Raw genomic sequence first — 114843 nt, 5'->3', positions numbered from 1 at the left:
GCGGTCGAGATCGGACGAGGTCGCGATCAGCTTCGCGGCGACGCCCGCCTGCTGCGATTTCGCCTTCAGCAGCACGCGCAGCAGATCGCCAAGCGCGGTGTCGACTTGCAGTTGTTGGGCCTGATTGTCGGGGCGGGGCAGCTTCTCGTTGGGCATCTCGAGCCCTTCGCGCACCGCCGTAAGGATGCCCTCGGCGATCTCGCCCTTGCGGGCCTCGCGCAGCAACAACCGCGACTTGCCCAACTCGTCGATCGAGGTCGGCTTGGTCGAGGCCAGCTCCAGCAGCGCGTCATCCTTGAAGATACGGCTCCGCGGGATGTTGCGGTTCTGGGCGTAACCTTCACGGAACTGCGCCAGCTCGCGCACGATGGCGAGGAAACGGCCCGAATTGGTCCGCGTCTTCACGCGCTTCCACGCCTCTGCGGGGCGGTTGATATAGGTCTCGGGGTTCAGCAGAACCGCCTCTTCCTCTTCGACCCAGGCATCGCGTCCCGTCTTCTTCAGCTGTTCGTCGAGGAATTCATAGATCACGCGCAGATGGGTCACATCGGCGATCGCATATTTCTTCTGTGCCTCGGTCAGCGGACGGCGCGACCAGTCGGTGAAGCGCGAGGATTTGTCGAGCGACTGCTTGGCGATCTTGCGCACCAGCGTCTCGTAACCCACCTGCTCGCCAAAGCCGCAGACCATCGCGGCGATTTGCGTGTCGAACAGCGGATCGGGAAAGACCTGCGCGTCGGTGTAGAAAATCTCCAGATCCTGCCGGGCTGCGTGGAAGACCTTCACGGTCTCCTTGTGGCGGAAAAGATCGTAGAGCGGCTCGAGCGAGAGGTCGTCGGACAGCGGATCGACCAGAACGGCCTCGCCTTCGGTCTCGCCATGATCGGGGAGCGCCATCTGCACGAGGCAAAGCTTGGACCAGTAGGTCCGCTCGCGCAAAAATTCGGTGTCGACGGTGACGTAGGGCTCTTGCTTGGCCTTTTCGCAGAAGGCCGCGAGGGCCTCGGTCGTGGTGATGGTCTGCATATCGCGCTTTCAATTCGGTGCGGGCTCATCCCGCGCAGGTGCAAATTCCCTAGACCTTCATAGGACAAAAGGGAAGGGTCGGGCGCGTCGCGGCCCTGATAGCGTGGCAGAAGCGCAAGTTTCAGTGCTGCAGAAGGAACGCGGCCCAGGTCAGCCCGTAGAGGATGGGCTGGTGGATCAGATAGATCGGCAGGGTGTGGCGGCCCGCGAACAACGCGACTTTCAACACCCCGCGCGTCTGATCGGGCTGGTAGCGCGCGGCCCGTTTCCAGTACCCCAGACGGTCGAGCAGTTTCGCAGCCCCCATCCCGACAAGGAACGGCCCGATCCACGGGAAGACCGGCTCGAAATCCATCGACGGGCGCCAGTGGGTCGAGAGACCCAGCCACCAGAGCCACGGCTGGTTGAACAACTCGAAGGCGTAGTTCAGATGCACCCAGACCGCGATCACGCCAAGCGCCGCGAGCAGGATCCACGGTAGGAACAGCAGCGCCGCGCCGATGAGCGAGCTGACCGCGATGGAATGAAGGATGCCGTAATAGATGAAATATTCCGGCATCATCACGTAGGTCGCCACGCTCACCAGCGCCGCCGCAACCACCACCTTTCCCAGCCGCCGCCAGAACGGGGCCGCACGGAAACCGTGGCGATGGGCGAGGACGAGGCTGACGCCGGCCATGAAGATGAACGTACTGGCAACGACACGCGCGAAATCGAGAAAGGCCGGATGGAAGACCGTGCCGCGCGGCACGAAGCCGAAATTCTCGAGATCGTATGTCAGGTGGAAGATCGCCATCCCGATCAGTGCTATGGCCCGGATCAGGTCTGGGGCGATCATGCGCCCGCGCGGGGCCGTATCCGGGTTCGTTTCCATGTGCTTGTCATGCGCGAAGCGGCGGCTGCTCGCAAGCGGGTGCGGCGCATTTCGGCGTGAGCGTGCTTACCGGGAAACGCTTGGGGGCGCGTTCAGAGATAGACTGGGGTGCGGTCGCCCTCGGCGAAGCGACGCAGCACGGCCGGGTAGAGGCGATGTTCCTGCACCAGCACGCGGGCCGCGAGGTCGTCGGGGGTGTCGCCTGCCTCGATCGGAACGCGCGCCTGGCCGAGGATCGGCCCCTCGTCGAGCACCGGCGTCACCTCGTGCACCGTACAGCCCGCCACCGCATCGCCTGCCTCGATCGCGCGCTTATGGGTGTGCAGGCCGGGATATTTCGGCAAAAGCGAGGGGTGGATGTTCAGCATCCGACCCTCGAACCGCGCCACGAATTCCGGCGTCAGCACCCGCATGAAGCCCGCAAGGCAAAGCACATCGGGTTTCGCGGCGAGGATCGGCTTCAGCAGCTCGGCCTCGAAACCGGCGCGGTCCTTGCCATAGGGGCGGTGGTCGATGGCGGCGGTCGGCACGCCCATCCGCGCGGCCTTCTCCAGCCCCCCGGCTTTCGCGTCGTTCGACGCGACCAGCACCGGGCGGGCAGGGTGGTCCTCTGCCATGCTCTCGACCAGACGGACCATGTTGGAGCCGCCGCCCGAGATCAGGATCGCGACACGGATCACAGCAGTGCGCCCTCGTAGGCGATGCCCTGTTCGGAGGTGACGGTGCCGATGCGGGTGACGGTTTCGCCTTCACTTGCCAGCAGGGTGGCGATCTCGTCGGCCTTGTCAGCTGCGACGACGACGATCATGCCGATGCCGCAATTGAAGGTCTTGAGCAGCTCACGCTCTTCCATCGAAGCGGTCTCGGCCAGCCAGCGGAACACGCCGGGCAGTTCCCAGGCATTGAGGTCGATCGTGGCGCCCATGCCCTCGGGCAGAACGCGGGGCAGGTTCTCGGTCAGACCGCCGCCGGTGATATGGGCGAGCGCATGAACGCCGCCTGCGCGCACCGCGGCCAGGCATTGTTTGACGTAGAGGCGGGTTGGCGCCAGCAGTGCCTCGCCAAGCGAGCCCTCACCGAAGGGGCAGGCAGCGTCCCAGCCAAGGCCGGACATCTCGACCACCTTGCGTACGAAGGAATAGCCGTTGGAATGCACGCCGTTCGAGCCGAGGCCCAGAAGCACGTCACCCTCGGCCACGCCTGCGGGCAGGTCCGAGCCGCGTTCCATCGCGCCGACCGCGAAGCCCGCGAGGTCGAAATCGCCCTTGGAATACATGCCCGGCATCTCCGCCGTCTCACCGCCGATCAGCGCGCAACCCGATTGTGCGCAGCCTTCCGCGATGCCTTCGATGATGCGCGCAGCCTGATCGATCTCGAGCTTGCCGGTCGCGAAATAATCCAGGAAGAACAAAGGCTCGGCGCCTTGGCAGACCAGATCGTTGACGCACATCGCCACGAGGTCGATGCCGATCGTGTCGACATTTCCGGTGTCGATCGCGATGCGCAGCTTGGTGCCCACGCCATCGGTCGCGCCGACGAGGATCGGATCGTTGTAGCCCGCCGCCTTCAGGTCGAAGAGCGCCCCGAAGCCGCCCAGACCCGACATCGTGCCCGAGCGCTGCGTGCGCTTGGCCGCGGGTTTGATCCGGTCCACCAACGCATTGCCCGCGTCGATATCGACGCCCGCATCGGCATAGGTCAGGCCCTGTGTTTTCTCGGTCATCGCGGCGCACTCCGGCAAGTAAACTCTTGGCCGAAGCCCTAGCGTAACCGCACGCCCCCCGCAACGTCGAAGGGGCGGGGTGTTCGCGCTTTCTTGACGCCCGCGCGTCGTCTCTCTAGAGGAAGATGCAATGGTGGGCCTGTAGCTCAATTGGTTAGAGCAGGGCGCTCATAACGCCTTGGTTGCGGGTTCAAGTCCTGCCGGGCCTACCAGTTTTCTCCCGAAGTTTCCGCGCCTTCACGGCCAGTGGCCGTGACTCTCCCTATACGTGTCGGCCTGCCCGGAAAGCCCTTGTTTCGCCCAATTTGCGCCCCGAGGCGTTCACGAACCCGCGTCAAATGAGGGCCGTGTCAGCGTACCAGTAACTATAAAAATCGAGCAGCCACGTCATAGGCCCCGATAGTTTTTGCACAGTCTTCGAGGGTTGGAGACCGGTCCCGCTTGGGCCCGGTTGACGGAAAACAAGGTAAAGCAGCGGCGACATGGCCACGACGTTCAACTGGATATATCTCGGGCAGGTTGTTGATCAAAATGGGACGCCCTTTGACCTCGATCCCGACGAGTCGAACTGGAAGGTCGAAAACTCGCGTGTCCTTGAAGGGATGACGATTGGGGATTCGACCGATCCTCTTTTCAGCAATATCACCGAAGCGACGCTAATAGATAACGGCGGGGCGTCCGGCGCTCTCGATACCCGAAACGCAACCTCGAACGATACGATCCGCACGGATATCGGTAACGGCGTTTCGAATTTCACCTTCGACAGTCTCGTCATCTACGAAACGACCCTCACCTATACGGACGGCACGACCGCGAGAGTCCAGTCGGTCCTCGTTCAGACCAACTCGGGCCACCTGTTCCTCGCACCCGAGATGTCCAACGATGCGACCACGGCGGCCTACGAGGCCAAGCCGATCCAGTCCATGGCCATAGGGCGCGTGATCAGCGACGACGGCGCGAACCTCGCGCAGGACCGCTACGTCACCGGCTTCGACGACGGCTATGTCGACGGCACCTCTGGGGCGGATCGGATCGACGTGAACTATGTCGAGCCGATCGCGAATGGCTCGGACCGCGTGGACAATAACGATGCGGGCCTCGCGGGCAGCAGCGGCAATGACGACTACATTCGCGCCTATGGCGGCAACGATACCGTGCTGGCCGGCCTCGGCAACGACACGGTCGATGGCGGCACGGGCGACGATCTGATCGACGGCGGGTCGGGCAACGACTCGCTGATCGGGGGCGCCGGCAATGACACGCTCCTCGGCGGTAGCGGAAACGACACGCTCACCGGGAACGACGGCAACGATTCCCTCGATGGCGGCGCGAATAACGACTGGCTCGACGGTGGTATCGGGAACGATACGCTGATTGGCGGGACGGGTAACGACCGACTGATCGGCGGCGCTGGCAGCGACTCGCTCGAGGGCGGGGCGGGGGCCGATACGCTCGAGGGCGGTACCGGGAATGACACGCTGCATGGCGGCGCGGGCGGCGACGTCCTGTCTGGCGGAACCGGCATGGACTATGTCGACTATTCCGACTCCGCGAGCGCTGTGAACATCAACCTCGGCGCCGGGACCGCTACGGGGGGCGATGCGACGGGCGACACGCTCAGCGGCGTCGACGGGATCTACGGCTCGGCGGGGAACGATACGCTGATCGGCTTCGACGGCGCCTCCTCGGACCCGACGGATGGCTACACCAACGTCTTCTATGGCAACGGCGGGGACGACTATATCGACGGCGCGGGCGCGGATGACATCCTCTACGGTGGCACCGGTAACGACACCATGCTGGGCGGGTCAGGCAATGACTCGCTCTATGGCGACGCAGGCAATGACAGCCTTGCCGGCGGCACCGGCAATGACACGCTGTCCGGTGGCGACGGGAACGACGTCTTGCAAGGCGGCGTCGGCAGCGACCAACTCCACGGCGGAGCGGGCAACGATACGCTCTCGGGCGGTGGCGGCGACACCCTCGTCGGCGGCGCGGATGCCGACAGGTTCATCGATCTCATTCCCGGCGACACGATCGACGGCTCGGAGACGGGCGATGATTTCGACATCATCGACCTCAGCGACTGGGGTTGGAACAATGTCGCCGTGCATCGCGACGCGTCGAACCCGGAGAACGGCACGATCGATTTCTTCGACGGCAATGGCGCGGTCGTCGGCACGGTCAGTTTCTCGAATATCGAAAAGGTCATCCCCTGCTTCACCCCGGGCACGCTGATCGCGACACATAGCGGCCCCCGTTCAGTCGAAAGCCTGCAGGTCGGTGATCGCATCCTGACTCGCGACAGCGGCTTCCAGCCCATCCGCTGGATCGGCATCCGCGCACTCAGCACTGCGGAACTGCTGGCCAAGCCGGAATTCCGCTCCATCAAGATCGCACCGGGCGCGCTGGGCGCGAACCAGCCCGAGCGCGAGATGCGCGTCTCGCCGCAGCACCGCATTCTGCTGACCGGGCCGCGCGCGCAGCTGATCGCAGGCGAGCCGGAGGTGCTGGCCGCGGCGCGCCATCTCGTCGGGCTGCCGGGAATCGAGATCGACGAAGAGGCCGAGGCGGTTACCTATATCCACGTGATGTTCGACAATCACGAGATCGTCTTCTCCGACGGACTCTGGACCGAAAGTTTTCAACCGGGGCAGGCGACGATGCAGGATATGGACCGCGCACAGCGGGACGAACTGCTCGCGCTGTTCCCGGAATTGAGCTGTGGAACCGAAAGCTACCTCGCCGCGCGCCCCAGCTTGAAGCGCCACGAAGCCCGGATCATCGCGGCCGCCTGACTTGGCGCGCCCTTGCGTTTGCCCGCTCTGGATCGCTACAGGTTTGTTGACCCGTGGATCAATAAAAGGAGCGCGCCGCAATGTCTGACCTCGAAACCTCCCCCAAGGACGACAGCAGGCCGCGCCCGAACATCCTGATCCTGATGGTCGATCAGCTCAACGGGACGCTATTTCCCGATGGTCCGGCGGAATGGCTGCACACGCCCAACCTGCGCAAGCTGGCGGAACGTTCGGTGCGGTTCGAGAACGCCTATACCGGCTCGCCGCTCTGCGCGCCGGGACGCGCGGCCTTCATGTCGGGCCAGCTTCCCTCGCGCAACGGCGTCTATGACAACGCGGCCGAGTTCCGCTCGGACATTCCCACCTATGCCCACCACCTGCGCCGCGCGGGCTACCAGACCTGCCTCTCGGGCAAGATGCATTTCGTGGGCCCCGATCAGCTGCACGGCTTCGAGGAGCGACTGACCACGGATATCTACCCTGCCGATTTCGGCTGGACGCCGGATTACCGCAAGCCCGGCGAGCGGATCGACTGGTGGTATCACAACATGGGCTCGGTCACCGGGGCAGGGGTGGCCGAGATTTCCAACCAGATGGAATATGACGACAACGTCGCCCATGAGGCGAAGATGAAGCTCTACGATCTGGCGCGGGGTAACGACGCGCGGCCGTGGATGCTGACCGTCAGCTTCACCCATCCGCACGACCCTTACGTCGCGCGGAGGAAATACTGGGACCTCTACGAGGATTGCGCGCATCTCGAACCCGAGGTCGGCACGATCCCCTACGAGGATCAGGACAACCATTCGAAGCGGATCTTCGACGCGAATGACTGGCGCGAGTTCGACATCACGACCGAGGATATCCGCCGGTCGCGCCGCGCCTATTTCGCGAACCTGTCCTATCTCGACGACAAGATCGGCGAGCTGCTGCAGGTGCTCGAAGACACGCGCCAGGAGGCCACGATCCTCTTCGTCTCCGATCACGGCGATATGCTGGGCGCGCGGGGGCTGTGGTTCAAGATGAGCTTCTACGAGGGCTCGGCCCGCGTGCCGCTGATGATCTCCGCGCCGGGCCTGGAGCCCGGGCTTATCTCCGATCCGGTCTCGACGATCGACGTCACGCCGACGCTCTGCGATCTGGCTGGCATCTCGATGGACGAGATCGCGCCCTGGATCGACGGGCAGACCCTGCTGCCGCAAGCCCGCCGCGAACCCCGGAAAGAGGCGGTGGCGATGGAATACGCGGCCGAAGCGTCCTACGCGCCGCTCGTGAGCCTGCGCAAGGGACGCTACAAGCTGAATCTGTGCAATCTCGATCCCGATCAGCTTTTCGATGTCGAGGCCGATCCGCATGAGTTGACCAACCTCGCGGGCGACCCTGCCCATGCCGAGGCCTATGCCGCGCTGAAAGCCGAGGCGGCTCAGCGCTGGGATCTGGATCGATTCGACGCAGAGGTCCGGGCAAGCCAGGCCCGCCGCTGGGTCGTCTACGAGGCGCTCAGTCAGGGCGGCCAGTACCCGTGGGACTATCAACCGCTGAAAAAAGCCTCCGAGGCCTATATGCGCAATCACATGAACCTCAACGTTCTGGAAGAAAACAAGCGCTTCCCGCGCGGCGAATAAGGTATCGAGTGACCCCCGGGGCGGCTCGGCCCCGGGGCGCGGCGCTGCACCTCACCGCGCCGTGACTGCCTTTCCGGAACGCGGCGCCGCCCTAACCTGTTGCCCAATCGAATAGGCAATCAGGAGATCGACCATGAGCGTTCCGACCCTTACCCTCAACGACGGCATCAAGATCCCGCAACTTGGCCTCGGCGTCTGGAAGATGGAGGATGCCGAGACACCGCGCATCATCCGTAATGCGCTGGATGCGGGCTATCGCCACATCGACACCGCCGCGGCCTATGGCAACGAGGCGGGCGTGGGCCGTGGTGTCGCGGACAGCGACGTCGCACGAGAAGACATCTTCGTGACCTCAAAGCTCTGGAATGACCGGCAGGGTTATGACGAAACCAAGCGCGCCTTCGACGAGACGTTGGACAAGCTGGGTTTCGACTATCTCGATCTCTACCTGATCCACTGGCCGATGCCCGCCAAGGACAAATATGTCGAGACGTGGCGGGCCATGATCGAGTTGCGCGACGCCGGCCGCATCCGCGCGATCGGCGTGTCGAACTTCTTGCCCGACCATCTCGAGCGGCTGATCGAGGAGACCGGCGAGGCACCCGCGATCAACCAGATCGAGCTGCATCCACGCTTCCAGCAGGCCGACCAGCGCGCGGCGCATGAAAAGCTCGGCATTACCACCGAATGCTGGTCGCCGCTGGGTCAGGGCGAGGCGCTCGCGAACCCGATCCTCACCGAGATCGCCGCCCGCCACGGCGTCTCCGCCGCACAAGTCACCTTGCGTTGGCAGATCCAGTTGGGCCTCGTGACGATCCCCAAATCCGCCAATCACGAGCGGATGCGCGAGAATATCGACGTGTTCGATTTCGAGCTGAGCGAGCGTGAGATGGCGCAGATCAAGCAGATCGACACTGCTGCGGGCCGGATCGGGCCGAACCCGGCGACGGCGGATTTCTGAGGGTGACTTAAATGTCACCCTTGCGCTGACCGCGCCGCTCGCGACGGGCCACGAGAGTTGATCTTCACACGGCACTCACGGTTTAGTGAGTTTGTTTTGTGGAGGAAATCTAAATGCGTAAAGCTTTATTGTTGCTGCCATTTCTTGCTGGATGCGTGCCTGCGACGCCGATCGTGAGCGACTACAACGGGGATAGCGTCACCATCCAGACATCAATGCTTGCCGATCAGGCTGAAGTGAAGGTGAACGCCCAGGCCGAGGCGGACCGTATCTGTGCCAAGAAAGGCAAGAGAGCAGAATACGCCTCGTCGCGCCAAGTCGCGGAATACACCAACGCGCACCTGTTTCTCTGTCTCTGAGGCGGCACGACACGAGGGGAGGCATTACGCCTCCCCTCAATGCCCCCCCACACCCTTGCGGATACGCCGGATCATCAGCCAGACCGCGAGGATCACGATCGGCGTCAGCCCTGCCATCATGATCTCTTTCGTCAGTCCGATCTTCTTCGAGAGCGGATAAGCCAGGTAGCCCGCGACCGAGATCGCGTAGTAGCTGATCGCGACCACCGACAGCCCTTCGACCGTGTGCTGCAGGCGCAGCTGCAGGTCCGAGCGGCGATCCATGCTTTCCAGCACTTTCTGGTTCTGCGCCGAGCGCTCCACATCGACCCGCGTGCGCAGCAACTCGCCCGCCCGCGCCGCCCGCGTCACCATCTGCTGCAGCCGCGTCTCCGCCGATTTCACCGTGCGCACCGCCGGGTCGTAGCGCCGGGCGATGAACTCGCTGAGTTTCTGGCGCCCCTCGAAGCGGCTTTCGCGCAAGGACTCCACCCGCTCTCGGACGATCGCCTCATAGGCCCCGGTCGCCGAGAACCGGAAGGAATGCGCGACCGCGAGGCTCTCCAACTCGGCCGAGATTTCCAGCAGGTCGTGCAGCGTTTCTTCTGCGGAGTGCGCGTCGTCGCCCATCCCGTCCACGATCTCGGTCAGCCTCGGGTCGAGCGCATTGAGCCGCTGCGACAGGTCGCGCGCCCGCGCCAATCCGAGCATCGACATCGCCCGGTAGGTCTCCAGCTCGCAGAGCCGTTGCACCGTGCGCCCGATCCGTCCCGGCCCGGTCCCGGGCCGCGCGAAGATAGCGAAGCGCATCTGCCCGTTCGGATCGATCCGGAAATCGCCCGCGACCACCGCAGCCCCGTCGAGCACCCAGGTGCAGACGAGGCTCTCGGTGACGAACCATTGCTCCAGAAGCGGCGCGATGTCGTCGGGGTTCTCGGGCAGCTCCTCGATGCGGATCTGCACCGCGGCGATCCGCCCGCCGGGGCCCGCATCGATCCAGCTATCGGGGTAGATTTCGGTCTCCGCCGGGTCGAAGGCGCGCGACGACACGCCTTTGCCGAAAGCGAGATAAGTGGTGAATTCGGTATGGCTCTCCCACTTCACCTCGTGCCGCCCGATCTTGCCGGCGTAATGGGTGATCCCCGCCTGAGGCTGCGCCGCGCCGTTGCGCGTCAGAAGATCGACGAGGTGGTCGTGATCCTTGCTGCGGTCGCGATTGGCGGCGTCGCGCGGCTCCTTGAAGGCGACATAGACCGCGTGGCCCGGGACGCCGAGCTTCGGGTACGGTCGGGCGTGCAATTCGTTCACAAGCGCATAGCGCTGCGGATGGTCGGGCAGATGGGGTTTGGGATCGGCGGTCATCTCATAGGTCTCGCTCACGCGGGTGTGACCTTCTAGCTGCGGCGAAATTTCCCGCCGATCAAGCGTTTGACGGCATGCATCGGAATACCGGGTAAATCTGCCACAGCGCCACGCGAGCCACGAGGGGGAGGGGGCGCTGCCCCCTCTTGGCTGCGCCATTCACCCCCGGGATATTTCCGCCAAGAGGAAGGGCGCGTGGGATTGAACTTCGCCTTGGTCCAAATATCCCGGGGGAGCGCGTCAGCGCGGGGGGCGGAGCCCCCATCGCCGCGATTGCAAGGCGCGCGCGGGCAGGCTAAACGAGCGCGCATGATGAACCGTCCCGCGCTCCCGCCCGAAATCGCCCGTCGCCGCACCTTCGCGATCATCTCGCACCCGGATGCGGGCAAGACCACCTTGACCGAGAAGTTCCTGCTTTTCGGCGGCGCCATCCAGATGGCGGGGCAGGTGCGTGCCAAGGGCGAGGCGCGGCGGACTCGCTCGGACTTCATGAAGCTCGAACAGGATCGCGGGATTTCGGTCTCGGCCTCTGCCATGTCCTTCGAGTATCGCGAGTTCCGCTACAACCTCGTCGACACGCCCGGCCACTCGGATTTCTCGGAAGATACTTACCGAACGCTGACGGCGGTGGATGCGGCGATCATGGTGATCGACGGCGCGAAGGGCGTGGAGAGCCAGACACGCAAGCTCTTCGAGGTCTGCCGCCTGCGCGATCTGCCGATCCTGACCTTCTGTAACAAGATGGACCGCGAGAGCCGCGACACGTTCGAGATCATCGACGAGATTCAGGAAAATCTCGCGATCGACGTGGCCCCGGCTTCTTGGCCGATCGGGATGGGCCGCGATTTCCTCGGTTGCTACGACATGCTGCACGACCGGCTGGAACTGATGGATCGCGCCGACCGCAACAAGGTGGCCGAGTCGATCAAGATCAGTGGTTTGGATGATCCCAAGCTGGCCGAACATGTTCCGGCCGATCTGCTCGAGAAACTGAAGGAAGAGGTCGAGATGGCGCGCGAACTGTTGCCCACCTTCGACCGCCAGAGTTTCCTCGAAGGTCACCTGACACCGATCTGGTTCGGCTCTGCGATCAACAGCTTCGGCGTGAAGGAGTTGATGGACGGGATCGGGGAATTCGGACCCGAGCCGGAGGTCTTCAAATCCGCCGAGCGTGACGTGGCGCCCGAGGAGAAGAAGGTCGCGGGTTTCGTCTTCAAGGTGCAGGCGAACATGGACCCCAAGCACCGCGACCGCGTGGCCTTCGTGCGCCTCGTCTCGGGGCATTTCACCCGCGGGCAGAAGCTGCTGCATGTGCGCTCGAAGAAACAGATGGCGGTGTCGAACCCGGTTCTGTTCCTCGCAGCCGACCGCGAGCTGGCGGAAGAGGCCTGGGGCGGCGATATCATCGGTATTCCGAACCACGGGCAATTGCGCATCGGCGACGCGCTGACCGAGGGCGAGGCGCTTCGCTTCACCGGCATCCCGAGCTTCGCGCCGGAACTGCTGCAATCCGTGCGTGCGACCGACCCGATGAAGGGCAAGCACCTCGAGAAGGCGTTGATGCAATTCGCCGAAGAGGGCGCGGCCAAGGTGTTCAAGCCCGCGATCGGCTCGGGCTTCATCGTGGGCGTCGTCGGCGCGCTGCAATTCGACGTGCTGGCGAGCCGGATCGAGTTGGAATACGGCATCCCCGTGCGCTTCGAGGCCTCGCAGTTCACCTCCGCCCGCTGGGTGTTGGGCGACAAGGCGGCGGTCGAGAAGCTGGTCAACGCCAACAAGCAGCACATCTCCTATGATCATGACGGCGACGTGGTGTTCCTCACGCGCCTGCAATGGGACATCGACCGGGTCGAGCGCGACTACGAGGGCGTGACGCTCTCGGCGACCAAGGAAATGATGCAATGACAACCCCACTGCCCCCCGAACTCGTCTCGATCCTGTGCAACGAAGCGAGTGCCCCGGAAGACGTGCGCACGGTCGAGGCGCTGGTCGATCTGTGGCTGGCCGACAATGCCGAGGAGCCCGAGGGCGAGGACTTCCCTTGGTCGGTGCTGTGTGTCTTCGAGCTGCGCGAATATCCCGAGGTGCTCTGGACCTTCATCCGCAAGGCGCTGACCGGGGCGACGACGATCTGGCAGGTGGTGATGCTCGCCGCCGGGCCGCTGGAAGATCTGGTCGCGGAGCATGGCGACGAGTTCATCGACCGGATCGAGCGCGAGGCGCGCCATTCCGCGCGGTTCCGCTTTGCGCTGACGGGCGTCTGGCCGCAGCAGGGAGAGGGCAATACCGCGCTCTGGTCGCGTATCGAGAAGGCACGCGCCCCGGCGATGGATACCGGGCTCGACATGGGTGGACCGCTACCGCCGAAATGAGCGCAGGCGCATCGCGCATCAGGTAACGAAAATCACATCTTTGCGCCTGGGCTGTGCATCTGTGCGCGCCAAACCTACCTCTGAACAAGGAGGAGATCATGGCGCATGTCTCTCGTCTGCCCGGCAAGGCAATCGCGCGGTTTTTGCAAAAGCAGACCCGCTTCTACCAGCCTTTCGGGGTCATCCCGACCCCTGCCTTGCGCGCGACGCTTCGGCCGGGCGATGTGCTGTTGGTGGAGGGCGACCGGCGGATTTCGGCGGCGATCAAGTATCTTACCCATTCCACTTGGTCCCATGCAGCCTTCTATTCCGGCGGCCCGCCCGGGGGCGAGCTGATCGAGGCGGACCTGGAGGAAGGCGTCAGGATCACCGGGCTTTCGGCCTATGCGCATCTCAACACACGCATCTGTCGGCCCGTCGGGCTTGGCCACGATCAGCTTGAGGTCGTGATTAACTGCATGCAAGGCGCGGTCGGGCGGCAGTATGACCTGAGAAACGTGGTCGATCTCGCGCGGTACCTGCTGCCGCGCCCGCCCGTGCCGCATCGGTTTCGGCGGCGGATGCTGGCGCTCGGATCGGGCGACCCGACGCGGGCGATCTGTTCGACCGTGATCGCCGAGGCGTTTCACGCGGTCCACTACCCGATCCTGCCGGATGTCGTGATGGGCAGCGCCGACAGCCAGGGGGAAATTCTGCATATCCGGCACTCGTCGCTGTTCACGCCGCGCGATTTCGATCTCTCGCCCTATTTCGCCGTGATCAAGCCGACGCTAGAAGGCGGGTTCGATTTTCGCCAATTGCCACTGGAGGAGTGACGCCGGAGGAAGGGCGCCTCCGGCGGGGATATTTATATCAAGAGGAAGCGAGAATGCGCGTTTCAGATAAGGCGCATCGCCTGCGTCGTTACATCGCGAAGGAGACGCCGCAGCCGCAGGAGCTCGACGCGTTCGGGTTCTCGATCACGAAACGCGCGCCGATCAGTTCTTCGGTGAAGTCGATCGTGGCGTTCTCGAGGAAGGGCAGAGAAACCGGGTCAATCAGCACCTTCTGGCCCGCGCCTTCGAGCACGATGTCGTCGCCCGCAGGCGCCTCTTCGAGCTTGATATCATACTGGAAACCAGAACAGCCGCCGCCCTCGACGGCCACGCGCAGCGCCTGTGGCGCCTCGCGACCTTCATTGATTTCCGCCAGTCGCGCAAAGGCGCGTTCGGTCACTTTCGGAGGGAGTTGCATCGGATTGGCCTTCCTGACCCCTCGGGGCCTGTATTTCCGTCACATCCGAGATATAGGAGGGCCGAAGCGTGCCGACAAGACGAGGTTTTACCAGTGCTCAAGCCCTATGCCTGCCAGCCCGGCGAGAGCCGCGGGCGGCTTCACCCCGAAAGCATGTCCACTTTCCGCTCGCCGTTCCAGCGCGATCGGGACCGGATCATCCATTCTTCGGCCTTCCGACGGCTCAAGCACAAGACGCAGGTTTTCGTCGAACATGAGGGCGATTACTACCGCACGCGCCTGACCCACACCATCGAGGTGGCGCAGGTCGCGCGCACGATTGCAGGGACATTGGGGCTGAACACCGATCTGGCCGAGGCGGTGGCTCTGGCCCATGATCTGGGCCATCCGCCCTTCGGGCATACCGGCGAAGACGCGCTGGCCGAACTGATGAAGCCCTATGGGGGCTTCGATCACAATGCGCAGGCGCTCCGGATCGTGACCAAGCTGGAGAAGCATTACGCGGGCTTCGATGGGCTGAACCTGACATGGGAGACGCTGGAAGGCATCGCCAAGCACAACGGGCCCGCGATTTCCGACAAGGGCGGTTCGCACAGCTTCCCGAGCCGCGAGGAACTGCCCTATGCGCTGGCCGAGGTCGATGCGGCCTGGGACCTGGAGCTGGAGACCAACGCCAGCGCCGAGGCGCAGGTGGCGGCCGTGGCCGATGACGTGGCTTATAATCACCACGATCTGCACGACGGGCTGCGCGCGGGGCTCTTCGACGAGGATGATCTGTGCGAATTGCCGGTGATCGGGGCCTGTTTCGCCGAGGTCGACAAACTGCATCCCGGTCTCGACCGCACGCGGCGCCAGCACGAGGCGCTGCGCCGGGTCTTCGGCGTGATGGTGGAGGACGTGATCGCGGTGGCCGAGAACCGGTTGACCTCGCTCGGGCCGCAATCGGTCGATGATATCCGGCAGATGGACGGGCCGATCATCCGCTTCTCGAAGCCGCTCTATCAAAGCCTCAAGGTACTCAAGCAGTTCCTGTTCGAGCGCATGTATCGCGCGCCCTCCGTCGTGGTGGAGCGCAAGCGCGTGACCGAGATGATCAACGCGCTCTTCCCGCTGTTCATGGAACGCCCGGAGCTTTTGCCCGAGGAATGGCAGGAAGAAGTCTCGCGGGCCCGTATCCTCGGCGGCGACTGCACGCGGCCGGAATCGAAGCAGGCTCTCGCGCGGGTCGTGCTCGATTACGTGGCGGGTATGACGGATCGTTTCGCCATCCAGGAATATGATAGGCTGGTCGGGCGCGGGCGCTGAGGCGGAACCACTGGCCCTCCGTCTCGTTGTGCTCGCGAATGCAACGCATAGGAGGGATTCATGATCCGCAAGCACGCATCGGCCCATTGGGAAGGCACCATCAAGGGCGGCAAAGGCACGATTTCGACCGAGAGTGGCGCGCTGAAGGCGCAGCCCTACGGCTTCAATACCCGGTTCGAGGGTGAGCCCGGATCGAACCCGGAAGAGCTGATCGGCGCGGCTCATGCGTCCTGTTTCTCGATGGCGCTGTCGCTTCAGCTTGAAGAGGCGGGCGTCTCGGACGTGGTGATCGACACCAAGGCGGAAATCTCGCTCGACAAGGAAGGCGACGGTTTCGCGGTTAAGAAATCCGCGCTGACCTCGACCGTGAAGGGAACCGGCGACGAGGAGGCGATCCGCAAGGCCGCCGAGGGCGCGAAAGAAGGCTGCCCGATCTCGAAGCTGTTGAATTGCGAGATCACGCTCGACCTGACGATCAACTGATCCGGTCCTGAGCGACCAAAGCAAAAGGGCGCCCGGTGAGGCGCCCTTTTTCATGGTTCTTCGGACGTGCTCAGCGCTTGAAGAGGTGCTTCTGCGCGTCACGGCTCGAATTGTCGTTGCGCTTTTCGGCGGCCAGAGCGCGGCCCGCCTTGACGGCGGGGCGCTCGCCTAACTCATCGAGCCAGCGCTTGAGGTTCGGCTTGTCGTCTAGCGTCTGCTCCTGCCCTTCGCAGAGCGAGGCCCAACCCCAGGACGCCATATCCGCGATCGAGTAGAAATCGCCCGCGAGGTAGCGGTTCTCCGCCAGACGACGATCCATCACGCCATAGAGCCGTCCCGTCTCGGCGCGGTAACGGTCCTTGGCATAGGGTAGGTCCTGCGAGGGTTCGAGCTTGGGTGCATATTTCAGGAAGTGGTGCGCCTGACCGGCCATCGGGCCCAGCCCGCCGACCTGCCAAAACAGCCATTCGTCGACCGCGATCCGGTCGCGCTCGGTCTCGCCATAGAATTGGCCGGTCTTGCGGGCGAGATATTGCAGGATCGCGCCGCTCTCGAAGATCGAGACGGGTTCGCCATCCGGGCCGTCGCGGTCGATGATCGCGGGCATCCGGTTGTTGGGCGAGATCTTCAGGAACTCTGGCTGGAATTGCTCCCCCTTGCCGATATCGACCAAGTGGGTCTCGTAGGGCAGGCCCATCTCTTCGAGGGCGATGGAAATCTTCCAGCCGTTCGGCGTGGGCCAAAAATAGAGGTCGATCATGGGGTCTCCGTCGGGTTAGGCGGCAGGGTCCGCTCTACTTTGCCGTGCGCTGGAACGAGGGCAATGCGAAACCCGATGTGCGCGGGCGCGCAAACAGCCGCGACCAGCGGGGATCTTGCGCCTTGGGCAGCGCTTCGGCGAGGAACGGAAGCGGCAGCCGGTCGGGCTGACGCAGCACTTGACGGTAAAGGTCGAACAGCCCCTCGCGCATGTAGCAGGCGAAATGGCAGACGCGTTTTTCGGGCGGGGCGACGGGATAGCCCAGATCGTCGAGCACCTCGATCACCTCGGGCGCGTCGATCTGCAGATCGAGCCAGTTGCGCATGGGCTGCGACAGGCCATTTCCCAAAGACCGCTCGCGCCCGCAGGCTACACCCCACTCGAAGAGGAAGTCGAAAAGGTCGTTGTCGCGGCTCGTGACGTTGAGCACTTCGCAGGTCCGGCCCGCAGGGCTCGCCATCGCTTCCTCGGCGCGAATTTGAAATTCGGCGGCGGCCAGCAGAACCATCCGAGCTACTTGCCCGGCATGGGCGTGGCGGAGCGCCCGCAGGGCGACCCGCGCGCCCATCGAATGGCCGATGATCCCCACGGGACGCCCGGTCGCGGCATTCAGTGCGCCGATCAGGCGGGCAAGGCGCTGGGCGGCGATCTCGGCCATGTCGTAAATCCGGGTCAACCGTCCCGTCGATTGCCAACTGAACGCGATGCCGAGGCCCTCGCCGGGATTGGTCCCGTCGAAGCCAAGCGCACGCGGCCAGCTGATCGCGGTATGCAGATTGAAGGTCGGCTCCATCGCGAAGATGTGCTCGTAGGGATCGCGGCCCTCGACCCCTGCCGCGTAGCCGTAGCCGTGGATCATCACCACGATCGGGGCGCCCTCCGGCAGGGCGCGCGCCTGAGCGAGGACATCGGCGGGCAGCTCGGAGCTGGCATGGACCTTGAGAAGCGGCATTGGGGCCTCGGGGGAGGGGCGCAGGCGCGGGTTGATGTTTTAAATCGAACGCGGTTTTTCGCCCGAAAGTTCCCTTGCCTTCGCGTGAGCGCGCCGAGGCGGGGCATGGAACGCGACGCGCGCCGGGCCTCCTTTGGTGCGAACGGGACATCGCCGCTATGCGTTGACGCTACGCCCCCTGCGCGGTATCGCAGCCCCAAGTCGCGACAGACCGCCGCAGGAGGCACCGATGACCGAGCGCAAGACCCGCACCAAACTCGTCCATGACGGCATTCGCCGTAGCCAGTATGGCGAGATGGCCGAGGCGATGTTTCTGACGCAGGGCTTTGCCTACCCCTCGGCCGAAGCCGCAGAGGCACGGTTCCTCAACGCCTCCGACGACGAGTTCATCTATGCCCGTTACGGCAACCCCACGACGCGGATGTTCGAGGACCGGATGGCGTCGATCGAAGGCACCGAGGACGCCTTCGCCTGCGCCTCCGGCATGGCTGCGATCAACGGCGCGCTGACCTGCCTCGTGAAGGCGGGCGATCACATCGTGGCCGCGCGCCAGATGTTCGGATCCTGCCTGCATGTGCTGAAAGTGCTGCAGGGCTTCGGCGTGGATGTGACGCTGGTCGACGGGACCGATCTCGACGCCTGGCGCGCCGCGATGCGTCCCGAGACGAAGATCTGTTTCTTCGAGAGCGTCTCGAACCCCGGCCTCGAAGTGATGGATGTCGCCGGTATCGTGAAGATCGCTCATGAGGGCGGCGCGACGGTGGTGGTCGACAATGTCTTCGCCTCGCCGATCTTCTCGCGCGCGGTGGAGCTTGGCGCAGATGTGATCGTTTATTCCGCGACCAAGCATATCGATGGCGGCGGGCGCGTACTTGGCGGGGTCGTGCTGGGGTCGAAAGAGTATATCCGTGGCCCGCTGGAAACTTACGTCAAACACACCGGCGGCGCCATGAGCCCGTTCCACGCATGGGTTCTGCTGAGCGGGTTGCAGACGCTCGATCTGCGGGTGCGCGCGCAGGCCGCGAACGCCGCTGCGGTGGCGAGCGCCGTGGCCGGCCATGAGAAACTCGCCCGCACAGTCTATCCCGGTCTGATGGACCATCCACAACATGCATTGGCGATGGAGCAGATGGGCTCGGGCGGAACCATGCTCGCGCTCGACCTGAAGGGCGGCAAGGAGGCGGCGTTCCGCTTCCTCAACGCGCTGCAGATCGTGTCTATCTCGAACAACCTCGGCGACGCGAAATCCATCGCGACCCATCCGGCGACGACGACCCACAAGAATCTGTCTGAAGAGGAGCGGGCGGCGATCGCGATTACCCCCGGTCTGATCCGCGTTTCGATGGGGATCGAGGACGGGGGTGACCTGATCGCCGATATCAAGGAGGCGCTCGACGCCGCCTGATCGGGGTGAACCGATTTCCGCGAACCGGCGTATTGTCTTGGACATCAGCCCCAAAACCCCCATATCTGGCGGGACCGGGCATACCGGAGGACAGGATATGAACGTGCAAGGCAGGATCGAGACCCCCGACGATAACGACGCCCGCGCCGCGCTCGAGGTGCTGCGCGCATGGGCCGCGAAGGCCGATCCGGTCGAGGTGGCGCAGCTTGACCCGGCCATCGCGCGGCTCCTGCCGGACCGCGAGCTCTCGAACTACCCCGATCTGAGCCGCGAATATGACGAGGCTTTCGAAGCCGACGCGGCTTACAAAGCGACGCTGCCCGACCTGCAGAACGGTCCGTCCTCGCTGATCGTGGGTGCCCATACCCGGATCGAACATGTCGGTATCTCGAACTTTCGGCTGCCGGTGCGGTTTCATACCCGCGACAACGGCGATCTGACGTTGGAGGCGTCGGTCACGGGCACGGTGAGCCTCGAGGCGGAGAAGAAGGGCATCAACATGTCCCGCGTGATGCGCAGCTTCTACGCCCATGCGGAGAAGACCTTCTCCTTCGAAGTGATGGAATCCGCGCTCGACGACTACATGGACGATCTCGAAAGCTTCGACGCGCGCCTGATGATGCGCGTCTCCTTCCCGGTAAAGCGGCCGTCGCTGCGTTCGGGGCTGGAGGGCTGGCAGTATTATGACATCGCGCTGGAGCTGATCGAGACGGCTGGTGTGCGCACCAAGGTAATTCACCTCGATTACGTTTATTCCTCCACGTGCCCGTGCTCGCTGGAGCTGTCAGAGCATGCCCGTGCCAGCCGCGGCCAGCTGGCCACGCCGCATTCGCAGCGCTCTGTCGCGCGGATTTCGGCGGTGGTCGAGCCCGGCAACGTTCTCTGGTTCGAGGACATGATCGATCTCGCCCGTGCCGCTGTGCCGACCGAGACGCAGGTGATGGTCAAGCGTGAGGACGAACAGGCTTTCGCCGAATTGAACGCAGCCAATCCGATCTTCGTCGAGGATGCCGTGCGCGCCTTCGCCGAGCGCCTTCTGGCCGAACCGCGCGTCGGTGACTTCCGCATCGTGGCCAGCCATCAGGAAAGCCTGCACAGCCATGACGCCGTGGCCATGCTGACCGAGGGCGAGACCTTCGCATCGGCCAGCGTCGATCCGAAGCTCTTCGCCACACTGATCCATCAGGGCTGAAGACGGGTAGGGACGCGGCCCCAAGGGGCAGGGCGCATGGCTATTGGCGCTGGGGGCTCTGCCCCCGCCCTTCGGGTTCCCGGTGAATATTTTCGCAAGAGCAAAGCCGGGCGCAGAGGCGCACGTTAGGCGAACAGATGCTGAACATGCCCCTTTCCCTCAGGGGGCCGAACCGCTAGATTGCCTCCCATGAATTGGGCTGATGACGACGATCCGTATGAAGGGGCTGCGAGCCTGTCGCAACGTGCCATGGCGGGCGCCATGCAAGCGCGCGCGGCGCCGTATCTCGATAAACTGAACCCCCAACAGCGGCAGGCCGTCGAGACGCTCGACGGGCCGGTGCTGATGCTGGCAGGCGCGGGCACGGGCAAGACCTCGGCGCTGACCGCACGGATCGCGCATCTGATCCACACCGGCCGGGCACGCCCGAACGAGGTCTTGGCGGTGACCTTCACCAACAAGGCCGCGCGCGAGATGAAAGAGCGTGTGGGGCGCCACCTGGGCGGTGCGATCGAGGGGATGCCGTGGCTCGGCACCTTTCACTCGGTCTGCGTGAAGCTGTTGCGCCGCCATGCCGAGCTGGTGGGGCTCAAGTCGAATTTCACCATTCTTGACACGGACGACCAGATCCGGCTTCTCAAGCAGCTGATCGTCGCCGCGAATATGGACGAGAAACGCTGGCCGGCACGGCAACTGGCGGGGCTGATCGACGGCTGGAAGAACAAGGCGCTGACGCCCGAGAAGGTCTCGGGCCGCGAGACCGCGGCCTTCGACAATCGCGGATCCGAGCTTTACGCCGCCTATCAGGCACGGCTGAAAACGCTCAACGCGGTCGATTTCGGCGATCTGCTGCTGCACATGGTCACGATCTTCCAGACCCAGCCGGACATATTGGCGCAGTATCAACGCTGGTTCCGTTACATCCTCGTCGATGAGTATCAGGACACGAACGTCGCGCAATACCTGTGGCTGCGGCTTCTGGCGCAAGGGCACAAGAACATCTGCTGCGTGGGCGATGACGACCAGTCGATCTATGGCTGGCGCGGCGCCGAGGTCGGCAACATCCTGAAGTTCGAGAAGGATTTCCCGGGCGCGGCGGTGATCCGGCTGGAGCAAAATTACCGCTCGACCGAACATATCCTCTCCGCCGCGTCCGGGCTGATCACGGCCAATGAGGGCCGTCTGGGCAAGGAGCTCTGGACCGAAGCCGAGGGCGGCGAAAAGGTGCGCCTGATCGGCCATTGGGACGGCGAGGAAGAGGCGCGCTGGATCGGCGAGGAGGTCGAGGCGATTCAGCGCGGCACCCGTGGCAATCCGCCGATCAGTCTGAATTCGCAGGCGATTCTCGTGCGCGCCTCGCATCAGATGCGGGCCTTCGAGGACCGCTTCCTGACCATTGGTTTGCCCTATCGCGTCATCGGCGGCCCGCGCTTCTACGAGCGGCTCGAAATTCGCGACGCGATGGCCTATTTCCGCCTCGTGACCTCGCCCGATGATGATCTGGCTTTCGAGCGGATCATCAACACGCCCAAGCGCGGCCTTGGCGACAAGGCGCAGCAGCGCATTCAGGTGGCTGCGCGCGAGAACGGACTGAGCCTGCTGGACGGCGCGCGGATGCTGGTGGCCGAGGGTGCGCTTTCGGGCAAGGCGGCCGGGCAGCTGCGGCTCTTCGTCGAGAATGTCGCGCGCTGGCACGAGGAGGTCGTGCAGGCCTCGCCTGCGACCGCCGTGACACGGGCCGAGGATGACGAGCTGCTGATCGAGCCCGCCGAGGATGGTGTGGCGCCCGCAAATGACCTCAGCCATGTGCGTCTGGCCGAACGGATCCTCGAGGAATCCGGCTATGTCGAGATGTGGCAGAACGACAAGACGCCGGAAGCACCGGGGCGGCTCGAGAACCTCAAGGAACTCGTCAAGGCGTTGGAGCAGTTCGACAATCTGCAGGGCTTCCTCGAACACGTCGCGCTGATCATGGACAATGACAAGGCCGAGACCGAGGAGAAAGTCTCGATCATGACACTGCATGCGGCCAAAGGTCTGGAATTCCCCGTGGTCTTTCTGCCGGGCTGGGAAGACGGACTCTTCCCCTCGCAGCGCTCGATGGACGAGAGCGGGTTGAAGGGCCTCGAGGAAGAGCGCCGTCTGGCCTATGTCGGCATCACCCGCGCCGAGGAGCTGTGCACGATTTCCTTCGCTGGAAACCGGCGGGTCTACGGCCAATGGCAAAGCCAGATGCCCTCGCGCTTCATCGACGAACTGCCGCCCGCCCATATCGACGTGCTGACCCCTCCGGGTCTCTATGGCGGCGGCATGAACGGGGGCGGCTTTGGTGGCTCCAGCGCGATGGAAGACCGCGTCTCGCGCGCCGATGTCTACAACTCGCCCGGCTGGCGGCGGCTGCAAAATGCGCAATCGCGCGGGGTCAGCCAGCCGCGCGAGGCCCGCCACATGGTGATCGACGCCAAGGGCGAGAGCGATTACGAGATCGGCGACCGGGTCTTCCACAAGAAATTCGGCTATGGCGAGGTAATGGGCTCGGAAGGCGACAAGCTCGTCGTCGAATTCGACAAGGCGGGCGAGAAACGTCTGCTGTCGAGCTTTGTCGTGCCCGCCGCAGATGCCGACGACGTGCCGTTTTAACCCCTCGCCGTGGCGCAAATATCCCCGGCGAACGCCCGAAGCGCAAGCGGAGGGCAGAGAAGAGCGGGGGGCAGCGCCCCCTCGCTCCGTCTGGTTTAGCTCACCAGCCCCGGCACAGGCAGCCCGGCCGATTGCCAGAGCAGCACGAAGTTCAGCCCCAGCACCATGAGCGCACCCAGCACGGCGAGCCAGAGAAGCGGCCCGCGCAGGGCGAACTTGCCCATGAGGTCGCTCCGCCGCGCGAAGATCAGGAGTGCCACCATGGGTACGGGCAGGGCGATCGACAGGACGACCTGGCTCATCACCAGCGCATCGGTCGTGTTCACCCCGAGCCATACTACGACGAAGGCAGGCGCCATCGTGATGACCCGGCGCAGCCAGACCGGGATGCGCCGGCGGATGAAGCCCTGCATGATCATCTGCCCCGCCATCGTACCGACGACCGAAGAGGATACTCCTGAGGCGATCAACGAGGTCAGGAAGGCGGCGGCGGCGAAACCGCCCAAGAGCGGCGTCAGCGTATGATAGGCGCTCTCGATCTCGGCCACTTCGGAATGGCCGCTATGGAAGGCCGAAGCCGCCATGATCACCATCGCCATGTTGACCATCCCCGCAATCGCGAGCGCGATGATCACCTCAAGGTTGGAGAATTTCACTAGCCGTGCCTTCTGCACCGGGTCGGGGGTCAGCGCGCGGTTCTGCGTCAGACCGGAATGCAGGAAGATCGCATGCGGCATAACGGTCGCGCCGATGATGCCCACCGCGATCGTGAGCGCTTTGGCGTCGGGCATCGCGGGGGTGATCAACCCTTGCACGGCCCCGGACCAGTCGACCGGCGCTACGAACATCTCCGCGAGGTAGCACGCCCCGATCAGCGCCACGAGCGCGCCGATCACGATCTCCATCGGGCGGAAGCCGCCACGCTCGAACAGCAAGATCGCATAGGTGACGACGGCGGTGACGCCCATTCCCCAGATCAGCGGCCAGCCGAACAGGAGCGAAAGCCCCAAGGCGCCGCCCAGAAACTCCGCCAGATCGGTGGCCATCGCCGCAATCTCCGAGACGATCCACATCGCGATCGTCACGGGTTTCGAGAAATTCTCGCGCGACAGTTCCGCGAGGTTCTTGCCGGTCACGATGCCGACGCGCGCCGAGATCGCCTGAAACAGCATCGCGATCAGGTTCGCGCCGAGAACGACCCACAAAAGCGCATAGCCGTAGCCCGCGCCCGCTTGGATGTTCGTCGCGTAGTTGCCCGGGTCCATATAGGCGACCGAGGCGATCACCGCCGGCCCGAAGAACAACAGAAACCCGCCGCGCCGGTTGCCCGACAGCACCGCTTCCATGGCCGTGCGGGTGCGGCTGGTCATGTTTTCCTTGCGGATAAGTTCGGTCATGGGGCTCCTCGTGGATACGTCTTCGGCGAAATGTAGCCTTGGCTACAAGATTCGCAAGTGGCTAATTTTCGTTGACAGCTCGACGCGCCTCGCGCGAAGCTTTGCTTGGCATATCGGGCGCGACAGGTTATCCGGTCCGCTCTGGAAATGGCGCCCGACTGGCCCCGACAGGCACTGAGACCGAGACCGTCAAGGCAGGCGAATGACTGACACCGATCCCTCCCAGATCAAGGGGTTCAACCGGGCCCGAGAGCGTGCGGCGCGCGCGCTCCTGGAAGACTATGTCGAGATGATCGCCGATCTGACGGCGGAATTCGGCGAGGCCCGTATCACCGAGATCGCCGCACGACTCGGCGTGGCCCATCCGACCGCGACCAAGGCGGTCGCGCGACTCAAGCGCGAAGGGCTCGCAGTGTCGCGGCCCTATCGCGGGGTGTTCCTGACGGAGACGGGGGAGGCGCTGGCCGCTCAGGTGCGCGAACGCCATCGCACCGTTGTGGCCCTGTTGCGCGCCGTGGGTGTGCCGGAAGAGGTCGCGGAGCTCGATGCCGAAGGGATCGAGCATCATGTCTCGTCCCGTACGCTGGAGGCGTTCGAGGCTTTCCTCGCTTCAAAGGCTGGCAAATAGCGCCGAGAGCCGCTCGGCCTCGCCGACGAGCCCCCAGGGCGGGTTCACGATGAACATGCCAGAGCCGATCATGCCGTGGCCTTCGCGGGCAGGCGGGAAACGTACCTCGTGGCTCAGCGCTTCGGGGAAATCGCGGCGCAGGGTGCGGACCATCGCCTCCTGCGCGCCCGAGGCCAGCATCGGATACCAAAGCGCGATGATGCCGACGTTCCATTTCTTCGCGATATGACCGATAAGCTTCGGCATCGCCGTGTAATCGGCTTTCTCCTCGAAGCTCGGATCGATCAGCATCATCCCGCGGCGCGGGGTGGGGGGCGTCAGCGCCAGCGCCATCTCGCGCCCGTCTGCCTTGTGCAGGACCGCTCCGCTGCGTCGTGTTGCGCTTCGCAGGGCGGAAAACTCCTGCGGGTGCAGTTCACATAGCTGAATCGTGTCCATCGGGCGCAACAGCGCCTCTGCCACCAAAGGCGAGCCCGGATAGGCCTGCGCCCCGTGTTGCGCCCGCACCGCTACCAGCGCGCGCATGTAGGGATGATCGGGGGCGAACCAGCCCAAGCCTTCCACCCGGGCGATCCCGGCGGCGGCCTCGCCCGTCTTCGCCGCTTCCGCCCCGTCAAGCGCGTAAAGCCCGCGCCCGGCATGGGTTTCGAGGTAGCTCAGCGGCTTGTCCTTGCGCGTGAGGTAATCGAGCGCAGACGCAAGCAGCGCATGCTTGTGCACATCGGCCAGATTTCCGGCGTGATAGGCGTGTTGGTAAGACAGCATCGGTTCGGTCTCCTTGGGCCCTTCCTGCCGGTCAGCGCGCGCGAGGGCAATGCTCTTCTTCTCGGGAGACGTATCCCTGGGGGTACGCGAGGAGTGCGGGGCGGAGCCTCTCCGAAGGTTCATCTGGCAGGGGGATAAAAGAAAACGACGGCGCCCAGGGAGGAGGAGGGGCGCCGCCGTCTCTTTTCTGCCGTCAGGTCTCAGGGAGGAGGAGAGAGACCCTTCGGCACTGTCGACACCGCTTCAGGGAGGAGGAGGAAGCGGCGTCACACCCTCGGGTCCAGGGAGGAGGAGAGGACCCTCGGTATCTGGTTGGCGGCACCCTCAGGGAGGAGGAGGAGGGCGCCGCCGAAACGATTGGCCCAGGGAGGAGGAGAGGGCCTTTCGTATCAAATTGGACCTGCCGGTCCGGATATCAAGTGCTGCACTGCAGCATGCGACAGCCTGTCGCATATTTCCGCCGATGATAGGCGGCGACCTCAGGGAGGAGGAGAGAGGTCGCCACCTGCTCGGCGCGGATCCCTCAGGGAGGAGGAGGAGAGATCCGGGCAGCTTTGGTCCGGCATCGCGGCGTCTCGCCGCTTGGGGCCGGTATGTCTTGGTGTGGCGGCGCTCTCAGGGAGGAGGAGAGAGAGCGCCGCCCAAGTTCCGAGCCCCAGGGAGGAGGAGAGGGGCTCAGGAAGAGAATTACTTGCCGTATGCGGCCTCATAGGCCACGCGGGTGATCATCGAGCTGTGCAGCCCGAGGTCGTTCAGTTCGCGGCTGCTGAGCGAGCGCAGCTCGTTGAGCGTCTGGCGATACACCTTGCGGCGGGCCAGGGCTTCGAACAGTTTCGATTTCAGTGCGGCGAAGCCGCTGTCGTTCAGTTGGATGTCTTGTGCGAGTGCCATCGTATCAGCCTCATCTATCTACTTGCGAGGGTCGCTGCTGGTTCCAGCTTGTCGACCCATTTCGTTACTTCGTGTTCCGTCGTCGTTGGAGCAAAGATGGCGCTAATGCTGCGGTTGCACAATGCCGGGAAGCCTCAATGCCGCCATGCAGAAAATGCATGAATGATTCTGACCTATTTTCGGGAGAGTGGCGCAAGATATTTGCGCTCCCCTCGCGCGGCATGGGGGGATTCCTGACCATATGGGCAGTTCTCGACTTGAACTGCGCGGCAAAAACGCCACAGTTCCGGCCAAATCACGAGTATGCGGGCGGATAATGGACCCGGGAATGGAGGAATCTGCATGGCTCTGAGCAAGGAAACGGTTCTTGCGACGTTGCAAACGGTGGAAGTGCCGGGCGGCGGGACCGCTGTCAGCCGCGATCTCGTGCGCGCGCTCGCGGTGCAAGACGGCGTGGTGCGCTTCGTGCTCGAAGGCGCGCCGCACCCCGAACTGGAGGCGATGCGCCCCACGCTGGAAGCGGCGATCAAGGCGCTCCCAGAGGTGACGAGCGTGACAGTCGTCGTGCCTTCGGGCCCTCCGCGCGGCCTCGGCGGCACGGCGCAACAGTCGCAACAGCGTGGCCCCGCGATTGGAGGGCATCCCAAGCCCCAGCAGGGCCCACAAAAGGTGCCGGGTGTGAAGAAGATCATCGCCGTGGGGTCGGGCAAGGGGGGCGTGGGCAAATCTACCGTCGCCTCTAACCTCGCCGTGGCGTTGACGCGCGCGGGCAAGCGGGTTGGGCTGCTGGATGCCGATATCTATGGTCCCTCGCTGCCGCGCATGATGGGGGCCAGCAAGCGGCCGGCCTCGCCGGATGGCCAGACGATCCTGCCGTTGCAGGCGCATGGCGTCACGCTGATGTCGGTCGGCCTCATGCTGAAAGAGAGCGAAGCGGTGATCTGGCGCGGCCCGATGCTGATGGGTGCGATGCAGCAGATGCTCTTCCAGGTGAAATGGGACGAGTACGGCCCGCTCGACGTGCTTTTGATCGATCTGCCGCCGGGGACGGGGGATGTGCAGCTCACGCTGTGTCAGAAAACCGAGCTGGACGGGGCGATCATCGTCTCGACCCCGCAGGACGTGGCACTCCTCGATGCGAAGAAGGCGATCGACATGTTCCAGCGGCTGAAGACGCCGATCCATGGGCTGGTCGAGAATATGTCCTCTTACGTCTGTCCGAATTGTGGCCACGAGGCGCATCTCTTTGGTCATGGCGGCGTCGCAGCGGAGGCGAAATCGCTGGGGTTGCCGTTCCTCGGTGCGCTGCCCGTTGACCTGGACGTGCGGCTCGCGGGTGACGCGGGCACCCCGGTCGCCGCTAGCGAGGGGCCGGCAGCCGAAGGCTACGCCACTCTTGCGCGTGGGCTGATCGACCGCGATCTGATCTGATCTGGCGGCGAAGGTTGCTCTGGGAAAGGCGTCCTCAACGGACGCCTTTTTCATGTTCGCGGGAAGGTCATGGGAAATCATGGCACCTTCCATGGAACTTCACGAGGGCGTAGAGAGCGCGTGAGCCGGGATTCGCAGAGATTCTTGGTGGAATCACGGCGTATTCACACCTGCTCGCGCAAAATCACGCCGCGGTGAGCGCGGAAAATGGTGCCTCAGGTGGCTCCAATTGCGGCTTAAAAATCACAGGTTCCATCTCGATTGAAATTTTTTGGGATTTCGTGGGAAAGCTTGGTCTGCGTTCGCAGCTACCAGATATGGTAAATTTTTTCTTCATGATGCCTAGGGATATGCGATAAGGCGCGCAGGGCCTTGGGGCGGGGTGCTGCTGCGGACAAGATCTACCCAATCTTCGGCAAATTTTTTCTTGCGTGCCATGAATTCCCGTGGCATCCCTAATTCATCGGAAGCGAATGCAAATAGAGGCACCAAGACCTCACGGCGAAAAGCAGGTTTCATACAGGCCATCGCTTCACGAAAACAAAGAGATCCGGCGCGCGAGCGAGCAGACATCCCATCCCCCCAGGTGGCGCGTGCAGTCGGACATACCCAGTGATGGGAACGAGGGCGGCGGATTGGGCAGTGGCAGCAGCCCAATCCGCCGTTTTCATTCCGGGCCCGGCCCGGCGGGACAGGTGATAGGAGCGCGCTTTGGCGGGCATGTTCATAGGCGAATACACCTTCAAGGTGGACAGTAAGGGTCGCGTGTCGATCCCCGCGCTGTTTCGTCGTGAGCTCGAAGAGGGTGACCCCGAGCGCCCGAACAAAGATCGCCCCCGGATGGTCATCGTCTACGGTGCCGATACTCAGAAAATGCTTCAGATCTACACGCAGGCCGCTTTCGAGGCGCTGGCTGCCGATATCGCGGCGCTGCCGCGCGGCTCGAAGCAGCGCACGATCCTCCAGCGGATGGTTCTGTCCAAATCGCATCCGACCGAAGTCGATCCCGACGGCCGCCTCGTTCTCCCGGCGGCCTTGCGTACGAAGATCGGTCTCGACAAGGAGGCCTATTTCTCTGGCGTGGGCGAGACCTTCGAAATCTGGAACCCCGAGACCTTCGCCGCTGCCGATGAAGCCAATATCGATCAGTGGATCGAAGAGCAGGGCGAAGATTTCGACCCTCTCAGCCTTTTGTCGCAGGGGTGAGCCATGACGGATCGGGACGCCCTGCCAGACGCCCCCCACGTCCCGGTTTTGCTGCGGCCGCTCCTTCGGGCGGTCGCGCCTGTCTCTGGGACCTGGCTTGACGGAACCTTCGGCGCGGGCGGCTATGCGCGCGGTTTGCTTGAGGCGGGTGCCGACAAGGTGATCGGCGTGGATCGCGACCCGGCGGTTTTCGAGATGGCCGAGGCGTGGCGCGGCGAATACGGCGACCGGCTGGAGTTGGTCGAAGGCACGTTCTCCGAACTCGATACCTATTCCGACGAATTGCTCGATGGGGTGGTGCTGGATCTCGGCGTTTCCTCGATGCAACTCGATCAGGCCGATCGTGGCTTTTCTTTCATGCGCGACGGGCCGCTCGACATGCGGATGTCGCAGGAAGGGCCGTCGGCTGCCGATCTGGTCAACGAGACGGATGAGGGCGAACTCGCTGATATCCTTTATCAATATGGCGAGGAGCGCGCCTCGCGCCGGATCGCCAAGGCCATCGTCGAGGCGCGCAAGGTTCAGCCATTCGAGACGACGCAACAGCTCGTCAAGGTGATCGAGCGCTGCCTGCCGCGCCCGAAACCGGGGCAAAGCCATCCCGCAACGCGCAGCTTTCAGGGCCTGCGCATCGCGGTTAACGACGAATTCGGCCAGTTGATCGAGGGGCTGGAGGCCGCGGAACGTGCGCTGAAACCCGGCGGGCTGCTGGCGGTGGTCAGCTTCCACTCGCTCGAAGACCGGGTGGTGAAGCGCTTCTTCGCTGCGCGCTCGTCGACGGGCGGGGGCGGTTCGCGCCACGCGCCGGTTCAGCAAGCCCTTGATCCCGCGTTTGAAATTACCGTGAAAGGCGACGGGCCCGACGAAGAGGAACTGGAGGAAAACCCGCGTGCACGCTCGGCTCGGTTGCGGGTGGGGCGGCGCACGAATGCGCCCGCCGGCAAGGCCGATCGCACGCAACTGGGGCTTCCGAAGCTTGTCACCGGGGAAAAGAAGGGGAAACGCCGTTGAGACTGCTTGCCTATCTTGCCGCCTCTGCCTGTGTGCTCGCGCTCGCCTTCTGGGCCTATCACGTCAATTACGACACCCAGGACCGGATCGACGAGCTGCGCGACCTCAACCGGGAAATCGCCTCGCTGAACGAGGGCCTGACCGTGCTCAACGCCGAATGGGCTTATCTCAATCGCCCGCAGCGCCTGCGCGAACTGGTCAATCTCAACTTCACCTCGTTGCATCTTCTGCCGATGACGCCAGAGCAATTCGGAACCGTCGCCCAGATTGCCTACCCGACACCGCAGGCCGATGATACTGGCGCGTCCGGCACCGATCTGGCCGGCCTTTCCGATCCTGTCGAGGTCAAGGCCGATCCCGAGGGAGGGAACTGATGCGTACGCCCCTTCGCCCGCTCGCCCGTATCCTCGACGCCCGCGAAAAAGGCGAGAACCCCGACGCGATCGAACGCGAGAACCGCCGTCTGCGCGGCGAGGCCACCCGTGACAAGGCGCGTCAAAGCGCCGAAGGCCGTCTGCTGGTGATGTCGGTGATCTTCCTCGCGGCCTTCCTGACGGTGGGACTGCGCATGGGCTCTTTCGCCGCCGCGCGCCCCGAAGAGCCACAGACCGATTCCACGACCGAGCAGATTCACGCCCAACGCGCCGATATCGTCGACCGCAAGGGCAGGGTGCTCGCGACGAACCTGCTGACCCACTCGCTCTACGCGCAGCCGCCGATGATGATCGACCCGCTGGGCACGGTGGACAAGCTGGTGAAGATTTTCCCCGATCTCGACCGCGACCGGCTGAAGAAGGACTTCACCGGCCATCGCAAGTTCGTCTGGATCAAGCGCCGCATCAGCCCGGAGCAGATGCAGGCTGTTCACGATATCGGCGATCCCGGCCTTCTGTTCGGCCCGCGGGAGATGCGGCTTTATCCCAACGGCCATCTCGCCTCGCATATTCTTGGTGGCGCGCGCTACGGCACAGAAGGCGTGAACTCCGCCGAGATTCTCGGCGTGGCAGGGATCGAGAAGGAATATGACAGCTGGCTGCGCGATCCGGCCAATGGCGGGCAGCCGCTCAAGCTTTCGCTCGATCTGACCGTGCAATCGGCGCTAGAGGATGTGCTGTCGGGCGGTATGAAGCTGATGAACGCCAAGGGCGCGACCGCGGTACTGATGAAGGTCCACACCGGCGAGATCGTCGCGATGGCGAGCCTGCCCGATTTCGACCCGAACGACCGCCCCGCGCCGCTTCTGAAGGGCGACCCCTCCGACAGCCCGCTGTTCAACCGCGCGGTTCAGGGGATGTACGAGCTCGGCTCCACCTTCAAGATTTTCGCGGTGTCGCAGGCGATGCAGGACGGTCTGGTCACGCCCGAGACGATGATCGACACCAAGGGCCCACTGCGCTGGGGCAAGTTCCGCATCCACGATTTCCACAATTACGGCAAGCAGTTGTCGGTCACGGACGTGATCGTGCACAGCTCGAATATCGGCACCGCGCGGATCGTCCAGAAGATCGGCCCCGAGAAGCAGCGCGAGTTCCTCGGCAAGCTGGGCCTTCTGGAGCCTTCGCCGGTGGAACTGATCGAGGCGCCGACGGGCCGTCCGATCCTGCCGAAGAACTGGTCGGAGCTGTCCGCGATGACAATCGGCTACGGGCACGGTCTCTCCGACAGCCCGCTGCAGCTTGCGACGGCCTATGCGACGATCGCCAATGACGGGCGGCGCGTGCTGCCGACACTGATCGCCAATGGCGGCCCGCGCAAGCCGCACAAGCAGGAATTCGGCGCCCCGGAAGGCGCGCAGGTCGTGTCCCCGGAGGTCGCCCACAAGGCGCTGGCGATGATGCGCGCCGTTGTGACGCGCGGCACCGCAAGCTACGGCAATGTCGAGGGCTATCAGGTCGCTGGGAAGACCGGCACCGCCGACAAGCCCGATCCGCAGGGCGGCTATTACGACAAGAAGGTGATCTCGACCTTCGCGGGCGTCTTCCCGGTGACCAATCCCGAATATGTGCTTGTTCTGACGCTGGACGAGCCGACGGATACCTCCGGCGACACGCCGCGCCGCACCGCAGGCTGGACCGCCGTGCCGGTTGCGGCCGAGACGATCCGCCGTGTCGCGCCGCTTCTGGGTCTGCGCCCCGAACCGACGACACCCGACACGCTCGATGGCATCAGTCTGGTCAAGAAAGACTGACGTTTTCGGGGTCGGTAGGCGGGTGTCACGCCACGTGCATGAACCCGCGCATAGAGACAGGGGGCAGGGCCTGTCGCCTTGACCTCGCAGACGTGTCGCCGGATAAGTGCGGCGAACTGAATAAAGGACGGATACGATGGCTGCGGGCACCAAAATGCTGAGCGAATTGGGGCTGACGCCGCTGCAGGGCGCAGACTGCGCGATCTCGGGACTGTCGGTCGACAGTCGGCAGGTCAAACCGGGCCATCTTTTTGCGGCGTTGCCGGGCACGCAGATCCACGGGGCCGAGTTCATTCCTTACGCGTTGCGCATGGGCGCAGCCGCAGTGCTGACCGATCGCGCGGGCGAGCAAACCGCGCGCGAGGCGCTCGCGGGCACCGATACGGCCATTGTCGTCACGCAAGATCCGCGTCAGGCGCTCGCTTTCGCGGCAGCGCTGTGGTTCGAGCGCCAGCCCGAGACGATGATCGCGGTGACCGGCACCAACGGCAAGACTTCTGTCGCGACCTTTACCCGCCAGATCTGGCAGTTGCTGGGATTCGAGGCCGCGAATATCGGCACGACAGGCGTCGAGGGCAGCTATGCCGCACCTTCGCCGCATACGACGCCCGAGCCGATCACCCTGCATCGCTTGCTCTCGGACATGGCTGCCGTCGGCGTGACCCATGCCGCGATGGAGGCCTCGTCGCACGGGCTCGCGCAGCGTCGGTTGGATGGTGTGACGCTCTCGGCGGCCGCTTTCACCAACTTCTCGCAAGATCACCTCGATTACCACGCGAGCTTCGAGGAGTATTTCGCGGCCAAAGCTGGGCTCTTCACCCGGGTCCTGCCCGAAGACGGAGCGGCGGTGATCAATCTCGACGATCCCAAGGGGGAGGAACTCGCGCGCTATATCACTGCGCGCGGTCAGGAGCTGATCGGGATCGGCCATACCGAACGCTGCGAGATGCAGATTCTCGGGCAGCGGTTCGATGCAACCGGTCAGGATGTGCGCTTCGCCTGGGAAGGCTGGACCCAGATGACTCGCCTGCCGCTGATCGGCGGGTTCCAGGCGATGAATGTGCTTACCGGTGCGGCGCTCGCCATCGCGTGCGGCGCCGACCCCGAGGAGGTCTTCGCGACACTGCCGAAGCTCTCCACCGTGCGCGGGCGGATGCAACTGGCTGCCACCCGCGACAACGGCGCGACGGTCTTCGTCGATTACGCCCACACGCCGGATGCGGTGCAGACCGCGCTGAAGGCGCTGCGCCCGCATGTGATGGGCCGCCTGATCGCCATCGTCGGCGCAGGCGGGGATCGGGACGCGACGAAGCGCCCGCTGATGGGCAAGGCCGCCGCCGAGAATGCCGACATTGTCATCGTGACCGACGACAATCCGCGCTCGGAAGATCCCGCAACGATCCGCGCTGCCGTGCTGGAAGGCGCGCCAAAGGCGCTCGAAGTGGGCGACCGGGCCGAGGCGATCCTGCGCGGCGTCGATCTGCTGCAGCCCGGCGATGCGCTGCTGGTAATGGGCAAGGGCCATGAGAGCGGACAGATCATCGGCTCGGACACCTACCCGTTCGACGACGCCGAGCAGGCCTCGGTCGCTGTTGCTGCGCTGGACGGGAAAATCTGATGGCCGTTCTCTGGACCTCGAGCGACGCGGCTGCCGCCACCGATGGTGAGGCCACGCAGGCTTTCGCCGCAACCGGAATTTCCATCGACACCCGGACCATACATCCGGGCGATCTTTTCGTCGCACTCAAAGATGTGCGAGACGGCCATGACTTCGTGCGACAGGCGCTCGACAAAGGCGCGGCGGCGGCGATGGTCAGTCGCATTCCCGTGGGCTGCTCGAAAGACGACCCGCTGCTAATCGTGGATGACGTCCTCGCGGGCCTAGAAGCATTGGGGCGGGCGGGGCGCGCAAGGGCGCGGGCCCGTGTGCTCGCCGTCACCGGCTCGGTCGGCAAGACGTCGAGCAAAGAGATGCTGCGCGCTGTCCTCTCCGCTCAAGGCAAGGTTCACGCGGCCGAGGCGAGCTTCAACAATCACTGGGGTGTCCCGATCACGCTGGCGCGCCTGCCGCAGGATGCCGATTTCGCCGTGATCGAGATCGGGATGAGCAATCCGGGCGAGATCGCGCCGCTGGCGAAACTGGCGCGGCCCCATGCCGCGATGATAACGACCGTCGCGCCCGCGCATCTCGCGGCCTTCGAGAGTATCGAAGGCATCGCGCATGAGAAGGCGTCGATCTTCCAGGGCCTCGTCGAGGGCGGCACCGCGATCGTGCCGACCGGGCTGGAGACCTCCGACATCCTGCGCGAGGCCGCCCAGCAGGCAGGAACAATGGTCACCTTCGGCCCCGAGCCGGGCTCGGACTACCGTCTTGTCGAGGCCCGCATCTCGGGCGACGCAACCGTCGTTCAGGCGGACCACCATGGCACGTCGATCCTGTTCAAGGTGATGACCCCGGGGCGGCATTTCGCGGCCAACGCGCTCGGCGTGCTGGCCTTGGCCGAAGCCGCGGGTTGCGATCCGACCATTGCCGCGATGGATCTGGGCAACTGGCAGCCCCCCGCCGGGCGCGGTCAGCGCGAGCGGGTCTATATGGATGTGGTGGACGAGGCCGAGAGCTTCGACCTCTTCGACGACGCGTTCAACGCGAACCCCGCCTCGATGGCCGCAGCGCTCGAAGTTCTGGCAGGCGCCAAGCCACGCGACGGTGTTGGGCGCACCGCGAAAGGGCGCCGCATCGCGATCCTTGGCGACATGCTGGAGCTGGGCGAGGACGAAACGGCGCTGCACGCGGCCATCGCCGATCACCCGGCCATGGCGAAGGTCGACCTCGTGCATCTCGCGGGACCGCGCATGGCGGCGCTTCGCGAAGCCCTGCCGCGCACCAAGCGGGGAGAATGGTATGAAACGGCGGACAAGCTGGCAGAGCGCGCCCGCCACCTGATCGACCCCGGCGACGTGGTGCTGGTCAAAGGCTCGAAGGGCTCCAAGGTGAGCCTCGTCGTGAGCGTATTGAGAAAACTCGGCCAGCCCGGAGCGGCCGAGGCCCATAAGGGAAAAGACTAATGTTGTATTGGCTGACCGACTTCTCCGATGGCGGGGGCGTCTTCAACCTGTTCCGCTACATCACCTTCCGTGCGGGGGCGGCGTTCTTCACGGCGCTGCTGGTGGGGTTCATTTTCGGACCCTGGCTGATCGGGATCCTGCGCCGCACTCAGGGCAAGGGGCAGCCGATCCGCGATGACGGGCCCGAGGGGCATATCTCCAAGGCCGGGACGCCCACGATGGGCGGTATCCTGATCCTCACCGCGTTGTTGGTGTCGACGCTCCTCTGGGCGCGGCTCGACAACGGATATATCTGGGTCGTGCTGATGGTGACCTACGGCTACGCCGCAATCGGCTTCGCCGACGATTACGCCAAGGTTTCCAAGCAGAACACCAAGGGGGTCAGCAGCAAGGCGCGGCTCGCGCTCGGCTTCCTGCTCGCGCTTCTGGCGTCGCTCCTGACGTGGTATCTGCACCCGTCCGATCTGGAAGGGCGGCTGTCGATCCCGTTCTTCAAGGATCTGGTGCTGAACCTAGGCTATTTCTACATCCCCTTCGCGATGATCGTGATCGTGGGCGCGGCCAATGCGGTGAACCTGACCGACGGGCTCGACGGGCTCGCGATCATGCCGGTGATGATCGCCGCGGGTACGCTGGGCGCGATCGCCTATGTCGTGGGCCGCACCGACTTCACCGATTATCTCGGCGTGCAATTCGTGCCCGGCACCGGGGAACTGGTGATCTTCACCGCGGCGCTGATGGGGGGCGGTCTGGGCTTTCTGTGGTACAACGCGCCGCCGGCGGCGGTCTTCATGGGCGACACCGGCAGCCTCGCGCTTGGCGGCGCGATCGGCGCGATCGCGGTCTGCACCCAGCACGAGATCGTCCTCGGCATCGTCGGCGGGCTCTTCGTGGTCGAGGCGCTCTCGGTGATCATCCAGGTCGCCTATTTCAAACGCACCGGCAAACGGGTCTTCCTGATGGCCCCGATCCACCACCATTTCGAAAAGAAGGGGTGGTCGGAGCCGCAGATCGTCATCCGTTTCTGGATCATCTCGCTGATCCTCGCGCTGATCGGTCTGGCGACACTGAAGATCCGCTGACCCGCACATCTTTTTCTCCGATCGCGCCCCGCGCGCGATCTCTTCCGGCGCGCTTTGGTTCCTCGAGGCGCGCCGTGGTTTTTCTCAAAATTATTTGAGCGAACCAGAGCGAAATTCGTTGGTTGTCTCCCCGAACCGCGACGCGAGATGTCGCAAAAGTTTTTTAGCGAGGAGACCCCGATGACCCGCAAGTTCAACATCATCCTTTCGACGACCGCTCTTGCCGCTACGCTCTCGCTCGGCGCCGTTGCCACCCACGCAAATGGCGTGACCCAGGGCAGCAACGCGGAGAACGGCCAGTACGGTCTCGTCGATTACAAGATGCAGGTCGTTCCGAACGATCAGACGTCCACGGGCAACCCGCCCGCCGTGAACGTCACCACGGGCAGCGACGTCAACAACACCGCCGGTGTCGCCGGCAAGAAGGTCGGCGCTGCTACGGCCGAGCAAACTGCGAGCGGCCAAACCTCGAACGGTGGTGAATCGATCCCGGCGCAGAACCAACTGAAAAAGGATGCCGGCATCGTCGGTAACGAGGTTCAGGCAGGCGTGGACGACGCCGTCGTGTCTTCGGACGGTGCTGCGGTCGGTACGATCACGAAGGTCATGAACATGGGCAAGACCGACCAGGTCTATGTCCGCACCGATGACACGCTCGACACGGCTGTCTCGATGTTCAAGATCACCGTTCCGGCGTCGGAAGTCGGCTCGGGCAAACTGACCCTCAACGCGAGCCTGTCGGATATCCTGACGGAGCTCGAAAAGCAGCAAGACCAGAAGTCGTAATCTAACGACCGGACCAAGAAGACCCTTTTCGGCGCGCACGGTTCCTCCCCCTCCGTGCGCGCCGTTTTTACGTGTCTTGCCCTCTCCGCGCCGTGTTCCCCCTTTCCCCTTCGTATCGGTTCAAATATCCCGGAGTTGCGGGGGCAGGCCCCTGCGGCGCTGAGCGCGACAGGTCTGAAGGGCGGGGCATTCCCGCGAGGCGACAGGAGACTTCCATGATCCCGGTGCAGGGCTTTGACGGACAGAAGGTGGCGGTGCTCGGGCTCGGGCGTTCGGGTCTGGCGACGGCGGCGGCGCTGCGCGCAGGCGGGGCCGAGCCGCTCTGCTGGGATGACAGCCCCGAAGGCCGCGCGCGCGCCGAGGATGCAGGCTATAGCTGCCGCGACCTGACCCGTCACGGCGCTTTCGAGGGTGTCGCGGCGCTGATCGTCTCGCCAGGCATCCCGCATCTCTATCCCAAGCCGAACCAAGTGATCTCTGCGGCGATGGAGGCGGGCGTGCCCGTCGACAACGATATCGGTCTGTTCTTCGCCTCATGGGCCACCGACGATTTCATGCGCTACGATCAGGCACCGCGCACGATCTGCGTCACCGGCTCGAACGGGAAATCCACGACGACGGCGCTGATCCACCACATTCTGGAAGAGGCCGGGCGCCCGACCCAGATGGCGGGCAATATCGGGCGCGGCGTGCTCGATCTGGAACCGGCCGAAAATGGCGAGGTCGTGGTGCTGGAGCTGTCCTCCTATCAGACAGATCTGGCGCGGGCTCTGACGCCCGACATCGCGGTCTTTACCAATCTCTCTCCCGACCACCTCGACCGCCACGCCGGCATGGGCGGCTATTTCGCGGCCAAGCGTCGTCTTTTCGCCGAAGGCGGCCCGGATCGCGCGGTGATCGGCGTAGACGAGCCCGAAGGCATCTATCTTGCCAATCAGATCATGATGGGCCGCAACGATGACCGCCTGATCCGGGTCTCCGCGTCGCGCAAGCTGGGCGACTGGGGCTGGTCGGTCTTCGCCCGCAAGGGGTTCCTCAGCGAATGGCGCAAGGGCAAGCAGGTAGCATCGATCGATCTGCGCGAGGTGACCGGGCTGCCTGGCGCGCATAACCACCAGAACGCCTGCGCCGCCTATGCCGCCGTGCGCGCGCTCGGGATTTCGCCGCGCGTCATCGAAGAGGCGTTTCATTCCTTCGCCGGACTGCCGCATCGCAGCCAGACCGTCGCCGAAAAGGGCGGCGTGCGCTGGGTCAATGACTCCAAGGCCACCAATACCGACAGCGCTGCGAAAGCGCTGCAGGCCTTCCGGAACATCCGCTGGATCGCGGGCGGTCTGGGCAAGGAGGGCGGGGTGGACTCGCTGTCCGAGCATCTCGGCGCGGTGAAGAAAGCTTATTTCATCGGTCACTCGGCGCGCGATTTCGCGCTGGAACTGGCGGTCGAGCATGAGATTTGCGAGACGATGGAAGCCGCCGTCGCCGCCTGCGCCCGCGATGCCGAGGCGGGCGACACGGTCCTGCTGGCGCCCGCCGCGGCGAGCTTCGACCAATATCCGAATTTCGAGAAACGCGGCGATCATTTCGCGCAGCTCGTGGACGCATTGCCCGGCTGAGGCCGACCTTCGCAGAGCGGACCGTCCGCCCATCTCGCGACGCCGGGTGTCCCGCTTCGGGACAGCCGTCGATTTTGGCGCTTTTGTCACCGCATCGGCGTGCGGGCCGTAGCTCGAACGGCGCAGTAGCCTGAACGGCGTCATTCAGTGGCACGCGCCAAACCTCCGCAACAAGACGAGAATCGCGCCCAACCGACGAATCGCGGCATGGGCGTTGCCGCGCGTTCGCGGGGACCATCGGCGTGTCCGGGGTCCAGATTTCGGCACCGCTGCCAAAAAATACAACGTTGAGTTGTTATATTGCGACGCCGCGCCGATGTCTCCGCGTCGAAACCCTCGCAATCTGAATCTTGGCTGCCCGGCTCAACAGGGGACACGGGGCCAGATTTAAACGCCGGGGTGGGCCGGCATTTCAAAACGGAGAAAGACCATGAAACTGTTCAAACTCGCTTCGCTGCGCCGTCTGAAGACTGACGAAGAGGGCGTCACGGTCGTCGAATACGGCATCGCGCTGGCGATCGCATTGGGAATTGGCGCTACGATCTACACTGGTCTTAGCGGCGCGGTCGCGGGGCGCATGACTGCCGCGACCACTCTTATGACTCCGACGACTACCCCGTGACCTCGGCCGAGTAGTGTCGCGTCTTTCGCTCAGGGCAGCCGCCGTAGAGTTGCCCTGAGCCACTCAACTCATTCCACGAAACGGAGAGCGCCATGCGTATCGCATCTTTGCTAACCTTTACCGCAGGACTCGCCGTGGCAGGTGGCTCGGCTTACCTGGCGCGCGATTTCTTCGAGGCGAAATACAAACGCGAAGTGGCGGCCGAGCGCGAAGGCCTCGTCGAGGTGCTCGCCGCAGCACAGAACATTCCCTTCGGTCAGACCATCGAGGCGCAGAAACTGACCTCGATCTCCTGGCCGAAAGACGCGCTGCCGCCGGGGGTCTTCACGGATTACGCAGCCCTCCTGCCGAAATCGGGCGGAGAGCCGCGCCGGGCCCGCGCCGAGATCGCGCAGGGCGAGTTGATCCTCGCCTCCAAGGTGTCGAATTACGGCGAAAAGGTTACCATCGTTCAGACCCTCGGCCCGAACAGCCGCGCAATGGCGATCGAAGTCAACGCCTCGAGCGGGGTGGGTGGTTTCGTGACACCGGGCGACCGTGTCGACGTGATGCTGACGCGCGGTAGCAACGAGACGCTCAAGACCGTGACGATCCTTCAGGACGTCCGCGTCATCGGGGTCGATCAGGAAGCCGATGAGAAGGTGAAGACCCCCGGCGTGGCGCGTACAGTCACGGTCGAGGTTTCGCCCGAACAGGGCCAGCGCCTCGCACTCGCGCAGAAGGCGGGCACGCTGAGCCTGACGCTGCGCACGCTGGACGACGCCGAGAGCGATCCGCTGCCTTCGATCGGTCTCGCGGACATTCTCAGCGAGCGCCCGAAGAACAAGCTCGAACCGACGCCGATCCGCACCGTGATCGTCCGGCGCGGCACCGAAGTCACCGAAACCGCGATCAAGTGAGGCTCGGGGTCGATGGGGCGCATCCAGAACAGCATCCGGCGTTTCGCCAGAGAGGAAGACGGGACGATCCTCGTCTTCTTCGGGATGAGCCTCGTTGTGCTGCTGGGGCTCGTCGCGCTGTCCTTCGACCTGGGGCGGCTCGGCAGCACCCGCTCGGAGCTGCAATCCTTCGCGGACTCGGTGGCCTTGGCGGCGGCAGGCGAACTTGACGGCAACAATGACGCGATCACGCGGGCCGAAGCCGCGGCCCAACTCATCGTCGACAGCCAGAGCTTCGCGACTGGCTCGCGGGTGCTTGGGGCCGCGAATGACGTGACCCTGACCTATCTCAGCGCGCTCCCGGCAAACGACAATGACGCGACAGACGCGGTCACCACCGATCCGACAAAAGCCGCCTTCGTCCGAGTTGACGTCAACGAACGCGAAGTTCAGGGCGTCTTCGCCGCTGCCTTCACGACGATGGGCGGCTATGACGCTTTCGACGGCTCGGCCTCGGCGCAGGCGGTGGCGGGGCTCGAAATCCTCGCCTGCGACGTCACGCCCTTGATGTTCTGCGTCCCGCCCGGTTTCGACGCGGAGAAAGACATAGGACAGATGATCCTGCTGCGCTCTGGCGGGGGCGGCGACGCAGCCTGGGGGCCCGGTGATTTCGGGTTTCTCGATCCGAAACGCGCCAAGGTCGACGAAGACGGGCCCTGCGCGAATAAATCCGGAGCCCAGCTCGACGCCTGCCTGCTCGGTGCGGTCAGCAAGATCACCCAATGCTTCAACCAGCGCGGCGTCGACCTCGAGCCGGGCCAGAAGGAAGGGCGCAACGCGGCGATCTTCAATGTGCGCTTCGACATGTACCAGTCGATTATGAACGGCCTCAGCAAGGATCCCAATTACGCGCCCGCACCCAATGTCATCAAGGGGATCGTCGCCGCCAACCCGAGCGGGAAGGAAAACACCAGCAAGAACGCCTGCATCAAGGAGAACGAGGAGGTCTCGCCCGATACGGTCGGTCTGCCGCGTGACGATTGCTTCATGCCGGGCGCAGCTGAGCCATGCGGTCGCTTCGGCGATGGCGACTGGTCGCAGGGTCGCATCACCTACATGCAGAAGAATTACGGCATCGACATCACGGCAGAGGGTGCGACGGATCCCTTTGCCGACGCTGTGACCCGTTACGATCTCTACCTTGCCGAGATCGCGGCGGCGAATGGCGGCGACATCCTTTCGGGACGCGCGGAGACGGGCCTGCCGAGCTGCGCGCCGGCGGCGGCCCCTAACGCCGATCGCCGCGTGCTGATCGTCGCGGGGATCGATTGCAGCGCCGAGACGGGCACCGTGATCAAGGGCGCTGCCACCAATGTGCCGGTCAAGGAATTCGTCAAGGTCTTCCTGACCGAGCCGGTGGGCGAGGACGGATCGAGCCCGCCGACGATGGATATCTGGGGCGAGGTTATCGGCTCTGCCAGCAATGGCGATCAAGAGGAACTGGGCACGGGCGGCATGGTCCGCGACGTTGTCCAGCTTTACCGGTGAGCGCGATGCGGTGGTTTCGTGCATATCGCCTCCGCAGCCCGCGCCGGATCTGGCGCGATGATGAGGGTGCGCAGCTGGTGGAATTTGCGCTGGTGCTGCCGCTGATGCTGATCCTGTTTGCCGCGATCATAGAGAGCGGGCGGATGTTCCTCGCCTACCAGACGGTGATCGGCGGCGTGCGCGATGCGAGCCGCTACCTCGCCCGCATCACTCCGCGCAGCATCTGCGAAACCGGTGGCAGCGTCGACGGTCAGGCGGCGACGCTCGCGAATATCGTCGGCAACGCGATCACCGGCGGCAGCGTTCTGGGTGGCGGCGTGACAGTCACCAGCGTCGAACCGAGCCTCGACTGCATCGCAGGAAGCTATCGTTTCGGCGATGCGCCAATCGTCGAAGTTGCGGCGAATGTCACGATCACTTTCCCCTTCGCCGGTCTCTTCACCCTCGTGACGCCCTCCACGCTCGGCACCGTGACCACGGTCGTCGCCGACCAGAACCGGGTCTTCGGCTCATGAGCGCGCGTTTCGCATATCGGGCACATGGCTTCCGCCGCTTCCTGCGTGACGAAGAGGGCGCGACCCTTGTCGAGTTCACGCTGGTCTTCGGCCTCTACCTGCTGGTGTTCTTCGGGCTGCTGGATTTCGGTCGTCTGGCCTATCACTACGTGAACATGCAGCGCGGGCTGCAGGTTGCGGCGCGGCTCGCCGCGGTGCGCCCGCCGGCCTGCGCCGGTGTGCCCGAGACGAATACGCGCGGCGTGACGCCGAAGGACCAGGCGGAGCCCCAATTCGGCACCAATTGCAGCGCCGAGAGCTGGGTCTGCTCCGCACCTGCGACGGTAAGCTGCTCGGGCGCGATGACGAATCCGACCGTGGCCGAGATCTGGCCGATCGTGGCCCCGGCGCTGCCCAATGGCTCGAGCGCGGCGAACCTGTCCTTCAGCTATTCCTACGATCCCGAACTCGGGTTCCTCGGCGGGCCCTATGTGCCGATGGTCACGGTCGAATTGCAGAATGTGAACTTCGTATTCGCGACGCCGCTGGGCGCGCTGGTGGGGCTCGTGACGGGCACCGTCGATGAAAATCTTGATGCAGATATCGCCTTCCCGAGCATGAGTACGTCGATGCCGGGCGAGGATCTCGCGCAGGGCGCGGGTAGCTAAAGCAAGGGGAGAGATGAAATGACTCGTAGAACCAATCCGATGGTCCTGGTGCCCGAGCCGAGCGCTCGCGACCTTGCCGCACCCGCCAAGCGCCGGCTGAGCTTTTCTGCCGAGACCGGGCGTATGGCGCAGACGGAGGCACCCGACGATGAAGGCCAGGTGATCGCGGTTGCGCGCAGCCGTGGTGGCATCGGGGCGACGATGCTGGCGGTGAACCTCGCGCATCAGCTCTCGGCGCAGGGCGCCAAGAAAGGGCAGGCGCCGCGCCGCGTCGGCTTGATTGACCTCGACCTGCAATTCGGCATGGTCGCGGGGTTCCTGGACCTCGAGCCGAGCCCGGCGCTCTACGACATGGCGCGTAGCGGCGCGATGCCCGATGAGACCTTCGTCGACCAGTCGCTGCAATATTCGAAAGACGGGTTGGAAGTGCTCTGCGCTCCTGCCGCCTTTGCGCCGCTCGGCGCGCTCGGGGCCGATCAGGTGACCGAGCTGATCACGCTGATGCAGGCGCGCTGCGATTACGTCATCGTCGATCTGCCGCATGCGCTGATCGACTGGGTCTCGCCGGTGCTGGCGCGCGCCTCCTTGCTGTATCTGGTGACCGATCTCGCGGTGCCGTCGCTGCAGCAGGCACGCCGCCTGATCGACGCCTATCGCGAGGAAAACCTCGCGCTGGAGATCGAGGTGGTCGTGAACCATCAAAGCCGTCCGCTGATGCGCTCACGGCTGCAGCAGGAAGCGGCGAAGGCGCTCGATCGCGACCTCAGCCACTGGCTTCCCGACGACCCGCGCGCCGCACGGGAGGCCGCCGATCGCGGAGTGCCGCTGGCGCGGATCGGACGGCGCTCCGCCTTGTCGAAAGCGATCGCCGGGCTTGCGAAAGGGCGGCTCGCACAGAGCGCGGCCCGGTCGAACTGAGGGGGAACACGAGATGTTTCGCAATTTCACGGATCGCGGGTCCAAACGTACCGAGACCGAGAAGGTGATCCCGCTCGGCAAACCCTTCGCGGGAAGTCCGCCGAAAGAGGCGCGCGAGATGGTCGCGCAAAAGAACCCGCCGAAACCGGCGGCGCCTTCGATCGACGAAGAAAGCCAGCGCCGCGCGCTGGAGTTGAAAAGCCGGTTGCACGATGCGCTTCTTGATCGGCTAAACCTGTCGATGCTCGACAAGGTCGTGCCTGAGGAACTCCGCCGCGAAGTGGCCGCACTGGTCAGCGAAGAACTGCGCGACGCGAAAACCCCGCTGCGCGCGGAGGAGTTCAAGACGCTGGTCGACGAGCTTCTCAACGAGGTGCTGGGCCTTGGCCCGCTCGAGCCGTTGCTGGCCGATCCCTCGATCAACGATATTCTCGTCAACGGCTGCAACCGCGTCTTCGTCGAACGTCACGGCGTGCTGGAGCGCACCGCGGTGCGCTTTCGCGACGAGCGTCATCTGCTCCGGATCATCGACAAGATCGTCTCGCGGGTGGGCCGCCGGATCGACGAGAGCAACCCTTGGGTCGATGCGCGGCTCGATGACGGCAGCCGCGTGAACGCGATCATCCGGCCTTGCGCGATCGACGGGCCGAGCCTCTCGATCCGCAAGTTCTCGCGCCAGCCCTATACGCTGGAGCGGCTCGTCGAGACCGGGATGATGACCGGGGCGGCGGCGCGGTTCCTGCAGGGGCTGGTCCATTCCCGCAAGAACATCCTGATTTCCGGCGGCACCGGCTCGGGCAAGACGACGCTGCTGAACGCGATCTCTGCCGCCATCGACCCGCGCACGCGGATCGTGACGATCGAGGATGCAGCGGAACTGCAGCTGCAGCAGGAGCACGTCGTGCGGCTGGAAACCCGGGCGCCAAATCCGAACGGGCAGGGCGCGGTGCTCCAGCGCGATCTCGTGAAGAACGCGCTCCGGATGCGGCCCGACCGGATCATCGTGGGCGAGGTGCGCGGCTCGGAAGCCTTCGACATGTTGCAGGCGATGAACACCGGCCACGACGGCTCGATGACCACCGTCCACGCCAATTCCGCCCGTGATGCCCTGGGGCGGATCGAGCAGATGGTGACCATGATCGGCCTCGACATGCCGCTGACCGCGATCCGTTCGCAGATCGCCTCCGGACTCGACATCGTGGTGCAGATTGCGCGCCTCTCCGACGGCCGCCGCCGGGTACTGTCGATCTCGGAAATCACCGGGCAGGAGGGCAATATCGTGATGATGCAGGACATCTTCACGTTCCGGAAGACCGGCACCACCGCAGATGGCGCGATCGAGGGCGAGTTCACCGCCACCGGCCTGCGCCCGCGCTGCCTCGAAGACCTGATCGCAGCGGGCGTCGCGGTCGATCCGACTGATTTCAAGATGCGGGGGCACTGAGCCATGTGGGAGATAATCGAAAAAGACCTTGCCGCCTATGTCGCCTATAGCGGCATCGCGCTTGGCGTGCTGCTGGCGCTGACCGGGGGGCTGCATCTGCTCAACCGGACGGAGACCAGCGGCGAGGCCAAGAGCCGCCGGATGAAGATGATCGCGAAGGGCCGCGACACCGAGGAGGTGCTTGCGCTGCTCAAGCCCGATCCGCGCAAAGGATGGATCGCGCGGCTCCCCAAGAGCTTCGACCTGCCGCGCCTGCTGCATCGTGCGGGCTTCCGGATCGGGCCGGACAAATTCCTGCTGCTCTGCGCCGCGCTTACGATCGGGAGTTTCGTACTCGCGCTTGCGCCGCTCGGCCCGTTGCGGGCGGCCCCGGCGGCACTGGTCATCGGGCTGGTGCTGCCTTTTCTGGTCCTGCGCTCGCGGGCGACGCAGCGGATGAAGGTGCTGACCGGCCAACTTCCCGACGCGCTCGACATGCTGGCGCGCGGTCTGAAGATCGGCCATCCGCTGAACATGTCGATCGGCGCCGTGGCCGAGGAAATGCCGGACCCGATCGGCACCGAGTTCGGCATCATCTTCGATCAGGTCACCTACGGTGAAGATCTTCCTGACGCGGTGCTGGAATTCGCCGAGAGGGTGGGGCTGGAAGACGCCGATTATCTCGCCGCCAGCATCGGCATCCAGCATGGCACGGGCGGCGATCTCGCCCGCGTCCTCGAAGTGCTGGCGGCGACGACGCGGGGCCGGATCTCGATGCGGCGCAAGATCCGCGCGATCTCGGCGGAGGGGCGCGCCTCGGCGTGGTTCCTGACCGCTCTGCCCTTCATCATGTTCGGCTTCACCTCGCTGATTTCGCCCAATTACTATGGCGAGGTCGCCGATCAGCCGATGTTCCGCACGATGGCGATCATCGTCATCACGCTGATTGTCCTGAATGCCGTGGTGCTGCGCCGCTTGGTGCAGTTCCGGATCTGAGCCGGGGAGAGAGACCATGTTGATGACACGGATCGAGGATTTTGCGCTTCGGATGGGCATCGCGCCCGAAACGCTTCTGGCCGCCGGGATCGGCTTCGGCCTGCTGCTGCTGATCGTCGGGCTTCAGGCCGCCTTCCAGCGCGACCGCGCCGCCGAGCGGATTGCGGCCATTGGCGGGCCGAAAACGGGGGGACGTGCCGAGCATGGCTATCTCAAGGCGCCGGAGGCCCGGCCGGGTCAGATCCTGAAGGCCTTCGTGCCCGCAGACCGCCAGACCCGCTCCAAGCTCGAACGCAAACTCGCGCAGGCCGGTCTGTCCGGGGCGAGCGCCTTGCGCCGCTTCACTCTGATCCGGATCGCGCTGGGGATCGGTCTGCCGGGGATTTTCATGGGGCTCCTGATCGCCGCGCGTAGCCCCGACATCGCGCTGCCGCTGGGGCTGGATGCCCGCCTCGGCAGCCTGAGCGGTATCGCGACCTACCAGATACTCACCGGCCTTGTCGCTGGCGGTTACCTGCTGCCGCTGATGTGGCTCAACGGCCGGATGCGTGAGCGGCGGTTGCGCATCGAGGAAAGCTTTCCGAACGCGCTCGACCTGATGCAGGTCGCCATCGAGAGCGGCATGGGGTTCGATGCGGCGATGACTCGCGTCGGCAACGAACTGGCCGAGACCTCGCCGGAGATCTCCTTCGAGTTCCTCTCGGTGCAGCGACAGGTCCAGGCCGGTCGCGAGCGCGAGGCGGCCCTGCGGGACATGGCCGACCGCACCGGGGTCGAGACCGTGCGCGCTTTCGCCAATGTCGCGAGCCAGTCGCTGCGCTTCGGGGCGTCCATGGCACAGGCCCTGACAACCTATGCCGCCGATCTGCGTGGCATCCGCGAGATGCGCGCGCAGGAAAAGGCCAATCGCCTGCCGGTGCAGATGTCCGGGGTTCTCGCTTCGCTGATGCTGCCGGCGCTGATCCTGATCGCGGTCGGCCCCGTGGTGATTCGATATTTTATGAACTACGCCCAGTAAATCGAATCGTTTCCAAATCGGCGCTTTTCCCAAGGCATTGTTTACGGGCAATTTTTACGGACGAAATTTCGACCTAAATGCCGAAATTGCAACCTATGGGTGTATCGGTTGCCTGTGGATACATTCCTGGGTTCTGTGGATATAGTCCAAATGGCTAGCTTAGGAATTAAACCATTTAGGAGTTACGCTTAGAGATGGCCCACGCGCTGTCACGCTAAGAAAAGGGGCCACATATAATAGTTTCTGGGGATGGTGGGGACCATGCGAGACTATGGAACAGCCGGGGCACCGCCCGGGCAGGAGCGCGCTATCGAAGCGGGCATGATTGGGGCCGTTGCACAGTGGTGTGAGTGTCTGCACGGGACGAACCCGCTCCGCATGGCATTGAGATATCTGACCGACAGTATCGGGGCCGAGGCCATCATATTGGCGCGCTATCCGCGAGATGCGGGCGCACCGGCGCGGGCGCTGGTTCATGACAGGGCGAGATCGGGTTGCCGGATCCCCTTGGAGCAAAGCTTCGCGGGCGATCTGCTGGGCGATTACCTGGACAAGGCGAAGAAGGGCTCGACTTGGTATCGCTCGATGCAGGACGAGGACGTGCCGCCTGCGGTCGCCTCGGCGCTCGCCCGTCGCAACCTGATCGAGATGGTGGTCATCCCGCTCGAGATCAGCGATCGCTGGGTCGATACGCTGGAGCTGCATTTCACCGAGAAGTTGCGCCAGTATCAGCAGGCTGTGCTGACGACGCTCGGCGATACGCTTAGCCGCACCTGGCACAACCGCGCGCGAGGCATGTTCACCGAGAGCTTGCTGAAATCGGCCGCCAAGCAGGCCGCGCCGCTCATCGGCTCGCCGATTCTGAGCGCGGATAACCCGGCGCGCCTGAGCCGTTCGGAATATCGCGTCTGCCTGCTGCTGCGCCATGGCCAGTCGCCCGATCAGATGCTTGCGGAGCTGGGGATCAAGGAATCCACCCTGCGCACCCATCTAAGCAATCTCTATTCCAAGACGGGCGCGCGCAACCTGGCGGAATTGACTTTCCAGCTTGTCTCCGGACTGCCGTTCGAACTCGGCGGCGCGAAATCCGGACGGGTCGCATGACTGCGCAACTCCTGCCGCTGGCGGCGCTGGCCCCGGTGTTGATCTGGGTCGCGCTCAGCGATCTGCGCGAGATGCGCATCCCAAATAGGATCGTGCTGATTACGCTGGGCTTCTTTGCGCTCTGCGCGCCGTTCCTAGCTCTGCACGAACTGAGCCTGCGGCTGGCCGCGGCAGCGATCACTTTCGCGGTTGGCTACGTCTTCTTCGTGCTGCGCGCCTTCGGAGGCGGGGACGTGAAATTCCTCGCGGCCCTGATGCTGTTCGTGCCCTCTGCGGCGATGGGGGAGTTTTTGATCGCCTTTTCCGTCGCGCTTTTCGCAGGCTCTGCGCTGACGATGGGGCTGCAAAGCGCGCCAGTGGCGGCGCGCCTCGGGCCTCGCTTGGGTTGGAAGAGCTGTTACGCACGGGGAAAGCTCCCGATGGGCGTCTCGATCGCGCTTGCCGGTCTGGCTTTGCCTTATCTGGTCGGCGGGTAGGCCCCGCCAAGGGAGGACCTATGTCACGCAAGATTTGGACCGACACGTTGGGGGCTTTCGCCCTCGTGCTCTGCGTCGCAGGTGGCGCGGTGCAGGCAGAGGAGACGCAGCCCAACACGACGGCGCGTGCTCATGATTTGATCTGGGGGACACCGAAGGTTCCCGCCGATCCCGAGACGGGGCTCGCGATGCTGGAACGCGCGGCGTCGGAGGGTAATGCCCAGGCCGCGCGGATGGCCGGAGAGCTGCTCCTCTGGGGTGGTCCGGTCCCGACGGATCGTGCCCGCGCGATGGAGCTCCTGTCGCAAGCCGCGGATGCCGGCGATGCTGGCGCCGCGCGCGTGCTGGGCGAGCAATTGCTGGGCGGCTGGGTGCTGCCGCGCGACACCGACCGTGGCCGGGCCCTTCTCGAGGCGCAGGTGAAATCGGGAAACCGGGATGCGGCGATCAAGCTGGGCGAAGCCTATCTCTATGGCATCGGCGTGCCCCGGAACCGCGAAAAGGCGCGCGACCTGTTCGAGACTGCGGCGGAGGCGGGCGACGCGACCGGCTTGTGGAAATTTGGCGAGGAGATGATGTGGTCGCAGCGCGATCCGGCCGCGGCTGAGACGATGTTGCAGCGCGCAGGGGCCGCGGGCATCGGCAGCGCTTATGCGACGCTGGCCGAGGGCGCGATGTATGGCTATCTCGGCAGCGGCAAGGTCTCGCGGGCCAAGTTCGACGGCTACGCCAAGGCCGCCCGTGCGGCCGGAAACGAGCGGATCGAAGTGCTCGACGCCACACGCCGCATCTGGGGCATCTCGATGCGCGGTGATGGCAAGATGGCGGTGGCGCAACTGCGTGAGGCCGCCGAAGCAGGCAACCGCACGGCGGCGCGCTATCTCGTCGGTCTCTTGCGCGATGGCAACGCCTACAACGTGCGGCGCGATCCCAAGAGGGCGTCGACGTTCCTAGAAGCGCATGCCGATCTGTTCACGCCGGAAGAGCGGGCGAATTACGAGATGACCATCCGCGCGGCGATGCATCGGCACGACGCAGATTTCGCGCCGCTCGCCGGAGAGATCGCGCCGGCCATGGCCAAGATGTCCGCCGCAGAGGCACGCGACCTTTTCAAGGCCAATCCGAGGCTCGCGGTCTATCTGATCCAGAAACATCTCGCCAAGCAGGGGCTGTACCGTGGCCCGCTCGACGGCTTCGCCGGGCGCGGAACGCTGCGCGCGATGGAGCGCGCCTGCGGCAAGATGCCGGGCGATATGGCCTGCCGTGACGGGGTTCTCGCGCCCGAGATCGTGGGGGCGATGCTGCGCGACGGGTGGGGCGCCTAAGTGACGTCGAAGGTTCTGGTCACCGGGGGCGCGGGCTTCATCGGGTCGCATTGCTGCAAGGCGCTCGCCGAGGCGGGGCACACCCCTGTGGTCTTTGACGATCTGTCGCGCGGCCATGCCGATGCGGTGCGCTGGGGGCCGCTCGTCGAAGGCGATCTGCGCGACCGAAAACTGGTCGAGGCGACGCTCGAGGGCCACCGGATCGATGCCGTGATCCATTTCGCGGCGCTGGCCTATGTCGGTGAGAGCGTGGCCGAGCCCACCCGCTATTACAACGTCAATCTGGGCGGGATGACCGCCCTTCTGGGCGCGATGCAGGCGGTGGGGCTCGACAAGATCGTCTTCTCGTCGAGCTGCGCCACCTATGGCACGCCCGAGACGCTGCCGATTTCCGAGGACACGCCGCAAAACCCGATCAACCCCTATGGCCGCAGCAAGCTGATCTGCGAATGGATGCTGGAGGATGCCGCCGCCGCGACCGGGTTGCGGTTCGCGGCCCTGCGCTACTTCAACGCGAGCGGCGCCGAGCCGAGCGGCGAGATCGGCGAGCGCCACGACCCGGAAACCCATCTGATCCCGCTGGTGCTGCGTGCGGCCTCGGGGCAGGGCCCGGCGGTGAAGGTCTTCGGCACGGATTATCCGACGCCCGACGGCACCTGCATCCGCGACTATATCCATGTCGACGATCTGGCCCGCGCGCATCTTCTGGCGCTCGATCACCTGGAGGGCGGCGGAGATAGCCTGAAACTGAACCTAGGGACCGGACGGGGCGCGTCGATCCGCGAGGTGATCGCCTCGGTCGAGCGGGTGACGGGGCGCAAGGTGCCCTTCGAGGACGCGCCGCGCCGCCCCGGCGATCCGGCGGAACTGGTGGCCGATCCGTCGCGGGCGCGCGACGCTCTGGGCTTTACCGCGCGCTACCGTGAACTTGACGAGATCGTGTCCCATGCCGCCCCGTGGTTCGGTCTCTGACCTCGGGTTCGCCCATCGCCGGGGTTGAGCCTGCCGCCCAGCCATCTATCTTGCGGCTCAACGCAACTCAGGAGGCTCTCATGGCAAGCGACGCAATCGATCCGCAACTTCTCGACCGGCTGGCCGAGGTTGCCGTGCAGGTGGGGCTGAACCTGCAAGACGGTCAGGATCTGGTGTTGACTGCGCCCGTCGAAGCGCTGCCGCTGGTGCGCCGGATCGCCGCCGAAGCCTATCGCGCGGGCGCTGGCACGTTCACCCCGATCCTCAGCGATGGTCAGATCACGCTGGCCCGGTTCGAGAACGCCAAGGATGCCAGCTTCGACCGTGCGCCCGATTGGCTCTATCAGGGCATGGCGAAAGCCTACGAAGGCGGCGCGGCCCGCATGGCGATCGTGGGCGAAGACCCAATGCTGCTGTCGGAACAGGACCCGGAAAAAGTCTCGCGCGCGGGCAAGGCCAACTCCATCGCCTACAAGCCGGCGCTGGAGAAAATCTCGAATTTCGAGATCAACTGGTCGATCGTGAGCTACCCGACCGTGGCCTGGGCCAAGCGCGTCTTCCCCGATCTGCCGGAGGAAGAGGCCGTGGGCAAACTGGCCGACGCGATCTTCGCGGCCTCGCGCGCCGACCAGCCCGATCCCGTCGCCGCTTGGGAGGCGCATAACGCCGCCCTGCGCAAGCGCCGCGACTGGCTGAACGAGCAGCGCTTCTCGGCGCTTCATTTCACCGGTGGTGGCACCGATCTGACCGTGGGTCTCGCCGACGATCACGAGTGGAGCGGTGGTGCGTCGGAGGCCAATAACGGCGTCGTCTGCAACCCGAACATCCCGACCGAAGAGGTCTTCACCACGCCCCATGCCGAGCGCGTCGACGGGATCGTTCGCGCGACCAAACCGCTGTCGCATCAAGGCAGCCTGATCGAGAATATAGAGATGCGTTTCGAGGGCGGCAAAGTGGTCGAGGCGAAGGCCAGCCGCGGCGAGGCGGTGCTGCAAAAGCTGATCGACACCGACGAGGGCGCGCGCCGTTTGGGCGAGGTCGCGCTGGTGCCGAACGGCTCGCCGATCTCGGCCTCGGGGCTGTTGTTCTTCAACACGCTCTATGACGAGAACGCGGCCTGCCATATCGCGATGGGGCAGTGCTATTCGAAATGTTTCATCAACGGCGGCGAGCTGAGCGCGGACGAGGTCGCGGCGAAGGGCGGCAACAGCTCGATGATCCATGTCGACTGGATGATCGGCGGTCCCGAGACCGATATCGACGGCATCAAGCCCGACGGCACCCGCGTCCCGGTCTTCCGCAAGGGCGAATGGGCCTGATCGCCCGCGGAACCTGACAAAGTATAGCGCCCGACACGCCGATTGGTGTGTCGGGCGCTTATTTTTTGTGCGGATGCAGGGAATTTCGCCCCGTTCTGCGCAGTTCGAAACGGCCGGGGTAGCAGGGCACCGCGCTACGCGGGTGCCGCTTGACGAAAACGGAAACTAGGCGAAATCTGAAAGCAAGGGTCGTGCTTGGCTGACCCTCTTGGGCAACCCGCGCATCTTGCGCCGTGTGAAGGGCCGCCCGGCCGATGCGGATTTTCGATCCTCCTCCCCGAAAACGCGTTCAGGCCGGGCGGTGCCCAGCCTGAGCGGAAAGAGCCCGAATTCCCGTATTGCTCACTGACCGGTATCGAGACTCTTGGTGATGAGCGCCTCGCGGTTCTGCGCGAGCGAGGGATGCAGCAATGCGTTCTCGATCGCCGCGACTTGCGTGAAGCCGATATCTTCGAGCGACTTGCCTTTTGCGAATTTCGCGGCGCGCGTCTGATCGAGCATGCTGAGATGCGGATTGGCGGGCATGAAATAGGCCGGGTCGGGGCCGCTCGAGCTCTGCGGTTTGGGAGCTTGCGGACCGAGGCCGCCGGGCGGTTGCGACGCGGCGCCCGCTTGCGCAATGCCGGTGCCGAGGCCAAGAGCGACTGCCAGGCTGCAACCAAGCGCGGAAGCGGTAAGTCGAATGGTCATAAGCAGGTTCCTCATTTCTTCTTCAGCGCCATGCGGATCAGCGTCTCTTTCGCGGTGCGATCGACATTCTGAACCAGCGCGTCCTTGATCTGCACTATCTGGCGGTCGGTGAGGTTGGACAGGTCGACATTTCCGACCAGAGCGTGAACGCGCTGAATCTCAATCGCATTGAGCGGCTGCTGCTGCGCGGCGGCCAGCGATGGCATCGCGGCGCAGGCGAGGGCTGCGATCAGGGCAATAGCTTTCATCGTGAGTCTCCTCAGGCTGCTCTTCCCGACGGAAGATGCAGTTGCGCGGGCGCGGGGCAAGCTCGGGCGCGCGCAAGTTTCGGTGAATGCGGCTTGCCCCAAGCGTCAAGATGGGGATTCACATCGGAAATTCATCATGATACCGTGACACTCAATAAGCAGGGGGCAGACATAAGTCCTCGCAAAAATACGGGCAGGATCAGAGCAATGAAGGCGGGCTATCAGGGCACCTTCGTCATTTCATGGGCGCAGACAGAGGTCGACGGCACGCCGGTGCCGCCGCTGGATGTCGTGACCGTTGGCGCGTGCTGGCGCTGGACGGGGCAGGCAATCTGCGTCGACGGGCCAAACGATCGGCTCATCCTGCATAATGCGCGCGGCGAGGCGGAGCGGCGCACGAAAGCCGCCCGCGCGGTGCGCCGCCTTTTGGGCGAGGCGGTGGGAAGCCCCCGCACGCTCGACGAGCCCGACGAGATCGAGACGCCCAATCAAAGCTTTACCGTGACTGATGGCTATCACGCCTATGTCGTCACCCTGATCGAACTGCCCGAAAGCGGCACCCGCATCTTGATGTTCGCCGGTCGGATGCCGCCGGTGGACAGCGATCTGTGGGTGGTTGATCGCGCCCTCGATCTGCGACCGAAAGCGGCGCGGCAGGGACCCGCGGGCGTCATCTGTTTCACGCCCGGCACGCTGATCGAAACCGACCGGGGCCGCCGCCCGGTCGAAGCTTTGCGCGAGGGCGACCGCGTGATGACCCGCGATGACGGGGCGCAGCCGATCTGCTGGATCGGGAAGCGCGACATCTCCGGCGCGCGGCTCCATGCGATGCCGCATCTGCGCCCGGTGCGCATCTCGGCCGGAGCGTTCGGCATCGCGCGGCCCGACCGCGATCTGATCGTGTCGCCGCAGCACCGGATGCTGGTGCGGGGCCGCGCCGCACAGGCGCTGTTCGCCGAGGACGAGGTTCTGGTGCGCGCATGCGATCTGGTGAATGGCCACGAGATCCGCTTCGAGGGCATGGTAAAAGGCCTGAGCTACATCCACCTGATGTTCGAGCGCCATCAGGTGCTGACCGCGAACGGGCTCGAGACGGAGAGTTTCCACCCCGCCTCGACCCGGCTCGAGATGATCGCTCGCGATCAGCGCGCGGGGCTCGAGGCACTGCTGCCCGAGGTCGCGGAGAACCCGCTCAGCTATGGCGCCTTCGCGCGCCGCGCGCTCAAGCCCTCCGAGGCCGCGATCCTGCGCCATGATCTGGCCGCGTGAACGGGCAAATCCGCGGGAGATCGCTGCAAGCTTGGGCTGTGCGTCAGATGCACGGCTTCGTGCGCATTTTGCGCCTTTTCTCCGCCCGGACGCCGCCTTAGCTTCGGGACAAAGGAGAATTCAATGACCAGACCCGTCGTCGGCATCATCGGCAATAGAGGCCTCGTAGGTGACCGCTACCCCGTCCATGAAGGCGGGCAGCTCAACTCGGAAGCGGTGAGCAAGGTCTCCGATTGCATCCCGCTGCTGATCCCCGCCGATCCCGAATATGTGTCCGTTCAGGAGTTGATGGAGGTCTGCGACGGCTTCCTTCTGACCGGCGGGCGGCCGAACGTCCATCCGCATGAATATGGCGAAGAGCCGACGGAAAAGCACGGCACCTTCGACCGCGCCCGCGACGCGATCACCCTGCCGCTGGTGCGCGCCTGCGTTGAAAACGGGCAGCCCTTCCTTGGCATCTGTCGGGGGTTTCAGGAGGTAAACGTCGCGATGGGCGGCACGCTCCACCCCGAGATCCGCGAGCTTCCCGGGCGATTGAACCACCGGATGCCCCCCGAGGGGACGCTCGAGGAAGGGTTCTCGAACCGTCACATGGTCACGCTTACACCCGGCGGCAGGTTCGCGCGTCTCTTCGGCGCGGATGAGGTCGAGACCAACACGCTGCACGGGCAGGGCGTTTGCACCGCTGGTACGCGGATCGTGATCGAGGGGCGCGCCCCCGATGGTACTCCCGAAGCGATCTATGTTAAGGACGCCCCCGGGTTTACCCTATCGGTGCAATGGCATCCCGAATGGCGTGCGGCGGAAGATCCGGTCTCGCGGCCTCTGTTCGAGGCATTCGGCGATGCGGTACGCGCTTGGGCGCGCGGCGAACGGCCCGCCGCCTGCGTTGCCTGAGCCGCGAAGACAAAACGGAGAGACAGATGAAACGCTCGCGCGTGAACGAAATCATGGCCGCGGCCGAGGATATGATCCAGGAATTCGGCTTCCGCCTGCCGCCCTTCGCGTGGTGGAGCCCGGCCGAGTTCAAGGCGCGCCTTCCCCAGGCGCAGCGCATCGTGGAAGCCGCGATGGGCTGGGACATCACCGACTACGGTCAGGGCGATTTCGACAAGCTGGGCCTGTTCCTCTTCACCCTGCGCAACGGCGATCTACGCGATCTTCAGGCGGGGCACGGCATGGCCTATGCCGAAAAGCTGCTGATCTCGCGCAAGGACCAGATCAGCCCGATGCATACCCATATCATCAAGGCCGAGGACATCATCAACCGCGGCGGCGCGAACCTCGCGATCGAGCTCTACGGCTCTGATGCAGATGGCAAATTTGACGACACTGCGGGCGGGCAGGTGATGTGTGACGGTGTCCCGCGCCGCTACGAGCCCGGCGAGGTTCTGATCCTGCGTCCGGGCGAGAGCGTGACCCTGCGCCCCGGCGACTGGCATGCCTTCTGGGGTGAGGGCGGCGACGTTCTGATCGGCGAGGTCTCGACCGTCAATGACGACAACACCGACAACATCTTCCGCGAAGATATCGGGCGGTTCTCCGAGATCGAGGAAGACGAAGCTCCCCGCCACCTGCTGGTCAGCGACTACGACAAGTTCCTGTACTCATAAGTATTTACTGGCTTCCTTGCGGGCGAAAGGCTTCAGCCTTTCGCCGTGCTCGGCCAGCCAGGCCTGTGCCCGCGCCGGGTCTTTCTTGCTCAGCTCGCGTAGCCACCATGCGATGGCCTTCTGGATGAACCAATCGCGATCCTCTGCCAGTTGCGCGGCCCAGCCCAGAACTTCGTCGCGGACCGCCTCGTCCTCGGGCCTGGGATTGCGTTGCTTGGTCCAGGGCAGGGTGAAGACGAAGGCCGCGCGCCGCGTCCACATGTGATCCGAGCGCACCCAATCCGCCACTTCGTCAAGCCGCGCGGGCTCGGCCTGAAGCCGTTTCGAGCCCGCCTTGGCCGCGTGATCGGCAATCGCCCAAGCGTCGAATTGCTGCACCCAACTTGCGATCAACTCCCATGCGGCGTCGTCAGGGCGCAGCCGCGCTTGCGTCAGCAGCTTGGCCGCCGCGATCCGCGCCTCGTGAATGTCGCTGTCCCAAAGTCCCCGGGCGAGTTCGATCCGCCCCGGCACGTCGAGCTGGCCACGCCATAGTGCGACCATGTCCTCGATCGCGGGCACGGCCACGCCCAAATAGCGCCGCTCCGCCTTGTGATAGGCGGCCATTTCGGCGGCTTTCTCGGCATCCGCCCAGCTTTCCAGCGCGAAAAGCGCATCTTCCAGCGTGGGCGGCGGGCCGAGCGGCTCGCCGGCGTCTTCTGCCTCGGTGAAGCTCTCATATTCCGCATCTGAGGCCGCGTAGGCCTCGGCCTCGGCGCGCAGCTTTGCGTCCTCCGCCGGGTCGAGCGGAGCGTAATCCGCCGCGCTCGGCCGCGCGACGCGCTTCTTGCCCCTCTTGCGGCTCATTCGACCGTCACCGACTTGGCGAGGTTGCGCGGCTGATCGACGTCGGTGCCCTTCGCGACCGCCGTGTGATAGGCGAGCAGCTGCGCCGGGACCGCGTAAAGGATCGGCGCGAAAGGTTCTGCGATATCAGGAAGTTGCAGCGTACCCCAAGTGCCGTCCTGCGCCGCGCTGATGCCTTTGCTGTCGGAGATCAACAGCACCATCCCGTGGCGCGCCATCACCTCCTGCATGTTCGACACGGTCTTGTCGAAGAGCTTGTCATGGGGCGCCATCACGATCACCGGCACGGTGCGGTCGATCAGCGCGATCGGCCCGTGCTTCAGCTCGCCCGAGGCATAGCCTTCGGCATGGATGTAGCTGATTTCCTTGAGTTTCAGCGCGCCTTCCAGCGCCAGCGGATACATTGCGCCGCGTCCGAGGAAGAGAATGTCCTGCGCCTCGGCAAGTTGCTCGGCCAGATGCGAGATCGGCTCGGAAATCGCCAGCGCCTGATTGAGCAGGCCGGGCAGGGCGCGTAGCGTCTCGGCATGGGCGGCAAGCGTCGCCGCGTCCGTTTCGCCGCGGTCGCGACCCGCCTTCAGCGCCATGACTGCGAGAACCAGAAGCTGCGCGGTGAAGGCCTTGGTCGAGGCCACGCCGACCTCAACGCCGGCGAAGATCGGCAACATGATGTCGGCTTCGCGCGCGATGGAAGAAGTGGGGACGTTCACGACGGCCACGGTCTTCGCGACGCGCTCGGAGCAATAGCGCAGCGCGGCCAACGTATCGGCTGTCTCCCCGGACTGGCTGACGAAGATGGCGAGGCTGCGCTTCGACAAGGGCGGTTCGCGGTAGCGGAATTCCGAGGCCACGTCGATTTCGACCGGGATACGCGCGAATTCCTCGAACCAGTATTTCGCCACCGCACAGGCGTAATGCGCCGTGCCGCAGGCGATCAGGACAATCCGGTCGATGTTGGAAAAGTCCAAGTCATCCGGCAGGTTCAGCCCGGTTTCGGGCAGATAATGTCGCAAAGCGTCAGCAAGCACGACGGGCTGCTCGGCGATTTCCTTCGCCATGAAATGCTTGTAGCCACCCTTCTCGACCTGCGCCTGGCCTAGGTCGATGCGGCTCTCGTCGCGGTTCGCGCGGCGGCCCTCGGCGTCGAAAATCTCGGCACCCGCGCGGGTGACGAAGGCGTAATCGCCCTCTTCGAGATAGGTGATCCGGTCGGTCATCGGCGCGAGCGCGATCGCGTCCGAGCCCACGAACATCTCGCCGTCGCCATGCCCGATCGCGAGCGGAGAGCCCTTGCGCGCCGCGATCAACAGATCGTCCTCGCCGTCGAACAGCCACAGCAGGGCGAACGCCCCTTCGAGCTTGCCAAGCGTCGCGACTGCCGCCTCGCGCGCGTCCATGCCGCGATCCATGAACATCCGCGTCAGCAGCGCGACGGTTTCGGTATCCGTCTGCGTCTCCGGGGTGATCCCGGCCTCGGCCAGCTCGGCCCGCAACTCGCGGAAATTCTCGATAATGCCGTTATGCACGACCGCGACGGGCCCCGAGCGATGCGGATGCGCATTGCCCTGGGTTGCAGCGCCATGGGTTGCCCAGCGGGTATGGCCGATGCCCGACTTGCCCGGAAGCGGCTCATGCACCAGCAGATCGGACAGGTTCCACAGCTTGCCCACCGCCCGGCGGCGGTCCAGCTTGCCCTCGTTCACCGTCGCGATCCCGGCACTGTCATAGCCGCGATATTCCAACCGCTTGAGGCTCTCAACGAGCCAGGGGGAAACCTCGTGCTTCCCGAGAACGCCAATAATTCCGCACATTTATCAATCTTTCTTCATGCGGCGCGCTTTCTCCGCGCGCAGCTTCGCAAAGAGTTTCGTGGCGAGGCCCGGGCGGTTCACCTGCTCGGAGCGCTCGATCGCGATCGCCTCGGCCGGGACGTCCTTCGAGATCACCGATCCCGAGCCCGTCAGCGCGCCGTCGCCCACCGTCACCGGGGCCACCAACATCGTGTCGGAGCCGATGAAGGCGTTCGCGCCGATAGTCGTGCGATGCTTCATCACCCCGTCGTAATTGCAGGTCACCGTGCCCGCGCCGATATTCGTATGTTCACCGATATCGGCATCGCCCAGATAGGTCAGATGGCCGACTTTCACACCTTCGGCGAGGATCGCGTTCTTCACCTCGACGAAGTTGCCGATGTGCACGTCCTCGGCGAGCTCCGCGCCGGGGCGCAGGCGGGCGAAGGGACCGACGGTGGCGCCACGCGAGATGTGGCAGCCTTCGAGATGGCAGAAGGCCTCGATCACCGCACCGGATTCGATGGTGACATCGGGGCCGAACACGACATTCGGTCCCAGCACGACATCGCGGCTGATATAGGTGTCGAGCGCGAACCAGACGCTGGCGGGCTCCACCATGGTCACGCCGTTTTCCATCGCCTCGGCGCGCATCCGTTCCTGGAAGAGGGCCTCGGCGCGGGCGAGTTCGGCGCGGGTGTTGATGCCCAGCGTCTCGGCTTCATCACAGGTCACGACCTTGGCCGAGAGACCTTTCTTGCGTGCGGCTTCGACGATGTCGGTGAGGTAGTATTCCCCCGAAGCGTTCTCGTTCGACAGCCCCGCGACGAGCTCGGTCAGAAGCACCGCGTCACAGGCGATAACGCCAGAGTTGCAGAGGGTTATGGCGCGTTCTTCATCCGTGGCATCCTTGAATTCCACGATCCGGTCCAGCGTGTCGCCTTGCGCCACCAAGCGCCCGTATCGGCCCGGATCGGCGGCCTCGAAGCCCAGCACGGTCACCGCCGCCTCGGACGCCGCGAGCCGCTCCAGCGTCTCGGGGCGGATGAAGGGCGTGTCGCCGTAAAGCACGATTACGCGGCCGTCGAACCCGTCGAGCGCAGGCAGGGCCTGCGCCACCGCATGGCCGGTGCCGAGCTGCTCTTCCTGCAGCACGATCTGTGCCTCGGGATCAATCTTTGCGACGGCTTTCTTCACCTTCTCGGCACCGTGACCTGCGACGACGATCACGGTCTCGGGTTCGAGTGCCCGTCCGGCGGCCAGCGCATGGGCCACAAGCGGCGCGCGGCCCACCTGATGCAGCACCTTCGGCAGGTCGGAGTTCATTCGGGTGCCTTGGCCCGCCGCGAGGGTGATCAATGCAATCGCCATGAGATACCTTTTCTTCTGCTCGGCCCCGTTTTAACCATTGGCTTGCTTGCCGCAAGTGGTGCGTCTTCACGCTTCCTTTCGCGGTGTTACGGAAGGAGCAATGGGCAATGCGCACGGTGGTTTTCGACCTCGACGGGACTTTGGCCGACACCTCCGCCGATCTGATCGCGGCGGCCAACGCCTGCTTCACGGCGCGCGGCCACGCGCCGCTTCTCGATCCCGCGGGCGACGCGCTGATCGCCTTCCACGGTGGCCGCGCGATGCTCAAGACGGGCTATGGCCGACTGGGCTTGGCGGAGAGCGAGATCGCAGCCTTGGTCGAGGCCGATTATTACCCGCTACTCGCGCATTACGGTGAGAATATCGACCGGCATACGCAGCTTTATCCCGGGGCTGAAGCGGCCGTGAAAACGCTGCGTGATCAGGGTTTTGCCACGGCTGTCTGCACCAATAAGCCCGAAGGTCTCGCACGTGTTCTGCTCGAGCGGCTCGGCGTCACCGGTCTCTTCGATGCGCTGATCGGTGCCGATACGCTGCCGCTGCGCAAACCTTCACCCGACCCATATCTCGCCGCCGTCGAGGGTGCGGGTGGTAAGGTCGAGACCTCTCTGCTGGTGGGCGACACCAATACCGATCGCGAGACCGCTCGTGCCGTCGGTGTGCCCTGCGTTCTCGTGACCTTCGGGCCCGAGGGGCGTGGCATCGAGCGTCTCGCGCCCGAGGCGATGCTCGACCATTTCGACGATCTGCCCGCGCTCGTGGCGCGGATGCTCGGATGAGGAGCGCGGCGGGGCTGTGCCGCCCCGGATGGCCCCTTCAACAGCCATGACCGCAGCGCCCATTTGTCCTTCGCGCTTTCACGCCACCGCCTTCGTTCTGATCGCGGTGTTTCTCGACATGGTGGGGTTCGGCCTGATCATTCCCGTGCTGCCCTCGCTGATCGCGGATGTGGGCCACGTCGATCTGGCGCAGGCGAGCCGGATCGGGGGCTGGATGTTCGCGGCCTTCAGCCTCGCGCAATTCCTGTTCGCGCCGCTGATGGGCAACCTTTCGGATCGCTTCGGGCGGCGTCCGCTCCTCTTGCTTGCGATTGGCGGACTGGGTGTCGATTACCTGTTTCACGCCTTCGCGCCGACGCTGCTCTGGCTCTTCGTGGGCCGGATCGTCGCTGGCATCTGCGGCGCGTCCTACGTCATCGCGAACGCCTATCTCGCCGATATCACCCCGCCGGCCGAGCGTGCCCGCGCCTTCGGACTGATCGGCGCGGCCTTCGGTTTCGGCTTCATCGCGGGGCCCGCGCTTGGCGGATTTCTGGGCGAGCTTGGCCCGCGCATTCCCTTCTTCGTCGCCGCCGCGCTCTCGGGGCTGAACCTGATCTACGGGCTGATCGTGCTGCCTGAAAGTCTACCGCAGGGCTTGCGCCGTCCGGTGAACTGGCGCGCCTGCAATCCGCTGGGCACGCTGAAAGTCTTCGCGCGGTATCCGGGCGTGCTGCCTATGGGCACTGCCCTTGGCGTCTATCTGTTCGCCTCGGCGGTCTATCCCGCGATCTGGCCCTATTGGGGGATGGCGAAATTCGGCTGGTCCGAGGGAATGGTGGGGCTGACACTCGCAGGCTATGGCGTCGTCGCGGCGATCTTTCAGGGCGGACTCGCTGGGCCGCTCGCGTCCCGACTGGGCGAGGCGCGAGTGGCGGCGATCGGGCTCATCGTCGGGATCGGCATGACCATTGCGCTGGGGCTGTCGACCTCGCTGGTGATGGTACTGATCGTCCTCTTGATCACCGGGATCGAGGGGCTGGTGCATCCGATGATCGCCTCGCTGATGTCCAACGCGGTGCCCGAGGATGCGCAGGGCGCGCTGCAGGGTGGCATTTCCGCGCTGATGAACCTCGCAATGCTGGCGGGCACCTTGTTCTTCACCCAAGTGTTCGGGATATTCCTCGCCGAGAACGCCCCGATCCGCACGCCGGACATGGCCTTTTTCGTGGCCTCCGTAATCCTGCTGGCGGCGTTGGCGCTGTTCGTGCGTGCAAGAAAGGTCGAGTGATGTCCGAGGTCTTCAACGGCAATTTCACCCAGCAGGAGCCGATCCCGGAGGAGGCGATCGAACGTGCCGTCGAGGTGATGCGCTCGGGACGTCTGCATCGCTACAATACGGTGCCGGGTGAACCGGGCGAGGTGGCGTTGCTGGAGGAGGAATTCGCGGGGCTGACCGGTGCGCCCTATTGCCTTGCGGTGGCCTCGGGCGGCTATGCCTTGGGCTGTGCACTGCGCGCCGTGGGCGTCGGTCCGGGCGATCCGGTGCTGACCAATGCCTTCACGCTTGCGCCCGTGCCCGGCGCCATCGCGGCGGTCGGCGGCAAGCCCGTGCTGGTCGAGGTCACCGACCAATTGACCATCGACCTTGACGATCTGGCGGCGAAAGCCCCGCAGGCGCGGGTGCTGATGCTTTCCCATATGCGCGGCCATATCTGCGACATGGATGCGCTGATGGAGATCGCGCGCACCCATGATCTGACGGTGATCGAGGATTGCGCTCATACGATGGGGGCGGCTTGGGGCGGTGTCCCCTCGGGGCGGCATGGCGCGATCGGGTGCTATTCGACCCAGACCTACAAGCACATGAATTCGGGTGAGGGCGGTCTGATCGTAACCGACGACGCGGAACTGGCGGCGCGGATGATCCTGCTGTCGGGCAGCTACATGCTCTATGAGCGGCACCGCGCCGCGCCGCGGCCGGAGGTGTTCGAGGGGCTGAAATACGACACGCCCAATGTCTCGGGCCGAATGGACAATCTGCGCGCCGCGATCCTGCGCCCGCAGCTGCCGACGTTGGCGGATCGGGTGGCGCGCTGGAATGCGCTGTACCGAGAAATCGAGGCCGGGCTTGCCGGGGCAGAGGGTGTGGCGCTGATCGAACGCCCCGAGGCCGAGAGCTATGTCGGCTCGTCCTTCCAGTTCCGCCTGCCGGGGCGCTCCGCCCCCGAGATGCTGGATTTCGTCGCCCGGGCTGCGGCCCGCGGGGTTGAGCTGAAATGGTTCGGCGCGGATGAGCCTGCGGGCTTCACCTCGCGCCATGACAGCTGGCGCTACGCAGAAGCGCAGAACCTGCCGCGCACCGATGCGGTGCTGGCGACGCTGCTTGACCTGCGCCTGCCGCTGACTTTCTCGACGGACGATGCCGCCCAGATCGCCCGCATCCTGCGCGAAGAGGCCGAGGTTTGAAGAGGTGCAGCGCTGACACTCAGCCTGCGCGCGAGATCCAGTCGGCGATCATCAGGTCGAGATGCGCGCCACCGCCATTCTTGTAGAGCGTGATCTCCTCGGCGCTTTCCCGCCCGCGTGCGCCGCCGATGAGGTCGTAGAGATCGGCCTTCACCGCCTCGGGCGTGATCACCCCTTCGCGGATCGGGATCAGCAGTTCGCCAATATGGCCCAATGTGGTGTCGCGACTGTCGACAAAGAGACTCGCCGTCGAGATCAGCGCATCGTCGGCCTCGCGCATATCGGCCTTGTAGGCCCCGATCAGATCGACATGGGTGCCGGGTTTTACCCATTCGCCCTTCAGGACCGGCGCGCGCGCCATCGTGGCGCTGCTGACGATATCGGCCTCGGCCACCGCTTCGGCGAGATCGCTCACCGCACGCAGCGTGACGCCCTCGGGGGCAGGCCCAGCCGCCAGCTCCTGCGCCTGCTCGGGGCGGCGCGTCCAGAGCGTGATCTCCGTCAGCCCCGGAAAGCCCGCCGCATAGGCCGCGATCAGCGAGCGCGCGACCCGGCCCCCGCCCGCGATCAGCAGTCGGCGGCTGTCCGGGCGGGCCAGAAGTTGCGCGCCGAGAACGGAATCGGCAGCCGTCTTGAACTCGGTCACCAGCGGGCAATCGACGATCGCGGTGGGCTGGCCATGCTCGGGCTCGAACACCACCATCGCGCCTTGCACCGTGGGAAGCCCCGCCTTGGCGTTGCCATCGCACACGGTGAAGGATTTCACCCCGTAACCCAGCCCCGGAATGTAAGCCGCGCGGCTCAGCAGCACCGCATCCGAGGGTCCTAGAAACGTATCGCCCAACTCCGCCTTCGGGCGCGTATGGCCCGCGCGCAATGCAGCTATCGCGCCGGGCCAATCGAGCTTTTCCGCGATGTCATAGGGGATGATCTTCGGGCTCATGTCGTCTCCTTCATTGTCTCGGGCGTCACAGAGGCATCAGCCAGCGCGCCGGGGCCGACACCTCGCGCGGGCCGTTGGCGGCACCGGTGATCGCATCGGCCAGAAGCGCGCCGCAGCCCGCCGAAAGCGTCCAGCCCAACTGCCCGTGGCCCGCATTGACCCACAGGTTGTCGTAAGCCTTCACCCGGCCAAGGAAGGGCGGGCCATGCGGGGTCGAGGGCCGCAGCCCGGTCCAGAGAACGGGCGGCGCATCGCTCACCGCATCGCAGAAGCGTGCGGCGACGTAATCGGTCAGCACCTTGGTGCGATCCTCGCGCAGCGTCCGGTCGCGCCCGGCGAATTCGGCGATCGCGGTAACCCGCAACACCCCGCCATAAGACGCCACGGCCAGCATCGCGGCCTCGTCGATATAGGGGTGGCGGGGCAGGCGGCTCTGGTCGCGCACTTCCCATGTCCCAGAATACCCCTTCACCGGGTAGATATCCGGCGCAAAGCCCAGAGGCCGGGCCAGATCGGGCGTCTCTACCCCGGTGGCGAGGATCACCTGCGCCGCAGGCAGCGTCTCGTCGGCGAGGTTGACCCCGGTGATCTTGCCATGGGCATGGCTGAACCCGGTCACCGCGCTGTTGTAGCGAAACTGCACACCGTGCTTGGCGGAAAGCGCTTTGGCGGCGGCGCGGGTCACCTCGTGGCAATTGCCCGCGGCATCCATCGGCGAGAGGAACCCGCCCGCAAAACCCGCCCTGGCGAGCGGCGGATCGTTCTCGGCCAGCCAGTCCGGGTCGATCCGCGTCAACCGCCCGTCGTCATGGGCGTCGATCTCATTCGTCGCATTATAAAGATAGAGTCCGCCCTCGAAGCGGATAAGTGCGTCCAGCTCCAGCTCCTGCGCCATCTCGGGCAGGGCGGCGCGCGCGGTCTCGGCCAGCCGCATCATCCGCGCGGTGTTCCGGGCCTGCGCGGCGCCTGTGCAGTTGAGCAGGAAGCGTGTCCCCCAACGCCATAGCGCCGGATCGAACGGCGCGGTCAGCTTCACGCCGGGATTGCGCCCGGCCATCGCGCGCAGCAGCTGCGGCAAGGCATCCGGCCCCGCCCATGCGCTCGAATGGCCGATCGAGACGATCCCGGCATTCGCGCGCGAACACAGCTCCGCGGGGCCGGGCAGGCGGTCGACCACCGTCACCGGCAGCCCGCGCCGCGCCAGCGCCCATGCGGTCATCATGCCGACGATGCCCGCTCCGATCACGATATGACGTGGCTGCCCCATCTCCGCTCCCGTGTTTCCATGTCCCAAGCCTCTTTGTGGCGGCAATCGCCGCGCCTTACCAGCCCCTGCGCCGCGGGTTCGTGCCGCTACGTCGTTTGCCCGGGGCCGGGGCCACGGCTCTTGACCCGACTCGACAATTGCGCATAAATGAACGTGCGTTCAATAAACCGGGGGAGGAGATCCGATGTTCGCAGGTTCGATGGAGTTCGATCTGGGCGAGGATATCGCCGCACTGCGCGATATGGTGCGCCGTTGGGCGTCCGAGCGCGTGGCCCCGATCGCGGCCAAAACCGATCTGGACAATGAGTTTCCGAACGAGCTTTGGACCGAGATGGGCGAGCTTGGCCTGCTCGGGATCACCGTGTCTGAAGAATTCGGCGGGGCCGGGATGGGCTATCTCGCTCATGTCGTGGCCACCGAGGAAATCGCGCGGGCCTCGGCCTCGATCGCGCTCAGCTACGGCGCGCATTCCAATCTCTGCGTGAACCAGATCAAGCTGAACGGCTCGGACGAGCAGAAGAAGAAATACCTGCCCGGACTGATCTCGGGACAGTCGGTCGGCGCGCTCGCGATGTCGGAATCCGGCGCGGGTTCGGACGTGGTGGGCATGAAGCTCAAGGCCGAGAAGCGCAACGGCTATTACGTCCTGAATGGCCATAAATACTGGATCACCAACGGGCCCGATGCCGACACGCTCGTGGTCTATGCCAAGACCGACCCGGAAGCTGGCTCCAAGGGCATCACCGCCTTCATCGTCGAGAAGGATTTCAAGGGCTTCTCCACTTCCAAGCATTTTGACAAGCTCGGCATGCGCGGCTCTAACACGGCACAGCTGTTCTTCGAGGATTGCGAGGTGCCCTTCGAGAATGTGCTGGGCGAAGAGGGGCGTGGGGTGCGCGTTCTGATGTCGGGTCTCGATTACGAGCGCGTGGTGCTTTCCGGCATCGGCACCGGCATCATGATGGCCTGCCTCGACGAGGTCGTGCCCTATTGCAAGGAGCGCGAGCAGTTCGGCCAGCCGATCGGGAATTTCCAGCTCATGCAGGGCAAGATCGCCGATATGTATGTCGCGATGAACACCGCGCGCGCCTATACCTACGAGGTCGCGAAAGCCTGTGATCGCGGCGCCGTGACCCGTCAGGATGCTGCGGCGACCGTGCTTTACGCCTCCGAGCAGGCGATGGTGCAGGCGCATCAGGCGGTGCAAGCGCTTGGCGGCGCCGGGTTCCTCAACGACTCCAACGTCTCGCGCCTGTTCCGGGACGCGAAATTGATGGAGATCGGCGCGGGCACCTCGGAAATCCGCCGGATGCTCATCGGTCGCGAGATCATGGGAGCCGCGTGATGCGCGCCGGCGCTCTCCTCCTGATCGGGCTTGCGGCGCCTTTGGCGGCGCAGGCCCAAGGGGCAGGGGCGGATTTCGATCCGGCCGCTTTGGAGAGCTGCCTTTCGGGCGCTGACGACCCTGCGTCCTGCATCGGCAAAGCGGCGGAGCAATGCATCGGTGACGCTGCGAGCGTCCACGACCGCCGCGCCTGCTATGATGCCGAGCGCGCCCTCTGGTCCGACCGGGCGGCGACAGCCCTCGACAGCTTGCGGCGGGCGGCAGCGGCCAGCGACGCGGCAAAGATCGCGGCGGGCAAGTCTCCGTCCGGATTGCAAGGCGCGCAGCTGGGCGAGGCGGAAGCTGCCTGGGCGCGCTACCGCGATGGCGCCTGCGCCTATGGGGCCGCGCTGCAGAGCGAGGGCGCAGAGGCGGAGGAGGCGGGCTGCCTGATGCGCAAGACCGCCGAACATGCGCTCGAATTGCAGAGTTGGGCCGGGCTGCTGGCTGGCGAGGCGCGCCCATGACACGGACACTCCGCCTGCACGGGCGCTCTGAGAAACGGAAACGCGCGATGAAATTGGCATGGTTGCTGGGCGGCCTGATGCTCGCGTCCCCCGCCTTGGCGCAGGAACCGAGCGTTGACCCGAACGCGGTGCGCGCCTGTTTTGACGGGGCGAAGGACACCCATCCCGCCTGTATCGGCGAGGCGGCTGCAGCCTGTCAGGATGAGCCGGGCGGCGCTACGACTCTGGGTATTTCGGCGTGTCTTCAGGGCGAGGCGCAAGTCTGGGACGATATCGCGAAGTCGCAATACAAGGCGGCGCGCGCCCGTCTGCTGGAGCAGGGGGGCACCGACCTCGCCAACATGCTGCTCGATGCGCAAAGCGCGTGGGGGCAGTATCGCGACGCCGATTGCGGGCTGCTCTACGAGATTTGGAAGGACGGCACGATCCGCACGGTCGTGGCGTCGCAATGCTACCTCGAGCGTACGGCGCAACGCGCGCTGGAACTGCGCGATTTGGGGAGGATGGAATGAAACTGGTATCGCAGGCCCTGACCTCGTCGGAGGACTTTCAGGCCAATCGCAAGGCGCATCTCGACGCGCTGTCGCAGATCGAAGAGGCTGCCGCACAGGCGGCGGCAGGCGGTGGTCCCGCCGCGCTGGAGCGGCACCTCTCGCGCGGCAAGATGGCGCCGCGCGAACGGGTGGCGGGGCTCTTGGATCCCGGCTCGCCGTTTCTGGAAATCGGCGCGACGGCGGCGCATGACATGTATGGCAACGCGGCTCCCTGTGCGGGCGTGATCGCCGGGATCGGCCGGGTGCAGGGCCAGGAAGTCATGGTGGTCGCCAACGACGCCACCGTGAAGGGCGGCACCTATTACCCGCTGACGGTGAAGAAGCACCTGCGCGCACAGGAGATCGCCGAGGAAAACCATCTCCCCTGCATCTACCTCGTCGACTCGGGCGGCGCGAACCTTCCCAATCAGGACGAGGTATTCCCCGATCGCGACCATTTCGGGCGCATCTTCTACAATCAGGCCCGGATGTCGGCGAAGGGCATCGCCCAGATCGCGGTGGTGATGGGGTCCTGCACGGCAGGCGGTGCCTATGTGCCCGCGATGTCGGATGTGACGATCATCGTGAAGGAGCAGGGCACGATCTTCCTTGCCGGGCCGCCTCTGGTGAAAGCGGCGACGGGGGAGGTGGTCACCGCCGAAGACCTCGGCGGCGGCGATGTGCATACGCGGCTCTCGGGCGTGGCCGATTATCTGGCCGAAGACGACGCCCATGCGCTGGCGCTGGCGCGCCGCGCGGTCGGCAATCTCAACTACACGAAACCTTCGACGGTGAATTGGCAATCGCCCGAGGAGCCTGTCTACGATCCCGAGGAAATCCTCGGCGTGGTCCCGGCAGACCTGCGCACCCCCTATGATATCCGCGAAGTCATCGCGCGTCTGGTGGACGGCTCGCGCTTCGACGAGTTCAAGCCGCGCTTCGGCGAGACGATCGTCACCGGCTTCGCCCATGTCAAAGGCTGCCCCGTCGGCATCGTCGCGAATAACGGCGTGCTGTTCTCGGAAGCCGCCCAGAAGGCTGCGCATTTCATCGAACTCTGCTCGCAACGCTCGATCCCGCTGGTCTTCCTGCAAAACATCACCGGCTTCATGGTCGGGCGGAAATATGAAAACGAAGGCATCGCGCGTCACGGCGCGAAGATGGTCACCGCCGTCGCCACCACCTCGGTGCCGAAAATCACCATGCTGGTCGGCGGCTCCTTCGGGGCGGGCAATTACGGTATGGCGGGGCGCGCCTATTCCCCGCGCTTCCTCTGGACCTGGCCCAACTCGCGAATCTCCGTGATGGGCGGCGAACAGGCGGCGGGCGTGCTCGCCACCGTCAAACGCGACGGGATCGAGCGCAAGGGTGGCCAGTGGTCGGCCGAAGAAGAGGCCGAGTTCAAGCGCCCCACCATCGAGATGTTCGAGCGCCAGTCGCACCCGCTCTACGCCTCGGCGCGGCTTTGGGACGACGGCATCATCGACCCGCGCAAATCGCGCGACGTGCTGGCGCTCTCGCTCTCTGCCGCGCTGAACGCCCCGATCGAGCCGACCCGCTTCGGCCTGTTCCGGATGTAACTTTCATGCCTCCGGCGGGGATATTTTGGCCAAGAGGAAGTGCAAATCTTCGACTTGGCCGAAATATCCCGGGGGGCTCCGCAGGAGCGGGGGCAGCGCCCCCTCCGACGCTCTCAAAGGGGAGACCGACATGTTTTCCAAGATCCTGATCGCCAATCGCGGGGAGATCGCCTGTCGCGTGATCGAGACTGCACGCAAACTGGGCGTGGCGACCGTAGCCGTCTATTCCGAGGCCGACAGCGAGGCGCGCCATGTGGCGATGGCCGATGAGGCGGTGGCCATTGGCGGCCCCGCGCCCAAAGACAGCTATCTGCGCGGTGATGCGATCATCGAGGCCGCCAAACAGACCGGCGCGCAGGCGATCCACCCGGGCTACGGGTTCCTCTCGGAGAACCCAGATTTCGTCGACGCCGTCGAGGCGGCGGGGCTGGTTTTCATCGGCCCCTCGGCCAAGGCGATCCGCGCGATGGGGCTCAAGGACGCGGCCAAGGCGCTGATGGAAAAGGCGGGCGTGCCTGTCGTGCCGGGCTATCACGGCGACAATCAGGACCCCGAGCATCTCGCGGGCGCGGCTGACACGATCGGCTACCCGGTGCTGATCAAGGCGGTCGCGGGCGGCGGCGGCAAGGGGATGCGGCTGGTCGAGGCGCCGTCCGACTTCGCGGATGCACTGGCTTCCGCGCAGGGAGAGGCGCAGACCGCCTTCGGCAATCCCGCCGTGCTGATCGAGAAATTCATCGGCTCGCCGCGCCATATCGAGGTGCAGGTATTCGGCGATGGTGATAAAGCGGTGCATCTGTTCGAGCGCGACTGCTCGCTCCAGCGCCGGCACCAGAAGGTGATCGAAGAAGCCCCCGCGCCGGGCATGACGCCCGAGATGCGCGAGGCGATGGGGCAGGCGGCGACGCGCGCCGCCGAAGCGATCGGCTACAAGGGCGCGGGCACGGTGGAGTTCATCGTGGACGGCTCGGACGGTCTGCGCCCGGATCGGTTCTGGTTCATGGAGATGAACACTCGTCTGCAGGTCGAGCATCCCGTGACCGAGGCGATCACCGGCGTCGATCTGGTCGAATGGCAATTGCGCGTGGCCTCGGGCGAGCCGCTGCCCTGCGCGCAAGGCGATCTGACGATCACCGGCCATGCGTTCGAGGCGCGTCTTTATGCCGAAGACGTGCCTGCAGGCTTCCTGCCCGCGACGGGGACGCTATCGCATCTGCGTTTCGCCGATGGATGTCGCGCTGATACCGGGGTGCGTACGGGCGACACGATCAGCCCGTGGTACGACCCGATGATCGCGAAGGTCATCACCCATGGGCCGACGCGGGCGACCGCGCTGGGGCAACTCGCGCGAGCGCTGGAAGAGACGGAAGTCGCGGGCACGGTGACGAATCTTGCCTTCCTCGCGCGGCTCGCGCGGCACGAAGGTTTCGCTCGGGGCGAGGTCGATACCGGGCTGATCGGGCGCGAGATCGACGCGCTCGCCGCGCCGACCGAGACGCCGGTTGCCGCGAAGGCGCTGGCCGTGATCGCCGCTGCCGGGCTTTGGGACGGCGAGGCGAGCGGCTTCAGCCTCTGGCAGTCGCCGCGCCGCGCCGTGCCTTTCGAGGAAGAGGCCGCGATCCGAGTGCACGGGCCGGGCCAAGTCACGGTCGAGCTGGGCGAGGAGGCCCATGCGTGCGAGCTGGCCGAGGATGGCTGGCGGGTGAACGGCGCGAAGACAGGGGCGCGGATGGCGCAGTCGGACGGGACGATCACGATCTTCCTGCATGGTGCGCATCGTTTCGACATTCCTGATCCGCTGGCGCGCGGCGCGGATGCCGACGCCTCCGATCTGACGCTGGCGCCGATGCCGGGGCTGGTGAAGGCGGTTTTCGTCTCGGCCGGCGACACCGTGGCGGCGGGCGACCGGCTCGCGATCATGGAAGCGATGAAGATGGAACACACGATGCGCGCAGCCCGCGACGGTGTCGTGGCCGAGGTTCTGGTCGCCGAAGGCGCACAGGTCGAAGCGGGCGCTGCGCTGATCCGGCTGGAGGACGAGGCATGATCCGACTGCATCACATCCCCGGCGCGCGTTCGATGCGGGTGCTGTGGCTGCTGGAAGAGATGGGGCTCGACTACGAGCTTCAGACATGGTCGCTCACGGATGGTTCGCTGCGCAGTCCCGAGTTTCGCGAACTCTCGCCTGCGGGGCGCATCCCGGCGCTGGAGGTCGACGGGCGCTCGATCTTCGAGAGCGGCGCGATCGTCGAATACCTTACCGAGACGCGGCCCGAGGCTGGGCTTGCGCCTGTCACGGGCGAACCCACTCGCGCGGATTTCCTCGAATGGGTGCATTTCGCGGAGACGCAGGGCAACATCCTGCAAAGCCTTAACATTCAACACATCTTCCTGCGCCCGCCCGAGGCGCGCTCGCCCGCGATGATGGCGCTCGAGACGAAGCGGCTTGGCGTCACGATGAAGGCGCTGGAGGCGCATCTGGTCGGGCGCGATTGGATGATCGGGACGTTCTCGGCGGCCGATTGCATGATGGGGTTCAATATCGACGCGATGTTCCGCTTCGTGCCGCGCGAGGGCTTCCCGAACATCTCCGCCTATCGCGACCGGATCGAGGCGCGGCCTGCCTATCAGCGCGCGGTCGAGAAGGGCGGTGCGAGCATGTATGCGCAGGATTTCTACGAGCTGCCCCCGATGGAGCAAACCCATGACTGAGAGTGTCGAAATCTTCGAGATGGCCCCGCGTGACGGGCTGCAGAACGAAAAGCGCCAGATCGCGCTTTCCGACAAGATCGCGCTGGTCGATTGCCTGAGCCGGGCCGGGTTCCGTCGGATCGAAGTAGGGTCTTTCGTCAGCCCGAAATGGGTGCCTCAAATGGCCGACTCGGCAGAGGTCTTCGCTGGGATCGCGCGCCGACCGGGCGTTTCCTACGCCGCGCTGACGCCGAACATGAAAGGTTATGAGGCAGCGAAAGCGGCCAAGGCCGATGAGGTGGCGATCTTCGCCTCTGCGTCCGAGGGCTTCTCGCGCGCGAACCTCAATTGTTCGATCAGTGAAAGTCTGGAGCGGTTCTTGCCGATCATGGAGGCCGCAAAAGCCGATAATGTGAAAGTCCGTGGCTACATCTCCGTCGTCACCGATTGTCCCTTCGACGGAAAGACGCCGCCGGAGAGTGTCGCCCGCGTCGCAGCGCAGCTGCGCGACATGGGCTGCTACGAGATCAGCCTCGGCGACACGATCGGGCAGGGCACACCCGAGAGCGTGACGGCCATGCTGCGCGCGGTGCTGAACGAAGTTCCGGCGGAAAAGCTCGCCGGGCATTTTCACGACACTTCCGGGCGGGCGCTGGAGAATATCGAAGCCTCGCTGGAGATGGGCCTGCGGGTGTTCGATGCCTGCGTCGGCGGTTTGGGCGGATGCCCCTACGCGCCCGGCGCGGCGGGCAATGTCGCGACGGAGGCGGTGCAGGCGCGACTCGGGGCTTTAGGCTACGAGACCGGGCTGGATTCGGCCGTTCTGGCTGAGGCCGCCGCGATGGCGAAGAAAATGAAAGGGCAGGGCGATGTTTGACACGATCAAGACCGAGACCGATGCGCGTGGCATCGCGCGGCTCACGCTGGCGCGTTCGGAGAAGCATAACGCGCTCTCCGAGCAGATGATGGAAGAGATCACCGCGGCCATCGGCCAGCTTGGCACCGATGACGCCGTGCGCGTGGTGATCCTCGCCGCTGAAGGCCGCAGCTTTTGCGCGGGCGGGGATCTGAAATGGATGCAGAGTCAGATCGCGGCGGGCGCGAAAGAGCGCGCGGCGGCAGCGCGCAAGCTCGCGGGGATGCTGCAGGCGCTCAACACGTGCCCGAAACCGGTGATCGGCGCGGTGCAGGGCAATGCGTTCGGCGGCGGGATCGGCATGATGTCGGTCTGTGACGTGGCCATCGGCGTCGAGGGTGCGAAATTCGGTCTGACCGAGACGCGGTTGGGTCTGACGCCCGCGACGATCTCTCCTTACGTGGTCGCGCGCATGGGCGAGGCGCGGGCGCGCCGCGTTTTCATGTCCGCGCGACTCTTCGAGGCCGCCGAGGCGCGTGATCTGGGGTTGCTGGCCAAGGTTGTCCTGCCCGAGATGCTGGAGCGGGCCGTGATGGCCGAGGCCGAGCCCTATCTCGCCTGCGCACCGGGCGCGGTGGCAGAGGCGAAGGCGCTCGTCCGGTCGCTGGGGCCGCGGATCGACGAGAGCGTGATCGACATGACGATCGAGGCGCTGGTGACTCGCTGGGAATCCGCCGAGTCGGATGAAGGAATCACCGCGTTTTTCGAGAAGCGCGATCCGGCATGGAAAGCTTAAGGCGGCCTTAAGAAGCGCCCCACCACGCGCAAGGCAAATATTCCGAAAATTCAAACTCTGATTAAGTTTGTCAAAAGACTGCGTCGCGACAAAAGCGGCGCAGTCCAACGCGGGCAGGCTCTGAGCGGCTCTGCAAGCTCGCAGATTTCGCATACCTTCGTATGCAAAAAGCACCCGCGGCCCGCATTTGCATGATTTTCCGGCCTGCTCTCGGTTGACCCCAATGGGGCGCAAGGCTATTGCTCGCCTAGCCAGAACCTGCGCGACAAGTCGTCGCGATGTTAGGGAGCCAAGCCCATGCATGACATGCTGCGCGAATATCTTCCCATCCTCATCTTTCTCGCCATGGCGATCGTGTTGGGCCTTGTGCTCATGCTCGCAGCGGCGGTGGTGGCGGTCCGCAATCCCGACCCCGAGAAGGTGTCGGCCTATGAATGCGGTTTCAACGCCTTCGACGATGCCCGGATGAAGTTCGACGTTCGTTTCTACCTCGTTTCCATCCTCTTCATCATCTTCGACCTCGAAGTGGCCTTCCTGTTCCCCTGGGCGGTGGCCTTCGGCCAGATTTCCATGGTCGGTTTCTGGTCAATGATGGTCTTCCTCGCGGTTCTCACCGTAGGATTCGCATATGAGTGGAAGAAAGGGGCGCTGGAATGGGCGTGATGACCTCTGCCAATACCGCAGGTGCGGATCGCGAAGTTGCGACGCAGACGCTGAACAAGGAGCTGCAGGACAAAGGCTTCCTGCTGACCTCAACGGAAGACATCATCAACTGGGCGCGCAACGGCTCGCTGCATTGGATGACCTTCGGCCTTGCCTGCTGCGCCGTCGAGATGATGCAGGTCTCGATGCCGCGCTACGACCTCGAGCGGTTCGGCACCGCGCCGCGCGCCTCGCCGCGCCAGTCCGACCTGATGATTGTCGCCGGCACCCTGACCAACAAGATGGCGCCCGCTCTGCGCAAGGTCTACGACCAGATGCCCGAGCCGCGCTACGTGATCTCGATGGGCTCCTGCGCGAATGGCGGTGGGTATTATCACTACAGCTATTCGGTGGTGCGCGGCTGCGATCGCGTCGTGCCGGTCGATATCTACGTTCCGGGCTGCCCGCCCACGGCGGAGGCGCTGCTTTACGGCATCCTTCAGCTGCAACGCAAAATCCGCCGCACCGGCACGCTGGTGCGCTGAGGAGAGCGAGAGATGGACGATACTGCCCTTCGCGAACTGGCCGGCCATATCGAGCTGAAGCGCCCCGATGACGTGGTCTCGACCGAGATCGCCTTCGACGAGCTGACGGTTACGATCACCACCCAATCGGTTCCCGCCTTCACCGAGTTCCTGCGCGACGATCCGAATTGCCGCTTCACGAACCTCGTGGACATCACGGCTATCGACTGGCCCGAGCGTCCGCAGCGTTTCGATGTCGTCTGGCATTACCTTTCGATGTATCGCAACCAGCGCATCCGTGTGAAAACGGCGATCCGCGAAGAGGACATGGTGCCCTCGATCACCAAGCTGCACCCCTGTGCCGATTGGTTCGAGCGCGAGGTCTTCGACATGTTCGGCATCCTGTTCTCGGGCCACCCGGACCTGCGCCGTCTGCTGACCGATTACGGGTTCCGCGGCCATCCGCTGCGCAAAGATTTCCCGACGACGGGCTATGTCGAAGTTCGTTACGACGAAGTGCTCAAGCGCGTCGTCTATGAGCCGGTGAAACTGACGCAGGAATACCGGCAGTTCGATTTCCTCTCGCCATGGGAAGGGGCCAAATACATCCTTCCCGGTGACGAGAAGGGCGAGGAGGCGAAATAATGGACGGCGATATCCGCAACAATGTCTATGATGACGGCTCGAAGGACACGCTGACCGACGAGCAGCGCATCCGCAACTTCAACATCAACTTCGGTCCCCAACACCCGGCCGCCCACGGTGTGCTGCGCATGGTGCTGGAGCTGGACGGCGAGGTGGTGGAACGCGCCGACCCGCATATCGGCTTGCTGCACCGTGGCACCGAGAAGCTGATGGAAAGCCGCACCTACCTGCAGAACCTGCCTTACTTCAACCGGCTCGACTATGTTGCGCCGATGAACCAGGAACATGCGTGGTGCTTGGCGATCGAGAAGCTGACCGGCGTGGAAGTGCCGCGTCGCGGCTCTTTGATCCGCGTGCTCTATTCCGAAATCGGGCGCATCCTGAACCACCTGCTGAACGTGACGACGCAGGCGATGGATGTCGGCGCGCTGACGCCGCCGCTCTGGGGCTTCGAAGAGCGCGAGAAGCTGATGGTCTTCTACGAGCGGGCATGCGGCGCGCGTCTGCACTCGGCCTATTTCCGGCCCGGCGGCGTGCACCAGGATCTGCCGCCGAAGCTGCTCGACGATATCGAGGAATGGGCGCATCACTTCCCGAAAGTGCTCGACGACATCGAAGGGCTGCTGACCGAGAACCGCATCTTCAAGCAGCGCAACGTCGATATCTGCGTCATCTCCGAGGAAGAAATCCAGCAATGGGGCTATTCCGGCGTGATGGTGCGCGGCTCCGGCCTTGCATGGGATCTGCGTCGTGCGCAGCCCTACGAATGCTATGACGAGTTCGACTTCCAGATTCCGATCGGCAAGAACGGCGACTGCTACGACCGCTACCTCTGCCGGATGGCCGAGATGCGCGAGTCGACCAAGATTGTCCTGCAGGCGATCGAGAAACTGCGGATGCCGGAAAATCAGGGCGACGTGCTTGCTCGCGGCAAGGTGACGCCCCCGAAGCGGTCGGAGATGAAGCGTTCGATGGAAGCGCTGATCCACCACTTCAAGCTTTATACCGAAGGCTTCCACGTCCCCGCGGGCGAGGTTTATGCCGCCGTCGAAGCGCCGAAGGGCGAGTTCGGCGTCTATCTGGTGGCCGACGGCACGAACAAGCCGTATCGCGCGAAGATCCGCGCTCCGGGTTACCTGCATCTGCAATCCATGGATCACGTCGCCAAGGGGCACATGCTCGCCGACGTGTCTGCAATCATCGGCACGATGGATATCGTGTTCGGGGAGGTTGACCGCTAATGCTTCGCCGTCTTTACCCGGAACAACCCGATAGTTTCGAGTTCACGCCCGAGAACCTCGCATGGGCCAAGGCCCAGATGACCAAGTTCCCGGTCGGCCGTCAGGCCTCGGCGATCATCCCGCTGCTGTTCCGCGCGCAGGAACAGGAAGGCTGGCTGAGCCGTCCGGCAATCGAATACGTCGCCGAGATGCTCGACATGCCCTATATGCGGGCGCTCGAGGTCGCGACCTTCTACTTCATGTTCCAGCTGGCCCCGGTCGGCTCGGTCGCACACCTGCAGATTTGCGGCACCACTTCGTGCATGATCTGCGGCGCGGAAGACCTGATGAAGGTCTGCAAGGAGAAGATCGCCCCCGAGCCGTTCCAGCTCTCGGAAGACGGCAAGTTCTCGTGGGAAGAGGTCGAATGCCTCGGCGCCTGCGCGAACGCCCCGATGATGCAGGTCGGCAAGGATTACTACGAAGATCTGACCGAGGAGAGCCTCGCGAAGCTGATCGACGAGATGGGCAACGGCACCGTGCCGAAGCCCGGCTCGCAGACGGGTCGCTTCTCGTCGGAGCCCGCGTCGGGTCTGACCGCGCTCACCGAGACCAAGGGTGACAAGGAAGACTACAACTATTCCGTCGCCCGTGCGCTCGCGATCGGCGACACCATCAAGCGCATCGACGGCACCGAGGTGCCGCTGGAAGCGCCGTGGCAAAGCTCCGGCCAGCGCGGTCCGATCGGCACGATGGGGCAGGAGCGTCCGCGCTCCGCCGCGCAACAGGACGAGGCCCGCAAGGCGGCCAAGAAGACCGAGGCCAAGCCTGCCAAGGGCACGCCCGCGGACAAGACCGGCGTGACCGAGGCCGAGGCGCCCGCCACCTCGAAGTCCGTTCCGCGCTCGAAGCGCGAGCCCGTGGGCACCGAAGCCGATGCGAAGGCCGACACCGCCGTGTCCAAGGGTGAACAGCCCAAGCTTCTCGATGCGCCGCGCGACGGCGGGGCAGATGATCTGAAGATGATCAAGGGCGTCGGGCCGAAGCTGGAGACGCTCTTGCATTCGATGGGCATCTATCACTTCGACCAGATCGCGGCCTGGTCCGATGCGGAACTCGCATGGGTTGACGCAAATCTCGAAGGGTTCAAGGGTCGCGCGAGCCGCGACGACTGGAAAGGTCAGGCAGAGAAACTGGCCAGCGGGGCAGAGACCGAATTCTCGTCCCGCGCAAAGAAAGATGGCATTTACGAGTAAGCGCAACAGGGTAGAGACCGCCGTTAGGCGGCGTGAATGGAGAGACGGGAATGGGTGATCAGACACAGGGGTGCCGCGGCAAGGCAGGTATCTGGGCAGGCATTACGGGGATCGTGGTCACCGTTTTCCTGATGGTTGTGGCGCATGAGCCCTTCTTCGTGGCGCTCTTCCTTGGCCTGATGACCTTCCTGCTGTTCGGGGCCTTCCTGATCTGGGCGTTCTGCTCCGAGCATGGGGTTCAAGGCGAGGCGGACGGCACCGGGGCCTCGGACGAGGGCTCCGAGATCCCCGAAAGCCCCGTTGAGAGCTTCAACGCGTCGTCTCCCGAAGGCGTTGCCGCACAGGCGCAGGCGGCGGCGGCGTCTCCGACGCCCGTAGCCGAGCGCGAGGTGGAGCGCGCCGACGCGGTCGCGCCGAAAGACGAGGCGGCCACGCCCGAGGCCGACAGGCCCGAGCCCGGCCCGACAACCAAGCCCGCGACGGACGAAGCCGAGGCGGAAGAGCCCAAAGCTGAGCCTGCAGCGGAAGAGGCTGCGGCAGAGGCCGAAGCTGAGCCGAAAGCGGACGCGCCGGAGCCCGAGAGCGAGGATGCGACCCCGCTCTCCGCGATGTCGGCGCAGGTCGCGGACACGTCCTCTGCCGGTGCCGGGGGGCAACCCGAGGCCGCCGAAGGCGCCGGCAAGAAGCCGCGCGGGCTCAAGCAGCCGCGCAAGGCTGGGGCCGACGATCTCAAGAAGATCGAAGGCGTCGGGCCGAAGCTTGAAGAGACGCTGAACGGCTGGGGCATTTACCATTTCGACCAGATCGCGAAATGGGGCCCCGAAGAGATTGCCTATGCGGACCAGAACGTGCCGCGTTTCAAGGGCCGCTGCACCCGCGACAAGTGGGTCAGCCAGGCGAAAATCATCGTCGAGGAAGGCATGGATGCGTTCCTCGAACGGGCGAAGACGAACGATTACTGAGCGGGGGTGAATGAGCCAGATCGACGAGCACGACAGGGCGTTGGGGCGTAGGGCCGCCCTTATCATCGCCGTCGCCACGATCCTCTGGCTCCTCCTGCAATGGATCGGAAGACAACAGGGCTGGTCGGCGCAGGTCGCGCTGATCGGCGATCTCGCGGCGATAGCCGCCTATATCTACGCGCTGGCACTCGTCTGGCGCATCTGGCGCCGGAAAGCCGGCAAGTGAGGGAAGCGATATGCTGAAGGATCAAGACCGGATCTTCACCAATCTCTACGGGATGCATGACCGCTCTCTGCAGGGCGCGAAGATGCGCGGGCATTGGGACGGCACTGGCGAGATCCTGTCGAAAGGCAAGGATTGGATCATCGAGCAAGTGAAGGCTTCGGGCCTTCGCGGGCGCGGTGGCGCAGGCTTCCCGACGGGGCTCAAGTGGTCCTTCATGCCGAAGGAAAGCGACGGGCGTCCCGCCTTCCTCGCGATCAATGCCGACGAATCCGAGCCCGCGACCTGCAAGGACCGCGAGATCATGCGCCACGACCCGCATACGCTGGTCGAAGGCGCGCTGATCGCCGGTTTCGCGATGGGCGCCGCGGCGGCCTATATCTACATCCGCGGCGAATATGTCCGCGAGAAAGAGGCGCTGCAGCGCGCGATCGACGAGGCCTATGAAGACGGGCTGATCGGCAAGAACGCCTGCGGCTCCGGCTATGATTACGACGTCTACCTGTCGCACGGCGCGGGCGCTTATATCTGCGGCGAGGAAACGGCGCTGCTGGAGTCCCTCGAAGGCAAGAAAGGTATGCCCCGGATGAAGCCGCCTTTCCCGGCAGGCGCGGGCCTCTACGGTTGCCCGACCACGGTGAACAACGTGGAATCCATCGCCGTTGTCCCGACAATCCTGCGTCGCGGCGCGGAGTGGTATGCCTCCTTCGGTCGTCCGAACAACACCGGCGTGAAGCTGTTTGCGATGTCGGGCCACGTCAACACGCCCTGCGTCATCGAAGAGACCATGTCGATCTCGATGAAGGAACTGATCGAGAAGCATGGCGGCGGCGTCCGTGGAGGCTGGAAGAACCTCAAGGCGGTGATCCCGGGCGGCGCATCCTGCCCGATCCTGCCCGCCGAGCAATGCGAAGACGCGATCATGGACTATGACGGCATGCGCGAGCTGAAATCCAGCTTCGGCACCGCCTGCATGATCGTCATGGATCAGAACACCGACGTGATCAAAGCGGTCTGGCGCCTGTCCAAGTTCTTCAAGCACGAGAGCTGCGGCCAGTGTACGCCCTGCCGCGAAGGCACCGGCTGGATGATGCGCGTGATGGATCGCCTCGTGCGCGGCGAAGCCGAGATCGAAGAGATCGACATGCTGTTCGATGTGACGAAACAGGTCGAAGGCCACACGATCTGCGCGCTCGGCGACGCGGCCGCCTGGCCGATCCAGGGCCTGATCCGTCACTTCCGCGAAGAGATCGAAGACCGCATCAAGGCCCGCAAGACGGGCCGCATGGGCGCGATGGCTGCGGAGTGAGTATCGTGAAACGCCTGTCCCTTGCCAGTTTGACCCTTCTTTCGCTCGCCGGCGGTGCCGCCGCCGAGCCGGCGAAGCTGACGGTCGATTTCGGGTTCTTCCCGAAGGGGACGGCGTGCCAGGTGTTCAACACCACCGGCAAGGTCTCGCTGCGGACCGGGCGCGAGATCGAATACACGATCAAGGGCGATACCGGAGACGTGGTGTTCCGCTGCGCCCAGCCGGACGGCCGCTCTTTCGAGGTCGCGACCGGGGCGCTGCTTCCGCCGGGCAATCCCTCGCTTGTTGCGATCCAGATCAATCAGGACGATCACGCGCATATCTTGTGGGATCAGGGCGGATTGCGGCGCAGCACCGTCGCGGAGGTTCTCAGATGGAACTGAACCCTACCACGGCACAGGGCTGCATGATGCGGGCTGTGATCATATCGGGCTGCGCGCTGGCGCTTGGCGGCTGCATGGGCACGACGGGCGGTAACGAGGCCTCCAAAGGTCCGCGCCGTCTGGCGGCGGTTGAGGGTTACACAGCGGCTTATGATGCGAACGGCGCGCTGGTCGTGATGCGGCAGGCCGCGCCCTTTGCGAACTACGAGGGCGCCGAGGCCAAGCGGGCCGCGAACGCCATCTGCGGCGGGGCTGTGGCCTCGTCGATCAATGATACTTACCGGGATGGCGCTTGGGTCTTCCCGATGGGCTGCGGCAACGCGGCGTGAAATAAACCCGCGCGGGGGCAACCTCGCGCCCGAAGAGACGAGACGGATAGCCATGGCTGACCTGAGAAAGATCATCATCGACGGGAACGAGGTCGAGGTCGATCCGAACCTCACGCTGATCCAGGCGTGCGAACAGGCGGGGATCGAGATCCCGCGGTTCTGCTACCACGAGCGTCTGTCTATCGCAGGCAACTGCCGGATGTGCCTTGTGGAAGTCGTGGGCGGCCCGCCGAAGCCCGCCGCCTCCTGCGCGATGCAGGTGCGCGACATGCGCCCGGGGCCGGAAGGCGCGCCGCCGGTGATCAAGACGAATTCGCCGATGGTCAAGAAGGCCCGCGAGGGGGTGATGGAGTTCCTGCTCATCAACCACCCGCTCGACTGCCCGATCTGCGACCAGGGCGGCGAATGCGATTTGCAAGACCAGGCAATGGCTTATGGGGTGGACTTCAGCCGTTACCGCGAGCCCAAGCGCGCCGCGACCGAGCTGAACCTCGGCCCGCTGGTCGAGACCCATATGACGCGCTGCATCTCCTGCACCCGCTGCGTGCGCTTCACCACCGAAGTCGCGGGCATCACCCAGATGGGCCAGACCGGCCGGGGCGAGGACGCGGAGATCGCGAACTACCTGAACATGACGCTCGACTCGAACATGCAGGGCAACATCATCGACCTGTGCCCGGTGGGCGCGCTGGTCTCGAAGCCCTACGCCTTCACCGCGCGTCCGTGGGAGCTGACCAAGACCGAGACCGTCGACGTGATGGACGCCGTGGGCTCCAACATCCGCGTCGATACCAAGGGACGCGAAGTGATGCGCATCCTGCCGCGCAACAATGACGAGGTGAACGAGGAGTGGATCTCCGACAAGACCCGCTTCGTCTGGGACGGTCTGCGCCGCCAGCGTCTCGACCGGCCTTACGTCCGCGTCGACGGCAAGCTGAAGCCCGCAAGCTGGGGCGAGGCTCTGAGCGCCGCCGCCGAAGCGATGAAGGGTAAGAAAGTCGCCGGTCTCGTCGGCGATCTCGTCTCGACCGAGGCAGCCTTCTCGCTCAAGCAGCTGATCGAGGGGCTGGGCGGCAAAGTCGAATGCCGCACCGACGGAGCGCGTCTGCCGATCGGCAACCGCTACGGCTATGTGGGCAACGCGACGATCGCGGATCTCGACAACGCCGAGATGGTGCAGATCATCGGCGCGAACCCGGCCGTGGAAGCACCCGTACTGAACGCGCGCATCCGCAAGGCCTGGGCCAAGGGCGCGAACGTCGGTCTCGTCGGTGAAGCCTGCGACCTGACCTATGACTATGAGCATGTCGGCACCGACCGCGCCGCGCTGGCCGAGCTGTCCTCCAAGACGATCTCCGACGAGACGAAGGCCAAGAACACGGTCGTCATCATCGGGCAGGGCGCTCTGAATGAAGCCGATGGCGAGGCGGTTCTGGCCCATGCGATGAAGCTGGCCGAGAATTCCAACGCCAAGTTCATGGTGCTGCATACCGCTGCGGCCCGTGTCGGCGCGATGGATGTGGGGGCAGTGACCGAGGGCGGTCTGCTCGCGGCCATCGACGGCGCAGAAGTCATCTACAACATGGGCGCCGACGAGGTGGAGATCACCCCGCGCGCCGAGGGCGGTCCCTTCGTGATCTATCAGGGCAGCCACGGCGACCGCGGAGCCAACCGCGCCGACGTTATCTTGCCGGGCGCGGCCTACACGGAAGAAAACGGCCTCTTCGTGAACACCGAAGGCCGTCCGCAGCTTGCCTTCCGCGCGGCTTTCCCGCCGGGCGAGGCGAAAGAGAACTGGGCGATCCTGCGCGCGCTTTCGGCTGAGCTGGACGCCAAGCAGCCCTGGGACACGCTTGCAGGTCTGCGCCGCGCGATGGTCGAGGCGGTACCGCATCTGGCGCAGGTCGATCAGGTCGTGGAGAACGAAGTGCGGGCGATCGAGCCGCGCGACATGGGCAAGGCCACCTTCCGCCTGCCGATCCGCGAATTCTACCTGACCAATCCGATCGCACGGGCCTCCGTGGTGATGGGCGAATGCGCCAGCCTCGCGAAAGCGCGGGCCGAAGCGCCGGTGGCCGCCGAGTGAGATTGAGACGGATGATGCAGACCCTGCCCAATATCGCACCGCTCGCCCCCGGCCTTCTGGCCGGGCTGGCGGCGTGCACGCCCACCGGCGGGGCGCAGGGGGATAGCGCGGTCAAGCCGGTCTATCGGGGCACCGAAACGCGGCTCCTCGACAGCGATCTGGTGGAGATCCGCGCGCGTGTCTCGGGCGAGGGCGCCAGCGAGAAAGCGGCGACCGATTATGCCCAATGCGCAGCCGCGCAATACGCGCTGGTGCGTGGCTATGGATTTGCGCGCCATGTGCGCACGAATGTGACTGAAGAGGGTGGCATCTGGCGGGCAGATGCGGTCTACACCATCTCGCCCGCCTTGCCGCAGGGACTCAAGACGATCGACGCGGAAGTGACCGTCGCCGATTGCAAGGATCGCGGCATTCCGACCGTATGAAGAGAGTGGGACATCATGGCTGAATTCTTCACGACACCTTTCGGGATCTTCCTGCTGATCGTGCTGCAGAGCTTGGCGGTTATCGCCTTCGTGATGCTTTCGATGATCTGGCTGGTCTATGGCGACCGCAAGATCTGGGCTGCCGTGCAGATGCGTCGCGGGCCGAACGTCGTCGGGCCGTGGGGCCTGATGCAGACCTTCGCGGATGCGCTGAAATACGTGGTCAAGGAAATCGTCGTGCCGGCGGGCGCCGACAAGTTCGTCTATTTCCTCGCCCCGATCCTGAGCTTCGTGCTGGCGCTGCTGACCTTCACGGTGATCCCGTTTGCCGACGGTTGGGTGCTCGCCGATATCAACGTCGCACTTCTGTTCGTCTTCGCGGCTTCCTCGCTCGAGGTGTATGGCGTGATCATGGGCGGCTGGGCGTCGAACTCGAAATACCCGTTCCTCGGTTCGCTGCGTTCCGCGGCGCAGATGATCTCCTACGAAGTCTCGATCGGCCTGATCATCATCGGCGTCGTGATCTCGACCGGCTCGCTCAACCTGTCGAACATCGTGCGCGCGCAGGATACCGGCTGGGGCCTGCTGGGCTGGTACTGGCTGCCGCACCTGCCGATGGTGGCGCTGTTCTTCATCTCGGCGCTGGCCGAGACCAATCGCCCGCCCTTCGACCTTCCGGAAGCGGAATCCGAACTCGTCGCGGGCTTCATGGTTGAATACAGCTCGACCCCGTATCTGCTGTTCATGGCCGGCGAATATATCGCGATCTGGCTGATGTGCGCGCTGATGTCGATCCTGTTCTTCGGCGGCTGGCTGTCCCCGATCCCGGGGCTGCCCGACGGGGTGCTGTGGATGTTCGCCAAGATGGTGTTCTTCTTCTTCATGTTCGCGATGGTGAAGGCGATCGTGCCGCGCTACCGCTACGACCAGCTTATGCGGATTGGCTGGAAAGTCTTCCTGCCGCTGTCGCTGGCCTGGGTGGTGATCATCGCCTTCCTCGCGAAATTCGAAATCTTCGGGCACTTCTGGGCCCGCTGGGCGATGGGGAGCTGATAGATGGCTTTCGACTATAACCGCGCTGCCAAGTATTTCCTGCTGGTGGACTTCATCAAAGGCTTCGGTCTGGGGATGCGCTATTTCTTCGCGCCGAAACCCACGCTGAACTACCCGCACGAGAAGGGCCCGCTTTCGCCGCGCTTCCGCGGCGAGCACGCCCTGCGCCGCTACCCCAACGGGGAAGAGCGCTGCATCGCGTGCAAACTGTGCGAGGCGATCTGCCCGGCGCAGGCGATCACGATCGACGCGGAACCCCGCGCCGACGGTTCGCGCCGCACGACGCGCTATGATATCGACATGACGAAATGCATCTATTGCGGATTCTGTCAGGAAGCCTGCCCGGTCGATGCGATCGTCGAAGGTCCGAATTTCGAATTCTCGACCGAGACCCGCGAGGAGCTGTTCTACGACAAGCAGAAGCTCCTCGAGAACGGGGCCCGTTGGGAAGCCGAGATCGCACGCAACCTCGAACTGGATGCGCCTTACAGATGACCGACGATTTTTCGAAACTCTTCAGCACGATGATGGAGCAGTCGGCCGAGATGGCCCGGCTGTTCAATCCGGCGCTGGAAAGTTTCAACCCGGCTGCGATGGAGAAGCTCTTCCCCACCATGTCCAAGGACATGATGGAGATGTGGTTCGGCAAGACCTTCAACCGTGAAGGGCTCGACAGCCGGACCCGGCTTCTGGTGACGATTGCGGCGCTCACGGTGCTGGGCGCGCAGGCGGACTCGCAGCTGCGCCTGACGATCCGCCACGCGCTCGAGGCCGGGGCCACGCAACGCGAGATCGCCGAGGTGATCTTTCAGATGAGCATGTTCGGCGGGGTGCCCGCCATGACCCGCGCGCTCGAGATCGCGCAATCGGTCTTCGACGAGAATTCGGGAGAGAACGAATGACGGTGTTTGCTTTCGCCTTCTACCTTTTCGCCATCACGGCGTTGGTCGCGGGCTTCATGGTGGTGATTTCCAAGAACCCGGTCCACTCGGTGCTCTGGCTGATCCTGACCTTCCTGTCGGCGGCGGGGCTTTTCGTGCTTCTGGGCTCGGAATTCGTCGCAATGCTGCTGATCATCGTCTATGTCGGCGCGGTCGCGGTGCTTTTCCTCTTCGTGGTGATGATGCTCGACATCGATTTCGCCGCGCTCAAGGGGGAGTTGGCGCGCTACATGCCGCTGGGTCTTCTGATCGCGGTCATCATGCTGGTGCAGCTGGGCATCGCCTTCGGGGCGTGGCAGACCTCCGGCATGGCGGAAAACCTCCGTGCCGATCCGGTACCCGAGGGCATGACCAACGCGCAGGCGATCGGTCTGCTCGTCTATGACAAATACCTCTACCTCTTCCAGACGGCGGGCCTGATCCTGCTGGTCGCGATGATCGGGGCGATCCTGCTGACGCTGCGCCATCGCACCAACGTCAAGCGCCAGAACGTGATCGCGCAGATGCATCGCGATCCGTCCAAGACGATGGAAATGGTGGACGTCAAACCGGGGCAGGGGCTGTGAGCGAACAAAAGCAAGCGAAAAACGCGAGTTCGGAAACGAGGGTGAACGCATGATCGGATTGGAACATTACCTTGGCGTGGCTGCCGCGCTGTTCGTGATCGGCATTTTCGGGATCTTCGTGAACCGCAAGAACGTGATCGTCATCATGATGTCGATCGAACTCATGCTGTTGGCGGTGAATATCAACCTGGTGGCCTTCGCGGCCTATCTGGATGACCTCGTCGGACAGATCTTCACTCTCTTCGTGCTGACCGTTGCGGCAGCCGAGGCCGCGATCGGCCTTGCGATCCTCGTGGTCTTCTTCCGCAACCGCGGCTCGATCGAGGTCGAAGACGTCAACGTGATGAAGGGATAAGGGACGATGGAAACGATCATTCTCTTTGCGCCGCTGGTCGGTGCGATCCTTGGTGGCTTCGGCTGGCGGGTGATCGGCGAAAAGGGCGCGATGGTCCTGACCACGGGCCTTCTGTTCCTCGCCGCCGCGCTCAGCTGGATCGTCTTTCTCACGCTGGGCGATCAGACGCAGCACATCCATGTCATGAACTGGATCACCTCGGGCGACCTCGACGTCGCATGGGCGATCCGGATGGACCGGCTGACCGCGATCATGCTGATCGTGGTGACGACGGTCTCCTCGCTCGTGCATCTCTACTCGTGGGGCTACATGGCCCATGACGAGAATTTCGACGAAGGGAAGGGCGAGAATTACAAGGCGCGCTTCTTCGCCTACCTGTCCTTCTTCACCTTCACCATGTTGATGCTGGTGACCTCGGACAACCTGCTGCAGATGTTCTTCGGCTGGGAAGGCGTGGGTCTCGCCTCGTATCTGCTGATCGGCTTCTACTACAAGAAGCCTTCGGCCAATGCGGCGGCGATGAAAGCCTTCATCATGAACCGTATCGGCGATTTCGGCTTCCTGCTCGGGCTGTTCGGTCTGTTCTACATGACCGGTTCGCTGAAGATGGACGACGTCTTCTCTGCGGCCCCGGCCTTGTCCGAAACGAGCCTGGACTTCCTCTGGGGGAACTGGAACGCGGTTGAGCTCTGTGCCTTCCTTCTGTTCATCGGTGCGATGGGCAAATCGGCGCAGCTCTTCCTGCACACATGGTTGCCGGACGCGATGGAAGGCCCGACGCCGGTGTCGGCGCTGATCCACGCCGCGACCATGGTGACCGCGGGTGTGTTCCTCGTCTGCCGGATGTCGCCGGTCTACGAATACGCGCCGCATACGCAGACCTTCATTGTCGTCATCGGTGCCTCGACCGCCTTCTTCGCAGCGACCGTGGGTCTGGTGCAGAACGACATCAAGCGCGTCATCGCCTATTCGACCTGTTCGCAGCTGGGCTACATGTTCGCGGCCGCGGGCGTCGGCGTCTATTCGGTGGCGATGTTCCACCTGCTGACCCACGCCTTCTTCAAGGCGCTGCTGTTCCTTTCGGCGGGCTCGGTGATCACCGCGATGCACCACGAGCAGGACATGCGCAACTACGGTGGCCTTCGCAAAAAGGTGCCGCTGACCTTCTGGGCGATGATCTTCGGCACGCTGGCGATCACCGGTGTCGGCGTTCCCTTCACCCATATCGGTTTCGCAGGCTTCCTGTCGAAAGACGCGATCATCGAGAGCGTCTGGGGCGGCTCGGGTGCTGGCTATGCCTTCTGGCTTCTGGTCATCGCGGCGGCCTTCACGTCCTTCTATTCGTGGCGCCTGATCTTCATGACCTTCTTCGGCAAGCCGCGCGGCGATCATCATGCGCATGATCACGCCAAAGAGAGCCCGTGGGTCATGACGGTGCCGCTGGTCGTACTGTCCTTCGGCGCGATCTTCGCCGGCATGATCTGGTACAACGTCTTCTTCGGCGATCACGCGAAGCTGGTGAAGTTCTTCGGGCTTCCCGCGCATGCCGAGCAGACGGCGGATGCCGGGCACGCGACGAGTGGCGAAGCCGCGCAGTCGGGCGAGGCAAGCCATGCCGCAGGGCAGGGTGAAACGCCGCCGGTGCCGGATCCGAACATGTCCGAACAGCAGGCCGAGGCCGAGCTGATGGACGAGGCCAAGACCTCGCCGAGCGTCGGCGCCTCGACCGCGGTCATCGAGTATCCGGGTGTCGCACCTCAGGGCTCCATCTACATGGGGCAGGAGAACGAGGTGATCGACAAGGCGCACCACGCGCCGGCCTGGGTCAAGGTATCGCCCTTCGTGGCGATGCTGGCCGGGCTGCTTGTCGCCTGGATGTTCTACATCAAGGATGTGAGCCTGCCGCGGCGGATGGCTGAAGCCCAACCCGGGCTCTACAGCTTCCTGCTCAACAAGTGGTATTTCGACGAGCTGTACGAGCGTATCTTCATGCGCCCGGCGCTCTGGTTCGGCTATCAATTCTGGAAGAAAGGGGACGAGGGCTCGATTGACCGGGTCATCGACGGTATGGCCGTTGGCATCGTCCCGACATTCACGAGGTTCCTTAACAGGATGCAATCGGGCTATCTGTTCCACTACGCCTTCGCCATGGTGATCGGGATCGTCGGTCTCATGCTCTGGGTCGTCCTCAACGGGGGGGCGAACTGATGCAACACCTTCTTTCCATCGTCATCTTCACGCCCGCCGTGGCGGCGCTGATCCTCGCGCTGGTTCTGCGTGGCGGCTCGCCCGAGGCTGACCGCAACGCGAAATGGGTGGCGCTGACCGCGACTTCGGTCACTTTCCTGATCTCGCTGTTCCTGCTGGCCGGGTTCGACCCGTCCAACACCGGCTTCCAGTTCATGGAGAAATACTCCTGGATCATGGGCTTTCAGTATCGCGTGGGTGTCGACGGGCTGTCGATCCTCTTCGTGATGCTGACCACGTTCATGATGCCGCTGGTGATCATCGGCAGCTGGAACGTCACCGACCGCGTGAAGGAATACATGATCGCCTTCCTCGTCCTCGAGACGCTGATGGTGGGCACCTTCGTCACGCTCGATCTGGTGCTGTTCTACCTGTTCTTCGAAGCAGGCCTGATCCCGATGTTCCTGATCATCGGCATCTGGGGGGGCAAGCAGCGCGTCTACGCCGCGTTCAAGTTCTTCCTCTATACCTTCTTCGGCTCGGTCTTCATGCTGGTGTCGATCATCTACATCTACTTCCACACCGGAACGACGGACATGCCGGGGCTACTCGTCTACGAGTTCCCATACACACCGGTGGATGTTCTGGGGATATCGATCCCCGGCGGGGTGCAAACGCTGCTGTGGATCGGCTTCTTCATCTCCTTCGCGATCAAGATGCCGCTCTGGCCGGTGCATACCTGGCTTCCCGCAGCGCACGTTCAGGCCCCGACGGCCGGTTCGGTCGTGCTGGCCGCGATCCTGCTGAAACTGGCTGATTACGGCTTCCTGCGCTTCTCGCTGCCGATGTTCCCGGTGGGCAACATCGTGGTGGGCCCCTGGGCGATGTGGCTCGCGGTGATCGCGATCATCTGGACCTCGCTGGTGGCGCTGGTGCAGACCGATATCAAACGCGTCATCGCGTATAGCTCGGTCGCGCACATGGCCTATGTGCTGCTCGGGATCTTCTCGGGGACGCAGCAGGGCATCGAGGGCGGGATCTTCCTCGTCGTCTCGCACGGCTTCGTCTCGGGCGCGCTGTTCCTTCTGGTCGGCGTCATCTACGAACGAATGCACACCCGCGAGATCGACGCCTATGGCGGCCTCGTCAAGCGCATGCCGGCCTATGCGACGATCTTCATGTTCTTCACCATGGCCAATGTGGGGCTGCCGGGTACCGGTAACTTCGTCGGGGAATTCCTGACGCTCGCCGGGACGTTCCAGGTCAACACCTGGGCCGCGATGTTCGCGACCTCCGGCGTGATCCTCTCGGCCGCCTACGCGCTCTGGCTCTATCGCCGGGTCGTCTTCGGCGACCTGATCAAGGAGAGCCTGCGCTCGATCACCGATCTCACCACGCGCGAGAAGTGGATCTTCGCGCCGCTGGTGGCGATGACCCTGATCCTTGGCGTCTACCCCGATCTGGTGACCAACATCATCGGGCCGTCGGTGACGCAACTCGTCCAGAACTATCACGATGCCTTGCCGGACACGTATCTGTCCGACCTGGTCGAACACTGAGGAGCTGAGGGATGACTTCTGCGGATTTCTCGATCGTCCTTCCGGAGTTTTTGCTCGCCGTCTACGCGATGGTGGCCCTGCTCGCGGGTGTGTGGTTCGGCAAGGACAAGCTTGCGCCGACGCTGCTGTGGATCACCTCTGGCGTCATGCTGGTGATCGCGGCCTGGATCGGCCTGGCCGAGGTGGGCTCGCATGAGGCCTTCGGCGGCCTCTTCATCGACGACGCGTTCTCGCGCTTCACCAAGGTGATGATCCTGATCGCGGCCGCGCTGGTGCTCGCGATGGGCACCGATTACATGCAGCGCCGCGGCCTGCTGCGCTTCGAATACCCGATCCTCGCGACGCTGGCCGTCATCGGCATGATGATGATGGTTTCGGCGGGCAACCTCATGTCGCTCTACATGGGGCTCGAGCTGCAATCGCTCGCGCTCTACATCGTGGCCGCGCTGCGCCGCGAGAGCGAGAAGAGCTCGGAAGCGGGTCTGAAGTATTTCGTCCTTGGCGCGCTGTCCTCGGGCATCCTGCTCTACGGCGCTTCGCTGACCTACGGCTTCGCGGGCACCACGCAATTCGCGGGTATCATCGGGGTCGTGCAAGCCGGTCACCTGCCGATCGGCCTGCTGTTCGGCATGGTTTTCCTGATCGCCGGTCTCGCCTTCAAGGTCTCGGCAGTGCCGTTCCACATGTGGACGCCCGACGTCTACGAGGGCTCGCCCACGCCGGTCACCGCCTTCTTCGCAACGGCGCCGAAGATCGCCGCGATGGCGCTGATCGCCCGGCTCGTCTTCGACGCCTTCGGCCAGGTGCCGGCGGAGTGGGGCCAGATCCTCGCGCTGCTCGCGGGCCTGTCGATGGTCTGGGGCTCGGTCGCGGCGATCGGTCAGTCGAACATCAAGCGCCTGATGGCCTATTCCTCGATCACCCATATGGGCTACGTGTTGCTGGGCCTCTCGGCGGGCACGGTCGAGGGTGTGCAGTCGATGCTGACCTACATGGCGATCTACGTGACGATGAATGTCGGCGTCTTCGCCTTCATGCTTTCGATGGAGCGTGACGGCCAGCCGGTGACCGAACTCAAGGCGCTCAATCAATACGCCCGTCAGGCCCCGGTCAAGGCGTTGGCGATGCTGGTGCTGCTGTTCTCGCTCGCCGGTGTGCCGCCGATGCTGGGCTTCTTCGCCAAGTTCGCGGTGCTCGAAGCGGCGCTGCATGCGGGCTATATCTGGCTCGTGCTGCTCGGCGTGATCGCCTCGGTCGTGGCGGCCTTCTACTACCTGCGGATCGTGTTCTACATGTATTTCGGCAAGGAGACGGATCCGCTCGACAATCGGATGCCCGCGATCCAGTGGGGCCTTCTGGTGGTTTCGGCGCTGGCGATGCTGATCGGCATCTTCAACCTCTTCGGCATCGAGGGCGCGGCCCAGGCTGCGGCGGCGGCTCTTGTCAACTGAGCGCGATGACTGGCCCGAGGGCGTGGCGCGACACGTCCTGCCCTCGGTCGATAGCACCATGGATGAAGCGGCCCGGCTAGCGCCGGGCCTCTCCGGTTCAGCCTGGATCTTCGCGCATGAGCAGACCGCCGCGCGCGGCAGGCGCGGACGGACGTGGCGCGCGCCATCCGGCAATTTCTCGGCGACTCTGGTAATGCGGCCCGAAGGCGGGCTGGCTCATGCCGCGCTCTATTCCTTCGTCGCGGCACTCGCGTTGGAGGCCGCGCTCGCGCATGTCGCGGGACCGCATGCGCGGCTGACCATCAAATGGCCCAATGACGTGCTGCTGAACGGCGGCAAAGTCGCGGGCATCCTGCTCGAGAGCCTGCAGGGCGCAGAGACAATCGCGATTGGCATCGGCGTGAACCTCGCAGTGGCCCCCGAGCGGTCCGAGATCGAGCCCGAGGCGATGGCGCCGGTCAGCCTGCTGGGCGAGACCGGGATGCAGATCGCTCCGGTCGACTTCCTGCCGATGCTGGCGCAGGCCTTCGATCATTATGATCGACAGTTCCGCGATTACGGCTTCGACGCGATCCGCAATGCGTGGCTCGCGCGGGCGGCGCGTCTGGGCGAAGAAATCACCGCACGCGTCGGCGGCGAAACCTATCGCGGCACCTTCGAGACGATTGACCAGACCGGCGCGCTGATCCTGACGACGCCCGAGGGCCGCCGTGCCATCTCGGCGGCGGATATCTTTTTCTGAGCGGAAGGGGGGAGCCATGCTTCTCTGCATCGACTGCGGCAACACCAACACCGTCTTCTCGGTCTGGAACGGGACGGATTTCATCGCCACTTGGCGGATGGAAACCAATCACCAGCGAACGGCGGACGAATATTTCCTCTGGCTGTCCGGCATGATGCGCGTGCAGGAGATCGCAGGCGCGATCACCGAGGTCATCATCTCCTCGACCGTGCCGCGGGTGGTCTTCAACCTGCGGGTTCTGTCCAACCGTTACTTCAACTGCCGCCCGTTGGTCGTCGGCAAGCCCGAATGCCGCCTACCGGTGGAGCCCCGCGTCGATCCGGGCACGACCGTCGGGCCGGATCGCCTCGTGAACACGGTTGCGGGCTATGACCGGCATGGCGGCGATATCGTCGTCGTCGATTTCGGTACTGCGACCACTTTCGACGTGGTCGCCTCCGACGGGGCCTATATCGGCGGGGTGATCGCACCCGGCGTCAACCTGTCGCTCGAGGCGTTGCACGCCTCCGCGGCCGCCCTACCTCATGTCGATGTGACGATGCCCGAGAAGGCGATCGGCACCAACACCGTCGCCTGTATCCAATCGGGCGTTTTCTGGGGCTATATCGGCCTCGTCGAAGGCGTCGTGCGCCAAATCCGGCTCGAGCGGGACCGACCGATGAAGGTCATCGCGACCGGCGGTCTGGCAGAGCTGTTCAGCCAGGGGTTCGACCTGTTTGACAGTGTGGAATACGACCTTACCATGCACGGCCTTCGCCTCCTCAACGACTATAACAAGGACCTTCCCGCGTGAGTGACAGACTGATCTACCTCCCCCTCGGCGGTGCCGGCGAAATCGGCATGAACGCCTATGTCTACGGCTACGGCCCAGAGGGGAAAGAGCGGCTGATCGTTGTCGATCTGGGCGTGACTTTCCCGGATATGGACGGCACGCCCGGCGTCGACCTGATCTTCGCCGATCTCGAATGGCTGGAAGCGAATGCCGACCGCATCGACGCGATCTTCATCACCCACGCGCATGAGGACCACATCGGCGCGCTGCCGCATGTCTGGAACAAGCTGCGCAAGCCGGTCTACGCGCGCGCTTTCACCGGTCGGATCGGCCAGCTGAAGCTGGAAGAGGCGGGCATCCCGCCCGAGACGATCCAGATCGTCGAGCCGCGCCCGAAAGTGATCGAGGCTGGCCCGTTCAAGGTGCAATTCGTGCCGATCTCGCATTCGATCCCCGAAAGCTCCGGCCTCATCATCGACACACCTGCGGGCCGCGTCGTGCATACGGGCGATTTCAAGCTCGACGGCAACCCGATCGTCGGCGAGCCCTTCGACCCCGAAATGTGGCACGCCATTGCCAAGGAAGGCGAAGGCGTGAAGGTTCTGGTGAGCGATTCCACCAATGTCTTCTCGCCGCTGCCGGGCCGCTCGGAGGCCACTTTGGCCGAGCCGATCTCGGAACTCATCCGCGCGCAGACCGGCATGGTCGTCGCGACCACCTTCGCCTCGAACGTGGCGCGCCTGAAGACGCTTGCCGAAGCGGGCAAAGCCGCGGGTCGGTCTGTCTGTCTGCTGGGGCGCGCGATGAAGCGCATGGTCTCGGTCGCCGAGGAAACCGGCGTGCTGAAAGGCATGCCCGGCACGATCTCGGCGGAAGAGGCGACCGACGTGCCGCGCCAGAACCTGATGCTGATCGTGACCGGCTCCCAGGGCGAACGACGCGCTGCCTCGGCCCAGCTGAGCCGCGGCAAGTACCTGGGGCTCGAGATGAAGGAGGGGGACACGTTCCTGTTCTCCTCGAAGACGATTCCGGGCAACGAGCGCGGCGTGATCCGGATCATGAACGCCTTCTCCGAGATGGGAGTCGACGTGGTGGACGATCACGGCGGGCTCTATCACGTCTCGGGCCACGCCAACCGCCCCGATCTCGAAGCGGTGCACGAACTGATCGCGCCGAAGATGCTGATCCCGATGCATGGCGAGCATCGCCACCTGCGCGAACATGCGAAGCTGGCCGCGGACAAGGGCATCGCGTCGGAAGTCGCGACGAACGGCACGATGATCGACCTGACCGGCGAGGTGCCGAAAGTCGTCGAATATATCGAAGCGGGCCGCACCTATCTCGACGGTTCGGTGCAGATCGGCGCGATGGACGGCGTGGTGCGCGACCGGATGCGCATGGCGCTGAACGGGCTGTGTCTCGTGACGGTGATCCTCGACGAGCAGGACCAGCCGCTGGGCGAGCCCTGGGTCGAGCTGAACGGCTTGCCGAAACTGGGCCGCTCCGGCGCGCCGCTGGCCGAGACGATCGAGGACGAGATGACCGAATATCTTGAGCGCGCGCCGGTCAAGATCCTGAGCAATGACGACAAGCTGGACGAGGGCCTGCGCCGCATCGCCCGTCAGGTCGCGATGGAAGAGATTGGCAAGAAGCCCGAAGTGATCGTCGTCACGAGCCGTCTGACCGAGTGAGCGCGAGTCCGCGCCGTCAATGGCGCGGACTCGCGAAGGGGTAGGGCATCGCTCCATCCTCAGAGACAAAGAAAAACCCCGCCGGAGGACGCCTCCGGCGGGGATACTTTTACCAATACGAAAGCGTCAGCTGTCCGCGCTGTCCTCGGCGGTCTCTTCGATCGCGCCGGGGCGGAAGGAAACGGTGAGGAAGTCCGGGACGTGGTCGCCCATGCCCACCACTTCGTTCTCACGCTCGCGACGGTTGCGGCCCCCGCGGGAGCGGCGTGCGTTGCCTTCGTCACTACCCTGATCGCGGGGCTGCGATTTCGGCGCGCTCGCGGTCTCCTGGGGCTCGCTGCGAGCCTCTCCGGGTTGAGCCTCGGTCTTGGGAACTTCTTTTTGCTCTTGCGGCGCGGCGATCTGCGGTTGCTGCGTCTCTTCGCTGCGCTCGCGTTTCGAGCCACGCCCGCCGCGATCGCGGCTGCGCCCGCCACGCGAACGACCGCCCTTGGAGTCCTCGCGCTTGCGCGCGGGCTGCTTCGCACCTTCGGACAGCTCGAACCCTTCCGGCGGCTCGGCGCGCGGGATTTCCTGCTCGACGAGGCTTTCGATCTGGCCGAGGAATTTCTCGTCCGAGGGGACCGCGATCGAGATCGCCGTGCCCTTGCGGCCCGCGCGACCGGTGCGGCCGATCCGGTGGACATAGTCCTCGGCATGCATCGGCAGGTCGTAGTTGAACACGTGGCTCACCGAAGGCACGTCGAGGCCGCGCGCGGCGACGTCAGAGGCGATCAGCAGCTTCAGCTTGCCATCGCGGAAACTCTCGAGCGTGCGGGTGCGCTGGCTCTGGTCGAGATCGCCATGGATCGGGGCCGCGTCGAAGCCGTATTTCTGCAGGCTTTTCGCAACGATATCCACGTCGACCTTGCGGTTGCAGAAGACGATCGCATTGGTGCAGGCCTCGCCCTCGGCCTCGATCACCGCGCGCAGCAATTCGCGTTTGGCTTTCGCGGTCTGGTCGCGGCGCGCCGGTTCGATCTCGATCAGCTTCTGGGTGATATTCGCGCCCGTCGTCGCCTGACGCGCCACTTCGATGCGCACCGGCGCATGCAGGAAGGTGTTGGTGATCCGCTCGATCTCGGGCGCCATTGTGGCCGAGAAGAACAGAGTTTGGCGCGTGAAGGGCGTCAGCTGGAAGATGCGTTCGATATCGGGGATGAACCCCATGTCGAGCATCCGGTCGGCCTCGTCCACGACCATGACCTTCACGTCGGTCAGGATCAGCTTGCCGCGCTCGAAATGGTCGAGCAGGCGGCCCGGCGTCGCGATGAGCACGTCGACGCCCTTGTCGATCAGTTTGTCCTGCTCTCCGAACGATACGCCGCCGATCAGCAGCGCGCGGGTGAGCTTGGTGTTCTTGGCGTAGAGGTCGAAGTTCTCGGCGACCTGCGCTGCCAATTCGCGCGTCGGGCACAGCACGAGCGAGCGCGGCATCCGGGCGCGGGCGCGGCCCCGACGCAGCAGCGTCAGCATCGGCAGGGTGAAGCTGGCGGTCTTGCCGGTGCCGGTCTGCGCGATGCCGAGCACGTCCTTGCCCTCGAGTGCGGGCGGAATGGCGCCAGCCTGAATGGGCGTCGGCTCTTCGTAGCCAGCGTCGACAACGGCGGAAAGGACCTTCGGGTCCAGCTTCAGATCGGTGAATTTCGTCATGGGTATCCTTGGTTTACCTTTAATCGCGTCCTGTCGCGACCCGCATCGGGCGGGGCCGCTATCGGGCGCTTGAGGAACCGGGCGCCCAGGAAGAGCCCCGCCGGATTACGGAGCTTGGCTGCGGCGTACCGGATTGCGACGCAAAGGTCAATCTTTTCAGGGCAGGGCCACTAACCGGCGGGCGGGACGCTTCTATGGCAAGGGGCTCTTGCAAAGGGGCACGGAACCTGACCTTCTGAACGGGGTTTGATCCCGAAGTGTGACGAGGGACAGATATGGCAGTCGCGGAATCGGCGGGTCTCGGCCCGGTATTGGCCTTTGCGCTGGTAGGTGTTTGCGGTGTCGGCGCGCAATGGCTGGCATGGCGGATGCGCCTTCCGGCCATCGTGATCATGCTGGTCGCAGGGCTTATTGCGGGTCCAGCGACCGGGCTTTTGAACCCGAGCCGCGACTTCGGTGAGCTGCTGAGCCCGTTGATCGCGCTCGCGGTGGCGGTGATCCTGTTCGAGGGCGGGTTCTCGCTGGATTTCCACCGTCTGGGCGACGCGAAAACCGGGGTCAGGCGGCTTGTCTTCATCGGCGCGCCGCTTGGCTGGTTTCTCTCGGCACTCGCGCTCGTCTGGGGCGCGGGGCTGAGTTGGGAAAGCGCGGCGGTCTTCGGCGGCATCATGGTCGTTACCGGCCCGACGGTGATCGCGCCGCTTCTGCGCACGGCGAAACTTGCCCGCCGCCCCGCACGGTTGCTGCAATGGGAAGCCATCGTGAACGACCCGATCGGCGCGCTGGCGGCGGTTCTGGCCTTCGAGGTGGTGTTCACGCTGCGCTCCAACCTGCCGATGGGCGAGGCGGTCTGGCATCTCGCGCTCGGGATCGGCTTCGCCGCGGCGATCGGCGGCGCGGTCGGCTGGGGCGTCGCGCGCAGCTTCTCGCGCGGATGGGTGCCGGAATTCATGAAAGTCCCGGTGTTGTTCGCGACCCTTTTGGCGACCTTCGCGGTGACCGATTACGTGCTGCATGAAAGCGGGCTGCTCGCAGTGACGGTGATGGGGCTGGTGATCGGAAATGCCGATTTGCCCTCCTACGAGGAGCTGCGCCGGTTCAAGGAGCATGCGACGGTGCTTCTGGTCTCGGGCGTGTTCATCCTGCTCGCCGCGAATATCGAGATCGACCAGCTGGCCGCCCTCGACTGGCACGCGCTGTTGTTCGTCGTGCTGGTGGTGCTGGTCGCCCGCCCGATGACGGTCCTGATTTCGCTGATAGGGACGGGCCTGCCGCGCAACGAGCGCCTGCTGATCGCCTTCACCGGCCCGCGCGGGGTGGTGCTCGTGGCGGTTGCGGGCCTTTTCGGACAGCGTCTGGCCGAGATCGGGGTGGCCGACGGGCTGCGTATCGGGCCGCTGGCCTTCGTACTGGTGCTGCTGACTGTGATCGTGCACGGCTTCACCTTGGCGCCGCTGGCGCGGAAGCTGGGACTGGCCAATGCCGACAAGCCGGGGCTGCTGATCGTGGGCGGCTCGCGCTTCACGTCGGCGCTGGCCGAGACGCTGAACAAGGCCGAGGTGCCTGTGCTTATCACCGATCCGAACCATGCGCACCTGATCAGGCCCCGCGCCAATGGGCTCAAGACTTTCTACGGCGACATTCTGGGCGAGGCGGCGGAGGACAAGGTCGAACTGATGGCCTATTCGACCCTGCTCGCCGCGACCGACAACGACGCCTATAACACGCTCGTCGCGACCGATCTCGCGCCCGAGCTGGGCCGCGACAAGGTCTGGCAGGTGCCGCGCCAGAAGGACGATCGCGAACGCCACGCGCTGCCGACGCAGCTCGGTGGGCGCCGCTTTGGTGAGGGGCGCACGCTCGAGGGGTGGGAGACACTGCTCGCCGAGGGCTGGCGCTTCCGCGTGACCCGGATCACCGAGGAATACACGCTGGCCCAGTGGCGCGAGAAGCGACCCAAGGCGAAGCCCGTGATGGTCGTGGCGAAGAGCGGTGACCTTCGCTTCGTGATCGACCCGGCCGAAATGAAGGTCGAGCCGGGCGGGCGGATCATCTCGCTGCTGCCGCCCGAGGCCTTCGAGGAAGAGACCGCGCAGAAGGCCAAGGCCGGGGAGAAACCCTCGGGCCAGCCGGGCCCCGCCGCGCGGATCCCTTGAGGTTCATTCGATCCGGGCGGTGGCTGATCGACGGGCGATCACCGCGCCGTCGCGGCGCAGCGCGATCTGTCCCGCGTAGGGACCTTTGGGCCAGCCGTCAGGCGGGGTCTTTTTGCCGACATAGCGGAAGAACCGGGCCTTGGGTGCGTCGACCTCGCTGGTCGTACTGATGCTGATCCCATCCGGGCCGGTGATCTCGAAACTGATCGTGTCTCCCGCACGCAGGCCGAAGCCGTAGCCCCAGAAGATGAGGGCGGGTCCGGTTTCGCGGGGCGGCGGCAGGGGGTCGCCGGCGAGGATCGCGTTGAAGCGCGGCGGTGCGGCGGTGAACCCGGTCGCGAGCCAGCCGCTTGGCGTGTAGGGGAAAGGATCGGACCAGAGACTCTGCGATGCGGCAGCCGCGCAGGTGTCCTGCATCTCAGGGGCGAAGGGATCAACGACCGTGCCCTCATGGCGCAGCGACAGATGCAGATGCGGGAATTCCGCCTGACCCGATTGGCCGACGAGGCCGAGCGGGGTGCCCGCCTCGACCCGCGCGCCACGTGCAACGGAAATCGAGCCTTCGCGCAGATGGCAATACTGGGTCTGCCAGCCGCGTCCTAGATCGATGACGATCCCGTTGCCGCATTCCTTGCCCGCGACCGTTCGTCCGCTGACATAAGCCCCGTCGGGCTCTCCATCGCGGGTGGCGACGACCCGGCCCGGGGCGGCGGCGATCACCTTCACGCCCTCCTGCATCTGCGCTTCGGTCAGGAGCGCGAAATCGGTGCCCTTGTGGCCGTCATAGGTCAGCCCGCCGCAACCCGCATCGCGCGCGCCGGGACCGGGGTCGCGGTCGACGTAATTCTGGATGTAGCAATCCTGGCCAAGGGTGCAGTCGACCGGCATTTGCAGCGTCGGCGCGTCAAATAGCAAAGTCCCGGCCATGCAGGGCACGGCCGGGACGAGAAGGCTTATCACTACCGCGCGGAGCACGGCCTAGATCATTCGGCGGTCAGCAGGCGCGGCTTGGAGCCGGAGATCCGCTTTTTGCCCGGTTCCTCGACCTTGATGACGATCTTGTCGTCCTTGATCGAGACCTTGGCGACACCGCCCTTCGTGAGCTTGCCGAAGAGCAGCTCTTCGGCGAGCGGCTTCTTGATATGCTCCTGAATGACCCGGCCCAGCGGACGCGCGCCCATCTTGTCGTCGTAGCCCTTCTCGGCGAGCCAATTTGCGGCGGCCGGGGTGAGCTCGATATGGACGTTGCGGTCGATGAGCTGCGCTTCGAGTTGCAGCACGAACTTGTCGACCACCTGCAAGATCACCTCGCGCGGCAGCGGCGCGAAGCTGACCACCGCGTCCAGACGGTTGCGGAACTCGGGCGTGAAGGTCCGCTCGATCGCGGCCATATCCTCGCCTTCGCGCCGATCGCGCCCGAAGCCGATTGCGGTCTTCGCCTGTTCGGCGGCGCCCGCATTCGAGGTCATGATCAGGATCACGTTGCGGAAGTCGACGGTCCGGCCGTTATGGTCGGTGAGCTTCCCGTGATCCATCACCTGCAGCAGGATATTGTAGACATCCGGGTGGGCCTTTTCGATCTCGTCGAGCAGCAGCACGCAATGCGGGTGCTGGTCGACGCTGTCGGTCAGCATGCCGCCCTGATCGAAGCCGACATAGCCCGGAGGTGCACCGATCAGACGTGAGACCGCGTGCTTCTCCATGTATTCCGACATGTCGAAGCGCATCAGTTCCACGCCGAGCGTATCGGCGAGCTGCTTGGCGACCTCGGTCTTGCCGACACCGGTCGGACCCGCGAAGAGGTAGTTGCCGATCGGCTTCTCCGGCTCGCGCAGACCCGCACGGGCCAGCTTGATCGCGGAGGACAGCGTCTCGATCGCCTTGTCCTGGCCGAACACGACGCGCTTGAGGGACTTCTCGAGATCCTTGAGCACCTCGGCATCGTCCTTCGAGACCGATTTCGGCGGAATCCGCGCGATCTTGGCGACGACCGCCTCGATCTCTTTCGGGCCGATAGTCTTGCGCCGCTTGCTTTCGGCCACGAGATGTTGGGCCGCGCCCGCCTCGTCGATCACGTCGATCGCCTTGTCGGGCAGCTTGCGGTCATGGACATAGCGCGCCGACAGTTCCACCGCCGTCTTGATGGCGTCGTTGGTGTAGCGGATGTCGTGGTGCTTCTCGAAATAAGGCTTCAGCCCCATCAGGATCTTGATGGAATCCGGCACCGAGGGCTCGTTCACGTCGATCTTCTGGAACCGGCGGCTCAGCGCGCGGTCCTTTTCGAAGTGCTGGCGGAACTCCTTGTAGGTGGTAGAGCCCATGGTGCGCAGCTTGCCGCCCTGAAGCGCGGGCTTCAGGAGGTTCGAGGCATCCATGGCACCACCCGAGGTCGCGCCCGCACCGATCACGGTGTGGATCTCATCGATGAAGAGGATCGCGTCGGGATGCTCTTCAAGCTCCTTCACCACGGCCTTCAGGCGCTCTTCGAAGTCACCGCGATAGCGGGTGCCGGCGAGCAGTGCGCCCATATCCAGCGAGTAGATCGTCGAATTGGCGAGAATTTCCGGGGTCTCCCCGCGGGTGATCTTCAGCGCGAGGCCTTCCGCGATCGCGGTCTTGCCCACGCCGGGATCGCCCACCAGAAGCGGGTTGTTCTTGCGGCGGCGGCAGAGGACCTGAATGCAGCGCTCGACCTCATGCTCGCGCCCGATCAGCGGGTCGACATCGCCCTTCTCGGATTTCGCGTTGAGGTTCACGCAGTATTTCTCGAGCGCGGAATCCTTGGCTTCGGCCTGGGTCGCCCCTTCGGCCTTGGCCTCTTCCTCGGCACCCGACACCGGGCGCGTTTCGCCAAACTCCGGATCCTTCGCCACGCCATGCGCGATGAAGTTCACCGCGTCGTAGCGGGTCATGTCCTGCTCTTGCAGGAAGTAGGCGGCGTTGCTTTCGCGCTCGGCGAAGATCGCGACGAGCACATTCGCCCCGGTCACTTCCGAGCGGCCCGAGCTTTGGACATGGATGGCCGCGCGCTGGATCACGCGCTGGAAGGCGGCGGTCGGCACGGCTTCCGAGCCTTCGATTTCGGTCACGAGGGTGGACAGTTCATCATCGATGAACTCCACCAAGGTCTGGCGCAATTCGTCGGTATCGACGGCGCAGGCCTTCATCACCCGCGCGGCGTCCGGCTCGTCGATCAATGCGAGGAGCAGGTGTTCTAGCGTCGCGAGTTCATGCTTTCGGGCATTGGCGAGCGCCAGCGCCCCGTGGATTGCCTGTTCGAGCGTATTGGAAAACGACGGCATTATCTGCTCCTTTCCTCGAAGGGCGGCGCGGGAGGATACCCAGCCTAGTGTTGCCCTATAAGATTAAAGTTCGGTGGAATTCGTCGCGCTTCAAGTCTTTTCATGCCCAAAAACCGATCGGACTCCGATTCGTACGGAAAAAACGATCATTTAGCGGGCGCGACGGTGCAGGGATACCGATGAGGCGCGCAATATCTAGGGGAGTTGCGTTTGACCTCTCCCATATGGGGAGGGTTTTCGCGGGTTCAAGCGCCCTGACGGTTACTTGGGCGACTCGGCGCGGCTTTGCGCGGTGTCGTGCTGCGTGTCCTCGTGGACTGGCGGGCGGCGCGCAGCACTTTGGTGCAGTTCCGCCGCCAGTTCGGCGTCTTCGGGGTCGGTTTTGCCCTTGGATGCGGGCGCCTCGCCGGGGCGCTTGGTGGCTCTCGGTCCCGAGGAAGCATCCCCTCTTTTCTTTGGGGCGTCCTCCTCCTCCTCGTCCTCGTCGCCTTCCTCCTCGAGCTCCGCCTCGGAATGGGCGGCTGGCGAATGTTCCAGCAGCAGCGCGATGATGTCGGTCCGGGTCAGGATGCCGACGAGCCGCCCGCTTTCGGTCACGGGCACGACCCGCGCCTCGCGTCGGGCCAGCCGTTCGAGCAATTGGCCCACCGGCGTGTCGCCCTCGACGGTCTCGATATCGGTATGGAAGATCGCGCGCACCTCGGCTTCGGGCGGGGCGGCGCGGAACCGCAGGGGGCGGCGCAGGATGTCGAATTCCTTGAACAGCTCTTCGAGCGCGTCATGCTGGTCGACCACGCCCAGATAGTATCCCGAATTGTCGACCACCGGCAGGGTGTGGACGTTGAGCGCGGTCATCTTGCGCACGATCTCGGACAGCGGCGCTTCGGGGCTGACGGTCACCGGGTTCTGCGTCATCAGATCGCGCACATGCGTGTCGGCCAGAAGCGACTCGGCGGCGCGGTGTTCGGCCACCGCCATGAGCCGCGCCAGATCGGCGGGGTCCATGTTGGCCGACTGGTTGAACTCGACCAGCAGGTTCGACAGGTCGCGCTGACTGAGCGAGCGGGCCGGGCCGCGCGCACGTCCGACATGGGCCGGGGAATAGGCGAGAGGGCGCGTCGGGTAGGAAATCCCGAAGAGCCGGTTCCAGACCATTGCGAACCCGATCATCAGCACCGTCATCACCGCGATCGGGAAGATCGCGAAATCGAAGCCGAGACGCCGCCCCGCCTCGTGTTCCAAGATCACGAGCAGCGCGATCCCGGCGGCTGGCGGATGCAGTGCGCGCGCGGCCATCATCGCCGCGATCGACCCGCCCACTGCGAGCCCGTCCGCATAGGGTGGAGGGGTCACCATCAGCACCGCGACCGGCACCACGGCGGAGATCATCATCCCCATCATCGCGGACCACGGCTGCGCCAGCGGCGAGTTCGGCAGAACGAACAGGAGAACCGCCATCGAGGCGAAGCTGGACACGAGATAGATCCCGGCCTGTCGTGAATGGGGCAGGGTGGCCACGATGAAGGTCACGACGAGGATCGCCACTCCTGCGCCCACCGCGCCGCGCAGGATGTCGACCGCAGGCCTACGCCCCATGGAGGGGCCGAAGCGGCGCAGCTGGCGGCGGACATTCTTGGGCAGGCGTGAGATCGGCATCGGTTCGCTGGGGTTGAATTCGCGACAGGTATCGCGCCTGCCACGCGCGGATGCAAGCGCGGGGGCGGCGAGAGGCCGGGCGGCGGGAACGCCATCTCAGGGCTAAACGCTCCCCGAAGCCCGTCTGGCATCTTGCCATCAGGCGCGGCGCGTCTATGGTCGGGCGCGAATTCTCAGGCAGGACGAAAAACGGGGAGAGCGCGATGGCCGGACCGATAGACAAGACGCTGCGCGCGGCGAAGACCCATGCAAAAAGCGGAGCTTTCGCGGAGGCCGAGGCGCTCTATCGCGAGGTTCTCGCGCGATTTCCCGGCAACAAGCGCGCGCAGGCCGGGTTGACCGAGATCTCGCAATCGCGCGCGAGCCGCCCGGTGAACCCGCCGCGCCCGGTGATCGACCAGCTCTTCGGCCTGAAGAAGGCGGGCCGCGATCGCGAGGCCGCCGAAGCCGCCGCCCGTGTCCTCAAGCAATTCCCGCGCGCCCCCGCCGCGATGGAAGTGCGGGCCGCGGCGCTCTCGAGCCTAGGCGATCACGAGGGGGCCGCGGCGCTCTATCGCGAACTGGTAGGTATGTTTCCCGACGCCCCCGATGCCCACGGCAGCTACGGCAACGAGTTGATGGCGCTGGATCGCGACGCCGAGGCCGTGGCCGAATACGAGCGCGTTCTGGAATTGCGGCCCGGCGATCCGGTCTCGCTCAACAATATCGGCAATGCCAAGCGCCGGGCGGGCGAGCGCAAGGAGGCGCTCGCGATGTATCGCGCCGCCTACGAGGCCGCCCCCGATTTCGTCGAGGCACAGCTCAACCTCGGCAACCTTCTCGCACAAAGCGGTAAAGCGCAGGAGGGTGAGCGCCATCTGGCAGAAGTGCTCGAGAAACTCCCCGACAATTGCCCTGCTTTGAAGACCATGGGCGACGTACGGCGTGATCTCGGCGACAAGGAAGGCGCAATCGCCAATTATAAACGCGCGCTTGAGATCAATCCCGATCATGGCGAGGCGCTGGCTGCGCTCGTCATGGCGACGCGGATCGCTGAGGGCGATCCTGCCTTCGAGCGTCTCGAAACCTTGCTCAAGGCCTCTCACTTTCAGGAGAAAGAGCGCGTCGCGTTCGAATTCGCTCTGGGCAAGGCCTATGAGGATATCGGCGAGACCGACAAATCCTTCACTTACTACGCACGCGGCAATGCGCGGCGCAAGAAGCTGTTGGGCTACACCATCGAACAGGACGAAAAGCTGTTCGCGCAGATCAAGCAAGCCTTCCCGGCCGTGCCTGCCCCCATCGCCGAGTCGCCGCAAGAGGGGCCCGAACCGATCTTCATCGTGGGGCTGCCGCGCTCTGGCACGACCCTGACCGAACAGATCGTGAGCGCCCATCCGATGGTTGCGCCGGGGGGCGAGTTGAACGAACTCGACAGTGCCCTGTTCGCGATCGACTGGTCGAACCCCGAGGAACTCCGGGCCAAAGCCGACGATATCCGCGCAGAATATCGTGAGGTTCTACACGAGCACGCCAAAGGCGCGCCTTTCGTGACCGACAAGATGCCGCTCAACTTCCGCTGGGTCGGGGCGATCCGGGCGCTGTTCCCCAAGGCAAAGATCATCCATCTTCAGCGCGACCCGCGCGCGGTGATCTGGTCGATCTATCGGTTGAATTTCGGCTCCGATGGCAACGCCTACGCGCATAGCCTCGACGATCTGGTGGCTTATCGGGCGTTGCATCAGGACCTGATGGCGCATTGGAAATCGCTCTTCGCCGAGACGATTTACGACCTGAACTACGAGCGTCTGGTGGAAGATCCGGAGGCCGAAATTCGCGCGCTGCTCGACTATCTCGAATTGCCCTTCGACGAGGCTTGCCTTCGCCCGCAGGACAACAAGCGCATCGCCCGCACCGCATCGCGCGATCAGGTGGTCAAACCGATCTACAAGGGCAGTTCTCAGGCGTGGGAGAAATACGCCCCGTATCTGGAGGCGGCATTCGCGAAGCTCGACTGATGTTCGGTCTTCGGCCTAACTGCGCCCGCTCCTCTGCGGGCGCATTTCGCTGAGCGTTCCGTTCGGACGGTCTTCGTTCCCGTTTGTCGGCGCCCCTCCCGGTGGCGCTGCTGCCGTGCTTGTCATCGCGCGGCGGCTCGCTATGGTCGGGTCGATTTCGCGAAGGAGAGCCGATGGCCGGGTCCGTTGACAAGATGCTGCTCGCCGCACGTGGCCATGCCAAGCGCGGGGAATACCGGCAGGCCGAGGCGCTTTACCGTGACGTGCTCGGCCGTTTTCCGGGCAACAAGCGCGCCAAGGCGGGGCTAGAAGCGCTCGCGCAGGTCAGCAAGGCGATACCGGCCGCGGGGCCGCCACGAGCGCTGCTGCAGCAGTTGATGGGGTTGATGCAGACGGGGCGCAACCGCGAGCTCGTCCAGCAGACGAAACGGGCGCTGACAGAGTTTCCGGAGGCCATCCTCTTGCTCGAATTAAAAGCTGCGGGGGAGGGGGCCCTGGGCGATCACGACGCTGCAGCCGAGACCTATCGCCGCCTGATCTCCCTGCGGCCCGATCACGCCGACACCCACGGCAACCTGGGCAATGAACTGATGGAGCTGGGGCGCCATGAAGACGCGATCGCGTCGTTCGACCGCGTATTGGCGCTGCGCCCGGGTGACCCCGTGGCGCTGAACAATCAGGGCAATGCCTTCCTCGCGCTCGGCCGCGAGATCGAGGCGCGCAAACGGTTCGAGGCGGCGCTGGAGGCCGTAGCGGACGATAAGCTCACTGGCGATGCGATGTCTGGGGCCGCACAAGCGCGGTCGCCCGACCCGCGCCATGTCTTCGCGTTGAACAACCTTGGCAACATTCTACTCGCCGAAGGCGACATCGCCGGGGCACGGACGCGGTTCGAGGCGGCGCTCGGGTCCGATCCGAGCTATGCCGAGGCGTGGTGGAATCTCTCTCGCCTGCATGGCTTCGCGCCGGACGATCCACTGCTTTCGCAACTCGAGGCGCAGGTCGCGGCGGAGGCGCATTCCGAGCATGACCTGATGCTGCTCGAATTCGCGCTCGCCAAGGCGATGCACGATGTGGGCGGGACGGAGCGGGCCTTCGCGCTCTGGCAGTCGGCCAATGCGCGGCGCAAGGCTGAACTGGGCTATGACATCGCGCAGGATCGCAAGCTCTTTGCGCAGTTGCGCAAGCGTTTTGCCGTGCCCCATCCGCCAATCCCTGAGACAGAGACCGACAAGGCCGCACCGGTGCCGATCTTCCTGCTGGGCCTTCCGCGCTCGGGCACGACGCTGGTCGAGCAGATCGTCACCCAGCACAGTCAGGTCGCGCCCGGAGATGAGATCGCCACGCTCGATCGCGAGATGAGTGCGCTCGACTGGAGCGACCCGGAGGCGCTTAGCCGGGAGGCGGGGCGGATACGTTCCGCCTATTACGAGACGCTCACCAGACTGGCCGGTGGCAAGCCGTTCGTGACCGACAAGATGCCGCTCAATTTCCGCTGGATCGGAGCGATCCGGGCGCTGTTTCCGCGCGCATTAATCGTGCATGTCCATCGCGATCCGCGCGCGACGCTCTGGTCGATCTATCGCAACTTCTTTTCCAGCACGGGCAATGGCTACGCACATGATCTGGACGATCTCGTGGCCTATCACGGGCTCTATCGCGATCTGATGGCGCATTGGGCGGTGCAGCCCGGGGCGGTCGTCGATTGCGACTACGAGGCGCTGACGGAAGCCCCCGAGGCGCGCAGCCGCGCGCTGATCGATGCGCTCGGGCTGCGCTGGGAAGACGCCTGCCTGCGCCCGCAGGACAACGCCCGCACGGTCGCGACGACATCGGACACGCAGGTGCGCAAGCCCATCTACAAGGGCAGTTCGCAGGCATGGGAGAAATATGCGCCCTATCTGGAGGCCGCTTTCGCGAAGCTAGACTAAGCGCGGGCTTGTGGCGTGAGGAAGGCTCGCTAAGCTGACCGCACCCAACGGAAAGTTCCGCCATGCCCGAACTCTCACATATGCTCGCTTTCGGTGCCGTGGCGCTTGCGATGGTGCTGAGCCCCGGTCCGAACATGATCTATCTCGTCTCACGCACGATCTGCCAAGGGCGGCGCGCGGGGCTGATCTCGCTGGGCGGGGTGGCATTGGGGTTCGTCTTTTACATGCTCTGTGCCGCCTTCGGGATCACCGCAGTCGTTCTTGCCGTGCCTTATGCCTATGACGCGCTGCGGATTGCCGGGGCGCTCTATCTGTTCTGGCTGGCATGGCGGGCCGTGCGACCGGGCGGGCGCTCTGCCTTCGAGACGCGCGAGTTGCCGGTCGACGGGCCGCGCAAGCTGTTCTTGATGGGGTTCGTCACGAACCTGCTCAATCCCAAGATCGCGGTGATGTATCTGTCGCTGCTGCCGCAATTCATCGACCCCGCAGCCGGATCGGTGCTGGCGCGATCTCTGGCGCTTGGCGCGGTGCAGATCGTGATCTCGGTGAGCGTGAATGTCGCCATCGTGATCGGCGCAGGCGCAATGGCCCGGTTCCTCGCGACGCGCCCGCTCTGGATGCGGGTGCAATGCTGGGCGATGGGGACGGTGCTCGCCGCGTTGGCGCTGAGCGTGTTGCGCGATGCGCGGCGGTGAGGTTCAGAACCGGTCCTTGCGGGCGCGGGCTTCGGTGAAAACCTCGACGGGTGACGCGCTCTCGGGCAGGCCGAGCGCGTCGCGCAGTTGCGGATCGGTGCCGCGCAGGAACGGGTTGGTGGTCTTCTCGAGTGCCAGTTCGACCGGAACCGTGGGCCGGGACTGGGCGCGGGTGGCGCGAACATCTTCCATCCGCGCAAGAAGGTTCGGATTCTCCGGCTCGATCGAGAGCGCAAAGCGACCGTTCGTCTCGGTATATTCGTGCCCCGAACAGACCAGTGTATCGTCGGGCAGTTCGCAGAACCGGCTCAGCGTGTCGAACATCTGTTGCGCCGAGCCTTCGAAGAGCCTTCCGCAGCCCCAGCTCATCAGGCTGTCGCCGGAGAACAGCAGGCCGCCTTCGGGGAAGTAATATGAGATATGGCCGACCGTGTGGCCGTCAGCGGCAAGAATTTCGACATGCTCCATCCCGATCGCGAGTTTCTCGCCCGGCGAGACCTCCTGATCGAGCTTGGGCAGGCGATGCGCATCCGCCTTGGCCCCGACGATTTTCGCCCCCGTCGCCGCCGACAACGCCTGAACGCCGTCGATGTGATCGGCGTGGTGATGTGTCAGCAGGATGAGATTCGCTTTCCAGCCCCGTTCGTTCAGCGCCTTCAGGATCGGAGGCGCTTCTGGAACGTCGATCACGGTGGTTGTGTCCGTCGCCGCCTCATGCACGACATAGGCATAGTTGTCGGAGAGGCAGGGAATGATGAGAAGCTCAACGGCCATGGTGTTTTCTACCGCTTTGATTATCTTGGAACATAGCTAAGCCGAAGGAAGCGAAAGGCGCAATGCATCTCGACGTACTCGACCTGCGGAATTTCTACTACCGGACGCAGCTAGGCCGCGCGGCGCAGCGGGCAATCCGGGACCGGGTTGTTTCGATGTGGCCCGCGACGGGGCCGCAGATGGCGGGGCTCACGGTGGCGGGCTACGGCTTCGCGGTACCGCTGCTGCGTCCTTACCTGGAGCCCGCGCGCCGGGTGATCGGCTTGATGCCGGCAGAGCAGGGCGTGATGCCGTGGCCAGCGGGCATGCCCAATGTCTCTGTCCTGTGCGACGAGGCGCGCTGGCCGCTGGAGACGGGCCGGGTGGATCGGCTGATCGTGATGCATGGGCTGGAGACCTCGGACAATTCCGAGGCCCTGATGCAGGAATGCTGGCGGGTGCTGGGCCCGGGGGGCAGGGCGATGTTCATCGTTCCGAACCGGGCCGGGCTCTGGGCGCCGCGCGAAGCCACGCCCTTCGGCTTCGGCAAGCCCTACACTCTGGGGCAGCTCGACCAGCTCGCGCGCCGTTCCGGCTTCGTGCCCGAACGTCATACCGGTGCGCTCTATATCCCGCCGAGCCATCGCCGCTTCTGGCTGCGCTCGGCCGCTATGTGGGAACGCGTGGGCACCAAGGCCGCCGGCGTGCTGGCCGCCGGGGTGGTGATGCTCGAGGTCTCCAAGCAAGTCCATGCGCGCCGCGATTCAGGTCTGGGCGCGCGCGTGCGCAAGCCGCTTTCGATTCTCGAAGGGGCGGTGAAGCCGGCGACGGACCCGGTTTGAGCCAGAGTTAACGCCTCGCGCGCGGCAGAACGTCGCCGCGCAGCACTCAGGTTCGCGTACCGCCCCGGGGCGCAACTCTCGGTCGTCCGCCGCAGGTGCGGAATAATTATCCGACAACCAACGCGCATTGAGGTGAATCACTTCCGCACAGCGATCCATGACCGAGCGCTCCAAATTCCTGTTAGCGCCCACAAAATCCTCCTCTTCCTGTCACCTTCCCGCGACGAAGGGCATATTGGGGGGCTTCTGCTCACATTCTCGTGCTCAAGACGGTTGCGAGGGGGGGATTGCTCTGCTAGTGACCTCCCCGATAAGCGGCGCGGAGGGCATGTCTCAAGCGCGCCGGGGGAGCGCCCCAAGGCCTGTTCCGGGTCGGGGCAAAAAAGCATCGGAAGGGTGGACGTGTCCGAACCAGCTTCGATTTCCGCAAGCATCGCCGGCCGCTATGCGCTGGCCATTTTTGAACTCTCGCGCGAAGAAAATGCCCTCGCCGCGCTCGAAGCCGATGTCTCCGCGCTGTCGGAGGCGCTGGCGGGCTCTGCCGAGCTGCGTGAGGTGATCGCATCGCCGGTCTACACGCGCGACCAGCAGGCAGCCGCGATTGGCGCTCTGGCGGGGAAAATGGGTCTCTCGGACCCGATGTCTAATGGCCTGCAGCTGATGGGTGCCAAGCGTCGCCTCTTCGTGCTGCCGCAGCTTCTCAAGGCGCTGTCGGACCTGATCGCGGACGAGAAGGGCGAAGTGACCGCCGATGTCACCTCGGCCAACGAGCTCAGCGCCGCGCAGGCCAAGAAACTCGCCGAAGTGCTGAAGAACCAGACGGGCAAGACCGTCAAACTGAACACCGCCGTCGATGAAAGCCTCATCGGTGGCATGATCGTAAAGCTGGGCTCGCGGATGGTCGACACGTCGATCCGTTCGAAGCTCGCTTCTCTCAAGAACGCCATGAAAGAGGTCGGATAAATGGGCATCCAAGCAGCTGAGATTTCTGCGATCCTCAAGGAGCAGATCAAGAATTTCGGGCAGGACGCCCAAGTGGCCGAAGTCGGTCGCGTGCTGTCGGTTGGCGACGGTATCGCGCGCGTCTACGGGCTCGACAACGTCCAGGCCGGCGAGATGGTTGAATTCCCCGGTGGTATCCGCGGGATGGCACTGAACCTCGAAACCGACAACGTCGGCGTCGTGATCTTCGGTTCGGACCAGGACATCAAAGAAGGCGACACCGTCAAGCGCACGAACTCCATCGTGGACGTGCCGGTCGGTGAAGCGCTGCTCGGCCGCGTGGTCGACGGTCTCGGCAACGCTCTCGACGGCAAAGGCGCCATCGAAGCGAAAGAGCGTCGCGTCGCCGACGTGAAAGCTCCGGGCATCATCCCGCGTAAATCGGTTCACGAGCCGATGGCGACCGGCCTCAAGTCGGTTGACGCGATGATCCCGATCGGCCGTGGCCAGCGTGAGCTGATCATTGGCGACCGTCAGACCGGTAAGACCGCAATCGCGCTCGACACCATTCTGAACCAGAAGTCGTACAACGACGCCGATCCGTCCAACAAGCTGCACTGCTTCTACGTCGCGATCGGCCAGAAGCGCTCGACCGTGGCGCAGCTGGTGAAGAAGCTCGAAGAGACCGGTGCGATCGAATACACCACCGTGATCGCCGCGACCGCGTCGGACCCCGCGCCGATGCAGTACCTCGCGCCCTACACCGCGACCGCGATGGCCGAATATTTCCGCGACAACGGCATGCACGCGCTGATCATCTATGATGACCTCTCGAAGCAGGCTGTCGCCTATCGTCAGATGTCGCTGCTGCTGCGTCGTCCGCCGGGCCGCGAAGCTTACCCGGGCGACGTGTTCTACCTGCACTCCCGCCTGCTGGAGCGTTCGGCGAAGCTGAACGAAGACTTCGGCGCCGGTTCGCTGACCGCTCTGCCGGTCATCGAAACCCAGGGCGGCGACGTGTCGGCCTTCATCCCGACCAACGTGATCTCGATCACCGACGGTCAGATCTTCCTCGAGACGGAACTGTTCTACCAAGGTATCCGTCCCGCCGTGAACACCGGTCTGTCGGTGTCGCGCGTCGGCTCGTCGGCTCAGACGAACTCGATGAAGACCGTTGCAGGCCCGGTTAAGCTGGAACTTGCACAGTATCGCGAAATGGCGGCCTTCGCTCAGTTCGGCTCGGATCTCGACGCCGCAACCCAGAAGCTGCTGAACCGTGGTGCGCGCCTGACCGAGCTGATGAAGCAGCCGCAGTATTCGCCGCTCACCAACGCGGAAATCGTTGCGGTCATCTTCGCGGGGACCAACGGCTATCTCGATAACATCCCGGTGTCCGAGGTTGGCAAGTTCGAACAGGGTCTGCTGGATTACCTGCGCAACTCGCGCAAGGACATCCTCGACTGGCTGACGAACGAGGATCCGAAGATCAAGGGTGACGCGGCCGACAAGCTGAAAGCCGCTATCGACGAATTCGCCAAGACCTACGCGTGATTGGCCTGAAAGGACAGGGACATGCCCAGCCTTAAGGACCTCAAAAACCGGATCGGAAGCGTCAAGAACACGCGGAAGATCACCAAGGCGATGCAAATGGTCGCCGCCGCGAAACTCCGCCGCGCCCAAGAGGCGGCGGAGGCTGCGCGCCCCTATGCCGAGCGGATGCACTCCGTGATGGCCGGGCTCGCGGCCTCGGTGCAGGGATCGGACAATGCGCCGCGCCTGCTCTCGGGGACCGGTTCGGACCGGGTGCAGCTTCTGGTGGTCATGACCGCCGAACGCGGCCTGTGCGGTGGCTTCAACGCCAATATTGCGAAGCTCGCGCGCCAGACGGCTGACAAGCTGCTGGCCGAGGGCAAAGAGGTGAAGATCATCACCGTCGGCAAGAAAGGCCGCGATGCGCTGCGCCGTGAATACGGTCAGTACTTCATCGGCCATGTCGATCTGAGCGACGTCAAGCGCCTGAGCTATGACGACGCGCAGAAGATCGCCCGCGACCTGATCGGCCGCTTCGACAAGGGCGAGTTCGACGTCGCGACGATCTTCTTCTCGCTCTTCGAGAGCGTGATCGCGCAACGCCCGACCGCGAAGCAGATCATCCCCGCTTCCTACGAACCGGAAGAGGGCGAAGAAACGCCGAGCGTGAATTACGACTACGAACCCAGCGAGACGCAGATCCTCACCGACCTGCTGCCGCGTGGGGTCGCGACGCAGATCTTCACGGCTCTGCTGGAGAACGGTGCCTCGGAACAAGGTGCGCGGATGTCCGCGATGGACGCTGCGACGCGCAATGCGGGCGAAATGATCGACAAGCTGACGATCGAATACAACCGCACGCGCCAGGCCGCGATCACCAAGGAACTCATCGAAATCATTTCGGGCGCCGAGGCGCTCTGACGGAACCGGAGAAAAACAGACATGGCAAGCAATGGTAAAGTGACCCAGGTCATCGGCGCCGTCGTCGACGTGCAGTTCGACGGCGAGCTGCCTGCGATCCTCAACGCGCTGGAAACCGAGAACAACGGCAAGCGCCTCGTTCTCGAAGTGGCTCAGCACCTCGGCGAAAACTCAGTGCGCACCATCGCGATGGACGCGACCGAAGGTCTCGTGCGCGGCGCCGAAGTGAAGAACACCGGCAAGCCGATCTCGGTGCCGGTCGGCAACGCCACGCTCGGCCGCATCCTGAACGTGATCGGTGAGCCCGTGGACGAGAAGGGTCCCGTGGAAGCGGAAGAAACCCGTGCCATCCACCAGCCCGCGCCGAACTTCGAAGCTCAGGCGACGTCCTCGGAAATTCTCGTGACCGGCATCAAGGTCATCGACCTGCTCGCACCCTACTCCAAGGGCGGTAAGATCGGCCTGTTCGGCGGCGCTGGCGTCGGCAAGACCGTTCTGATCATGGAGCTGATCAACAACATCGCGAAGGTGCACTCGGGTTACTCCGTGTTCGCCGGTGTGGGCGAGCGGACCCGTGAAGGGAACGACCTCTATCACGAGATGATCGAATCCAACGTCATCAAGCCCGACGATCTGTCGAGCTCGCAGGTGGCACTGGTC

106 protein-coding genes and 1 tRNA gene (2 of these 107 only partly in view) are annotated in these 114843 nt (G+C 64.6%); 84 read left to right on the top strand and 23 right to left on the bottom strand.

What is annotated here, in order from left to right; all coding sequences use genetic code 11:
• The 4 genes from rnd to purM all read right to left on the bottom strand — a co-directional run.
• Positions 1-1026, bottom strand: partial view of a ribonuclease D gene (gene rnd / locus B6V72_RS13080; RefSeq protein WP_075774405.1) — the 5' portion only. It extends 138 nt beyond the left edge of the window; 1026 of the gene's 1164 nt are visible here — the first part of the coding sequence; its start codon is at positions 1024-1026; its stop codon lies off the left edge, out of view.
• Between the two features lie 121 nt (positions 1027-1147).
• The gene (locus tag B6V72_RS13075) at positions 1148-1900 is read right to left on the bottom strand and encodes a heparan-alpha-glucosaminide N-acetyltransferase (protein WP_088735759.1); all 753 of its coding nucleotides are present in this window, start codon (positions 1898-1900) and stop codon (positions 1148-1150) included.
• 92 nt (positions 1901-1992) lie between these two features.
• Positions 1993-2580: a phosphoribosylglycinamide formyltransferase gene (purN, locus tag B6V72_RS13070; protein WP_088718945.1), complete on the bottom strand. Its 588-nt coding sequence runs from the start codon at positions 2578-2580 to the stop codon at positions 1993-1995.
• Positions 2577-3623: a phosphoribosylformylglycinamidine cyclo-ligase gene (gene purM, locus B6V72_RS13065; protein ID WP_088735758.1), complete on the bottom strand. Its 1047-nt coding sequence runs from the start codon at positions 3621-3623 to the stop codon at positions 2577-2579. The genes purN and purM overlap by 4 nt, the downstream gene beginning before the upstream one ends.
• Positions 3624-3758: 135 nt before the next feature.
• On the opposite strand from purM, the gene B6V72_RS13060 reads away from it, so the two are divergent.
• The 5 genes from B6V72_RS13060 to B6V72_RS13040 all read left to right on the top strand — a co-directional run bounded on the left by B6V72_RS13060 (position 3759) and on the right by B6V72_RS13040 (position 9366).
• Positions 3759-3835: transfer RNA gene (locus tag B6V72_RS13060), tRNA-Ile, on the top strand.
• 270 nt (positions 3836-4105) lie between these two features.
• Positions 4106-6421, top strand: coding sequence for a Hint domain-containing protein (locus tag B6V72_RS19505; protein ID WP_206185795.1), 2316 nt, complete (start codon positions 4106-4108; stop codon positions 6419-6421).
• An 80-nt stretch (positions 6422-6501) separates the two neighbouring features.
• Complete coding sequence (betC, locus tag B6V72_RS13050; protein ID WP_088735757.1) at positions 6502-8046, top strand: choline-sulfatase; 1545 nt, start codon at positions 6502-6504, stop codon at positions 8044-8046.
• Positions 8047-8179: 133 nt separating this feature from the next.
• Complete coding sequence (locus B6V72_RS13045; RefSeq protein ID WP_088725118.1) at positions 8180-9007, top strand: aldo/keto reductase; 828 nt, start codon at positions 8180-8182, stop codon at positions 9005-9007.
• A 113-nt stretch (positions 9008-9120) separates the two neighbouring features.
• Positions 9121-9366 (top strand): hypothetical protein, encoded by a 246-nt coding sequence (locus tag B6V72_RS13040; protein WP_075774412.1) that lies wholly within the window; start codon positions 9121-9123, stop codon positions 9364-9366.
• Positions 9367-9402: 36 nt separating this feature from the next.
• Here B6V72_RS13040 and B6V72_RS13035 read toward each other — a convergent pair whose 3' ends face one another.
• Positions 9403-10707, bottom strand: coding sequence for a DUF3422 domain-containing protein (locus B6V72_RS13035; protein ID WP_088719392.1), 1305 nt, complete (start codon positions 10705-10707; stop codon positions 9403-9405).
• Positions 10708-11016: 309 nt separating this feature from the next.
• On the opposite strand from B6V72_RS13035, the gene B6V72_RS13030 reads away from it, so the two are divergent.
• The 3 genes from B6V72_RS13030 to B6V72_RS13020 all read left to right on the top strand — a co-directional run bounded on the left by B6V72_RS13030 (position 11017) and on the right by B6V72_RS13020 (position 13894).
• On the top strand, positions 11017-12612 hold the full coding sequence (locus B6V72_RS13030; protein ID WP_075774413.1) for a peptide chain release factor 3: 1596 nt from the start codon (positions 11017-11019) through the stop codon (positions 12610-12612).
• Entirely contained in the window at positions 12609-13079 is a 471-nt protein-coding gene (locus B6V72_RS13025; protein WP_075774414.1) for a DUF6869 domain-containing protein, read from the top strand. The genes B6V72_RS13030 and B6V72_RS13025 overlap by 4 nt, the downstream gene beginning before the upstream one ends.
• 98 nt (positions 13080-13177) lie before the next feature.
• Complete coding sequence (locus B6V72_RS13020; protein ID WP_088735756.1) at positions 13178-13894, top strand: lipo-like protein; 717 nt, start codon at positions 13178-13180, stop codon at positions 13892-13894.
• A gap of 88 nt (positions 13895-13982) precedes the next feature.
• Here B6V72_RS13020 and B6V72_RS13015 read toward each other — a convergent pair whose 3' ends face one another.
• A complete protein-coding gene (locus B6V72_RS13015; RefSeq protein WP_075774416.1) occupies positions 13983-14312 on the bottom strand; it encodes an iron-sulfur cluster assembly accessory protein in 330 nt (109 codons plus the stop codon).
• A gap of 93 nt (positions 14313-14405) precedes the next feature.
• Here B6V72_RS13015 and B6V72_RS13010 point away from each other — a divergent pair, with 93 nt between their 5' ends.
• Both B6V72_RS13010 and B6V72_RS13005 read left to right on the top strand, forming a co-directional pair.
• Positions 14406-15617: a deoxyguanosinetriphosphate triphosphohydrolase gene (locus B6V72_RS13010; protein WP_075774417.1), complete on the top strand. Its 1212-nt coding sequence runs from the start codon at positions 14406-14408 to the stop codon at positions 15615-15617.
• A 60-nt stretch (positions 15618-15677) separates the two neighbouring features.
• On the top strand, positions 15678-16100 hold the full coding sequence (locus B6V72_RS13005) for an OsmC family protein (protein ID WP_075774418.1): 423 nt from the start codon (positions 15678-15680) through the stop codon (positions 16098-16100).
• A gap of 70 nt (positions 16101-16170) precedes the next feature.
• Here the strand turns inward: B6V72_RS13005 and B6V72_RS13000 are convergent, their stop codons facing one another.
• Positions 16171-16860, bottom strand: a complete 690-nt coding sequence (locus B6V72_RS13000) for a glutathione S-transferase N-terminal domain-containing protein (protein WP_088735755.1) — start codon at positions 16858-16860, stop codon at positions 16171-16173.
• A gap of 34 nt (positions 16861-16894) precedes the next feature.
• On the bottom strand, positions 16895-17812 hold the full coding sequence (locus B6V72_RS12995) for an alpha/beta fold hydrolase (protein ID WP_088735754.1): 918 nt from the start codon (positions 17810-17812) through the stop codon (positions 16895-16897).
• A 229-nt stretch (positions 17813-18041) separates the two neighbouring features.
• Here B6V72_RS12995 and metZ point away from each other — a divergent pair, with 229 nt between their 5' ends.
• From metZ to B6V72_RS12980, 3 genes are all read left to right on the top strand, one after another.
• Positions 18042-19217, top strand: a complete 1176-nt coding sequence (gene metZ, locus B6V72_RS12990; RefSeq protein ID WP_088718939.1) for an O-succinylhomoserine sulfhydrylase — start codon at positions 18042-18044, stop codon at positions 19215-19217.
• A gap of 97 nt (positions 19218-19314) precedes the next feature.
• The gene (gene folE2 / locus B6V72_RS12985) at positions 19315-20409 is read left to right on the top strand and encodes a GTP cyclohydrolase FolE2 (RefSeq protein WP_088718938.1); all 1095 of its coding nucleotides are present in this window, start codon (positions 19315-19317) and stop codon (positions 20407-20409) included.
• Positions 20410-20598: 189 nt separating this feature from the next.
• On the top strand, positions 20599-23049 hold the full coding sequence (locus tag B6V72_RS12980; protein ID WP_088735753.1) for a UvrD-helicase domain-containing protein: 2451 nt from the start codon (positions 20599-20601) through the stop codon (positions 23047-23049).
• Between the two features lie 95 nt (positions 23050-23144).
• On the opposite strand, the gene B6V72_RS12975 is transcribed toward B6V72_RS12980, so the two are convergent.
• Positions 23145-24446, bottom strand: coding sequence for an Nramp family divalent metal transporter (locus B6V72_RS12975; protein WP_075774424.1), 1302 nt, complete (start codon positions 24444-24446; stop codon positions 23145-23147).
• A 202-nt stretch (positions 24447-24648) separates the two neighbouring features.
• Here B6V72_RS12975 and mntR point away from each other — a divergent pair, with 202 nt between their 5' ends.
• Positions 24649-25074 carry a manganese-binding transcriptional regulator MntR gene (gene mntR / locus B6V72_RS12970; RefSeq protein ID WP_075774425.1) on the top strand — a complete coding sequence of 142 codons (426 nt, stop codon included), beginning with the start codon at positions 24649-24651 and terminating at the stop codon, positions 25072-25074.
• Here the strand turns inward: mntR and rlmJ are convergent.
• Positions 25057-25839 (bottom strand): 23S rRNA (adenine(2030)-N(6))-methyltransferase RlmJ, encoded by a 783-nt coding sequence (rlmJ, locus tag B6V72_RS12965; protein WP_088735752.1) that lies wholly within the window; start codon positions 25837-25839, stop codon positions 25057-25059. The genes mntR and rlmJ overlap by 18 nt on opposite strands.
• A 687-nt stretch (positions 25840-26526) precedes the next feature.
• Complete coding sequence (locus B6V72_RS12960) at positions 26527-26730, bottom strand: DUF1127 domain-containing protein (protein ID WP_088718934.1); 204 nt, start codon at positions 26728-26730, stop codon at positions 26527-26529.
• A 342-nt stretch (positions 26731-27072) separates the two neighbouring features.
• On the opposite strand from B6V72_RS12960, the gene B6V72_RS12955 reads away from it, so the two are divergent.
• The 24 genes from B6V72_RS12955 (at position 27073) to B6V72_RS12840 (ending at position 52874) form a co-directional block, all read left to right on the top strand.
• A complete protein-coding gene (locus B6V72_RS12955; protein ID WP_088735751.1) occupies positions 27073-28161 on the top strand; it encodes an Mrp/NBP35 family ATP-binding protein in 1089 nt (362 codons plus the stop codon).
• A 720-nt stretch (positions 28162-28881) separates the two neighbouring features.
• Positions 28882-29367: a division/cell wall cluster transcriptional repressor MraZ gene (mraZ, locus tag B6V72_RS12950; RefSeq protein ID WP_078520010.1), complete on the top strand. Its 486-nt coding sequence runs from the start codon at positions 28882-28884 to the stop codon at positions 29365-29367.
• Positions 29368-29370: 3 nt separating this feature from the next.
• A complete protein-coding gene (gene rsmH / locus B6V72_RS12945; protein WP_088735750.1) occupies positions 29371-30378 on the top strand; it encodes a 16S rRNA (cytosine(1402)-N(4))-methyltransferase RsmH in 1008 nt (335 codons plus the stop codon).
• On the top strand, positions 30375-30752 hold the full coding sequence (locus tag B6V72_RS12940) for a cell division protein FtsL (protein WP_075774430.1): 378 nt from the start codon (positions 30375-30377) through the stop codon (positions 30750-30752). Before rsmH ends, B6V72_RS12940 begins: the two co-directional genes overlap by 4 nt.
• Entirely contained in the window at positions 30752-32566 is a 1815-nt protein-coding gene (locus B6V72_RS12935; protein ID WP_240496904.1) for a penicillin-binding protein 2, read from the top strand. The genes B6V72_RS12940 and B6V72_RS12935 overlap by 1 nt, the downstream gene beginning before the upstream one ends.
• A 136-nt stretch (positions 32567-32702) precedes the next feature.
• Positions 32703-34184 carry a UDP-N-acetylmuramoyl-L-alanyl-D-glutamate--2,6-diaminopimelate ligase gene (locus B6V72_RS12930; RefSeq protein WP_075774432.1) on the top strand — a complete coding sequence of 494 codons (1482 nt, stop codon included), beginning with the start codon at positions 32703-32705 and terminating at the stop codon, positions 34182-34184.
• Complete coding sequence (gene murF, locus B6V72_RS12925; RefSeq protein ID WP_088735749.1) at positions 34184-35632, top strand: UDP-N-acetylmuramoyl-tripeptide--D-alanyl-D-alanine ligase; 1449 nt, start codon at positions 34184-34186, stop codon at positions 35630-35632. The genes B6V72_RS12930 and murF overlap by 1 nt, the downstream gene beginning before the upstream one ends.
• A complete protein-coding gene (gene mraY / locus B6V72_RS12920) occupies positions 35632-36714 on the top strand; it encodes a phospho-N-acetylmuramoyl-pentapeptide-transferase (RefSeq protein ID WP_075774434.1) in 1083 nt (360 codons plus the stop codon). Before murF ends, mraY begins: the two co-directional genes overlap by 1 nt.
• A 180-nt stretch (positions 36715-36894) precedes the next feature.
• Positions 36895-37500, top strand: coding sequence for a hypothetical protein (locus B6V72_RS12915; RefSeq protein WP_088726845.1), 606 nt, complete (start codon positions 36895-36897; stop codon positions 37498-37500).
• Positions 37501-37715: 215 nt separating this feature from the next.
• Positions 37716-39113, top strand: a complete 1398-nt coding sequence (murD, locus tag B6V72_RS12910) for a UDP-N-acetylmuramoyl-L-alanine--D-glutamate ligase (protein ID WP_088735748.1) — start codon at positions 37716-37718, stop codon at positions 39111-39113.
• A gap of 430 nt (positions 39114-39543) precedes the next feature.
• Complete coding sequence (locus B6V72_RS12905) at positions 39544-39735, top strand: Flp family type IVb pilin (protein ID WP_088735747.1); 192 nt, start codon at positions 39544-39546, stop codon at positions 39733-39735.
• A 92-nt stretch (positions 39736-39827) separates the two neighbouring features.
• The gene (gene cpaB / locus B6V72_RS12900; protein ID WP_088735746.1) at positions 39828-40634 is read left to right on the top strand and encodes a Flp pilus assembly protein CpaB; all 807 of its coding nucleotides are present in this window, start codon (positions 39828-39830) and stop codon (positions 40632-40634) included.
• 12 nt (positions 40635-40646) lie between these two features.
• The gene (locus B6V72_RS12895) at positions 40647-42161 is read left to right on the top strand and encodes a pilus assembly protein TadG-related protein (protein ID WP_088735745.1); all 1515 of its coding nucleotides are present in this window, start codon (positions 40647-40649) and stop codon (positions 42159-42161) included.
• Positions 42162-42166: 5 nt separating this feature from the next.
• Entirely contained in the window at positions 42167-42676 is a 510-nt protein-coding gene (locus B6V72_RS12890) for a TadE/TadG family type IV pilus assembly protein (protein WP_075774440.1), read from the top strand.
• A complete protein-coding gene (locus B6V72_RS12885; RefSeq protein ID WP_088735744.1) occupies positions 42673-43323 on the top strand; it encodes a TadE/TadG family type IV pilus assembly protein in 651 nt (216 codons plus the stop codon). Before B6V72_RS12890 ends, B6V72_RS12885 begins: the two co-directional genes overlap by 4 nt.
• Positions 43324-43341: 18 nt before the next feature.
• The gene (locus B6V72_RS12880) at positions 43342-44241 is read left to right on the top strand and encodes a hypothetical protein (protein WP_146696202.1); all 900 of its coding nucleotides are present in this window, start codon (positions 43342-43344) and stop codon (positions 44239-44241) included.
• A 13-nt stretch (positions 44242-44254) separates the two neighbouring features.
• Positions 44255-45685, top strand: a complete 1431-nt coding sequence (locus B6V72_RS12875) for a CpaF family protein (RefSeq protein WP_088735742.1) — start codon at positions 44255-44257, stop codon at positions 45683-45685.
• A 3-nt stretch (positions 45686-45688) separates the two neighbouring features.
• Positions 45689-46660, top strand: coding sequence for a type II secretion system F family protein (locus B6V72_RS12870; RefSeq protein ID WP_075774444.1), 972 nt, complete (start codon positions 45689-45691; stop codon positions 46658-46660).
• A gap of 16 nt (positions 46661-46676) precedes the next feature.
• Complete coding sequence (locus tag B6V72_RS12865) at positions 46677-47678, top strand: type II secretion system F family protein (RefSeq protein WP_088721802.1); 1002 nt, start codon at positions 46677-46679, stop codon at positions 47676-47678.
• A gap of 378 nt (positions 47679-48056) precedes the next feature.
• Positions 48057-48782 (top strand): helix-turn-helix transcriptional regulator, encoded by a 726-nt coding sequence (locus B6V72_RS12860; protein ID WP_157771571.1) that lies wholly within the window; start codon positions 48057-48059, stop codon positions 48780-48782.
• On the top strand, positions 48779-49258 hold the full coding sequence (locus tag B6V72_RS12855) for a prepilin peptidase (protein WP_075774447.1): 480 nt from the start codon (positions 48779-48781) through the stop codon (positions 49256-49258). The genes B6V72_RS12860 and B6V72_RS12855 overlap by 4 nt, the downstream gene beginning before the upstream one ends.
• Positions 49259-49278: 20 nt before the next feature.
• Positions 49279-50583, top strand: a complete 1305-nt coding sequence (locus tag B6V72_RS12850; protein WP_088735741.1) for an SEL1-like repeat protein — start codon at positions 49279-49281, stop codon at positions 50581-50583.
• Entirely contained in the window at positions 50584-51555 is a 972-nt protein-coding gene (galE, locus tag B6V72_RS12845) for a UDP-glucose 4-epimerase GalE (protein WP_088735740.1), read from the top strand.
• Positions 51556-51635: 80 nt separating this feature from the next.
• Positions 51636-52874 carry an aminopeptidase gene (locus tag B6V72_RS12840; protein WP_088735739.1) on the top strand — a complete coding sequence of 413 codons (1239 nt, stop codon included), beginning with the start codon at positions 51636-51638 and terminating at the stop codon, positions 52872-52874.
• 342 nt (positions 52875-53216) lie between these two features.
• Here the strand turns inward: B6V72_RS12840 and B6V72_RS12835 are convergent, their stop codons facing one another.
• On the bottom strand, positions 53217-53564 hold the full coding sequence (locus B6V72_RS12835; RefSeq protein WP_075774451.1) for a hypothetical protein: 348 nt from the start codon (positions 53562-53564) through the stop codon (positions 53217-53219).
• An 11-nt stretch (positions 53565-53575) separates the two neighbouring features.
• Positions 53576-53812: a hypothetical protein gene (locus B6V72_RS12830; RefSeq protein ID WP_088725103.1), complete on the bottom strand. Its 237-nt coding sequence runs from the start codon at positions 53810-53812 to the stop codon at positions 53576-53578.
• Positions 53813-54019: 207 nt separating this feature from the next.
• Between B6V72_RS12830 and B6V72_RS12825 the strand changes: the two genes are divergently transcribed.
• The 3 genes from B6V72_RS12825 (at position 54020) to B6V72_RS12815 (ending at position 56694) form a co-directional block, all read left to right on the top strand.
• Positions 54020-55081 (top strand): Hint domain-containing protein, encoded by a 1062-nt coding sequence (locus tag B6V72_RS12825; RefSeq protein WP_088735738.1) that lies wholly within the window; start codon positions 54020-54022, stop codon positions 55079-55081.
• Between the two features lie 123 nt (positions 55082-55204).
• A complete protein-coding gene (locus B6V72_RS12820; protein ID WP_075774454.1) occupies positions 55205-55978 on the top strand; it encodes a gamma-glutamyl-gamma-aminobutyrate hydrolase family protein in 774 nt (257 codons plus the stop codon).
• Positions 55979-56004: 26 nt separating this feature from the next.
• A complete protein-coding gene (locus tag B6V72_RS12815; RefSeq protein ID WP_075774455.1) occupies positions 56005-56694 on the top strand; it encodes a D-lyxose/D-mannose family sugar isomerase in 690 nt (229 codons plus the stop codon).
• Here the strand turns inward: B6V72_RS12815 and B6V72_RS12810 are convergent.
• The 3 genes from B6V72_RS12810 to glmU are packed head-to-tail and all read right to left on the bottom strand — an operon-like array spanning position 56689 to position 60701.
• Positions 56689-57540 carry a DNA alkylation repair protein gene (locus tag B6V72_RS12810; protein ID WP_088735737.1) on the bottom strand — a complete coding sequence of 284 codons (852 nt, stop codon included), beginning with the start codon at positions 57538-57540 and terminating at the stop codon, positions 56689-56691. The two genes, B6V72_RS12815 and B6V72_RS12810, sit on opposite strands and share 6 nt — an antisense overlap.
• Positions 57537-59351, bottom strand: a complete 1815-nt coding sequence (gene glmS / locus B6V72_RS12805) for a glutamine--fructose-6-phosphate transaminase (isomerizing) (protein ID WP_088726832.1) — start codon at positions 59349-59351, stop codon at positions 57537-57539. Before glmS ends, B6V72_RS12810 begins: the two co-directional genes overlap by 4 nt.
• Before the next feature lie 3 nt (positions 59352-59354).
• Positions 59355-60701: a bifunctional UDP-N-acetylglucosamine diphosphorylase/glucosamine-1-phosphate N-acetyltransferase GlmU gene (glmU, locus tag B6V72_RS12800; protein WP_088718915.1), complete on the bottom strand. Its 1347-nt coding sequence runs from the start codon at positions 60699-60701 to the stop codon at positions 59355-59357.
• A gap of 107 nt (positions 60702-60808) precedes the next feature.
• Here glmU and B6V72_RS12795 point away from each other — a divergent pair, with 107 nt between their 5' ends.
• Genes B6V72_RS12795 through B6V72_RS12785 form a run of 3 tightly spaced genes read left to right on the top strand, consistent with a single transcriptional unit; the run spans position 60809 to position 63928 of the window.
• Entirely contained in the window at positions 60809-61480 is a 672-nt protein-coding gene (locus B6V72_RS12795; protein WP_088735736.1) for an HAD-IA family hydrolase, read from the top strand.
• 46 nt (positions 61481-61526) lie between these two features.
• On the top strand, positions 61527-62750 hold the full coding sequence (locus B6V72_RS12790; protein ID WP_088735735.1) for a TCR/Tet family MFS transporter: 1224 nt from the start codon (positions 61527-61529) through the stop codon (positions 62748-62750).
• Positions 62750-63928 carry an aminotransferase class I/II-fold pyridoxal phosphate-dependent enzyme gene (locus B6V72_RS12785; protein ID WP_088735734.1) on the top strand — a complete coding sequence of 393 codons (1179 nt, stop codon included), beginning with the start codon at positions 62750-62752 and terminating at the stop codon, positions 63926-63928. The genes B6V72_RS12790 and B6V72_RS12785 overlap by 1 nt, the downstream gene beginning before the upstream one ends.
• Before the next feature lie 19 nt (positions 63929-63947).
• On the opposite strand, the gene B6V72_RS12780 is transcribed toward B6V72_RS12785, so the two are convergent.
• Positions 63948-64871 carry an ornithine cyclodeaminase gene (locus B6V72_RS12780; protein WP_088735733.1) on the bottom strand — a complete coding sequence of 308 codons (924 nt, stop codon included), beginning with the start codon at positions 64869-64871 and terminating at the stop codon, positions 63948-63950.
• A 25-nt stretch (positions 64872-64896) separates the two neighbouring features.
• Positions 64897-66138, bottom strand: a complete 1242-nt coding sequence (locus B6V72_RS12775) for an FAD-dependent oxidoreductase (protein ID WP_088735732.1) — start codon at positions 66136-66138, stop codon at positions 64897-64899.
• 184 nt (positions 66139-66322) lie between these two features.
• Here B6V72_RS12775 and B6V72_RS12770 point away from each other — a divergent pair, with 184 nt between their 5' ends.
• The 31 genes from B6V72_RS12770 to B6V72_RS12620 all read left to right on the top strand — a co-directional run bounded on the left by B6V72_RS12770 (position 66323) and on the right by B6V72_RS12620 (position 95766).
• A complete protein-coding gene (locus tag B6V72_RS12770; protein ID WP_088718909.1) occupies positions 66323-67483 on the top strand; it encodes an isovaleryl-CoA dehydrogenase in 1161 nt (386 codons plus the stop codon).
• Positions 67483-67989, top strand: a complete 507-nt coding sequence (locus B6V72_RS12765; RefSeq protein WP_088735731.1) for a lysozyme inhibitor LprI family protein — start codon at positions 67483-67485, stop codon at positions 67987-67989. Before B6V72_RS12770 ends, B6V72_RS12765 begins: the two co-directional genes overlap by 1 nt.
• Positions 67986-68501: a lysozyme inhibitor LprI family protein gene (locus B6V72_RS12760; RefSeq protein ID WP_088735730.1), complete on the top strand. Its 516-nt coding sequence runs from the start codon at positions 67986-67988 to the stop codon at positions 68499-68501. The genes B6V72_RS12765 and B6V72_RS12760 overlap by 4 nt, the downstream gene beginning before the upstream one ends.
• Positions 68498-70102, top strand: coding sequence for a carboxyl transferase domain-containing protein (locus tag B6V72_RS12755; RefSeq protein WP_088718906.1), 1605 nt, complete (start codon positions 68498-68500; stop codon positions 70100-70102). The genes B6V72_RS12760 and B6V72_RS12755 overlap by 4 nt, the downstream gene beginning before the upstream one ends.
• Before the next feature lie 130 nt (positions 70103-70232).
• Positions 70233-72149, top strand: coding sequence for an acetyl/propionyl/methylcrotonyl-CoA carboxylase subunit alpha (locus B6V72_RS12750; RefSeq protein WP_088721785.1), 1917 nt, complete (start codon positions 70233-70235; stop codon positions 72147-72149).
• Positions 72146-72814 carry a glutathione S-transferase family protein gene (locus B6V72_RS12745; RefSeq protein WP_088721784.1) on the top strand — a complete coding sequence of 223 codons (669 nt, stop codon included), beginning with the start codon at positions 72146-72148 and terminating at the stop codon, positions 72812-72814. The genes B6V72_RS12750 and B6V72_RS12745 overlap by 4 nt, the downstream gene beginning before the upstream one ends.
• Positions 72807-73670 carry a hydroxymethylglutaryl-CoA lyase gene (locus tag B6V72_RS12740; RefSeq protein WP_088735729.1) on the top strand — a complete coding sequence of 288 codons (864 nt, stop codon included), beginning with the start codon at positions 72807-72809 and terminating at the stop codon, positions 73668-73670. The genes B6V72_RS12745 and B6V72_RS12740 overlap by 8 nt, the downstream gene beginning before the upstream one ends.
• Positions 73663-74445 carry a crotonase/enoyl-CoA hydratase family protein gene (locus B6V72_RS12735; protein ID WP_088725087.1) on the top strand — a complete coding sequence of 261 codons (783 nt, stop codon included), beginning with the start codon at positions 73663-73665 and terminating at the stop codon, positions 74443-74445. The genes B6V72_RS12740 and B6V72_RS12735 overlap by 8 nt, the downstream gene beginning before the upstream one ends.
• Positions 74446-74742: 297 nt before the next feature.
• Positions 74743-75108: an NADH-quinone oxidoreductase subunit A gene (locus tag B6V72_RS12730; RefSeq protein WP_075774471.1), complete on the top strand. Its 366-nt coding sequence runs from the start codon at positions 74743-74745 to the stop codon at positions 75106-75108.
• Complete coding sequence (locus B6V72_RS12725) at positions 75108-75632, top strand: NADH-quinone oxidoreductase subunit B (protein WP_075774728.1); 525 nt, start codon at positions 75108-75110, stop codon at positions 75630-75632. Before B6V72_RS12730 ends, B6V72_RS12725 begins: the two co-directional genes overlap by 1 nt.
• A 12-nt stretch (positions 75633-75644) precedes the next feature.
• A complete protein-coding gene (locus tag B6V72_RS12720; protein WP_075774472.1) occupies positions 75645-76256 on the top strand; it encodes an NADH-quinone oxidoreductase subunit C in 612 nt (203 codons plus the stop codon).
• Entirely contained in the window at positions 76256-77497 is a 1242-nt protein-coding gene (locus B6V72_RS12715; RefSeq protein ID WP_088735728.1) for an NADH-quinone oxidoreductase subunit D, read from the top strand. Before B6V72_RS12720 ends, B6V72_RS12715 begins: the two co-directional genes overlap by 1 nt.
• The gene (locus B6V72_RS12710; RefSeq protein ID WP_088735727.1) at positions 77497-78732 is read left to right on the top strand and encodes an NADH-quinone oxidoreductase subunit E; all 1236 of its coding nucleotides are present in this window, start codon (positions 77497-77499) and stop codon (positions 78730-78732) included. Before B6V72_RS12715 ends, B6V72_RS12710 begins: the two co-directional genes overlap by 1 nt.
• Positions 78733-78782: 50 nt before the next feature.
• Positions 78783-79694 (top strand): hypothetical protein, encoded by a 912-nt coding sequence (locus B6V72_RS12705; protein ID WP_088718901.1) that lies wholly within the window; start codon positions 78783-78785, stop codon positions 79692-79694.
• 10 nt (positions 79695-79704) lie between these two features.
• Positions 79705-79920, top strand: a complete 216-nt coding sequence (locus B6V72_RS12700; protein WP_088721780.1) for a DUF5337 family protein — start codon at positions 79705-79707, stop codon at positions 79918-79920.
• Positions 79921-79930: 10 nt separating this feature from the next.
• Positions 79931-81226: an NADH-quinone oxidoreductase subunit NuoF gene (gene nuoF, locus B6V72_RS12695; protein WP_075774477.1), complete on the top strand. Its 1296-nt coding sequence runs from the start codon at positions 79931-79933 to the stop codon at positions 81224-81226.
• 5 nt (positions 81227-81231) lie between these two features.
• Positions 81232-81609: a hypothetical protein gene (locus tag B6V72_RS12690; RefSeq protein ID WP_143597887.1), complete on the top strand. Its 378-nt coding sequence runs from the start codon at positions 81232-81234 to the stop codon at positions 81607-81609.
• Positions 81600-81938 (top strand): hypothetical protein, encoded by a 339-nt coding sequence (locus B6V72_RS12685; protein WP_088735726.1) that lies wholly within the window; start codon positions 81600-81602, stop codon positions 81936-81938. The genes B6V72_RS12690 and B6V72_RS12685 overlap by 10 nt, the downstream gene beginning before the upstream one ends.
• A gap of 52 nt (positions 81939-81990) precedes the next feature.
• Positions 81991-84024 (top strand): NADH-quinone oxidoreductase subunit NuoG, encoded by a 2034-nt coding sequence (gene nuoG, locus B6V72_RS12680; protein WP_088735725.1) that lies wholly within the window; start codon positions 81991-81993, stop codon positions 84022-84024.
• 14 nt (positions 84025-84038) lie between these two features.
• A complete protein-coding gene (locus B6V72_RS12675; RefSeq protein ID WP_075774729.1) occupies positions 84039-84449 on the top strand; it encodes a hypothetical protein in 411 nt (136 codons plus the stop codon).
• A gap of 15 nt (positions 84450-84464) precedes the next feature.
• Positions 84465-85502: an NADH-quinone oxidoreductase subunit NuoH gene (gene nuoH / locus B6V72_RS12670; RefSeq protein WP_075774481.1), complete on the top strand. Its 1038-nt coding sequence runs from the start codon at positions 84465-84467 to the stop codon at positions 85500-85502.
• A 3-nt stretch (positions 85503-85505) separates the two neighbouring features.
• A complete protein-coding gene (gene nuoI, locus B6V72_RS12665) occupies positions 85506-85997 on the top strand; it encodes an NADH-quinone oxidoreductase subunit NuoI (RefSeq protein WP_075774482.1) in 492 nt (163 codons plus the stop codon).
• Positions 85994-86404: a carboxymuconolactone decarboxylase family protein gene (locus B6V72_RS12660; RefSeq protein WP_075774483.1), complete on the top strand. Its 411-nt coding sequence runs from the start codon at positions 85994-85996 to the stop codon at positions 86402-86404. Before nuoI ends, B6V72_RS12660 begins: the two co-directional genes overlap by 4 nt.
• Positions 86401-87009 (top strand): NADH-quinone oxidoreductase subunit J, encoded by a 609-nt coding sequence (locus B6V72_RS12655; protein WP_075774484.1) that lies wholly within the window; start codon positions 86401-86403, stop codon positions 87007-87009. The genes B6V72_RS12660 and B6V72_RS12655 overlap by 4 nt, the downstream gene beginning before the upstream one ends.
• Positions 87010-87058: 49 nt before the next feature.
• Entirely contained in the window at positions 87059-87364 is a 306-nt protein-coding gene (gene nuoK / locus B6V72_RS12650; protein WP_075774485.1) for an NADH-quinone oxidoreductase subunit NuoK, read from the top strand.
• 6 nt (positions 87365-87370) lie between these two features.
• The gene (gene nuoL, locus B6V72_RS12645; protein WP_088735724.1) at positions 87371-89572 is read left to right on the top strand and encodes an NADH-quinone oxidoreductase subunit L; all 2202 of its coding nucleotides are present in this window, start codon (positions 87371-87373) and stop codon (positions 89570-89572) included.
• Complete coding sequence (locus tag B6V72_RS12640; RefSeq protein WP_075774487.1) at positions 89572-91110, top strand: NADH-quinone oxidoreductase subunit M; 1539 nt, start codon at positions 89572-89574, stop codon at positions 91108-91110. The genes nuoL and B6V72_RS12640 overlap by 1 nt, the downstream gene beginning before the upstream one ends.
• Positions 91111-91121: 11 nt before the next feature.
• A complete protein-coding gene (gene nuoN / locus B6V72_RS12635; RefSeq protein WP_075774488.1) occupies positions 91122-92561 on the top strand; it encodes an NADH-quinone oxidoreductase subunit NuoN in 1440 nt (479 codons plus the stop codon).
• Positions 92551-93303: a biotin--[acetyl-CoA-carboxylase] ligase gene (locus tag B6V72_RS12630; RefSeq protein ID WP_276206171.1), complete on the top strand. Its 753-nt coding sequence runs from the start codon at positions 92551-92553 to the stop codon at positions 93301-93303. The genes nuoN and B6V72_RS12630 overlap by 11 nt, the downstream gene beginning before the upstream one ends.
• Before the next feature lie 16 nt (positions 93304-93319).
• Positions 93320-94096: a type III pantothenate kinase gene (locus B6V72_RS12625; protein WP_075774490.1), complete on the top strand. Its 777-nt coding sequence runs from the start codon at positions 93320-93322 to the stop codon at positions 94094-94096.
• Positions 94097-94143: 47 nt separating this feature from the next.
• On the top strand, positions 94144-95766 hold the full coding sequence (locus tag B6V72_RS12620; RefSeq protein WP_077701370.1) for a ribonuclease J: 1623 nt from the start codon (positions 94144-94146) through the stop codon (positions 95764-95766).
• Between the two features lie 126 nt (positions 95767-95892).
• Here the strand turns inward: B6V72_RS12620 and B6V72_RS12615 are convergent, their stop codons facing one another.
• Positions 95893-97458, bottom strand: a complete 1566-nt coding sequence (locus B6V72_RS12615) for a DEAD/DEAH box helicase (RefSeq protein WP_088735722.1) — start codon at positions 97456-97458, stop codon at positions 95893-95895.
• A 275-nt stretch (positions 97459-97733) separates the two neighbouring features.
• On the opposite strand from B6V72_RS12615, the gene B6V72_RS12610 reads away from it, so the two are divergent.
• Complete coding sequence (locus tag B6V72_RS12610) at positions 97734-99614, top strand: cation:proton antiporter (protein WP_088735721.1); 1881 nt, start codon at positions 97734-97736, stop codon at positions 99612-99614.
• A 3-nt stretch (positions 99615-99617) separates the two neighbouring features.
• On the opposite strand, the gene B6V72_RS12605 is transcribed toward B6V72_RS12610, so the two are convergent.
• From B6V72_RS12605 to B6V72_RS12595, 3 genes are all read right to left on the bottom strand, one after another.
• Positions 99618-100541, bottom strand: a complete 924-nt coding sequence (locus B6V72_RS12605; protein WP_088735720.1) for a M23 family metallopeptidase — start codon at positions 100539-100541, stop codon at positions 99618-99620.
• A 56-nt stretch (positions 100542-100597) separates the two neighbouring features.
• Positions 100598-102916, bottom strand: a complete 2319-nt coding sequence (clpA, locus tag B6V72_RS12600) for an ATP-dependent Clp protease ATP-binding subunit ClpA (protein WP_088718894.1) — start codon at positions 102914-102916, stop codon at positions 100598-100600.
• 261 nt (positions 102917-103177) lie between these two features.
• Positions 103178-104572 (bottom strand): HPP family protein, encoded by a 1395-nt coding sequence (locus B6V72_RS12595; RefSeq protein ID WP_088735719.1) that lies wholly within the window; start codon positions 104570-104572, stop codon positions 103178-103180.
• A gap of 203 nt (positions 104573-104775) precedes the next feature.
• On the opposite strand from B6V72_RS12595, the gene B6V72_RS12590 reads away from it, so the two are divergent.
• From B6V72_RS12590 to B6V72_RS12580, 3 genes are all read left to right on the top strand, one after another.
• A complete protein-coding gene (locus B6V72_RS12590) occupies positions 104776-106569 on the top strand; it encodes a sulfotransferase (protein WP_168173049.1) in 1794 nt (597 codons plus the stop codon).
• A 173-nt stretch (positions 106570-106742) separates the two neighbouring features.
• Entirely contained in the window at positions 106743-108500 is a 1758-nt protein-coding gene (locus tag B6V72_RS12585) for a tetratricopeptide repeat-containing sulfotransferase family protein (RefSeq protein ID WP_088735717.1), read from the top strand.
• A 62-nt stretch (positions 108501-108562) separates the two neighbouring features.
• Positions 108563-109195, top strand: coding sequence for a LysE family translocator (locus B6V72_RS12580; protein ID WP_088735716.1), 633 nt, complete (start codon positions 108563-108565; stop codon positions 109193-109195).
• 3 nt (positions 109196-109198) lie between these two features.
• Here B6V72_RS12580 and gloB read toward each other — a convergent pair whose 3' ends face one another.
• Complete coding sequence (gene gloB / locus B6V72_RS12575; protein ID WP_088735715.1) at positions 109199-109969, bottom strand: hydroxyacylglutathione hydrolase; 771 nt, start codon at positions 109967-109969, stop codon at positions 109199-109201.
• 62 nt (positions 109970-110031) lie between these two features.
• Here gloB and B6V72_RS12570 point away from each other — a divergent pair, with 62 nt between their 5' ends.
• The 5 genes from B6V72_RS12570 to atpD form a co-directional block, all read left to right on the top strand.
• Positions 110032-110790 carry a methyltransferase domain-containing protein gene (locus B6V72_RS12570; protein WP_075774501.1) on the top strand — a complete coding sequence of 253 codons (759 nt, stop codon included), beginning with the start codon at positions 110032-110034 and terminating at the stop codon, positions 110788-110790.
• 402 nt (positions 110791-111192) lie between these two features.
• Entirely contained in the window at positions 111193-111753 is a 561-nt protein-coding gene (locus B6V72_RS12565; RefSeq protein ID WP_075774730.1) for a F0F1 ATP synthase subunit delta, read from the top strand.
• Positions 111754-113283: a F0F1 ATP synthase subunit alpha gene (gene atpA / locus B6V72_RS12560; protein ID WP_075774502.1), complete on the top strand. Its 1530-nt coding sequence runs from the start codon at positions 111754-111756 to the stop codon at positions 113281-113283.
• Positions 113284-113304: 21 nt separating this feature from the next.
• Complete coding sequence (locus B6V72_RS12555; RefSeq protein ID WP_075774503.1) at positions 113305-114183, top strand: F0F1 ATP synthase subunit gamma; 879 nt, start codon at positions 113305-113307, stop codon at positions 114181-114183.
• A 21-nt stretch (positions 114184-114204) separates the two neighbouring features.
• Positions 114205-114843: the beginning of a F0F1 ATP synthase subunit beta gene (gene atpD / locus B6V72_RS12550; protein WP_075774504.1), read on the top strand. Its footprint extends 780 nt past the window's final position; 639 of the gene's 1419 nt are visible here — the first part of the coding sequence; it begins with the start codon at positions 114205-114207; its stop codon lies beyond the right edge, outside the window.

Origin of the sequence: Thioclava sp. F34-6 (assembly GCF_002213235.1) — a bacterium.
GTDB lineage: Bacteria > Pseudomonadota > Alphaproteobacteria > Rhodobacterales > Rhodobacteraceae > Thioclava > Thioclava nitratireducens.
The sequence above is the reverse complement of the archived record's forward strand: the minus strand, read 5'-3'. Positions and strand labels throughout refer to the sequence as shown.

Coding starts and splice junctions, on each gene's coding strand:
- B6V72_RS12780 (WP_088735733.1), bottom strand. CDS start 64,871: ATGAGCCCGAAGATCATCCCCTATGACATCGCGGAAAAGCTCGATTGG.
- B6V72_RS12830 (WP_088725103.1), bottom strand. CDS start 53,812: ATGAAAGCTATTGCCCTGATCGCAGCCCTCGCCTGCGCCGCGATGCCA.
- B6V72_RS12675 (WP_075774729.1), top strand. CDS start 84,039: ATGCAGACCCTGCCCAATATCGCACCGCTCGCCCCCGGCCTTCTGGCC.
- B6V72_RS13035 (WP_088719392.1), bottom strand. CDS start 10,707: ATGACCGCCGATCCCAAACCCCATCTGCCCGACCATCCGCAGCGCTAT.
- B6V72_RS12625 (WP_075774490.1), top strand. CDS start 93,320: ATGCTTCTCTGCATCGACTGCGGCAACACCAACACCGTCTTCTCGGTC.
- B6V72_RS12930 (WP_075774432.1), top strand. CDS start 32,703: ATGGCTGCGGGCACCAAAATGCTGAGCGAATTGGGGCTGACGCCGCTG.
- B6V72_RS12820 (WP_075774454.1), top strand. CDS start 55,205: ATGACCAGACCCGTCGTCGGCATCATCGGCAATAGAGGCCTCGTAGGT.
- B6V72_RS12955 (WP_088735751.1), top strand. CDS start 27,073: ATGGCTCTGAGCAAGGAAACGGTTCTTGCGACGTTGCAAACGGTGGAA.
- B6V72_RS13025 (WP_075774414.1), top strand. CDS start 12,609: ATGACAACCCCACTGCCCCCCGAACTCGTCTCGATCCTGTGCAACGAA.
- B6V72_RS19505 (WP_206185795.1), top strand. CDS start 4,106: ATGGCCACGACGTTCAACTGGATATATCTCGGGCAGGTTGTTGATCAA.
- B6V72_RS12815 (WP_075774455.1), top strand. CDS start 56,005: ATGAAACGCTCGCGCGTGAACGAAATCATGGCCGCGGCCGAGGATATG.
- B6V72_RS12760 (WP_088735730.1), top strand. CDS start 67,986: ATGACACGGACACTCCGCCTGCACGGGCGCTCTGAGAAACGGAAACGC.
- mraY (WP_075774434.1), top strand. CDS start 35,632: ATGTTGTATTGGCTGACCGACTTCTCCGATGGCGGGGGCGTCTTCAAC.
- B6V72_RS12975 (WP_075774424.1), bottom strand. CDS start 24,446: ATGACCGAACTTATCCGCAAGGAAAACATGACCAGCCGCACCCGCACG.
- B6V72_RS12685 (WP_088735726.1), top strand. CDS start 81,600: ATGGAACTGAACCCTACCACGGCACAGGGCTGCATGATGCGGGCTGTG.
- B6V72_RS12865 (WP_088721802.1), top strand. CDS start 46,677: ATGTTGATGACACGGATCGAGGATTTTGCGCTTCGGATGGGCATCGCG.
- metZ (WP_088718939.1), top strand. CDS start 18,042: ATGACCGAGCGCAAGACCCGCACCAAACTCGTCCATGACGGCATTCGC.
- murD (WP_088735748.1), top strand. CDS start 37,716: ATGATCCCGGTGCAGGGCTTTGACGGACAGAAGGTGGCGGTGCTCGGG.
- B6V72_RS12855 (WP_075774447.1), top strand. CDS start 48,779: ATGACTGCGCAACTCCTGCCGCTGGCGGCGCTGGCCCCGGTGTTGATC.
- B6V72_RS12885 (WP_088735744.1), top strand. CDS start 42,673: ATGAGCGCGCGTTTCGCATATCGGGCACATGGCTTCCGCCGCTTCCTG.
- B6V72_RS12980 (WP_088735753.1), top strand. CDS start 20,599: ATGAATTGGGCTGATGACGACGATCCGTATGAAGGGGCTGCGAGCCTG.
- B6V72_RS12570 (WP_075774501.1), top strand. CDS start 110,032: ATGCATCTCGACGTACTCGACCTGCGGAATTTCTACTACCGGACGCAG.
- B6V72_RS12580 (WP_088735716.1), top strand. CDS start 108,563: ATGCCCGAACTCTCACATATGCTCGCTTTCGGTGCCGTGGCGCTTGCG.
- glmU (WP_088718915.1), bottom strand. CDS start 60,701: ATGGCGATTGCATTGATCACCCTCGCGGCGGGCCAAGGCACCCGAATG.
- B6V72_RS13005 (WP_075774418.1), top strand. CDS start 15,678: ATGATCCGCAAGCACGCATCGGCCCATTGGGAAGGCACCATCAAGGGC.
- B6V72_RS13000 (WP_088735755.1), bottom strand. CDS start 16,860: ATGATCGACCTCTATTTTTGGCCCACGCCGAACGGCTGGAAGATTTCC.
- purM (WP_088735758.1), bottom strand. CDS start 3,623: ATGACCGAGAAAACACAGGGCCTGACCTATGCCGATGCGGGCGTCGAT.
- nuoG (WP_088735725.1), top strand. CDS start 81,991: ATGGCTGACCTGAGAAAGATCATCATCGACGGGAACGAGGTCGAGGTC.
- mntR (WP_075774425.1), top strand. CDS start 24,649: ATGACTGACACCGATCCCTCCCAGATCAAGGGGTTCAACCGGGCCCGA.
- betC (WP_088735757.1), top strand. CDS start 6,502: ATGTCTGACCTCGAAACCTCCCCCAAGGACGACAGCAGGCCGCGCCCG.
- B6V72_RS12905 (WP_088735747.1), top strand. CDS start 39,544: ATGAAACTGTTCAAACTCGCTTCGCTGCGCCGTCTGAAGACTGACGAA.
- B6V72_RS12765 (WP_088735731.1), top strand. CDS start 67,483: ATGCGCGCCGGCGCTCTCCTCCTGATCGGGCTTGCGGCGCCTTTGGCG.
- rlmJ (WP_088735752.1), bottom strand. CDS start 25,839: ATGCTGTCTTACCAACACGCCTATCACGCCGGAAATCTGGCCGATGTG.
- B6V72_RS12620 (WP_077701370.1), top strand. CDS start 94,144: ATGAACGCCTATGTCTACGGCTACGGCCCAGAGGGGAAAGAGCGGCTG.
- B6V72_RS12730 (WP_075774471.1), top strand. CDS start 74,743: ATGCATGACATGCTGCGCGAATATCTTCCCATCCTCATCTTTCTCGCC.
- B6V72_RS12875 (WP_088735742.1), top strand. CDS start 44,255: ATGTTTCGCAATTTCACGGATCGCGGGTCCAAACGTACCGAGACCGAG.
- B6V72_RS12710 (WP_088735727.1), top strand. CDS start 77,497: ATGCTTCGCCGTCTTTACCCGGAACAACCCGATAGTTTCGAGTTCACG.
- B6V72_RS13075 (WP_088735759.1), bottom strand. CDS start 1,900: ATGGAAACGAACCCGGATACGGCCCCGCGCGGGCGCATGATCGCCCCA.
- B6V72_RS12935 (WP_240496904.1), top strand. CDS start 30,752: ATGCGTACGCCCCTTCGCCCGCTCGCCCGTATCCTCGACGCCCGCGAA.
- B6V72_RS12750 (WP_088721785.1), top strand. CDS start 70,233: ATGTTTTCCAAGATCCTGATCGCCAATCGCGGGGAGATCGCCTGTCGC.
- B6V72_RS13045 (WP_088725118.1), top strand. CDS start 8,180: ATGAGCGTTCCGACCCTTACCCTCAACGACGGCATCAAGATCCCGCAA.
- B6V72_RS12870 (WP_075774444.1), top strand. CDS start 45,689: ATGTGGGAGATAATCGAAAAAGACCTTGCCGCCTATGTCGCCTATAGC.
- rsmH (WP_088735750.1), top strand. CDS start 29,371: ATGACGGATCGGGACGCCCTGCCAGACGCCCCCCACGTCCCGGTTTTG.
- B6V72_RS12615 (WP_088735722.1), bottom strand. CDS start 97,458: ATGACGAAATTCACCGATCTGAAGCTGGACCCGAAGGTCCTTTCCGCC.
- B6V72_RS12995 (WP_088735754.1), bottom strand. CDS start 17,812: ATGCCGCTTCTCAAGGTCCATGCCAGCTCCGAGCTGCCCGCCGATGTC.
- nuoK (WP_075774485.1), top strand. CDS start 87,059: ATGATCGGATTGGAACATTACCTTGGCGTGGCTGCCGCGCTGTTCGTG.
- B6V72_RS12745 (WP_088721784.1), top strand. CDS start 72,146: ATGATCCGACTGCATCACATCCCCGGCGCGCGTTCGATGCGGGTGCTG.
- B6V72_RS12585 (WP_088735717.1), top strand. CDS start 106,743: ATGGCCGGGTCCGTTGACAAGATGCTGCTCGCCGCACGTGGCCATGCC.
- B6V72_RS12785 (WP_088735734.1), top strand. CDS start 62,750: ATGTCCGAGGTCTTCAACGGCAATTTCACCCAGCAGGAGCCGATCCCG.
- B6V72_RS12705 (WP_088718901.1), top strand. CDS start 78,783: ATGGGTGATCAGACACAGGGGTGCCGCGGCAAGGCAGGTATCTGGGCA.
- nuoH (WP_075774481.1), top strand. CDS start 84,465: ATGGCTGAATTCTTCACGACACCTTTCGGGATCTTCCTGCTGATCGTG.
- B6V72_RS12755 (WP_088718906.1), top strand. CDS start 68,498: ATGAAACTGGTATCGCAGGCCCTGACCTCGTCGGAGGACTTTCAGGCC.
- B6V72_RS12660 (WP_075774483.1), top strand. CDS start 85,994: ATGACCGACGATTTTTCGAAACTCTTCAGCACGATGATGGAGCAGTCG.
- B6V72_RS12775 (WP_088735732.1), bottom strand. CDS start 66,138: ATGGGGCAGCCACGTCATATCGTGATCGGAGCGGGCATCGTCGGCATG.
- B6V72_RS12890 (WP_075774440.1), top strand. CDS start 42,167: ATGCGGTGGTTTCGTGCATATCGCCTCCGCAGCCCGCGCCGGATCTGG.
- murF (WP_088735749.1), top strand. CDS start 34,184: ATGGCCGTTCTCTGGACCTCGAGCGACGCGGCTGCCGCCACCGATGGT.
- nuoF (WP_075774477.1), top strand. CDS start 79,931: ATGCTGAAGGATCAAGACCGGATCTTCACCAATCTCTACGGGATGCAT.
- B6V72_RS12590 (WP_168173049.1), top strand. CDS start 104,776: ATGGCCGGACCGATAGACAAGACGCTGCGCGCGGCGAAGACCCATGCA.
- B6V72_RS12740 (WP_088735729.1), top strand. CDS start 72,807: ATGACTGAGAGTGTCGAAATCTTCGAGATGGCCCCGCGTGACGGGCTG.
- B6V72_RS13015 (WP_075774416.1), bottom strand. CDS start 14,312: ATGCAACTCCCTCCGAAAGTGACCGAACGCGCCTTTGCGCGACTGGCG.
- B6V72_RS12960 (WP_088718934.1), bottom strand. CDS start 26,730: ATGGCACTCGCACAAGACATCCAACTGAACGACAGCGGCTTCGCCGCA.
- B6V72_RS12835 (WP_075774451.1), bottom strand. CDS start 53,564: ATGACCATTCGACTTACCGCTTCCGCGCTTGGTTGCAGCCTGGCAGTC.
- B6V72_RS12735 (WP_088725087.1), top strand. CDS start 73,663: ATGTTTGACACGATCAAGACCGAGACCGATGCGCGTGGCATCGCGCGG.
- B6V72_RS12555 (WP_075774503.1), top strand. CDS start 113,305: ATGCCCAGCCTTAAGGACCTCAAAAACCGGATCGGAAGCGTCAAGAAC.
- B6V72_RS12700 (WP_088721780.1), top strand. CDS start 79,705: ATGAGCCAGATCGACGAGCACGACAGGGCGTTGGGGCGTAGGGCCGCC.
- nuoL (WP_088735724.1), top strand. CDS start 87,371: ATGGAAACGATCATTCTCTTTGCGCCGCTGGTCGGTGCGATCCTTGGT.
- atpA (WP_075774502.1), top strand. CDS start 111,754: ATGGGCATCCAAGCAGCTGAGATTTCTGCGATCCTCAAGGAGCAGATC.
- B6V72_RS12790 (WP_088735735.1), top strand. CDS start 61,527: ATGACCGCAGCGCCCATTTGTCCTTCGCGCTTTCACGCCACCGCCTTC.
- glmS (WP_088726832.1), bottom strand. CDS start 59,351: ATGTGCGGAATTATTGGCGTTCTCGGGAAGCACGAGGTTTCCCCCTGG.
- B6V72_RS12825 (WP_088735738.1), top strand. CDS start 54,020: ATGAAGGCGGGCTATCAGGGCACCTTCGTCATTTCATGGGCGCAGACA.
- B6V72_RS12605 (WP_088735720.1), bottom strand. CDS start 100,541: ATGGCCGGGACTTTGCTATTTGACGCGCCGACGCTGCAAATGCCGGTC.
- B6V72_RS12915 (WP_088726845.1), top strand. CDS start 36,895: ATGACCCGCAAGTTCAACATCATCCTTTCGACGACCGCTCTTGCCGCT.
- B6V72_RS12655 (WP_075774484.1), top strand. CDS start 86,401: ATGACGGTGTTTGCTTTCGCCTTCTACCTTTTCGCCATCACGGCGTTG.
- B6V72_RS12850 (WP_088735741.1), top strand. CDS start 49,279: ATGTCACGCAAGATTTGGACCGACACGTTGGGGGCTTTCGCCCTCGTG.
- B6V72_RS12725 (WP_075774728.1), top strand. CDS start 75,108: ATGACCTCTGCCAATACCGCAGGTGCGGATCGCGAAGTTGCGACGCAG.
- nuoN (WP_075774488.1), top strand. CDS start 91,122: ATGACTTCTGCGGATTTCTCGATCGTCCTTCCGGAGTTTTTGCTCGCC.
- B6V72_RS12895 (WP_088735745.1), top strand. CDS start 40,647: ATGGGGCGCATCCAGAACAGCATCCGGCGTTTCGCCAGAGAGGAAGAC.
- B6V72_RS12840 (WP_088735739.1), top strand. CDS start 51,636: ATGGCAAGCGACGCAATCGATCCGCAACTTCTCGACCGGCTGGCCGAG.
- B6V72_RS12770 (WP_088718909.1), top strand. CDS start 66,323: ATGTTCGCAGGTTCGATGGAGTTCGATCTGGGCGAGGATATCGCCGCA.
- B6V72_RS12610 (WP_088735721.1), top strand. CDS start 97,734: ATGGCAGTCGCGGAATCGGCGGGTCTCGGCCCGGTATTGGCCTTTGCG.
- B6V72_RS12715 (WP_088735728.1), top strand. CDS start 76,256: ATGGACGGCGATATCCGCAACAATGTCTATGATGACGGCTCGAAGGAC.
- B6V72_RS12595 (WP_088735719.1), bottom strand. CDS start 104,572: ATGCCGATCTCACGCCTGCCCAAGAATGTCCGCCGCCAGCTGCGCCGC.
- nuoI (WP_075774482.1), top strand. CDS start 85,506: ATGGCTTTCGACTATAACCGCGCTGCCAAGTATTTCCTGCTGGTGGAC.
- B6V72_RS13030 (WP_075774413.1), top strand. CDS start 11,017: ATGATGAACCGTCCCGCGCTCCCGCCCGAAATCGCCCGTCGCCGCACC.
- B6V72_RS13040 (WP_075774412.1), top strand. CDS start 9,121: ATGCGTAAAGCTTTATTGTTGCTGCCATTTCTTGCTGGATGCGTGCCT.
- B6V72_RS12720 (WP_075774472.1), top strand. CDS start 75,645: ATGGACGATACTGCCCTTCGCGAACTGGCCGGCCATATCGAGCTGAAG.
- gloB (WP_088735715.1), bottom strand. CDS start 109,969: ATGGCCGTTGAGCTTCTCATCATTCCCTGCCTCTCCGACAACTATGCC.
- B6V72_RS12880 (WP_146696202.1), top strand. CDS start 43,342: ATGACTCGTAGAACCAATCCGATGGTCCTGGTGCCCGAGCCGAGCGCT.
- B6V72_RS12795 (WP_088735736.1), top strand. CDS start 60,809: ATGCGCACGGTGGTTTTCGACCTCGACGGGACTTTGGCCGACACCTCC.
- B6V72_RS12640 (WP_075774487.1), top strand. CDS start 89,572: ATGCAACACCTTCTTTCCATCGTCATCTTCACGCCCGCCGTGGCGGCG.
- B6V72_RS12810 (WP_088735737.1), bottom strand. CDS start 57,540: ATGAGCCGCAAGAGGGGCAAGAAGCGCGTCGCGCGGCCGAGCGCGGCG.
- clpA (WP_088718894.1), bottom strand. CDS start 102,916: ATGCCGTCGTTTTCCAATACGCTCGAACAGGCAATCCACGGGGCGCTG.
- mraZ (WP_078520010.1), top strand. CDS start 28,882: ATGTTCATAGGCGAATACACCTTCAAGGTGGACAGTAAGGGTCGCGTG.
- B6V72_RS12860 (WP_157771571.1), top strand. CDS start 48,057: ATGGCATTGAGATATCTGACCGACAGTATCGGGGCCGAGGCCATCATA.
- B6V72_RS13020 (WP_088735756.1), top strand. CDS start 13,178: ATGGCGCATGTCTCTCGTCTGCCCGGCAAGGCAATCGCGCGGTTTTTG.
- cpaB (WP_088735746.1), top strand. CDS start 39,828: ATGCGTATCGCATCTTTGCTAACCTTTACCGCAGGACTCGCCGTGGCA.
- folE2 (WP_088718938.1), top strand. CDS start 19,315: ATGAACGTGCAAGGCAGGATCGAGACCCCCGACGATAACGACGCCCGC.